We start from the raw sequence: 90,005 nt of genomic DNA on the forward strand, positions 1-90,005 counted from the left end.
GCGGCGGGCTGTCGCAGGAGCCGCAGGAACCGCAGCCACTGCCGCAACCGGGCGCCACCTTGAAGAAGGTCGACATCTTCGCCTCATCGAGGCCGCAGCGCACGAGGCCGCGCACGATGGCGCGGCGCACGCCCGCCGGCAGGTACTTGGTCGAAAAATGCAGCAGCGCGGCTGCGACGATCAGGGCGACGATGAGGGTTTGCCACATGCTTTTCTCCTAAGCGCCCAGCAACAGGGCGACGCGGTACGTGATGAACGAGGCGGCATACGCCAGGGCGAACATGTAGCCGGCCATCAGCAGCGGATAGCGCCAGCCGCCCGTCTCGCGTTTCACCACGGAGAGGGTCGACAGGCACTGCGGCGCAAATACATACCAGGCCAGCAGGGACAGCGCCGTGGCCATCGACCACGAATGGGCGATCAGCGGCTCCAGCGTGGTGGCAAGCGCGTCGCCCGTTTGCGACAGCGCATACACGGTGCCCAGGGCGCCGACGGCCACTTCGCGCGCCGCCATGCCCGGCACCAGCGCGATGCAGATCTGCCAGTTGAAGCCGATCGGCGCGAAGATCACTTCCAGGCCGCGGCCCAGGATGCCGGCCAGGCTGTAATAGATCGGCGGGTGGATCGCGTTGTCCGGCGGGCCGGGGAAGGTGCTGAGGAACCACAGGATGATCATCAGGCTCAGGATGATGGTGCCGACGCGCGTGAGGAAGATCTTCGCGCGCTCCCACAGGCTGACGGCCAGGTTGCGCAGGTGCGGCCAGTGGTAGGCCGGCAGTTCCAGCAGCAGCGGCTGGTTGCCGCGCACGCCCATGCTGCGCTTCATGACCCAGGCCACGGCCATGGCCGAGATGATGCCGGCAAAGTACAGGACGAACAGCACCAGGCCTTGCAGGCTCAAATAGCCCCACACCTGGCGTTCCGGAATGAAGGCGGCGATGATCAGCGCATACACGGGCAGGCGCGCCGAACACGTCATCAGCGGCGCGATCATGATGGTGACGAGGCGGTCGCGCGGATTCTGGATGGTGCGCGCCGCCATCACGCCGGGAATGGCGCAGGCAAAGCTCGACAGCAGCGGGATGAAGGCGCGGCCCGACAGGCCCACGCCGCCCATCAGGCGGTCCAGCAAAAAGGCCGCGCGCGGCAGGTAGCCGCAGTCTTCCAGGCTCAGAATGAAGAAGAACAGGATCAGGATCTGCGGCAGGAAAACCAGCACGCTGCCGACGCCGCCGATGATACCTTCCACCAGCAAGCTTTTCAGGTGGCCGTCAGGCATGTTCGCCGTCAGCAGGGCGCCCAGGTGGCCCACGCCATCGGTGATCATTTCCATCGGCGTGGCGGCCCAGGCAAACACGGCCTGGAAGATCAGGAACATCAGCACGGCCAGGATGATGGGACCGAAAACGGGGTGCAGCACCACGTCGTCGATCTTTTCCGTCAGGTTGCCGCTGTCGCGCGTGTCGTTGCTGACGGCGGCCAGGATGCGGCGCACTTCGCGCTGGGTTTCTTCGACGCTGACGGCATCGATGGCCGCCAGCGGTTTCGCTTCAACGACCGGCAGCGGCAGCATGGCGTCGATGGCGTCGAGCAGGGCTTTTTCGCCATCGTGCTGCACCGCGATGGTTTCCACCACGGGCATGCCCAGTTCGGCCGACAGCCTGGCCGTGTCGATCAGCATGCCGCGCTTGCGCGCCACGTCCGTCATGTTCAGCGCCAGCAGCATGGGCAGGCCCAGGCGCTTGACTTCCAGCACCAGGCGCAGATTCAGGCGCAAATTGGTGGCGTCGACGACGCAGATGATGGCGTCCGGGCGCGGGTCGCCCTTCCGCAAGCCGCCCACTACGTCGCGCGTGATCGCTTCATCGGGCGTGGTGGCCGACAGGCTGTAGGCGCCAGGCAGGTCAAGCACGCGCACGGGCTTGCCGGCGGGCGACGTGAAATGGCCTTCCTTGCGCTCGATGGTGACGCCGGCGTAGTTCGCCACTTTCTGGCGCGCGCCCGTCAAACGGTTGAACAGGGCGGTCTTGCCGCAGTTCGGATTGCCCAGCAGGGCAATTTGTGGCTGATGCGGCGGCTTGTGCACGCCCGCATCGACGATTGTTTCGACAGCACCCATGGTCATTCCGGTTGAAGCAGCGGTTGAATCGTAATCAGCGCCGCTTCGAAGCGGCGCAGCGCGAACGTGGCATTGCCCACCTTGATGGCCAGCGGATCGCCGCCGGGAATGCCGCGCTTGAGCATGCGGATGCGTTCGCCGGGAACGAATCCCAGCTCCATCAGGCGGCGGACGAGGTCGACGCCGTCCTCCGTCTGTCCTGCCGTGTGGGGCGTGATATGCAACACCGTGCCGCTCTGGCCAACTGCCAGCGCGTCGAGCGTCATCATGGGTGGAACTAGAGTCATGAGCAAATTCCGTTCAAATTAAGAACACCGGGGACAGACTGCTGCGCGTGGCGCATCGTGTTTGACGTGGGTGTTGTGAGGTAAAACGCAACTGTTGCGCATTACCGACAAGCGGCCTTTCAAACTGTCCGGACGGCGACCGTCCGAGACAATACCAGCATTATAAACATGAATGCGAATAGTTTTTATTTAGCCCGGAGAGCCGCCCCCATCAAGGGCTGCACCATCCGAAGAAATGGCATATCGATGCGCCGCGCCAGGCCGCCAACTGCCGCACACTTGATCAAAATCGCTTGCATTGTCCCGCACTTTGCGCGACAATGAAACGTAATGATAATGATTCTCATTAAAACACTAGCAACAATGCTTCCAAGCACTAGTGTCTGTTCATCCTCCAGCCAGAAGGTGTATCAATGATTGTATGTGTCTGCAACAACATATCTGATCGTGAAATCCGTCAAGCCGTCGATCTTGGCCTGTCCAGCATGGCCGAACTGCGCCGCGACCTGGGCGTGGCCACCTGCTGCGGCAAATGCCACACCTGCGCGCGGGAAGTGCTGAACGATCATCTGAACGCCACCGTGGCGCTGCAAGAAACCGTATTGATGCGAGCTGTACTGACAAACTAAGAAAGCGATGAATGCCATGACGATGATGCCCCCGCCCGTAACGGTGCAGGCCGTGCAGCAATTTGCCGACTTCGACAAGAAGCGCAACAAATTCGCGCCGCTGATGGCCATCGTCGTCCTGCATATCGCCGGCTTTTACGCCATCCAGAGCGGGCTCTTGAGCCGCGTCGTCACGGCGGCCATGCCGACCATCACGACCATCAGCATCATCGCCCCGCCGGCGCCACCGAAACCGCCGGCGCCGTCCGTACCGAAAACCGTGGAACTGAGCGCGCCCGTGCCGCGCGCCGTGATCCCGCCGCTGCCGCTGATCGCCGTGGCGCCAAGCGAACCGACGATCACGCCGCCGCAGCCGACGCGCGCCGAAGCGGCACCTGTCGCCACCGCCGCACCGACAGCGCCAGCGGCACCATCGCCGACGCCACCAGCACCTTCGACGCCGCGCACCGTCAGCAGCGTCGAATACATCAAGGCGCCGCAACTGATCTACCCGAATCTGTCGCGCCGTCTGGGCGAAAGCGGCACCGTCGTGCTGCGCATCCTGATCAATGAAAAAGGCTTGCCCGAGCAAATCCTGATCCAGAAATCGACCGGTTACAACAACCTCGACGAAGCGGGCCGCCAGGCCGCGCAGCGCGCGCTGTTCAAGCCGATGATCGAAAACGGCAAGCCCGTACCCGTCTACGTTTTAGTACCGCTGACCTTCCAACTGAGCTAGCCTTCCGGCGGCCCTTGGGCCGCTGCCAGCCCGCAAGCACCGCACCCTGTGCCCTGCTTGCTTTTTTGCGCCCGTTTTAGTCAAGCGATTTGCTTGTTTCAGTCTGCCAGCCTACATCCCCGGGCCAGGCAGACTTTTTTTTGCCTGCTATGGGGTCAGACCCTCAACACCGCCAACGCCCAGTTCAGCGCCAACGTCGCCGGGGGTCTGACCCCAGCCTTACATCTCCGCCCACATTCTGAGCAGATTGTGATAATGCCCCGTCAGTCCCACCGTCGCCGGTGAATCGCCATGCTCCGCGCGCACGCTCTGGATATTCTGATCGAGCTCGAACAGCATGCTGCGTTTCCAGTCCTCGCGCACCATGCTTTGCGTCCACAGGAAGGAGCAGATACGCTCGCCGCTGGTGACGGGCAGCACCTGATGCACGCTGCTCGACGGATACACGATCACGTCACCGGCCGGCAGTTTCACTTCATGCGTGCCATACGCATCGACCACCACCAGCTCGCCGCCTTCGTACTCATCCGGCTCGCTGAGGAACACGGTCGACGAGACGTCGGCGCGCATCGACTGCATGCCGTTTTTCGGCGTGCGGATGGCGCCATCGATATGCAAGCCATAGTGCTCGCCGCCCGCATAGCTGTTGAAGAAGGGCGGCAGGATACGCAGCGGCAGCACGGCCGCAAAGAACAGCGGATTGGCCATCAGCGCGCGGCTGACGATCTCGCCCAGTTCCAGCGCCAGCGGCGATCCTTCGGCCAGCTGGCGGTTGCGCTTGACTTGCGCGCCTTGCGCTCCGACGCTGGCGCGTCCGTCGACCCAGTCCGTCTGCGCCAGGCGCTGGCGGAAATGCGTCACCTGTTCCGGCGTCAGCACGCCGGGTATATGCAGCATCATCTTGCTATCCTTTTTTCGGTAAATATCGCTGCCCGATTATCGCATCGCCGGCGTCGGCCAAGAAGGCACAAAAGCAAGAACGGACGAACATTTCCCGCCTTTTCAGCGCGGCCATGCACGCGCGCCAGCGGCGGCAAAACAGTGCTGGAAACGCGAATGAGAATGGCCTTCATTTTCCTTAACAAATAAAAAACGGCGCAACTGGGCAATCCACTTGAGAATGGGTTTTATTCGCACGATATTTACGTTAAAAAGACGGAAAAATGCCGTTTAGCACCGAAAATCGTCGGCATTTTGCGCTATCATGCGGGCATAGCGAAACCGGCAACCTGCGCGCCACCAGGCAGCCAACGCCACCCGGCAGTGAACGCCAGCAGCCTGCGGTTTCATCATCGAACACGACACAGAACAAAGGAAATCCCATGAAGGGCGATAAAGAAGTCATCCGCATGCTCAACGCACAGCTCACCAACGAACTGTCGGCCATCAACCAGTACTTCCTGCATGCGCGCATGTACAAGCACTGGGGCCTGGAAAAGCTGGGCAAGAAGGAATACGAAGAATCGATCGGCGAAATGAAACACGCCGACAAGCTGATCGACCGCATCCTGATGCTCGACGGCCTGCCTAACCTGCAAGCGCTGCACAAGCTGCTGATCGGCGAGAACACGCCGGAAATGCTGGAATGCGATTTGAAGCTGGAACGCGCCGCGCACGCCACCGTCAAGGAAGGCATCGCCATCAGCGAAAAAGCGGGCGACTACGTATCACGCGACCTGTTCCTGATGATCCTGGAAGACACGGAAGAGCATATCGACTGGCTCGAAACGCAGATCGACCTGATCGCCAAGGTCGGCATCCAGAACTACCTGCAAAGCCAGATGGCGATTGAAGAATAATTGTTCTTCGAGGCAGATAAAAAAAACCGGCAGCGCCGGTTTTTTTTCGCCTGCCGTCAAGCCTTGCCGGTCTGCGGTGGGCGCAGCTTGACGAACAGTACGGCCACCGCCGCGCACAGCAACAGGGCACCGGCCAGCCGGATGACGTTTTCCGGATTGCCGCCCAGCCAGCTGCGGTAATACAGCGGCAAGGTGAAGATCTGGATGATCATCGGGATGACGATGAACATATTGAAAATGCCCATGTAGACACCCGTGCGCTCGGGCGGAATGCAGCCGGCCAGCATGATGTAGGGATTGCCCATGATGCTGGCCCAGGCCAGGCCCACGCCCAGCATCGGCAGCAACAGCAGCGCCGGGCTGTGGATCAGCGGGATGCCCAGCATGCCCACGCCGGCCGCGCACAGGCACAGGCTGTGCATGCGCTTGGGACCGAAGCGGCGCGTGAACGGCACCAGCGCGAAGGCGGCGACAAAGGCGACGAAATTGTAGAAGGCGCCCACCTGCCCGTTCAACAGGCCCGCGTCGCGAAAACCTTGCGACGCGGGGTCCGTCGTGTGAAACAGGGTGGCCGCCAGCGACAGCGCGATGTACTGCCAGTAGCAGAACATGGCGTACCACTGGAACAGGTTGACGAGGGCCAGCTGCTTCATCGTCGGCGGCATGTCGCGCAGGGCCGCGCCGATATCGGCCAGCGTGTGGCGCCAGCCCGGCGGACGGCTGCGGATGGCCGCCAGCTCGGCCGCCGTGAGCGGGTTTTCCGGCGTCGTCTTCAAGGTCCACAACACCGAGGCGAGCGAGAACACGGCGCCGATCATGAAGGCGGCGATGACGATGTGCGGGATATGGCTGCCATTGACGGCATCCTTGTTCATGCCCAGCATGACGAGCAACGACGGCGTCAGGTAAGCCAGTGTCTGTCCCAGTCCCGTAAACGCGCTTTGCGTGAGAAAACCCAGCGAGTGCTGCTTCTTGTCGAGCTTGTCGCTGACAAAGGCGCGGTAGGGCTCCATCGTCACATTGTTGGCCGCGTCGAGTATCCACAGCAGGCTGGCCGCCATCCACAGGGTGGGGCTGAACGGCATGGCCAGCAGGCCCAGGCTGCACAGGATGGCGCCGATCAGGAAGTACGGCGTGCGGCGGCCCCAGCGCGTCACCGTGCGGTCGCTCATGGCGCCGATCAATGGCTGCACGAGCAGCCCCGTCATGGGACCGGCCAGCCACAGGTAGGGCAGGCTCGCCTCGTCGGCGCCCAGGTATTTGTAGATGGGACTCATGCTGCTTTGCTGCAGCCCAAAGCTGAACTGGATGCCGAAAAAGCCGACATTCATGTTGACGATCTGCCAGAACGACAGGTGCGGACGGTGCGCGCTGGCGTCGCTCATGCTGCGTCCCTTTCCAACCACAGCATATGCCAGGGCTGCAAGCCCACCGTGCCGGACAGCACGCTGCCATCGAGGCTGTTGCGCCATTCGCCTGCGGGCAGAGTGAAACGCTGGCTGGCGCCGCTGAAGTTGCTCAGGTTGAGAAACGCGTCGCCGCGCAACAGCGCCAGCACGGCCGGCGTATCGGCGGGCAGCACGCTGCGTGGAGCGGCGGCGGCCAGGGCCGGCAAGCGCCGGCGCACGTCGACCAGCTGGCGCAACGCCAGATACAGCCGTCCGCTGGCGCTCACACCATCGTGGCGCCATGCCAGCAGGCTGTCGTCGAACGCGGGACGCTGCAGCCAGCGGCTGTCCATCGCCCGGTCGGCCCGCTGCGTGTAGCTGTGATCGTTGGTCATGCCCAGTTCATCGCCCATGTACAGCACGGGCAAGGCGCCAAAGCTCAAGGCCAGGCCATGCAGCAGCAGCAGGCGCCGCAACGCGTATTCCTGCTCCTGCACCGTGGCGGCGCTTTCCAGGCCGGCCAGCGAGGCGGCCATGCCGTTGCTGCCATGCGCCTTGTCCGCGCTGCTGCTCTGGAAGGCGGCGCCGCGCGCATAGCTGCCGGGCGCGCCGGCAAAGAACCGCGCGATGCGCGCCAGGCGCACCGGCCCGTTCGCGCCCGCTTCATTGAGCAGCACGTTCCAGCCGATGTCGTCGTGGCAGCGCACATAACTGAGCCAGCTGGCGGCTGGCGGCAGCGGCGGCGTGGCGGCGATCACCTGCTGCAGCAAATCCGTGCTTTCCTCGGCCAGCGCGCCCCAGCCGGCGGCCATCAAGCTGCTGTGATAGGCGATATGGCATTCGGGCGCCGCATCGCTGCCGAAATAGGCGGGCAGCTTGGGCGTGGGCACGATGGCTTCGGCCTTGAGCAGCACGCCCGGCGCGACGATGGCGGCGATCGCGCGCAACGCTTGCAGCAGGCTGTGGGCTTCGGGCTGGTTCATGCAATCGCTACCTTCGCGCTTCCACAGGAAGGCCGTCGAATCGAGGCGGAACACCTCGATACCCTTGTTGGCCAGGCCCAGCATGGCGCCAGCCATGGCCGCGAAGACGGCCGGATTGGCGTAGTTCAAATCCCACTGGTAGGGATAAAACGTGGTCCAGACCCAGCGCTCGAGTTCCGGCACGAAGGTGAAATTGCCGGGCGCCGCCTGCGGGAAAACCTGGCCCACGGTGCGCTCGTAGCGGTCCGGCTGCACGCGGTCGGAATAGGTGTGAAAAAAATCGCGCAGCAGCGGATCGCCCGCCTTGGCGCCCAGCGCCCACGCATGGTCATCGGCCACGTGGTTGAGGATCAGGTCCGAGCACAGGCTGATGCCGGCCGCGCGCAGCTGCGCCGTCAACACCAGCAAGTCGGCATTGCTGCCCAGCGCGGGATCGACTTCCTCGAAGCTGGCGACGGCAAAACCGCCATCGCTTTCGCCGGCGCGCGAGCGCAAGAACGGCAGCAGGTGCAGATACGTCACACCCAGTTCGCGCAGATGGGCAATGCGCGCCGCCACGCCCTGCAGGTTGCCGCCGAAGCGCTGCACATACGCGCTGTAACCGAGCATGGCCTGGCTGGCAAACCAGTCCGGCTGCGCTTCGCGCTGCGCATCCTGCCGCAGCAGCTCGGGGGCGCGCGCCGCGTACAGCCGCCCCACGCTTTCCATCAGGTCGCCCAGCCAGGACAGGAAGTCCGGCCGCTGGCCATACAGGCTGCCCAGGCGGTCGAGCAAGACCTCCTCCTGGCGCGCATAGCGGCGCGCCGCATCGTCGCGCAAGTGCGTGGGGAGCGGCGCCAGCAGGCGCGCCAGGGGGCTGCGTATCGACATCATGAATCCTATCCTTGCTTAAAATGCGTATTTCAGGCTGACCTTGACGGCGCGCCCCGTGATCGAGCGGGCCGCATGGCCATCGCCCTCGACTTCCGTATAGCCGATCTTGTCGAGCAGATTGTTCGCCGTCAGCGCTACCTGCAATTGCGGCGTGAGCTGGTAATTGACGAAGGCGTTGAGCACCTGGTAGGCGGGCAAGGTGATCGTGTGTGCATCGTCGCCCCACGACTTGCCCGTGCCGACCAGGCTGGCGCCCAGGGTAGCCGGTCCCCATTCATAGGTGGGCGCGATCTGATAGACGACACGCGCCTGGCGCCGCGGCGTATTGCCGATCAGCGCCACGTCGGCCGCCGCCGTGCCCGTGATCTCGGCATCGGTGAACGTCAGGCCGCCATTGATGCGGAAGTCGCCGGCGCTGTAGGCCGCTTCCAATTCCACACCTTTCGCTTCATAGCTGTTGGCCGTGCGCAGCTGGGTGGTCGCCTCGTAATTGCTTTCTTTCGTCTTGGCCTGAAACACGGTGACGAAGGTGCTCAGGGGTCCGCGCCGCCATTTCACGCCGCCTTCGAGCTGGCGCACGGTGTTGATCGCCACAGGCACGCTGCCATCGAGCGGTGTGCCGAACAGGATGCGGTCGGCATTGAAGGCCACGCCTTCGCTGACGCGGGCAAACACGGCCAGGTTCCCCTGCAGCTTGTAGTTCGCGCCCAGCGAGTACGAGGTGTGGCCCAGGGTGTAGTCGACCTGCTGCACCGTCGACGGCAGATAGACTTGCGCGCCGGTGGCCTGGTTGGCCGTGCCGCTCGCATGCTGGCGGTCGCGCCGCAGGCCGCCGTCGAGATTCAGCGCACCGCTCTCCCAGGCCAGGTTCAGATACGGCGACACCGTGCGGTATTCCATGTCAACGGCGCGCGAGCAGCAGGCGCCGAAGGCCGGGCCGATGTAGCCCGGCGTGCCGCTCGCCGTCTGCAGCAGCGCCGGCCGGTCGCCCGTGGCCTGCATCAGGTATTCATTGAAGTTCCAGGTCAGGCCCAGCTTTTGCTGCGACAAATACAGGCCGGCCGTGGTGGTCAGCTTGCCGCTGTCGAGCACAAAGGTCTTGGCCAGCTTGGTGTCGCTCAGGGTATTGCTGGCGTCGTCGATCGAGGTGTTGAACACCACGGCGGAAAACGCACGGCCCGTGTAGGGCTTGCCCTGGTTCGGGCCGCTGGCAAACACATAGCTGCCGTCGCTGCCATTATTCGACGGGAAGACGCCGATGAAGCGCCCCGAATTGTCGGCGTAGCGGAAGTTTTCGCTCACGCTCCAGCCCTGCCCCAGCTTGAACGACGCTTCCAGGCCCACGGTATCGCTCTTGACGTGCAAGCCGTCGTTGACGCGGGTGGCCACGCGCTGGTTATCCTTGTTCAGCACCATGTCGGGCACCCAGTACGGCGAATAGAAACTGGCCTTGCGCGGGTCGATGCCGGCGATTTCCCCGATACGGCCATTGCGCACGCTGACGGGCACGGGCAGGGCCGTGGGCGACTGGTCGTCGAGGTGCTTGAACGACAGGCGCACGAAGCCGCTGTCGAATTCATGCGTGACATTGCCGCGGATCTGCCCACCCTTTTCGCTGTTGACGCCACTGTGGCGGATGCCTTCGCCCGTGCGCCAGGAGCCGCCGATGAAGAAGCGCGTGCGTTCCGAAACCGGCGCGCCGTAATCAAAATCGACCCGCGTCTGGTCGTAGCCCAGGCCACGGCTGATGGCCACGCTGCCGCCCTTCTCCTTGCCATTTTTGCTGATGAAATTGATGATGCCGCCCGGTGAATTGGTGGCCAGGGTGGAAGCCGAACCGCCGCGCACCACTTCCAGGTGGTCGAGCGTGGAATCGATCTTGACGAAGCTGTCGGGCGTCGTGAAATTGAAGTCGCCGAACTGCAGCACGGGCAAGCCGTCTTCCTGGATCTGCACATAGCGCGCGCCGCCAGCGGAAATGGGCAGGCCGCGCACGGTGATGTTGGCATTGCCTTCGCCGCCCGAGGATTCGGCGCGCAAGCCCGGCACCGAGCGCAGGACTTCGGCCGCGCTGGTCGGTGCGTTGTGCAGGATGGTGTCGAGTTCCATGCTGCTGACGGAATTGCTCGATTTCATTTTGGACGTGCCGCCGGTGGTACCCGTGACGACGATGCGTTCCAGGTTCAGGCCATCGGCGGGAGCGGCGCTGGCGGTGTCGGCGGCCGATTGCGCGTGGGCGGCGCCCAGTTGCAGCATGGCCAGGGCGACGGCGGCGGCCATGCAGCCGCGTTGAGCAGTACGTGCGTTCATTTTGTCTCCAGTGTTGTATGCCGATACATCGAGGTATCCGCTTGTTATGGGTACTGGCCGCCGCATGCCGTGGCGCGCTGGCTGAGCCGGTACGTCATTATTGAACGAATAAGAATTTATTGCAATCGATTGCAATCGAGCACTGCAACATGAAAATGTTGTTGTTTTTAAGGGAATATTACGGGCAATATAGAGGGAAACAGGCTGGGATCGACGTGATGTCAGGCTTTTTCATGCTGCTGTGCAGCATGAAAATTCACGGATAAATTTGAAATGATTGCAATCGGTTGCAATACCTTGCCAATGCGTTTCAACGGCCCGAAGCGCGTACGATCAGCTCGGTTGGCAATTGCTGCGATGGCGCAGGCGCGCCGTCGACCAGCGCCAGCAGCGAAGCCACCAGCGCGCGTCCGGCGGCGCGGATCGGCTGGCGCACGGTGGTCAGCGGCGGATGGAAATACGCGGCCAGTTCGATATCGTCGTAACCGACCACGGCCACCTGTTCCGGCACGGCCACGCCGCGCGCGCGCAGGGCGTTGATGGCGCTCATGGCCAGCAAGTCGCTGCAGGCAAAGATGGCGTCGAACGGCAGCTGGCGGTCCAGCAGTTCCTGCACGTCCGTCGCGCCGCCCTGCGGCAGGAAGGAGCCGGCCACGTACAGCTGCGGGTCCGGCGCCAGTCCTTGCGCGGCCAGCGCCTGCACATAACCGGCGTGGCGCTGCGCCACTTCGGGCAGCTTGGCGTCGCCAAAGAAGGCGATGCGCCGGCGCCCCGCCGCCAGCAAGTGTTCCGTGGCCAGCCTGCCGCCGGCGACGTTATCGCCGCCCACGGTGCAATACAGTTGCTGCGGCAATTGCGCGCCCCACACGACGATGGGCACCTGGCGCGCGGCCAGCTGGTTCAGTTGTTCATGGTGGCGCCACTGGCCGATCAGGATGATGCCTATCACGCGGCCGCTGTCGAAGGACAGGGCGGCCGCATCGAGCGTTTCCGCATCCACGCGCGAAATGAGCATGTCGAAGCCCTGCTCCGTCAGCGCATCGGCCAGGCTGCCCAGCATGCTGAGAAAGAAAGGATCGGACAGGTGCTGGCGCGTGGCCGCGTCATACGGCACCACCACGCCCACCGTACGGTTCTGTTTCAGGCGCAGGTTTTGCGCGCCGATATTGATGGAATACTTGAGCGAACGGGCCAGTGCGATGACGCGCGCGCGCGTCTCTTCATTGACCAGCGAACTGCCGCTCAGCGCGCGCGACACGGTCGACGTGGACACGCCGGCCAGGCGCGCGATATCGGCCATCTGCAGGCGTTGCTGCGCCTTCGAATCGTTGCCGGTCATCGTGCGCTCACTGCGGCGCGGTGTCCTTGAACGATGGGCGCTCGGACAGTTTGTCGAACAGGCGCGCCAGCGCCGGGTGCTCCGCGCGCCAGTCGATTTCCGGGAAGCGGAAGCTGAGCCAGCCCAGAGCGCAGCCCACAGCCACGTCGGCCAGGGTGTAATTCTTGCCGGCGCAATAGGCGCTCTCGCCCAGGCGTGCTTCCAGCGCCGCCAGGCCCAGGGTGACTTTTTCCAGCTGGCGCGCGATCCAGGCCGCGCTTTGCTGCTCGGGCGGGCGCTGCGTGCGCTCCAGGCGCACCAGCACACCCGCGTCGAGGATGCCGTCGGCCAGCGCTTCCCAGTTCTTGATATCGGCCCGCTCGCGGCCATTGCCGCCGGCCGGCAGCAGTTTACAGACGGGCGTGAGGGTGTCGAGGTATTCGACGATGACTTTCGAATCGATCAGCGTGCTGCCATCCTCCATCACCAGGCAGGGCACCTTGCCCAGGGGATTGGCCTGGGCGATGCGGGTTTCCGGCACCCACACGTTTTCCAGCTCGAAGACATAGTCGAGCTTTTTTTCCGCCAGCACGATACGGGCTTTGCGGACATATGGGCTGGCGAGGGAACCGATCAGTTTCATAGGTACTTTAAGGTAAAGGAGCAGCTAGCAGTATAGCATCGGCGGCAGCGGTGTTTGGCAGCACGCGCCCGGCGGCCTCCAGTGTGTGGCAGGCACGCCGCATCGGGGCCGGATTCGGCCAACATGGCGGCCATCCACAGCCGACGGACGGCTGGCCAGCGGCCAGCGGTGGTAAAATCGCCCTTTACTGTGGCGCCGTCAGTGTTGCTGTATTGCAATAGCCCCGCCCTCCCCGCGCGCCACACGCCAACCGTTTCTTTAACTTGCGTCCGCTCTCATGACTTCTACTACTCCGTATTCCACGCTGTCGGCCCTGTCTCCGCTCGATGGCCGCTACGCCAGCAAGACCGATCTGCTGCGCCCGATCCTGTCCGAAGCCGGTTTCATGCACCACCGCGTGAAAGTGGAAATCTCCTGGCTGCAAGCGCTGTCGCAAGCCGGTTTCGCTGAAATCAAGCCGTTCTCGGCAGAAGCGAGCGCCCTGCTCGACAAGATGGCGGCCGATTTCTCGGAAGCCGACGCGGCCCGCATCAAGGCCATCGAAGCGGTGACCAACCATGACGTCAAGGCTGTTGAATACTGGCTGAAGGAACAAGTGGCGGACGTGCCGGAACTGGTGGCGGCGTCGGAATTCATCCATTTCGCCTGCACCTCGGAAGACATCAACAACACCTCGCACGGCATGATGCTCAAAGCCGCGCGCGATGGCGTGATGCTGCCGGCATTGAACGGCCTGGTGGCCAAGCTGACGCAGATCGCGCACGACAATGCCGACGTGCCGATGCTGTCGCGCACGCACGGCCAGACGGCCAGCCCGACCACCCTGGGCAAGGAATTTGCCAACGTCGTGGCCCGCTTGCAGCGCGCCGTGAAACGCATCGAGCAAGTGGAAATCCTCGGCAAGATGAATGGCGCCGTCGGCAACTACAACGCCCACCTGTCGGCCTACCCCGGCTTCGACTGGCCGGCATTCTCGCAGGCCGTCATCGAACAGCGCCTGGGCCTGGTCTTCAATCCGTACACCATCCAGATCGAGCCGCACGACTATATGGCCGAACTGTTCGACGCCTTCGCGCGCGCCAACACGATCCTGCTGGACCTGAACCGCGACATCTGGACGTATGTGTCGCTGGGCTATTTCAAGCAAAAGCTGAAAGCGGGCGAAATCGGTTCGTCGACCATGCCGCACAAGGTCAACCCGATCGACTTCGAAAACTCGGAAGGCAACCTGGGCCTGGCCAACGCCGTGCTGAAACACCTGTCGGAAAAACTGCCCGTCTCGCGCATGCAGCGCGACCTGACCGATTCGACCGTGCTGCGCAATATCGGCGTGGGCCTGGGCTACACGCTACTGGCGTATGACAGCTGCCTGCGCGGCCTGAACAAGCTGGAAGTGAACCACGCGCGCCTGGCGCAAGACCTGGACGCGACGTGGGAAGTGCTAGCCGAGCCCGTACAAACCGTGATGCGCCGCTATGGCATCGAAAACCCGTACGAGCAGCTGAAAGAGCTGACGCGCGGCAAGGGCATCTCGAAAGAAGCGCTGCAAACCTTCGTCAATGGCCTGGCCATTCCGCAGGATGCCAAGGACGTGCTGCTGACCATGACGCCGGGCAACTACATCGGCATCGCGGCGCAATTGGCCAAAGCCATCTAAGCAGTTTCCACATGGGGATCCTGCTATCCCACTCCCGCGGGGCGGCCAGCACACAAATGCTGCCCGCCCCGCGGTTTTTCCGGCAATCTTTCTTGTAGAATCTCCGGCACGCAGCGCAATTTGCTTTTCTTTGGTATATTAGGCCGAATTAGTCCTAATACGTACTACTTTCAAGAAAGCCATCGATGCAACGCTACACCACCACCGCCATCATCCTGCACTGGCTGACCGCCCTGCTGATCATCAGCGCCTTCGTCATGGGCCTGGTCATGGTCGATATTCCCGGCCTGACGCCCACCAAGCTCAAATATTTCTCCTGGCACAAATGGCTGGGCGTGACCGTGCTGGCCATCGCCGCCATCCGCCTGCTGTGGCGCAAGGCCAATGTGCCGCCGCCGCACCCGGCCAGCATGGTTGCCTGGCAAAAGAAGGCGGCCGACGCCATGCACGTGCTGCTGTATATCCTGATCTTCGCCGTGCCCGTCTCCGGCTACCTGTACACCTTGGCCGCCGGCGTGCCCGTGGTCTACCTGGGCCTGTTCCAGTTGCCGGTCATCATGGCGCCGAACCCGGAACTTAAGCCGCTTTTAAAAGAAATTCATTATGTTCTGAACATGACGATGGCCGCCGCCGTGGCCGCCCATGTGCTGGCCGCGCTGAAGCACCAGTTCATCGACCGCGATGGCGTGCTCAAGCGCATGCTGCCGTAGCACCGACTTCCCCTTGCTCACTGAAAAACTACAGGAAAAAAAAACAAGATGAAAACCACCCAACGCATCGTCCTCGCTTCCCTGCTGGGCCTGTCCGTGGCCGCCACCGCCGCCACCTTGCTGAAAGTCGATCCCGCCAAGACCAGCGTGTCGGCCGTGTTCAAGCAAATGAACGTGCCCGTGGAAGCGAAGTTCAAGAAATTCAATATCGCCATCGATTACAACCCGGCCGCGCCGGACGCCTCGAAGGCGTCGGTGGAAATCGAGACGGCCAGCATCGATATCGGCGACCCCGAGTACAACAAGGAAGTGGCCAAGAAAGAATGGTTCAACTCGGCCCAGTTCCCGAAAGCCACCTTTGTCTCGAGCAGCATCAAGGCGGCCGGCGCGGGCAAGCTGACGGTGACGGGCAAGCTGAGCATCAAAGGCAAGACCAGCGACGTGACCTTCCCCCTGGCGGTGAAAGCCGACGGCGGCAAATACGCGTTCGACGGCGCCCTGCCGATCAAGCGCCTGACCTACAACATCGGCGAAGGCGAGTGGAAAGACACGAGCATGGTCGCGGATGAAGTTACCATCAAATTCCACGTTGCCGCTCAATAACACCTGAGAAAACGTCCATGGCTGCGTTGTTCTTGCCTCGTCGTACATTCGTACTGCCTTCGGCAAGGCGCCTTGCCCTGAACGTTTTTCATGCGTTATGAAAAACAACCCCAAAACCTGTTCAACTATAGGATCTGCATGAAATTTTCGCACTTGATGATCGCCGTGCTGGCAGCCGCCGGCGCGGGTTCGGCCATGGCCGCTACCGACACCTACAACCTCGACCCGACGCATACCTTCCCCAGCTTTGAAGCCGATCACATGGGCATGTCCGTGTGGCGCGGCAAGTTCAACAAGACCAAGGGGACGGTCACCCTGGACCGCGCCGCCAAGACGGGTAGCCTGGACCTCGTCATCGATGCCGATTCGATCGACTTCGGCCTTGACGCCATGAATACGCACGCGAAAAAAGCGGACATGTTCAACGTCGAGAAATTCCCTGAAATCACCTACAAGAGCAAATCGCTCAAGTTCAACGGCGATCAGCTGGTGGAAGTCGATGGCGAACTGACCCTGCTGGGCGTGACCAAGCCCGTCAAGCTGAACGTGAGCAAGTTCAAGTGCATCATGCACCCGCGCTACAAGCGTGAAGTGTGCGGCGCCGACGCCACGGCGGAATTCAAGCGCAGCGACTTTGGCCTGAACTACGGCATGCCGGCGTTCTCGCCGGAGGTCAAGCTGGCCATCCAGGTAGAAGCGATCAAGGCCGATTAAACACGGCCTTGCCGCATGACAAGCCCGCCTCGCTGCCCGCAGCCAGGCGGGCTTTTGCATGCGCCATGCGAATCCGCTGGACTTTTCTATCGTGCGGCATCACTATCCATTGGCATGATGTTGTTCTGACATGGCACACCTACTTATCCATCGCGCGGAGGACTACATGAATTTCATTATCTGGATCGTTATTGGCGGCGTCATTGGCTGGCTGGCCAGCATGGTCATGAAAACCAATGCGCAACAGGGCATCTTCCTCAATATCATCGTCGGCATCGTCGGCGCCTTCCTGGGCGGCTGGCTGCTGGCCCCGCTGTTCGGCACGGGCACCATCAATAGCGACAATTTCAGCCTGGCTTCGTTGCTGGTCTCGTTCCTGGGCGCCGTGATCCTGCTGGGCATCGTGAATCTTTTGCGCCGCGGCAAAATACGCTAAGCAGTCAAAAAGAGCGCAGCAACACATGGCCGGGCCGCGCAAGCGCCCGGCCATTTTTCATTGCCGCCAGGACACGTATGTACAAATACCACAGCCGCCGCACGGAAAAATGCGCGCTGGCAGCCGGTTCCCGCCCCTGCGCCACTCAAAATAATGCCATTCCAGCAAGCACATACGTGCATGCTGCCCGGAAAATGTGATTGACTAGTGCGAGTTCGATACGGATACTCTATGTCGCCCGCTGCACAATCAGCGGGTACTCCGCTGATTCCGACTTCCCTACAATGTAAAAGAACAGAACTCGAATGAAAAAATCTCTCATCGCGCTCGCCATCCTGAGCAACTTCGCACACGCCGACGAAGGCATGTGGATGCCCCAACAGCTGCCACAAGTAGCCAAGGAACTGAAAGCGGCCGGACTGAAACTTGATCCGACCAACCTGACCAAACTGACCGAATTCCCGATGGGCGCCATCGTCAGCCTGGGCGGCTGCTCGGCATCGTTCGTCTCGCCGCAAGGCCTGGTTGCCACCAACCACCATTGCGTCTACAACAGCGTGGCGGTCAATTCGACCAAAGAGCGCGATTTGCTGGCCAACGGTTTCCTGGCCAAGACGTTCGCTGAAGAATTGCCAGCGTCCCCAGGCAGCCGCATCTTCGTCACCTCGGCCGTAACGAATGTCAGCGACAAGATCATCACCGCCGACGTGGCCAAGCTGCAAGGCAAGGCACGCATCGACGCGATCGAGAAAAACCAGAAGAAACTGGTCGCCGAATGCGAAAAAGAAGCGGGTTTCCGCTGCACCGTGTCCGCCTACTACGGCGGCCTCGAGTTCTACCTGATCAAGCAACTGGAAATCCGCGACGTGCGCCTCGTGCACGCGCCTCCAGCGGGCGTCGGTAAATTCGGCGGCGACACCGACAACTGGATGTGGCCACGCCACACGGGCGACTACGGTTTCTACCGCGCCTATGTCAGCAAGGACGGCAAAGCTGCCGACTTCAGCAAGGACAACGTGCCGTACCAGCCAAAACACGTGCTGAAACTGGCCAAGGATGGCTTGAAAGAAGGCGATTTCGTGATGGTCCTGGGCTACCCTGGCCGCACCAACCGTCACCGCCTGCCATCGGAAGTGGCGTACACGTTTGACTGGAACTACCCGGCCTTCGTGAAAGCGTCGGGCGAAACCCTGGCCATCATCGCGCGCGAAACCAAGGACAACAAGGATGTTGCCCTGAAATACGCGGGTCAAGTTGCCGGCGTAAACAATTACTACAAGAACCGCCAAGGCATGCTGGACTCGTACGCCGGCAGCGACTTCCTGGCGCGCAAGACGGCGGAACACGAAGCCCTGAAGACCTGGGTCAACGCCACGCCGGCACGCAAGGCCGAATTTGCCGGCGACATCGAGCAAGTGGAAAAGCTGATCGCCGAGCGCGATGCCGACACCAAGCGCGATTTCTTCCTCAGCTACGCACAACCACGCCTGCTGAACACGGCTCGCAGCCTGTACCGCCTGTCCAACGAAGGCACCAAGGCCGATACGGAACGCAAGTCCGGCTACCAGACGCGCGACTTGCCACGCCTGGAAGCGGGCATCACTTCGGTCGAGCGCACCTACGATGAAAAAGTCGACAAGGCGCTGGTACTGAACAGCCTGACCAAATACGCCGCGCAACCGGCGGCACAACGCCGCGCCAGCTTCGACGCCGCCATCGGCATCAAGGATGGCATGTCGCCAGCCGACCTGTCCGCCGCTCTGGACAAACTGTATGCCGGCAGCAAGCTGGCCGACAAGGCCGAGCGCGCAGCATGGCTGAAACGCACGCCAGCTGAATTTCAGGCCAGCAAGGACAGCTTCATCCAGGCCGCCGTCGCCATGTATCCGGATTCGCTGAAAAACGAAGCGGAAGATGAAGAACTGGCAGGCAAGATCCAGCAAGCGTACGCCAACTACATGAAAGCAAAAATCGCCTTCATGAAGAGCAAGGGCCAAGCCGTCTATCCTGACGCCAACAGCACCCTGCGCGTGACGTTCGGCAAAGTAGCCGGCCGCGACCATGGCGCCGACGGCACCACCTGGTCTGCCTTCACCACCGTCAATGGCGTCGCCGCCAAAGCCACGGGCCAGGGCGAGTTCAATGCTCCGGCAAACCAACTGGCCGCGATCAAAGCCAAGGACTTCGGTAAATTCGTCGATCCGAAGCTGAAAACCGTACCGGTCGACTACCTGGCGACCCTGGACATCACCGGCGGCAACTCCGGTTCCGCTGCCCTGAACGCCAAAGGCGAATTCATCGGCCTAGCCTTCGATGGCACCCTGGACTCGATCATTTCCGATTGGGACTACAACAAGGCCAACACCCGTTCGATCCAGGTTGACCTGCGCTACATGCTGTGGAACATGAAACACATCGACCACGCAGACAACCTGCTGAAAGAAATGGGCGCTGAATAACAAGAAGCAATAACCCGGCAACGGGCGCTTTAGCCTGAGCCACTCCTGCGGGAGTGGCTTTTTTTCGCCTAGCGTTTTACCTTGGTAAAGCGGTACGGCACGGCTTGTTCCTCGCCAAACACCTGCGCACGGCCATTTCCCAAGGGCAGCATCACCCGCCGGCCATCGTGCAGCAGCAAAGCCAGGTCGGCACCGGGAAAACGCGGCGCCAGCAGCGGATAGGCTTGCCGCGCGATGGGGGCGGCGGGTATCACGATGCGGTAGTCGCCATCGCCAAAGTCCAGCAGCAGCGCGGGAAGCTCATCGGGCCCCGGCAGCGCCGTGATGCGCAGGCGCGCGCTACCCTTGACGAGCTCGAAGGCTGACCACAGGGGCAAGGGGCGCTGCGTGGCCCCGGCCTGCAGCTGCGGCGCGTGGCCCGCCTGCGCCGACGCCAGTACGACGTCGGGCCGCTGCTCCGATACGGCCCCATCGACGGCCAGCAGCCAGCCTCGGTAGCGTATCAGCGCACCCTGCGCGGCGGCCGTGACGGAGCCGCCCTGCGCCACCGGTCCCTTGCCCGCTGGCAAGCGCAATGGCGCCGCCTGTGCCGCCAGGCAAGTCCACCACAGCAGCGCCGCCATCGCCGTCGCAGTCACCGTCTTCGCCATGCCGTCTCCCTCGCGCGTGAAACGTATTCATAACACAAGTGCGGCCCGCCCCCTCTGCCGCGCCTCAAGGCGCCAACGCCGGTGCTACAATTGGCCCCTAGCGGGCGTGCTTACCCAGCGTGCCTTCCCCCTCCCAGACTCAGACCGCTATGCCACCAGACTTGCGCACGACCTACGAACTCGGTAACCACAACCAGACCACGACCTGGCTGGAATGCATCACCTTCTATCAAGATCTCGCCGCACGCTATCCGCAAGTGCTGCATTTCGAACAGATCGGACTGTCCGACTCGGGCGTGCCCATCCATGCTGGCGTCGTCAGCGCGGACGGCGTGTTCGACCGTGAACAGATCAAGCGCGCGGGCCGCACCGTGTTCTTCAACAACAACGGCATCCACCCGGGCGAACCGGAAGGCATCGACGCCTGCATGGCCATCGTGCGCGACCTGTGCACGCAGCCGGAACGCCTGGCGGCGCTGGGCAGCACCGTGCTGCTGTTCATTCCGATCTACAACGTCGATGGCAGCCTGAACCGCGCCAACACGTCGCGCGTGAACCAGGATGGCCCGGAGCAATTCGGTTTCCGCGGCAATAGCCGCCACCTGGACTTGAACCGCGATTTCATCAAGTGCGACAGCCTGAACGCGCAAGTGTTCAACCGCCTGCTGGCCAGCTGGGACCCGGACGTGATGGTCGACACGCACACGTCGAACGGCGCCGACTACCCGTACACGATGACCCTGATCCACACGCAGACGGACAAGCTGGGCAATGGCCTCGGCCCCTTCCTGCAAGACACCATGCTGCCGCACATCTTTGCGCAGATGGAACAGGCCGGCTGGCCCACCTGCCCGTATGTGAACCCCGTCAAGGACAGCCCCGACCACGGCATCGCCGAGTTCCTCGAAGTACCGCGTTTCTCGACCGGCTTTGCGGCCTTGCACCACGTCATCGGTTTCATGCCGGAAACGCACATGTTGAAACCGTTTGCCGACCGCTACGCTTCCATGCGCGCCCTGCTCGACATCACGATGGCGTTCACGGTCAAACATGGCGAACAGATCAAGCAATTGCGCGCGCAAGCCAAGGCGGCGGGACGCACGCAAGCCGAGTGGCCCATCCACTGGACCATGAACGAAGAACAGCCGTCGACCTTCCCCTTCAAGGGCTATGCGGCGCAATACACGCCAAGTATCCTCGGCGACTACCAGCGCCTGTCGTACGACCGCTCGCAGCCGTGGGAACGCGATATCAAGTATTACAACCGCTTCGATGCGGACGTCACCGTGGCCGCGCCAAAAGCCTATGTCGTGCCGCAAGCGTGGCGCGAAGTCATCGAGCGCCTGCGCTGGAACGGCGTCGAAATGAGCCGCATCACCGCCGAACAGACGCTAACGGCGCGCTACTACCACATCACCAGCGTCGGTACGCGCGCCACTGCCTACGAAGGCCACATGTTCCACGACACGGTGGAACTGGAAGCGCGCACGGGCCAGTTCACCGTGCAAGCGGGCGATTATGTCGTGTCCTTGGAGCAGGACAACGCGCGCTACGCCGTGGAAACGCTGGAGCCGCAGGCGCACGACAGCTTCTTCCGCTGGGGCTTCTTCAACAGCGTGCTGGAGAAGAAAGAAGCGTTTTCCGACTACGTATTCGAGGACATGGCATCCGAATTGCTGCGCGACGAGCCGGCGCTGGCGGCAAAATTTTCCGAGTGGAAAGCGGCCAACCCGGCCTTGCTGAGCAATCAGGAAGCCGTGCTCGACTTCATTTTTGCACACTGCCAGCGCTTTGCCGAGCCGGAATGGCGGCGTTATCCTGTGATCGCCCTGATGTAACTCGGGGCTGTAGCGACTGCAACATCTTGGCGCCGCATCGGAGACCCCGGTGCGGCGCCTCTTTCTGTGCCCTGCCCACAAGGTAATCCCATGCACTACGCACTGAACCTGCGCACCTTTATTTACAGCCATTATTTTTACCTGGGCTTGCGCGTGGCCATCGGCCTGGTCGGCCTGGCCTTGCTGACCCAGGAAATCAGCGACAGCGCCACGGCCATGACCGTGTGCATCGGCGCCCTGTGCACGACCCTGATGGACATGCCCAGCCCGCTTCGCCACAAGTTCAACGAAATGCTCGCTTCCGTGCTGCTGTGCAGCGCCGTGACCTTATTGATCAGCCTGTGCGGGCCCGTGCAGTGGCTGTTGATGATGGTGCTCGTGCTCGTCAGTTTTCTCGCCAGCATGATGGTGGTGTACGGCAAGAAATCCATGCCCTTGCAACTGGCCGCCCTGTTCATCATGACCATGTCGATGGAGCATCAGATGACGTGGCAGCAATCGTTCCACCACGCGGGCCTGTTCATGCTGGGCGGCTTGATCTATCTGGCCTATGCCATGGCCATCGCCTGGGTCTTGCGCCACCGCATCAAGCAGCAAGTGCTGGCCGAAGCCCTGTTCGAACTGGCCGCCTACATCGACATCAAGGCCGATTTCTACGACACGCGTTTCAATCTGACGGAACAGTTCAACAAGCTGGTACGCCATCAAAGCATCCTGGCCGACCGCCAGCAGGCGTCGCGCGATTTGATTCTGCGCAGCCACAAGAACAGCAAGGATGCCATCGTCGTGCAGGTGCACGTCTGCATGCTCGATCTGTATGAACTGATACTCTCGACGCACACGGATTACGCGCTGCTGCGCCAGCACCTGGCCGACTCCGACGTGCTGAAATCCCTGCACGACCTGGCCTATAAAGCGGCGCGCGACATCGAATCCGTCGCTTACGCCGTCACGCGCAAGCGCGCTTCGTATGCGCAGATCAGCTATGACAAGGAATGGGCCGACATCGAAGCGGAAATTGCCCGCCTGCAGGCAAAGGGGGACAGTGCGCAGGAAGCGCTGGCGACCTTGCGCGCGCAGCGCAACAAGATCCGCGCCATTCTGAAAATGATCGCCGAGCTGCACCTGGCCAGCCAGAAAGTGTATGACAACGTGCCGTTCTGGAGCGGCGCGGACATGGCACCATTCCTGTCGCAGCAGAAATACGAGCTGAAGACCCTGCTGGCCAACCTGCGCCTGGACTCGCCCGTATTCCGCTTCGCCCTGCGCGTGTCGATGGCCATTTCCGTTGGCTTGCTGATCGGCCACTGGCTGCCGTATGCGGCGCACAGCTACTGGATCGTGCTCACCATCGTCATCATCCTGCGCCCCACGTTCAGCATGACGCGCCAGCGCCGCGCCGACCGCATCATCGGCACCATCATCGGCTGCGTGGTCACGGCCATCGTGATCCGTTTCGTACACAGCAATATCGTGCTGATGGCCATCCTGTTCCTCTCCATCGTGGCCACGCCCACCTTCATCTATTTGCGCTACCGCTACACGGCCATTGCCGTGAGCCTGATGATTTTGCTGCAAATGCATTTGGTAGCGCCCAGCAACCCGAACCTCGTCAGCGAGCGCCTGATCGACACCCTGATCGGCGCGGCAGTGGCCACCGTATTCAGCTTCGTGCTGGCCAACTGGGAATACCAGAGCCTGCCGCGCCTCGTACGCCAGGTACTGAACGTGAACCTCAGCTATATGCAGGCCAGCTTCGCGCTGCTGCAAGGGAAATGTTTCGATGACTTCGCCTACCGCATCGAGCGCAAGCGCTTGATGGACAGCCTGGCCGCGCTCAGCTCGGCGCTGGTGCGCATGCTCGACGAACCGGCCAGCAAGCAGCGGGCCGTGGAAGACATCAACCTGTTCATCGTGCAAAATTACTTGCTGGTCGCCCACGTGGCGGCGCTGCGCTCGATCCTGGGCCGCCATGCCAGCCAGCTGCCCGTCGCACCCGTCAACGCCCTGCTTGGCCACAGCCATACGCAAGTGTGCCTGACCCTGTCGCGCGCGCTCGATCAGCTCGACAACAAAGCCGCCATCAGCGCCCCGCTGGCGGCCCCTGCCGCACCGCCCGTGAGCGAAGTGGACTGGTCGGGCTGGCCGCTGGTCAAAAGACGCATCCGCCTGTTGCAGGCCGATGCCGACAAGATCGTGGTGCATAGCGCGGCGATCGTGCATATCGTGGCCCCAAGATAATTTTTTGGGAGCGCCCTGGCGCAAGTGGTGTCATCAGGAGGTCATCTGGCCTCTCTATGCTGCCATGGTTTTTCCACTTCCAGCCAAGGTCATCCATGCACGCATTTCCCCTGAGCCGGCGCCTGCCGCTGGCGCTGGCCATCAGCGCCGCCCTCGCCCTTGCCGCCTGCGGCGGTTCCGACCACCAGGAAGCAGCGCTCGTCATTCCCGCCGCGCCCGCCGACCAGGGTGCGCCCGACACGGCGCCGCCATCGGCCACGGCCATCCCCTTTGTCGACAATATCGCCAGCAATCAGCGCGGCGACGCGCGCTACGCCACAGCCGCCACGAATGCGGGCGTGCGCGTACTGGCCGGCATGCTCGACATCTGGAAACCATTGACGGAAATCGTCGATGCCGGCGTCTCGGCGCCGGCCGTGGACGGCTTCCCTGCGGTCGTGCCTTCCGCCTGGACGGGCGTGCCCAACGATGGCACGCCGGGCGGCACCATCGTCAATACCAGCGTGCACAATGCGAACATCGATTTCGTCGTCAAGGCCACGACCAGCCGCACGCCGGCGCAGGAACTGGCCGCCTACCTCGATGACCGCCGCGGCAAGGGCTACAGCATCACCGACGGCATGGGTCCGCTGACGGACGCCTGGCGCAGCGCGGCGCGCCAGACCACCAGCATCACAGACATTGCGCCGGATGCGACAAGCAAACTCTACAACGACAGCGGCAGCAACACGGGCGTGGCGGGCAGCGCCAATGCCGAGTTCGGCAATGTGGTGGGCCTCGTCAACGCCATGGGCAACAATGGCTCGACGGAACCGGCCAAGCGCTTCTACAAATATGCGCGCCCCTTCCGCTGGAGCAGCAACGTAGCCGTGATCCCGGCCCTGCTGCCGGCCAGGAGCGCCACGCCCGCCACCGATGGCGGCTTTACCAGCGGCCATTCGGCCGAAGCCGTGCGCGGTGCACTGGGCATGGCATATGCCTTGCCCGAGCGCTACCAGGAAATGGTGGCGCGGGGCCTGGAACTCGGTGAAAACCGCATCATCGCCGGCATGCATTCGCCGCTCGACGTGATCAGCGGCCGCGTGCAGGCGCAAGCCATCGTCGCCGCCAACCTGCTCGACCCGGCCACGGCCGCCACCAAGGCCGCCGCCGTAACGCAGGCGCACACGACCCTGATGGCGAAAACCGGCACCACGGCCGACACTTTCTACGACTACGCCCATTCGGACAGCAGCGCCAACGACCGCTTTTCGGACTACGCCAGCACCAAGGCCGCCTATATCCGCCGCCTGACCTTCGGTTTCGCGCAGATGGGCGCCGCCAATGCGCCGGCCGTCGTGCCGAAAGGCGCGGAAGTGCTGCTGGAAACGCGTTTGCCGTATCTGTCCGACGCGCAGCGCCGCGTGGTGCTGAAAACAACGGCCTTGCCATCGGGCTACCCGGTGATGGACGATGCTGAAGGCTGGGGCCGCTTGAACCTGTTTGCCGCCGCCGACGGCTATGCCGTCTTCATGGGCAATGTCGTCATCAGCATGGATGCGGCCAAGGGCGGCTTCTACGCCGTCGACCGCTGGCGCAACGACATCGGCGGCACGGGCAAGCTGAACAAGCAAGGCACGGGCACCCTGAAGCTGGGCGGCAACAATAGCTGGAGCGGCGGCACGCAGCTGGAAGGGGGCCGCCTGGAAGGCTTATCGGCCACGGCCTTCGGCAAGGGCGACGTGTATGTCAGCGGCGGCACCCTGGTCGGCAATGCACCGTCCGGCCTGGCGCTGGCCGGCAAGTACACGCAGCTGGCCACCGGCAATCTGGAATTGAAGCTGGGCAGCGGACAGCAAGGCCGCCTGAGCGTGGCGGGCCAGATGACGGTGGCGGGCGGCAGCCTGAAGGTGACGTTCCAGAACGGCTACAAGCCGGCCGCCGGCGACACCCTGACCGTGCTGCAGGCCGCCAGCCTGAAAGGCAAGTTCGACAGCATCACCGCCGATGGTTTCAAGGTGACGCCAACGTACACGGCAACGGGCTTGCAGCTGCGCCTGGATGTATAAGCGAGCTACTTGAGGTAGCGCTCAAACCAGCCGACGGTGCGCTTCTGCAAGTCGCGCTGGTGCTCGGGCTTGCGGAAGGAATGGCCTTCGCCGTCGTAGATGAACAGGCTGGACGGCACGCCCATGGCGCGCAAGCCATGCCAGAATTCCAGCGACTGGGCGGCCGGCGTTTCCACGTCGCGCTCGCCCACGTAGATCAGGGTTGGCGTCTTGGCCGCCTTGATCGATTCGATCGGCGAAGCCTTGCGGTAGACGGCCGGATCGTCATAGGCGGAGGCGCCAAAGAACGGGATCATCCACTGGTTGATGCCGTTCTGGCCGTAATAGCTGATCCAGTTCGACACGCCCGCGCCCGCCACGGCCGCCTTGAAGCGGTCGCTGTGCGTGACGCCCCACATGGTCATGAAGCCGCCATATGAATGGCCGATCAGGCCCAGGCGCTCGCCATCGACGGGCGCCACTTTTTGCACGGCGTCGATGCCGGCAAGAATGTCGCGCCAGTCGCCGCCGCCAAAGTCCGCCATGTTGGCACGCGTAAAAGCCTGGCCCTGGCCAAAGCTGCCGCGCGGATTGGGCAGGAAGACGAAATAGCCTTTTTGCGTCAATTCGTGGATCAGGGTGCCCGCGCCCACGTAACGGGGCGAAGCTGCCGCACCCGGGCCGCCATGCACGTTGACGACCATCGGGTAACGCTTGCCGGCGTCCGTCTTCAACGGCCCCAGCAGCCAGCCCTGCACCTTGTATTGCTCGTTGTTCCAGCCCACGTTTTGCACCGTCAGCTGCGGCGCAAAGCCGTCATTGTCGCGCGTGATCTTTTTCAGCTGGGCCACCGGCCCGGCCACCAGGTAGGAAGCGTGCGTAAAATCTTCCTGTGCGGCGGCCGCTTGCAAGCCATCGGCGCTGAACGACAGACGGCCATCGCTGCCGCTGCTGCTGATTTCTCCGAGCAGCACGGGCTGGGCCGGACCCGTTTGCGCATCGACGGGTACCAGCGCCAGCTGCGAATCGATCAGGGCCGTTGCCAGCAAACGGGCGCCGCGCCAGACGACGCCATTGAAGGTGCCGCGATAGTCTTGTGTGAGATTGCGCGGCGTGCCGCCAGCCAGCGGCACCGTATAGATATCGCCGCCGATGGAGCCGAAATCGCTCATCAGGCCGCCGATGAAGACCACCGTCTTGCCATCGGGCGAGACCGAAGGCAGGTTCAGCTGCATGGCCGGCGACGCGATCACGCGCAGGGCGCCCGTGGCCGCATCGATATGGCTGAGTTTGGCGACCCACCAGTTGCTGTCGCCATTGCCCTGCGCGCTGGTGGCGACAAAGCCGCGGCCATCGGGCGTCCAGCTGTATTCATACACATAGGTGTCGTTTGGCGACAGCAAGCGCAGCTCGCCGCCGCTGGCAGGCACGACGGCGATGCGCTGGGCGTCGTCTTCGCTGCCCACTTCACCCACCTGGCGCGCGCCCGCCTCCACGGCGCCGGCCAGCTTGCGCGCGCCGACCGTGGCCAGCAAGGCCAGTTGCTTGCCGTCCGGCGACCAGAGCGCCGTGCTGGCCACGCCCTTGATGCTGGTCAACGTTCGGACTGGCGTTTGCGACAGGGTGGCCAGGTACAGCTGCGCCGTGCCCGCCTTGGCGTCGTAGCCGATGAAGGCCAGCTGTTTGCCATCTGGCGACCAGCTGGGCTTGTCGTAGGAACACATGGCACACGGATCGAATTGCTGCACGATGGCGCCGTTGGCGGCGTCGCGCACGACGATGGCAGCGTGCGGGCGCTGCGCTTGCTCGCCGGCCTTGTTCGATTCGATGGCAGCGATGCGCTGGCCATTGGCCGACAGGGCCACAGCGCGGTAATCGCGCAATGCCGGCCCGGTTGCAGCGGCGGCCTGTACCGTGGTGCCCAGAAGGCTGCTTGCCAGCAAGCCGCAGGCGGCCAGATCAGTTATTTTCATCATGTAAATTCCGGTTAGAAATAAAAAAAACCGCCGGCAAGCGCGGCGGTTTTGGATGGAACAGACTGCATTAGCGGGCCTTCTTGCCCAGGTGCGAATGCCGCATGCTGTACAGGAAGTAAATGGCCACCGTCACCGTCATCCAGATACTAAACACGACAAACGTCGTATGCGGCAAATCGCGCATGATGTACAGGCAAGCGAGTACGCTCAGGCCGGGGATCACATACGGGCCGAACGGCACGCTGAAGCCTTCGATGCGGTTCGCGCCCTGCTTGTGGCGCAGCACGGGCACGGCGATCGACACCACCATGAAAGCCGTCAGGGTGCCGATGCTGACCATGTCCCACAGGTAAGTCGCATCGATGGAACCCGCCACCACGGCCACGACGAGGCAAACGATGATGGTATTGCTGACCGGCACCAGGGTGCGCGGGTGGATCTTCTGGAACGATTTCGGGATCAGGCCGTCGCGGCTGACGGCAAACAGGATGCGCGTCTGGCCATAGATCGTCACCAGGGTCACGCTGAAGACGGAAATGACGGCGCCGGCCGACAGCACCAGCGCGGGCCAGGTCTTGCCCGTCACGTTTTGCAGGATCACCGCCAGGCCCGCTTCCTGGCCTTCGAACAGCTTGGCCTGTTGCGCACCGAGGGCGGCCACGGCCACCAGCAAATAGAATACGGTGACGATCAGCAAGCCATACAGGATGCCGCGCGGCACATTGCGCTTGGGGTCTTTCACTTCGTCGCCCGCCGTCGCCACCGTATCGAGGCCGATGAAGGAGAAGAAGACGGTGCCGGCCGCGGCCGTCACGCCCGTCATGCCGGCAAAGCCCTTGCTATTGTCGGTATTGAAGAACGGCACGAAGTTGTCGGCGTTGAAACCGGAAAAGGCAATGGCAATGAAGAATACGAGGATGGACAGCTTGATGATGACCATGATGGCGTTCATCAGCGCCGATTCCTTGGCGCCGCGCAACAGCAGGAAACCGCACATGCAGATCAAAAAGATCGGCGGCAGGTTGATGTGGCCGGCATGAAACTCCATGCCATGCGGGCCGGAAACGATCATCGGCGTGCGCAGCATCTCGGGAATATGCCAGCCAAACGCATTTTCCAGGAAATTGTTCAGGTAGGACGACCAGCCGATGGCCACGGCACTGCCCGCCAACCCGTATTCGAGCAGCAGACAGGCGGCCATGATGAAGGCAAGAAACTCACCGACGGTGGCGTAGGCAAACGAATACGAGGAGCCGGAGGCGGGGATGCGGAACGACAGCTCCGCATAGCACAAGGCCGTCAGGCCGGCCGTGATGGCGGCGATCAGGAAAGACAGGACGACCGAAGGACCCGCCTTGGGCACGGCTTCGACCATGGTAAAGAAAATGCCCGTGCCGATGGTGGCGCCGACGCCAATCATGGTGAGGGAAAACAGGCCGATGGATCGGCTCAAGCCACTGCTGCTGAGGCCTTCACCATATTCGACCGTGGTATCGATCGGCTTGGTGCGGCAAATTTTCTGGACCAGGGTTTGGCTCACTAATATTCCTTTATGAGGCACACATATTCGTATGACGGGTAAAAACAAATAGCGCTCCGGCCCTACCTGGCAAAAAACCGGAAAGATCGCGTCCATTTTCAAAACTAAGCGATTATAGGGCTTTCACCGGCACAGCCAAACAGAACTTTGATGCATGGAAACAACGCCAGGCGTGCGCCGCGTAATGCGCATAGGCGCTAGCGGAGCCTGAGATTGCCGAGATGAAAGAAAAAGCGCGCCGCTGCAGGGCAGGGGCGCGCTTCTGGTTCAGCTCAGTTCAGCTGAATTACTTCTTGCCGTGCGGCGCATCGGCCGGCGACCAGCCTGCCTCGTAGCCTTGCGGCACGTCGTCGCGGCCCTCTTTCGGCGCCAGGCCCAGCACGTAGTACAGCACCGTCAGCAGGATCAGCCAGGCCGGTCCCACCATCAGGGCGATGCGCGTATCGGGGAAATACGCCATCAGGCCGATCACCAGCGCCAGGAAAGCGAGCGAAATCCAGGAGCCATACGGTGCGAACGGCATGCGGAAGGCCAGGTTCTTGATTCCCAGCGGCGTCAAGGTCTTGCGGAACTGGATCTGCGTGACGAGGATCACGCCCCAGGTCCAGACGGCGCCGAAGGTGGAAATCGAGGTGACCCAGATAAACACTTTTTCCGGCACCAGGTAGTTCAGCAGCACGCCCAGCAGCAGCGCGAAGACGGACACGAGGATGGCGCGGCGCGGTACGCCGCTGGCCGTCGTTTCCGCAAACGCTTTCGGCGCCTGGCCTTGCAGCGCCAGGTTGTACAGCATGCGGCCCGTGCTGAAGATACCGCCATTGCACGACGACAAGGCTGCCGTCAGCACGACGAAGTTGATGATGCCGGCGGCCGTCTTGATGCCCAGGCGTTCGAACGTCATGACGAAGGGGCTGCCGGTGGTGCCGATTTCATTCCATGGGTATATCGACAGGATGACGAACAAGGCGCCGACATAGAAAATCAAAATGCGCCAGAACACGGAATTGATGGCGTCGGGAATCGATTTCTTCGGGTTGGCCGCTTCGCCAGCCGTGAGGCCGATCATTTCCACGCCCAGGTAGGCAAACATCACCATCTGCAGCGACATCAGCACGCCCTGCGCGCCATTCGGGAAGAAGCCGCCATGCGTCCACAGGTTCGAGATACCGATGGCCACGCCATCGTTGCCCAGACCGAAGACGATCATGCCCGTGCCGCCGATGATCATCAGGATGATGGTGACGACCTTGATCAGGGCGAACCAGAACTCGAACTCGCCGTAGGCTTTCACGGCCAGCAGATTGATCGCGCCCATGGAACCCAAGGCCGCCAGGGCCCAGATCCAGCGCGGCGTGTCGGGGAACCAGATGCCCATGTAGATGGCGACGGCGGTAATTTCCGCCACGCAGGTGACCAGCCACAGGAACCAGTAGTTCCAGCCCGTCAGATAGCCTTGCAGGGGACCCAGATAATCCTGGGCATAGCGGCTGAAGGAGCCGGCCACGGGATTGTGCACGGCCATTTCGCCCAGTGCGCGCATGATCATGAAGATGACCGCGCCACCGATGATGTACGACAGCATGATGCCGGGACCGGCCATCTTGATGGCGTTGCCGGAACCCAAAAACAGGCCCACGCCAATCGCGGCGCCCAGCGCCATCAGGCGGATCTGCCGCTCGCCCAGGCCGCGGTGCAAGCCTTGTTCACTCGTTTTCATTACGTGTCTCCGTTTTTTTCTTGAATACACCGATCCCTCCACCCCAATGGCGGTTCCGCTCTTGCTGGAAAGGAGGAAAAGGCGCGCCGGCGGCAAGCGCCGGCATGCTCATGTGGTCAGGCTACTGCGTCAGGCCAGTTCAGCGATCAGCTCGATCTCGACGCAAGCGCCCAGCGGGATTTGCGCCACGCCGAAGGCGGAGCGCGCGTGCTTGCCGCTGTCGCCGAAGACTTCGACGAACAGTTCCGAGGCGCCATTGGTCACCAGGTGCTGTTCCGTGAATTCGGAGGTGGAATTGACCAGGCTCATGACCTTGACGATGCGCTTGACCTTGTTCAAGTCGCCGCCGCACGCGTCTTGCAGGGTGGCGATCAGTTCGATGGCGATGCCGCGCGCGGCGATCTTGCCTTCTTCCGTCGTGACATCCTTGCCCAGTTGACCAACCCAGACCTTGCCATCCTTCTTGGCCAGGTGGCCGGACAGGAAGACGGTATTGCCCGTGCGCGCATGCATCACGTAGGCGGCAGCTGGCGCGGCAACGACTGGCAGTTCAATGTTGAGGGCCTTGAGTTTTTCGTAAAACGACATGCTATTTCTCCAAGAAAACAATATAAGCGAAACCAGAATTCATGCACGGCAGGGCACGGAGGATGACGCCCTGGCAGCGCGGTAGTGACCGACAACAGTGCCAGATTAAACGTCATCATATTGGTGAACCAGCAGTTTTAGTTCACAAATAGGCCCGGTTATTCAGTGGATTATACCGACAATCAAACAAAATTCAGCATCAGTTCATGAAGCATGCTCTACAGGCATCGAGCGTGACTTTTTTCATTAAATTGTCACTTGTGCAATGTCAAGCCCTCGGGGTCAAGGTTTATCGCATCCAGAAATGCCTGGTCGTGCGAAACCACAAGTAACGCGCCCCGATATTGCAGCAGCATCTGCTCCAGCGCCTGCAGGCTGGCCAGGTCCAGATGATTGTCGGGTTCGTCTAACAGCAACAGTTGCGGCGGCGCCTGCGCATACAACTCGGCCGCCAGCGCCACCTTCATGCGCTCGCCACCGCTGAGTAAGTGGGTGGGCATGGTGGCGCGCGCGCCGGCAATGCCCAGCAGCGCCAGCCGCGTGCGCAAGTCCCCTTCCGCCATCGTGCTATTGCGTTCCTGCAAGCGCTGCACGGCGCTCCATTCGCCGTCTTGCAGTCCGGCATGCTGGTCCAGCCAGGCCACCCGCGCATGGCACAGCACCTCGCCGCTGGCGGGCGCCAGCTGTCCGGCGATCACGCGCAGCAGGGTCGACTTGCCGCTGCCATTATTGCCCGTCACGGCCAGGCGGCGCGGGCCGCTGATGACCAGGCTCACAGGCTGCGCCTGGCCATAGGGCAAGACCACGTCGCGCAGTTCCAGGATCAGCTTGCCGTTCGGCACGGCGCTGTCGGGCGCCAGCAACAGCCGTTCAGCCTCGGGCGCGCAGCGGGCGCTGGCGTCCATCACCCGTTGCTGGCGCGCCTGCTGCGCCTCTTGCGCGCGCAGGCGCAACTTGCCTTGGCTATCCTGGCTTTTCTCCTTGCGTGCGTCGAGCAGCAGCTTGCTTTGGTTGCCTTCGCGCCCCTCGCGCTCACCACGCACCACCCGTTTCTGCTGGCGTTCGGCTTGCTGCTGCGCGTCGCGCTGTTCGCGTCTGGCGTCCGCCTTTTCCGCCTGCAGGGCGGCAGCAAAACCGGCCTGTTCCAGCGCGCGCTGCTGTGCATACATCGCGTAATTGCCTCCATAGCTGCGCAAGCCCTGGCTAGACAGCTCGACGATTGCATCGACGTGCTCGAGCAAGCCGCGGTCATGGCTGACCAGCAGCAAGCCGCCCGGCCAGCGCGCCATCTGCGCCACCAGGCGAGCGCGCTGCTGTACGTCGAGATGGTTGCTCGGTTCATCGAGCACCAGCCAGTCCGCCTGCGACAGCCAGGCGCCCTGCAGAGCGATGCGCTGGCGCTCGCCGCCGCTCAGGCTGGCCGTTGGCGTAGCGGCATCGACATGGCGCAAATCGAGCGCATCGAGCGCCTGGCGCAAACGGGTGTGGGCATCCCAGCGCTCTCCCACGAGCGCATAGTCGGCTTCATCGACGCTGCCTTCGACGATGCGCGCCAGCGCGGCCAGCAAGTCGTCCATGCCGGCGAGCGCCGCCACGGTGGGATAGCGCTCAGGATCGAGCTCCTGCGCCACGTAATGCACGCGGCCGTCGCAGCGCACGGCGCCGGAAGACGGCTGCGCCTGGCCCGCCAGCAGGCGCGCCAGCACACTCTTGCCCACGCCGTTATCGCCGACGAGGCCGATACGTTGCGGGGCGAAGCTAAATTGCAAATCGAAAAACAGGGTGCGGCCATCGGGCAGCACAAAGGACAGACGGTCGAGTTGTAGTAATGCGGGCATGGATACTCCTTGAGCAAGGCTGGCGAACCCGCGCGGCGCTATGCGCTGTGGCGGGATGGGCGAGGCCGTGCACAGCACGGCAGTATCAATGGCGCATGTCGAAGCGTCCTGGAGAAATGGGAAAGAAGCGTCAGTGTAGCAGAGCCGTTCCCTTAGCGCTGCCCCAACGTCGTGTCGCCGAACAGGTTCTTGAATTCACGCGGCTGCGAACGCCAGTACTGCGGCGGCGCCTGCACTTGCGCACCCAGCTGGGCCGCCGCATGCCAGGGCCAGCGCGGGTCGAACAGGATGGCGCGCGCCAGCGCCACCATGTCGGACTGGCCGTTGACGATGATGTCCTCCGCCTGCTGCGCTTCCGTGATCAGGCCCACGCTGATGGTGGGCAAACCGCTGTCGCGCTTGATGCGTTCGGCAAACGCCACCTGATAGCCGGGTCCCACGGGAATTTGCTGCTGCGGCGAAATGCCCCCGCTGGAGACGTGGATGAAGTCGGCGCCCAGCTGCTTGAGTTCCTGCGCGAAACGCACGCTTTGCTCGATTTCCCAGCCGCCTGCGACCCAGTCGGTGGCGGAAATGCGCACGCCCACGGCCACCGAGTCAGGCACGGCGGCGCGCACGGCTTCAACAACTTCCAGCGGAAAACGCATGCGGTTTTCCAGGCTGCCGCCATACGCATCCGTACGCTGGTTGGACAGGGGAGACAAGAACTGGTGCAGCAGATAGCCGTGCGCCGCATGCAGTTCGATGCCTTCGATGCCGAGCGCATGCACGCGCTGGGCGGCCGCGACAAAGGCGCCCTTCACTTGCAGCAAGCCCATCTCGTCCAGGGCGATCGGCACGGTTTCGCCCGGTGCATGGGCGATGGCGGACGGCGCCACCGTTTGCCAGCCGCCCTCGGCCAGGTGCACGCAGGAACCACCCTGCCAGGGCGCGCGGCTCGACGCCTTGCGTCCCGCATGGCCCAGTTGCACCACCAAAGGAATCGGCGAGTGGCGGCGGATCGCCTGCACCACGTTGGCCAGCGCAGTCTGGTTCGCGTCCGACCACAGGCCCAGGTCTTCGGCCGAGATGCGTCCCTCGGGCGAGACGGCCGTCGCTTCCGTCATCAGCAAGCCCGCGCCGGACAGGGCAAGGTGGCCCAGGTGGATCATGTGCCAGTCGGTGGCGTTGCCATTGTCAGCCGAGTACTGGCACATGGGCGCGATGGCGATGCGGTTGGCCACCTGCAGCGGTCCCAGGGCATACGGCGTGAATAGCTGGCTCATGGCGGACTCCGGAAAAGGGGAAGCACCGATTCTACTGTGCTTTGGAAAGCGCGGCTTACACCTGCTTACGTTTGATACAGCGCAAGGGCTAGCCTTGGACAGGCGAGGCCGCTAATCTGGACACATCAATAACACCCGCAGTACCACCCCAGGAGAACACATGAACACGACGACTACCGCCAGCCGCATCCACCCTTTGATGGCCGGCGCCGCCATTTCCGTGACGGTCCTGTGCCTGGTCGGCGCGGCGTCCATCGCCGGCATCCTGCCCAATTCGCGGGCGAATGTGCCGGCCGTGCCGGCCGACGTGGCCGCCATGACGCCGGCCAGCGCCGCCGCCCTGGCTGCGCCCGCGGCTGCACCGGTGGCCGCGCCTGTCGTCGCGCAAGCCGCCCCGGCACCAGCCCCGGCGCCTGTCGTGCACAAGCGCGTCGTGCACCACACGCAAGTGGCGCAAGCGCGCCCTGCCTACAATGACAACAACGATGGCTACCGCGACACAGCCTACCGCGAACCCGTGCGCCAGCCGCAGCCAGTGCCTGCGCCGGCACCAGCACAACCGAACTACGTGGGCATCGGTACGGGCGCCGTCATCGGCGGCTTGATCGGCAATCAGGTCGGTGGCGGCCGCGGCAAGGCGCTGGCGACGGTGGCCGGCGTGATCGGCGGCGGCATGCTGGGCAATGCGGTGCAGAACCAGGTGGAACAACAGCCGCAACGCTAAGCAGTTTCAGTCGTATGGTCCCAGATAGTCGAGCTTGCCCACGGCCACGCCATTGTTTCTCAGGATGGCGTGGACCATGGAAACGTGGAAATAGAAGTTCGGCAAGGCAAAACTGAGCAGGTAATTATCGCCCGAGAATTTTGTCCCTTCGTCGGTCCAGTTCAGCACGACTTCCTTCTGCGCACTGCCCGCCATCTGGCCCGCATTCACGCTGTCGATGTAGGCGATGGTGCTGGCGATGCGTTCCTGCAGCTGCTCGAAGGACGCTTCATTATCCTCGAACTTCGGCGCCGGCACGCCGCTCAGGCGCTCGACCGACATCTTCGACGTATCGCTGGCGCGCTGCACCTGCGCCGTCAAATCCAGCATGTCGGGCGCCAGCTGCGCGCCCAGCAAAATCTCGGGCACGATGCCATCTTCCTCTACGTGGGCTTGCGCTTTTTCCAGCAGGGACGAGACGACCCGCAAGCCGCGGATGAAGACGGGAATGGTTGCCTGATACATGGACACGGACATGGCGGACTCCTGATAGTGAACGATGAGCCAGTGTACCCGAGGCGCTGTTTTCGGACAGCGCGCCCGTGTGCGTCAGCGCACCGAGCGGCCCAGTTGCTTTTACTTGTCCAGGTTGACCTTGCCGTCCGGTAAATGCGCTGGCTGTTCAACGGACTCCTGCGGCTGTATCGGCGCCGGCTTCTCCTTGCGCTTGCCAGTGAAAAATTTGACGATGGCCGCACCGCCGCCCACGACGGCCAGGAGCAGCACTTTCTTGAAAGCCAGCAGCAGCGCCAGCAATTTGCCAAACAGGCCCAGCTTGCTGGCTACGCCACCGGCCACCAGCGCCGCCAGGCCATACTCGGCCACCTTGTCCGTCTTGCTGTCGAAATCCGTGTAGCGGTTACCGTCGGTAAATTCCGTGAACGCCGTCACTTGCTGCATTTCCTGTTTGATCGTCGCGATCTGCTGCATGCTGGCGATCGCGTTCAGGTTCAGCACGCCTTCGCGGCCCAGCACGCGCACATTGTAGTTCAGCGAATGCTCGCCGCCATCGACCATCAAATCCTTGGCCCAGTACAGCTTGTGCGTATCCTTGGCATAGCTGGGTTTTTCCGCCCAGCCCATCAGATGGATGCCTGGGTAACCCTGCTTCTTGCGCTCCGCATTGTTTTCCAGCACGGATGCCTGCATATCCTTGAGCAATTCATCGTATTTGATGCTGTCCGCATCGTCATCCTTGATATGCCCTTCCTTTTCATACGTCACCACCACGCCCCAGCTATCACGCTCGAGCACGCTGGTCTTGGCGGGCACGATCATGCCCAGCGATTCCATGCCCGGTGGATTGCCCCAGGCCTCGACCAGCACGCGCTCGGCGTCCGCCGGCGACAAATAACGGAAGCTGGCGGGCAAATCCAGGGTGGCGATACCGCCTGGCAAGGTGATCTTGCCGCGCTGCAGGTGCAACTGGGCAAGGAATTGCTCGGCCGTCATTTCCGTTGCGGCAGCCTTCTCTTCGGCAGGGGCGGCAGCCGTCAGGCCGGTGAGGGTCAGGCACAGCAGGGCTGTCAGCAGGCGTTTCAACATGATCGGTCCAAAAAATTGCAAAGGGTAAATATTTTAAATCAACTGATTGCTTAATGGATAATTATTTCTGTGCGGAATTTTTTCCACAAAAAAAAAGCGCCAGGCGGGTTTCCCCGGCTGGCGCCTGCTGCTCTGTACATGGCTTGAAGATCAGGACACGCGCACCACCATCAGCCCGGCGCGCAAGCCCACGCGCACGTCCGGATTCGGAAACACCACCAGCTCTTCCGCGTGCCGCACCGTGTAGACATGGTCGCCATCGCTGGCGATCACGGCGTGCTGCGGCAAGGATGTGAAATTCTGCGTGCTGCGATCAAAAGCCATGCGGAATTCATCGCTGTGCTTGATGATTTCCTGCGCCACCTTGAACACGTGCGGTTGCGCCTTGACGGGCTGCGCAGGCAAGCCGCGCAGCAAGCCATCGAGCGCCCGCGACACGTCGTCGAACAGGGACAAATCGTTCTGCCCCAGGGTGCCCACGCGGCCCAGTTCCACCGTGCTGGCGGCCGCGCCGAAATGCTCGGCCGAATAGTAACTATACGTGCCGGCCGACTGCGGGTTCATGATGATGGCGCCGATGGCCGCCTGGCCCAGCCAATCGATCAGCTGTGCCTTGGCGTCGTCGGCCACCAGGTCCGGCACGATGGCAAACGTGGGGTACACGGACGGCCGGATGGCCGTGTGCAAATCCAGATGCCAGCGCACGGGTCCCGCCGCCTCAAAGAACGCTGTTGTCGCGGCGATCATTTCATCGGCACGCGCGCTTTCCGCCGCTTGCGCCAGGCTGCCCCGCACGGGGCGGAACATGCGATTGAGGTCGGCGTCGATGAAACGCTTGCCGGCTCGGATCGCATCGACATTGCCCACGCAAACGAGCAAATCGACGGCCAGCTTCGATGCATCGCGCGACAAGGCGTCGAGCAGATGCGCCAGCACTTCGATCGGTCCCGTCTCGTCGCCATGCACGCCCACCGAGACGGCCACGCTGGCGCGGCCGGCTCCCGGCTTGACGACTTGCAGCATGCCGGGCGCCGGCAAGGCCACCGTGAAACCGGCGTCCGAAAACAACCGGGCCACGCCGCTGAAATCGGCCTGCGCCAGCGCCTGCACTACCGGTGTTACTACCTGGGTTACTTTTTGCGTCATTACACCGCCGCTTCCGCTGCGGTTTTCGCCGTGATTTTATTCACGGCTTCCGACAAGGTCCACACGTCCAGCATGGCTTGCTCCAGTTCCGTCGCCGCCACATAGGCCGACAAGCCCAGCGCACCCGTCACGGCATCGACAGCCTGGCCGGCATTGCCTTGCTCGGCGCGCGCCAGCACCTGCGTCAGCAAACGCTGTTGCGTACGGCGCAGCGCTTGCTGTGCGTAGTTACGCAACTGCTCCTGCGACTTGCCTTGCGCGGCCAGCTTCAAGCCACGTTCCAAGGTGTCGATGCCCGCCTGGCTGCGCAGGGCCAGGCCCACTTGCAGGAAGGAAGCCAGGTCCATCGAGGCAGGACGCGGCACGGACAGGGCCGGGAACAGGAAGCCGGCGACGACTTCCAGCGCGTCGACCGCATCCCACGCCTGCACGAAGGCCGGCGTCAAGCCCGGCACCAGTGCCGCTTCCGACTTGATGCCGACGGCTTTGAGCAGCTCGCGCTTCGATTCCGCACCGAACAAACCGGTCAGTTCGGCCAGGCCGGCGCCGCGCAATTGCTCGGCCGGCACGGACAGCACGCCGGCGATCATCGTTTGCTGCAGCACGCGCGTTTGTGCATCGACCTTGATCGACACGTCGCGTGGAATCGTCAAGGCATCCGCATCGAGCGCGTCGAACACGGGCGCCAGGTTCAGCGCCACCCAGGCCTGGCCCCATGCCAGGATCACGGCCGACTCGTCCACGCCGTGTTCCGCCGCCAGGTTGCGGATCATCAGCGGGCCGCAGCGGTTGATCACTTCATTGGCCAGCACGGTCGCCAGGATGGCGTTGGCCAGCGGATGATCGAGCGCCGAACGGGTTTCCACCAGCAAGGACGGGAAGTAAGGCTTGAGCACCGGCTCGGCCCACGTTTCGCCCGTCAACGGCAAGGCGGACAGGATGCGCTTGAAGCGGTTCTTCACGTTGGCGATCACCACCGCCAGTTCCGGCGTCGTCAAGCCACGGTTGTCCAGCTTGCGGCGTGCCAGTTCGGCCACCGACGGCAGCTGCTCGAGATCGCGCGACAGGGCGCCCTCTTCTTCCAGGCTGGCGATCAGGGCGGCATAGCCATCCTGCACGGCGCTCTCGCTTTGCGCCTGCAGCTCGCGCACCAGCAAATGCGTCTGTTGCGTGTTGTCGCGCAAGACCAGGCGCTCGACGTCGTCCGTCATCGCATACAGCTCGCGGTTGCGTTCTTCTTCCGTCAGCTTGCCCGCGTTCACTTCCACGTCCAGCCAGATTTTCACGTTCACTTCATGGTCCGAGCAATCCACGCCGGCCGAATTGTCGATCGCATCGGTGAAGATGCGGCCGCCGGCCAGCGCGAACTCGATACGGCCCGCCTGCGTCGCACCGAGGTTGCCGCCTTCGGCCACGACTTTCACGCGCAGCTCATTGCCGCTGACGCGGATGTGGTCATTCGCGCGGTCTTTCACTTGCGCGTGGCTCTCCGTCGACGCCTTGATGTAGGTGCCGATGCCGCCGTTGTAGAACAGGTCCACGGGCGACTTCAGGATGCGGTGCATCAGTTCTTCCGGCGGCAGCGAGGTCTCGGCGATATCGAGCGCGGCGCGGATCTGCGGCGACAGTTCGATCGTGCGGGCGGTGCGCGGATACACGCCGCCGCCTGCCGAGATCAAGTCCTTGTTGTAGTCGTCCCACGAGGAGCGCGGCAAGGCGAACAGGCGCGCACGTTCCTCGAACGAGACGGCGACGTCCGGTGTCGGGTCGAGGAAGATGTGGCGGTGGTCGAACGCGGCCACCAGTTTCAGCTGGCGCGACAGCAATACGCCGTTGCCGAACACGTCGCCCGACATGTCGCCCACGCCGACCATGGTGATCGGGGTGGTGTTCAGGTCGTGATCCATTTCATAGAAGTGGCGCTTCACGGCTTCGAACGCGCCCTTGGCGGTGATGCCCAGTTTCTTGTGGTCGTAGCCGTTCGAGCCGCCCGAGGCGAACGCGTCGCCGAGCCAGAAACCGCGCTGCACGGCGATGCCGTTGGCGATATCCGAGAACGTGGCCGTGCCCTTGTCGGCGGCCACCACGAGGTATGGATCGGCTTCATCGAAGCACACGGTGTCGACTGGCGGAACGATATTGCCCAGCGAACGGTTGTCCGTCACTTCCAGCAGGCTGGAAATGAACAGGCGGTAGACGGCTTCGCCTTCGGCCGCGATGGTTTCGCGCACGGCGTCTTTCGGCATCATCTTGCAGACAAAACCACCCTTCGCGCCGGCCGGCACGATGACGGCGTTCTTGACCATCTGCGCTTTCACCAGACCCAGCACTTCCGTGCGGTAATCTTCCATGCGGTCGGACCAGCGCAAGCCGCCGCGGGCGACCGGGCCGCCGCGCAGGTGCACGCCTTCGAAGCGGCGCGAGAAGACGAAAATCTCGCGGTAAGGACGCGGTTCCGGCACCAGCGCCAGGCTGCTGGTGTCGAACTTGAAGATGATCTTGTCGCCTTGTTGATTGTTCTGGAAGTAGCTGGTGCGCAGGGTGGCGGCCATCAGGTCGGCCAGCGCGCCGAGGATTTCCTCGGTATCGGCATGGTTCACGGATGGCAGGCCGGCCTTGATGGCGGCGATGCTTTCCAGGGCCGCCGCATGCTGCGCGTCCGGCAGCGAAGGATCGAAGCGCTGCAGGAACGCTTCCACCAGGGCTTTGACCTGGGCCGGCTGCTTGCGCAGGCTTTCGGCGATGTAGCGCACCGAGAAACGGCTGCCCGTCTGGCGCCAGTAGCTGGTATAGGCGCGCACCAGCTGCACTTCGCGCGTCGACAAGCCGCCTTCGATGACGAGGCCATTCAAACGGCCATCTTCGGCCGTGTCGTTGAACAGGGCGGCAAACAATTCCTGCGCCACGGCGACGACGGATGGCTGCGCCAGTTTCGCCGCGCTGGCGGCATCGACCGTCAGGCTGGTGACGAAATAGCGCGTGCCGTCGGCCAGCGAAACGGAATACGCCTGTTCGCGGTCGATGGCCACGCCCGCGTTGTGCAAGGCCGGCAGGATGGTCGACAGCGGCGGCACCTTGTTGGCCGAGTACAAACGGATCGTGGTGACGGCGCCCGTCTCGATGCGCACGGCCACGTGCGATGGATCCGTATTGCGCAGGATGGTGTCGAGGTCGCGGAAGGCCACGGCCGGCGCGGTGGCGGCCACGTAATCGAGCGGTAACGTGGCGCACAGTTTGCGCAGGCTGGTGCGCAGGGCCACGTCGGGCACGGCGTCGGCCACGGCGGCAAAACCGTTATGCCAGCCGTCGAGCACGCTCAACAGCGGCTGCTCGATATCCGTTTCCAAGTCCAGCGGGTAGCGCGCGGCATGGGCGATCAGGTAGACGCGCGCCAGGGGACCGTCGGCCACCAGGGTTTGCATGCTCACATGCGTGGCGCCGGAACTGGCTTGCAGGGCTTTTGCCAGGCTCGATGCGACGCTGGCGCTGTAGCGCTCGCGTGGCAGGTATACCAGCACGTTCAGGTGGCGCGCATATACGTCGCGGCGCGCGAAGACCTTGGTGCGCGGCTGCTTGTACAGAGAAACGACGGAACCGCACACTTGCGCCAGCCAGTCGAGATCCGCTTCCAGCGCTTCCGTGCGCGGCAAGGACTCAAGGATTTCGCGGAATTTCTCGGCACGGAAGCCTTGCTGGCGCACGCCGGCCAGGCTCAAAACCTTGGCTACGCGGCCGCGCGCAAACGGCAGCGCCGCCAGCGGGGTGGAATTGCCGGCACGGGTAAACAGGCCGACGAAGCAATGCTCGCCCAGGATCGCGCCTTGCGCATCCATGTCGCGCACGCCGATGAAGTCCAACTGCTGGTCGCGGTGCAAAGTGCCTGCCACGTCGGCCTTGACGATGGACAGCGCCGAGTCGCGCTTGGCCAGGGTGTCGAAGTCGCCCGGGATATTCGCCAGGCAGGTGCCGTAGACGGGGTGCGCCGTATCCTGCAGCACGCCGACACGGCTAGGAATGTCGCGTTCCAGTTCGCGCACGCCCGGCTTGACGCGGTAATAGGCATAGCCGAACACTTCAAAGCCGCCGCTGCGGGCCCATTCCAGGAAGGCGGCCACTTCCGCGCCTTCTTCGCCATGCTGCGATGCAGCCGTGGCGACGGCGGCCAGGCGCTCGCTCATGGCGGCGGCATCGCGGCGCACGACGGCGGCGTCGCGCGCGACCGTCTCCAGGGCGGCGACCAGCGCGGCCAGGGCTTCCGGCGCCAGCTCTTCGTCGAGCAGCACCAGCACATACGATTCGAGCGGGTCGCCCGGCTGGCGCACCGCTTCGACGCTGCCGTCGGCGGCGCGGCGCACGGGCAGCACGGTGTTCATCACGCCACGCACGGCCAGGTGCTGGCGGCGCATGGCCATGACGATGGAGTCGACCAGGTAAGGCATGTCTTCGTTCAGGATCAGCAAGGCGCTCGCCATGCCGCCACGTCCATCCGCATAACGCAGGGTGGCGATCTGGCAGCCGTTGCCGGTGCGCTTGGCCGCTTGCGTGAAGCCCTCGACCAGCACGGGCGCCAGGCTGTCGGGCGCGATATCGGCCAGGTCTTCGGCGTCGAGCGAGTCGAGCCATGCCTGCACCAGCTGCACGACAGGCGCTGCCGCCTTGCCTGCATTGCCAGCCGCGTTAATCAACTCCAGCGTTTGTGTACGCAAATCTTGTGGCGTGTGATTCATCTTGCATCTCCATTACGGTAATGTGAATGTCCAACGCTGTCGTTCGGGCTTGTGGCTGGGCGGCAGCGGTGTCAAGAGACGGGGGTCGCCCGTCCAATTCTGTCTGTGCTACGGATAGTTGTCTCGGATGTTCTGTGTGTTTTTCTATCGCCTACAAGTCGTACAATCCAGGTAAGTTGAGGATGATCGTCAATTCTTCAAGCGCCGCATGCACTTCCAGCGCCAGCTGCGGGTCGGCCAGGTCGCCCGGCTCCAGATGGTCGCGGTAGTGTTTTTCCACCCACTGCACCAGCCGATGGTACAGCGTTTCCGTCATGATCACGCCCTGGTGCATGGCGCGTGCCTCGGTCTCCGTCAGGGCCACGCGCAAACGCAGGCAGGCGGGCCCGCCGCCATTGCGCATGCTCTGGCGCAGGTCGAAATGTATCAGTTCGTCGATCGGTCCACCGCTGGCCACCAGGCCTTCCAGGTAGCGCGACACGGCGCGGTTTTCCTGGCATTCCTGCGGTATCACCAGCGCCATCTTGCCGCCCTCTTTCGTCAGCAGCTGGCTGTTGAACAAATAGCTGGTCACCGCATCCTGGATCGGCACCTGGCCCGTGTCCACGCGCAGCGCATCCAGTTGCGCGCCCGTGCCGGCGACGGCGCGGCGCAGCTGCGACAGGCTTGCCTCTTCATCGGCAAACGCCTGCTCGTGATAGAACAGCACATTGCCGTTGCCGACGGCGATGACGTCGTTATGGAACACGCCCTGGTCGATCACGTCCGGGTTCTGCTGCACGTACACGGTGCGCTTCGCGTCCAGGCCATGCAGTCGCGCCACGGCTTGCGACGCTTCCAGGGTCTGGCGCGCCGGATAGCGCTTCGGCGATGGCGCGGACGGATCGAACTCCACGCGACCATACACGAACAATTCCACCGATGGCGCGCCGTGGCTGGCGCCCAGGCGCGTGTGATTGGCCGCACCCTCGTCGCCAAAGGCCGGTGTCGACGGCAGCGCATCGTGCACGGCGAAGTGCCTGTCGTCGCTGAAAATGGCGCGCAGGCTGCGCGCCGACTGCGCGTGCTCGAAGGCGCGGTGCAGCTTGTTATTCAGGTTGGCGGCCGTGAAATGCACGCGGCCATCGTGCGTATCGGCCGACGGGCTGACCGTGGCGGCGTTCGCCGTCCACATGGGCGAGGCGGAATAGGCGCAGGCCAGGATGACGGGCGACTCCTTGTAGGCGCGCGCCAGCACCTCTGCGTCCGTGCCCGTGAAACCGATGGAGCGCAGCAGGCGGAAATTCGGCCGGTCCTGCGGCGGCAGCAAGGCTTGCGCAAAGCCGCGCGCGGCCAGGGCACGCATCTTGGCCAGGCCCTGCAAGGCGGCCTGCTTCGGATTCGAAGCGCTTTTCACATTGCTGAACGAGGCCACGTTGCCGAACGAGAGTCCCGCATAGTTATGCGATGGCCCGACCAGGCCGTCAAAATTGTATTCGCGCGTGCTGTGCATGGGAGGCATGTCCTTAAAATTTAAAAATTCAGGCCGGGCGACAGCTTGGCCGGCATTTCCAGCGCGCCGTTCTCGATCGAAGCGACCGGGTAGGCGCAGTAATCGGCCGCGTAATAGGCGCTCGGACGGTGGTTGCCCGACTTGCCGATGCCGCCAAACGGCGCCGTGCTGGCCGCGCCCGTGGTCGGACGGTTCCAGTTGACGATGCCGGCGCGCGCGCGCGTCTGGAACGTTTGCCACAAGGCCGGATCGTCGGACAGCAGCGCCGCAGCCAGGCCGAATTCCGTGGCATTGGCCACCTTCAGGGCCGCATTGAAATCGGCCACGCGGATCACTTGCAGCAGTGGGCCGAACCACTCTTCGTCGGGAATGCCGGCAGCACTAGTCACGTCGACGATGCCGGCCGTCACAAAGCCCGCCTCGGGATTCAACTGGCGCATCTGCAGCAAGGTGGTGCCGCCCTTGGCGACCATGTCCGCCTGCGCCTGCACCAGGCGTTTTGCCACGGCACTCGATACCACTGGGCCCATGAACGGCTGCGGCTGGGCGTCGGATGCGCCGATACCCAGTTTCGCGGCCACTTCCACCAGGCGCGCGATGAAGGCGGCACCGGCGGCGTTATCCTGCACCACCAGGCGGCGTGCGCAGGTGCAGCGCTGGCCGGCCGAGACAAAGGCGGAGAAGATCGCGTGGTGCACGGCCGCGTCGACATCCTTCACGTCCCACACGACGAGGGCGTTGTTGCCGCCCATTTCCAGCGCCAGCATCTTGCCCGGCTGGCCGCCGAACTGGCGGTGCAGGCTGATACCCGTCTGGCACGAACCCGTAAACAGCACGCCGTCGAGATGTGGATTGGCGCCCAGCGCCACGCCCGTGTCGCGCCCGCCGTTGACGAGGTTGACGACGCCATTCGGCAAGCCTGCCTGCTGCCACAGCTGCACGGTTTTGATGGCCGTGCGCGGCGCATATTCGCTGGGCTTGAAGACGATGGTGTTACCGGCGATCAGGGCCGGCACGATGTGGCCGTTCGGCAGGTGGCCGGGGAAATTGTACGGACCGAAGACGCCGAACACGCCATGCGGACGGTGGCGCAGCACGGCGTCGCCATCGGCGATCTTGCTTTGCGTGATGCCCGTGCGCGCGTTGTACGACTGTACCGAGATATCGATCTTGTTGGCCATGGTGGCCACTTCCGTGCGCGACTCCCACAGCGGCTTGCCCACTTCTTCCGAGATCAGCAGCGCCAGCGCTTCCGCATGTTCCTTCAGCAGTTCGCGAAAGCGCACGCAGATGGCGATGCGCTCTTCGACGGGCGTGTCGGCCCACGCTTCGAAAGCGGCGCGCGCGGCCTGGCACGCCTGTTCGACTTCGTTCTCCGTCGCTTCCAGGCTAGCCCAGGTCTGCTTGCCGTTCGACGGATCGATGGTGGCCAGTTCACGGCCCGTGCCTGGCAGCCAGGCGCCGTTGATGAAGTTCGATGCTGCGGTAGATGGATTCAATACGTTAGACATGGGGATGCTTCCTCGGGTTGAGTGACAAGGTGCGCACGGTATCGCCGTGATGGCAGCGCAGCAGATGCAGTTCATCGTCGTCGAGCGCGATCTTGCCGCTGTGCGGATTGGCGCTGGTGACGATCATGCGGAAATCTTTCAGGTCGGTGTTCGACACCAGGTAAGGCTCGGCCTGGGCGGCATCGCCGCACACTTCCGGTGCAGGCACTGGCACAGTCGCGGCGTCGAGCACGGCCGGCATGCTGTCGCGCATGGCGCGCAGTTCGGAGACGCGCGCCTGCAGCACGGGACCGGCGTCGAAAATGTCGACATAGCCTTCGAAGTGCAAGCCTTCCTGTTCCAGCAGGCGGCGCGCGGGCGCCGTGCTCAGATGCACCTTGCCGATGACTTCCTGCGCTTCGTCGGGCAGGTAGGCCACGTACATGGGCTGGCGCGGCATCAGTTCGGCGATGAACGATTTTTTACCGAGGCTCGTCAAGTCGTCGACATGGTGGAAATCCATCTTGAAGAAATGGCGGCCCAGGCCTTCATAGAACGGCGAGCTGCCGTCCGGCGCCTGGTAGCCGCGCATTTCCGCGATCAGCTTTTCCGTGAACAGCTGCGGGAACTGGGCGATGAACAGGAAACGGCTTTTCGACAGCAGCTTGCCGTTGTTGCCGCTGCGGTAATCGGGGTGCAGAAACAGCGAGCACAGTTCCGTGCTGCCCGTCAGGTCGTTCGACAGGTACAGGGTTTCCATGCGCGTAAACACGTCGAGCTCGCGGCTGGAATGGACCAGAGTGCCGATGCGGTAGTTATAGAACGGTTCGTCCAGACCCACGGCGCCCTTGATGGCGCACACGCCGGCCAGGCGGCCCGTATCGGTATCCTCCATGACGAACATGTAATCGCGCTTTTCTGGCGGAATGGTTTCGGCGAACGAGGCGCAGGCGATGGCCAGGCGGTCGCCCAGCATTTTCATGTCCGGCTTGAGGGTGGTCATGCCGGTGCCGACCTGGCTGGCCAGGCCATACAGGGCATCGAGGTCATTGGCGTTGATGGCGCGTACTACTAGCATAAAATTGACTCCCTTAGATACGCACGCAAATGACGCTGTCGCCTTCGGCCACGGCCAGCGCCTCGAGCAGGTCTGCCGGCAAGCCGACGCTGTCCTGCGCTTCGAGCGCATCGCAGGCGAAGGTCACGGCGCGGAAATTGCGCTCGGCGCCGGAAGCGACGGCATAATTGACTTTCAGGCCCGTGCGGCTGGGCGTGACGCCGGCGACGACGCGGCGCGTGAGCGAGCCCGTAAACGAGCGCAGCGCATGCTTGTGCGCCTGCAGGATCGGGCCGCCATCGAAGATGTCGATGTAATCGTCGGCTTCAAAGCCTTCTTCCGTCAGCAGATTGAACGCCAGTTCGCCGCTCGGGTGGATCTGGCCCATGGCCGCCTGCGCGTCGCCGGGCAGCAGCGGCACGTACACGGGGTAATGCGGCATCAGTTCGACGATCAGGGTGCGGTTGCGCGCCCCGCCGATGACTTTTTCGGCATCGAGGAAATCCATCTGGAAGAACTTTCGGCCCAGCGCATCCCAGAATGGCGACTGGCCGTTGGCGTCCGTGATGCCGGCCAGCGGCACGAAGAAGCGGTCGCCGAAACGGTGCGGCGCCAGCACGGCGAACAGCAGCCGCGCGCGCGACAGCAGGGCCGCTTCCAGGCCCGCCTGCTCCATGTTGCGCACGTAGAAGCCGGACAGCTGCGAGTACGCCGTCAGCTCCGAGCACAGGGTCAGCGCATGCACGCTGTGGCTGATGTTCAGGTCGCGCGAGACTTGCTGGATGACGTCGTTGCGGAAGGAAAAATAGGTGCCGTTCGAGCCGGCCGAGGCGAAGATGGCGGCCGTACCAAAGATGCTCTTGTCGAGCAGGGATTCAAGCACGAAGAGATACGACTCTTCGCTGGGGATGTCGACATGGGCGGCAAACGAGGCGATGGAGCGCTCGACGGAGGCGGCGATTTTTTCGCGCGTCTTCGGCAGGGTATGGACACCCGGCATGGTGACTGCGGCCAGCGCTTCGAGGGCTGCAATATCCGCAATTTCTACCGGACGGACAACATACATGGGTACTCCTTCAATGCTGACGATGCTGGGGTAGAACCAAGCCGGCCCGCAGCAAAGCGGCGGGCCGGTGATCAAACAGGGAGCGGGGCTAGCTTCAGGCTTTCAGCATGCCGTCGATGGCGGCGCGCAGCAGACGGCCCGCTTCGGCGATCTGCTCGTCCGAGACGATCAGGGCCGGCGCCAGGCGCACCACGTCCATGCCGGCGATCAGCACCATCAAGCCTTGCGCTTCGGCCGCTTTCTGGATGTCTTTCGCGCGGCCTTTGTAGGCATCGGTGACGACCAGGCCCAGCAGCAAACCGCTGCCGCGCACGATGGAGAACACTTGCGGGTAATCGGTGATCAAGCCTTGCAGCATGGCGATGGTGTTGACGCTCGCTTCTTTCACGCGCGCCAGGAATGCCGGCGTGTTGATCGTGTCCAGCACGGTCAGGGCCACGGTGGCGGCCAGCGGGTTGCCGCCGTAGGTGGTGCCGTGGGTGCCGACGGCCAGGGTCTGCGCCAGTTCATTCGTGGTCAGCATGGCGCCGATCGGGTAGCCGTTGCCCAGGGCCTTGGCGGCCGTCAGGATGTCCGGCGTGACGCCGTAGCCCATGTAGGCGAACAAGGCGCCAGTGCGGCCCATGCCGCTCTGGACTTCGTCGAAAATCAGCAGGGCGCCCGTCTTGTCGCACAGGGCGCGCAACTCCTTGAGGAATTCCGGATTGCCCGGCACCACGCCGCCTTCGCCTTGTACCGGCTCGACGATCACTGCGCACACGTCATCGCCGATGGCGGCGCGCGCCGCTTCGATGTCGTTGTAGGCGATGTGGTCGATCGATGGCGGCAACGGCTCGAAGCCTTCCGTGTACTTGGCCTGACCGCCGACGGAGACCGTAAACAGGGTGCGGCCGTGGAAGGAGCTGAAGCACGAGATGATGCGCGACTTGTGCGCGCCGAATTTGGTGTGCGCGTACTTGCGCGCCAGCTTCAGGGCCGCTTCGTTGGCTTCCGCGCCCGAGTTGCAGAAGAAGGCGCGGTCGGCGAAGGTCGCTTCCGTCAACGCCAGCGCCAGGCGCAGGACAGGCTCGTTGGTGTAGCCGTTGCCCAAATGCCACAAATTATTGATTTGCTTGGTCAGCACGTCGACCAGCGCAGGATGGCAGTGACCGAGGCTGTTGACGGCGATGCCGGAGGTGAAATCGAGGTAATGCTTGCCTGACTGGTCCCACAGATCCAGTCCGGAACCGCGCACGGGCACCATGGCTGCAGGGGCGTAGGTAGGAACGAGGACCTGGTCAAAGGTTTCCCGGGTGACTGGACGAGCCGTTACGGTCGAATCAAGCTTGGCATTCATAGCATTTCCCCATCAATATGTTAGGTACTCCGCAGCTACGACAGCTACGTGTGTACTGCATTATAAAAAGCGGGATGCTAAAACTCTTTTGAATCTGCGACAAGGATTTTCACAATTCATCACAGCCGGGCTTGCTTTAATCACGCAGGCGGCATCAGCTTTCTTTGGCGTTCTTCGCGCGGGGTATTGCCAAACAGGGTGCCAAACGCCGTGGAAAAGTGCGAGCCCGAGGAAAAGCCGCACATCAGGCCTACTTGCACAATGGAATAATGTGTATCGAGTAACAGTTGCCGTGAGCGCCGCAGGCGCAGCTCCAGGTAGTAGCGCGATGGCAAGCTGCCCAGGTATTGCTTGAACAGCCGCTCGAGCTGGCGCCGCGACAGGCCCACCAGGCTGGCGATGTCGTCGGTCGACAGCGGTTCCTCGATATTGGCTTCCATCAAGGTCACCGCCTCGGAAAGCTTGGGCTGCAGTACGCCGAAACGCGCCTGCAGGGCCACCCTCTGGCGCTCTTCCTTGCCGCGCACCTTGTCCACGCACAGCGCTTCCTTGACGAGCGCCTGCACGTCGGCGCCAAAGATGGTTTCGATCAGGGTCAGCGAAAAATCGATGCTGGCCGCGCCGCCGCAGCAGGTGATGTGCGGGCCGTCGATGTCGAACAAATGCGGCGTCAGGATGGCCCGTTCGGCCTTCGCTTCCGCATCGGCGTACAAGGCCCACGGCAAGGCGATGCGCACGCCATCCATGACACCCGCGCCGGCCAGCCACAGCACGGCCGCGCCCACGCCGCCCCAGAACGGCGCCGAACGGCAGCGCTCGATCACGGCCCGGCACAGCTCGGCGCGCAGCGGCGCCTCCGTCTCGTCGGCCACCAGCAGCGCGATATGCCAGTTGCCGCCCTGCGCGGCCACCTGTTCCGGCGTGCGCACGTCCAGTTGCAAGGCACCGGGTCCCAGCGCCCGCGCGCACAGGCGCAGCGGCTGCACCAGGCCGGCCCAGGTGATCGACTCGGCATCGCCGGCATGGACCAGCAGCAAACGCAGCGGTTTGTCGAGGCCGATACGGGAAAGATTAGCGAAGGACATCGGCGAGGCGGACCAAGGGCAAGGGCTGAGTTGCCCACATGATACCGGACTTCCGCCCCGTCGCGCCCCTCATGCAAGGGCGCATCCCGGCGCGGCGGAAAAAAGCGGAGCGGAAGGATATAATCACCCCCATGGGTGAACGATATTTAAAAAGTATCCGGCTGCTGGCCGAATGCATGCAAGGCTTCGAGCGGTTTTCTGGCGACTTCGTGCGCCAGTACGGCTTGACGCATGCGCAATTCGACATCATTGCCACGCTCGGCAACACCCGCGGCATGTCCTACAAGGAACTGGGCCAGAAAACCCTGATTACCAAGGGTACTTTGACGGGCGTGGTGGACCGGCTGGAACAGAAGGGGCTGGTGATACGCGAACGTTGTCCACGCGACAAGCGTTCCTATTACGTGCGCCTGAGCTGCGAGGGCGAACAGGTGTTCCATGACGTGTTCCCCAAGCTGACAACGCAGGGCCAGCGCCTGTTCGACGGCTATACCGAAGACGATTTCATACGTCTGGAAAGCACCCTGGCGGGACTGAAACAGGCCATCGCCAACGGCTGACCATACACCAGACACCGACATTCAAACAAGACAAAGGAACCAAGTTGAAAACCTCACTGCTCGAAGGCAAAAAGCCTGCTCATTTCGATAAACACATCATCGGCAACCTGCTGCTCAACGCCAGCACGCCGGAACTGGTGCGTCAGGAAAAACTGATCATCGGCGTGCGCAACGAAGACGGCGAAATCTATCGCCTGATCGGCGCCACCAAGCACAACAGCTTCATGAACGCCGTCGAGGAACTGTTCGACCTGGGCTTGACGGATGAGCTGGAAGACAGCGATGAACTCGTTGAAGGCTGCGACGCGATATTTAGCGAAGCAGACTGATAACGCTCGTATGATCCCAAAAGGGCATGCCGCTGATCAAGTGGCATGCCTTTTTCCGTTTACAGGGCTTTGCTTGCCTTTTGCTAAGCTGTTTGCGAAAAGATCATGCTTAAAAAGTTCCGCACGGAAATATTGCGAGTATAATTTTTTCAATGAACAGACTCGACGCCTTTAAAAGCATCGCCGCACAAGCCGCTCGTGGCGAGCTGACCTTTCCTGCCAATGTGGACGCTTCGCTCAAGCTGCAAGAGGCGCTGGCCGATCCCGACTGCCATATCGAGGCCGCCGCCAAACTGGTGCAGGCTGACCCGCTGCTGGCCGCGCGCACGGTGGCCATCGCCAATTCCGTGGCGTTCAACCGTTCCGGCAATGAAATCACCAGCGTGCGCAACGCCGTGCAGCGGCTAGGCGTGCGTACCCTGCAGTCGGTGGTGGCATCGCTGATCGTGCGCCAGCTGGGCAGCACCATTACCGATCCCGTGCTGCAAGCGAAGGCCAACCAGCTGTGGGAGCATACGGCGCACGTGGCGGCCCTGTCGCAGGTATTGGCCCGCCGCGTCACCAAAGTGGACCCCGATACGGCCCTGTTTGCCGGCATCATGCATGAAGTGGGCGGCTTTTATCTGCTGTCGCGCGCGGCCGAATTCCCCGGCATCCTCGACGGCGAACCGGAAGACTGGGTCGAACATGGCGAACAGGCCATCGGCCACGGCGTCCTGGCCAAACTGAAGGTACCGGAAGCGGTCAGGGGCGCCATCGATGCGCTGTGGGAAGGCTTGCGCGCCATCCCGCCCGAATCGCTGGGCGACACCCTGCTGCTGGCAAATGACCTGGCGCCCGTCTCGTCACCGCTCAATGAAAGCCCGGCCGCCATCGCCGTGCGGGCCGCCCGCGCCGCGCGCAGCATCGATTGCCTGATCGGCGACGATGCGACCTTGTCGAGCATCATGGAAGAATCGGATGATGAAGTGCAATCGCTGCTGAAGGTACTCGTGCACTAGGCTGCCTGCCGCACCGGATGCGAGCACTCACTATCAGTGCCAGGCTTCCATAGCGGCAAACAAAAAAAACCCGCTCGAAAGCGGGTAAAGTCCAAAGCTAGGGATGTCCTGAAAGAGACAGCCCTATCTTATGCGCTGTGCCGCGCCAGCTCCGTGCGCTGGCTCACTTAGCGCACACATTATCCCGGCAACAGTTCCACGTCCGTTTCCTGCCAGGCGCGCAGCTGGCGCACGCGGGCAAACCACGCCTGGATGTGCTGGTACTGCGCCAGCGGCAAGCGCACGGCCTCGCTGTACATCAGCGGCGCGGCGACGGCGAACTCGGCCAGGGTCAAGGCATCGCCGCAGAGCCACTCACGCTGCGCCAGATGCGCATCCAGCACCACGGCACAGGCATGCAGTTCGTGCTCGCCGCGCGCCTCTTCCAGCGGGTCCGCGGGACCATTGCCCGTCATGCCTTTCCAGGCGCGTTCCCAGGCCAGCACGCTGATGGCGGGCGCAAAGTGCTGCGCGGCCCAGAACAGCCAGCGGTTGACGTCGGCGCGCGCTTGCGGCGCCTGCGGGTAAATCGTCTGGCCCGGCACCTGCTCGGCCAGGTATTGCATGATGGCGCACGATTCCCACAGCAGGAAATCGCCATCGGCCAGCACGGGCACTTTGCCGTTCGGGTTCAGTTCGGCCAGGCGGCGGCGGTCGTCCGCATTCATCAGGTCGACTTCGGCCAGCTCCAGAGGCAGGCCGAGGTGGATCGCCGTCATCAGGGCACGGCGGGCATTCGAAGACATGGGGTGGTGGTACAGGCGCATGATGGATAGCTCCGGTGAGTGAGGAAGCCACCATCGTAGTCGCCGTCACTGACAGTTTTTGTCAGGAGCGCATCTGAGGATTCCGGGTCGCTAGCTTTCCGGATCAATCTCGTGCGCTTTGCGCCAGGCATCGAGCAGTACATGGCGCCGCGTGGGATAGCGCTCCGCATGCTGCAGCACGTCGGCGATGCGGTCGATGCGGAAATGCCGGTAATCGCCGCGCAACTCGCACCAGGCGGCCAGCAGGCGCTTGCCTTCGAAAAAAGCCAGGGCGAAAGGCCACACCGTGCGCGAAGTGGCGCTGCCATGCTCATCCTGATAGGCGAGCGTGAGCTTCTGTTCATAGCGGATCGCCTCGCGCACGGGCTGCACGTAACGATCGGCCGGCTGCGTGCCATCGGCGGGACGCCCCAGCGGCACCCACAAGCTGGTCTCGGCCATGCTGTCGCGCAGGTCGCGCGGCGAAGCGGCCGCGATCTTGGCCAGGGCATTGCTGGCCGCCTGCGCCAAGCCCGCATCGCCCTGCCGGCGTACCCAGCGCGCGCCCAGCACCAGCGCTTCCAGTTCATCGGGACCAAACATCAGCGGCGGCAGGAATGCGCCGCGGCGCAGCACATAGCCGATGCCGGCCTCGCCCTGCAGGGGCGCGCCCAGTTCGGCCAGGGTCTGGATATCGCGGTAAATCGTGCGTTCGGAAACACCGAGCTGCTGCGCCAGCTGGGCCGCCGTGACGGGCACGCGCCTGGCGCGCATGGCGTCCATCAGCAGGAATAAACGGCCGCTGCGGCTCATGGGCAGGCCTGCAAGGCCTGGTCGCCCATGACGAGGGCCGACAGGGCCGGCACATACAGATAGCCGTCGGGCAGCATGCGCGCCGCGCGCATCCCCTCCTCCACGCCAGCGATGCCGTAGCAGCGCTGCAGGCGGGCGGCAGCCGGCCACCAGTAGACGGCAGCCTCCTGGTCGGGAAAGCGCTGGCGCACGCTATCGGCCTGCGCCGCCACTTGCCGGAAGTCGCGGTAAAAGGCGGGGGCGATGCCCAGCTCCGCGGCAAACGCCGCTTCCTGCGCCGCCGTCTCTGCCAACCGGGCCGCCAGCGCCACCGTTTCACCGTTCAGATCCTCGGCCGCCACACCCGCTTCAACCAGGATGCGCCGCATCTGCGCCCGGTCGACCTGCGCGCGCAGGAACGCCGATTCCTGCAGTGCCAGCACGGCGCCGTCGGGTATGCTTTTGTGCCGCGCGGCCGGGAACACATACAGGGCGCAGCTGCCGGCGCACAGCGTGTCGATGGCGAGACGCCATTGCTGCTGGCGCAGATAGCGGCCCAGCTGCATCGCCGCCTGCGGATCGCCTGCATCGCTATTGACGCGCAACAGCGTGGTGCCCGGCGTAGCCAGCAGCCGCAGCTTGTCCACGTCGCCCTCGGCAATCGGGCCGCGCATGGCGATGCTGCCGGCATCGGCACGGCTGAAATCGGCGGCGCCCGCGCATGCCGTCACGCCTGCCATCATGCCCATCAATAAAATACGCTTCATCATCATCCGTTACAAAAAAAAACGACCACCGCAAACGGTGATCGTTTTTCCATTCGACCTGCAAAAAACCTGCGCTTACACCACGGCGCCGTCGGTTTCGTCTTTTTCCTTGACAGGCTTGATCAAGTCTTCACGCTTGACGCCCAGCCACATGGCGATCGAGGCCGCGACGAACACGGACGAGTAAATACCGAAGCAGATACCGATGGTCAGCGCCAGTGCGAAGTGGTGCAGGGTCTGGCCGCCGAAGATCAGCATCGACAGCACCATCATCTGGGTCGAGCCGTGGGTGATGATGGTACGCGAAATGGTGCTGGTAATCGCGCTGTCGATCACTTCATGCACGGTCGCCTTGCGCTGCTTGCGGAAGTTTTCGCGGATACGGTCAAAGATCACCACCGATTCGTTGACGGAATAGCCGAGCACCGCCAGGATCGCCGCCAGCACCGTCAGCGAGAATTCCCATTCGAAGAAAGCGAAGAAGCCCAGGATGATCACCACGTCATGCAAGTTGGCGATAATGGCCGAGACAGCGTATTTCCATTCGAAGCGGATGGCCAGGTAGATCATCACGCCGATAATCACCACCACCAGCGCGTTCAAGCCATTCTGCGCCAGTTCCTCACCCACTTGCGGGCCGACGAATTCAACTTTCTGCAGGACGACCGCTTCGCTGCCGGCAGCATCCATACACGCGCTCTTGAGCACATGCTCGCCCTTGTCGGTGACGGTGTCGATGGCCTTGGTCGAGCCTTGCTCGGCCTTGCACAAGGCTTCAAACACGCGCTGCGAGGTGTTGGCGGCGCTGACGCCATTTTCCACCGGCAGGCGTATCATCACGTCGCGCGCCGTATCGAAGCTGGTCACGCCCGGCTCTTCATAGCCCATGGCGATCAGGGTGCCGCGTATGCCTTCCAGATTGGCCGCCTTCGGGTATTTCACCTCCATCAGGGTGCCGCCCTTGAATTCGACGGACAGGTGCAAGCCCTTGTGCACCAGGAAGAAGACGGCGGCAAGGAAGGTCACGGCCGAAATCACGTTGAAAATCAACGCATGGCGCATGAAGGGAATATCTTTTTTGATCCGGAAAAATTCCATGAAATCCTCTGAGTTCTATTCTGTGCGTCCGGCGGCTATGCCACCGGACGCGATCGCTGTTGACGCTATTGGGTGAGTCGGGGCCGTCGCTTATTTGCTGGTGCCCGGCACCCACACCGTGCCGATCGACAAGGTCGTCAGCTTTTTCTTGCGGCCATACCAGAGGTTGACCACGCCGCGCGACACGAACACGGAGGAGAACATCGAGGTCAGAATACCCAGGCAATGCACAACAGCGAAGCCGCGCACAGGACCGCTGCCGAAGGCCAGCAGCGCCAGGCCGACGATCAGGGTGGTCACGTTCGAGTCGAGAATCGTGGCCCAGGCGCGGTCGAAGCCGGCGGCGATCGCCGCTTGCGGCGTATTGCCGGCGCGCAGCTCTTCACGGATACGTTCATTGATCAGCACGTTCGCGTCAATCGCCATACCCAGCGCCAGCGCGATAGCGGCGATACCTGGCAAGGTCAACGTCACCTGGATCATCGACAGCAAGCCGACCAGCAACAGCAGGTTGGTGGCCAGGGCCAGCACGCTGAAGGCGCCGAACAGCATGTAGTAGGCGATCATGAAGACGGCGATGGCGATGAATCCGTACAGGGTCGAGTGGAAGCCCTTGGCGATGTTTTCCGCGCCCAGCTGCGGTCCGATCGTGCGTTCTTCGATGACGGTCATCGGTGCGGACAGGGCGCCCGAGCGCAGCAGCAGCGCCAGTTCATTCGCGTTTTCCGCGCCGCCCATGCCGGTGATCTGGAAGCGCGAACCGAGTTCCTGCTGGATGGTGGCAACCGACAGCACTTCCGGCTTGCCCTTTTCAAACAGTACGATGGCCATGCGCTTGCCCACGCGTTCGCGCGTCGCTTCGCGCATCTTGCGGCCGCCGTCGCCGTTCAGGTCGATCGATACGGCCGCTTGCTGGTTCTGGTCGAAGCTGGCCGTGGCGCTGGAGATATAGTCGCCCGTCAGGATCACGTCTTTCGCCAGCACGACAGGTACGCCCTTGCCGACGGTGAACAGTTCCGAGTTGAACGGGATGGCGCTCGACAGTTCGGTGCCAGGCACGATGCTTTCATCGACCAGGCGCACTTCCAGGGTCGCCGTGCGGCCGATAATGGCTTTCGCGCGGGCCACGTCCTGCACGCCAGGCAATTGCACCACGATGCGGTCAGGGCCTTGCTGCTGGATCAGCGGCTCGGCCACGCCCAGCTCGTTGACGCGCTTGGACAGGGTGGAGATATTCTGTTTCACGCCTTCATCGATGGTGGCTTTCAGGGCCGCCGGCTTCAGGGTGATGTTCAGTTTCAAATCGCTGCCTTCGCCCGCATCGGCGAACGCCAGTTCCGTCATCTGGTCGGACAGGACATTTTTTGCCTTCACGCGCGTTTCCGCGTCGCGGAAGTTGATTTGCACGCTGTCGCCCACACGCTCGATGCCGGCGTGGCGGATATTCTTGTCGCGCAACACGCTACGCGCGGCGGACTGGACGCCCTGGACTTTCTTGTTCAGTACGGCTTTCGCATCGACCTGCATCAGGAAGTGCACGCCACCGCGCAAGTCCAGGCCCAGGAACATGGGCAAGGCATGCAATTTTTGCATCCACAATGGGGTATTGGCTTGCAGATTGACCGTCACGATGTAAGCGGGATCGCTGGCATCGGTGTTCAGGTCTTTTTCCAGCACCAGTTTCGCCTTGAACTGGGTATCGGGATCGGCGAAACGCACGCGCACGGAGGCGAGGTTGCCGGCGCCATCCATGGTGACACCTTCCGACTTGACGTTCTCTTTCGTCAATATTTGCTCGACTTGCGTCATCAGCTCGCCCGTCACTTTGACGGTCGACTTGCCGCTGGTTACTTGCAGCGCCGGTGACTCACCGAAATAGTTGGGCGCCGTATAGAGTGCGCCCAGCAATAAGGCGACGACGATGATGATGTATTTCCAGGCAGGATAGCGATTCATATTGATTCAGCGTTCAGTGTTGAGCGTCGGAGGCGTCGCGAGGGGCGGCGGGTAGCCGCCCCTTTCAATCATTGCTTTGGCAATGACAGCGAGGAATTACAGCGCCTTCAGGGTGCCTTTAGGCAGCAAGGTGGTGATGGAGCTCTTTTGCACCGTGATTTCGGTGCCGGTCGCCACTTCGATGGTGACGTAAGCGTCCACTACCTTGACAACACGGCCCAGCATGCCGCCGGCGGTAACGACTTCGTCACCCTTGGCCAGCGCGTCCATCATCGCCCGTTGTTCTTTGGCGCGTTTTTGCTGTGGGCGGATCATCAGGAAATACATGACCACGAACATCAATACCAGCGGCAGGAAGCTGGTCAGATTGCCGCCGAGGCCCAGGGCGTCGGTTGGGGCTTGCGCATAAGCGTTGGAAATGAAAAACACGGTGACTCCAGTTCTAATCAGTTTGAAAAAATAGCGCTGTATTCTAGCATTGGCAATCCGCCAAGCCTCCAATTGCAGGCATGGCAGCTTCAAATGGGGCTAAAAAGGCATTATGCAATGCTTTATCGCCCCAGTCCAAGCACCAATACACAAAACTTCCGGCCATGCTGCGGCCAGGGCGCCAGATAAGGTTTTCTTAAGTTCCGCGTGCGCGTTCCGCGTGGAATTGCAGGGTAAACGCGTGAAAACGGTCTTCATCGAGCGCTTCGCGCATCTGGCGCATCAGGTCCAGGTAGTAATGCAGGTTGTGGATGGTATTCAAACGCGCACCGAGGATTTCCTTGGAGCGGTGCAAATGGTGCAGGTAGGCGCGCGAGAAATTGCGGCAGGCGTAGCAGCTGCAGGTCTCGTCCAGCGGCGCCTGGTCTTCCTTGTACTTGGCGTTCTTGATCTTGATGTCGCCAAAACGGGTGAACAGCCAGCCATTGCGGGCGTTACGTGTCGGCATGACGCAGTCGAACATGTCGATACCGTTCGACACACCCGCCACCAGGTCTTCCGGCGTGCCCACGCCCATCAGGTAATGGGGCTTGTTGGCCGGCAGGCGCGGGCCCACGTGGGCCAGCATGCGCATCATGTCTTCCTTCGGCTCGCCGACGGACAGGCCGCCGATGGCGATGCCGGGGAAATCGATCTCTTCCAGCTTCGCCAAGGACTCGTCGCGCAGCATTTCGAACATGCCGCCTTGCACGATGCCGAACAGCGCATTCGGGTTTTCACCGCGGTGGAACTCGTCCTTCGAGCGCTGCGCCCAGCGCAAGGACATGCGCATGGACTTGGCCGCTTCCTCGATGGTGGCCGGACGGCCCTGGATTTCGTACGGCGTACATTCGTCGAACTGCATGACGATGTCGGAATTCAAGACGCGCTGCACCTGCATCGACACTTCCGGCGACAGGAACAATTTATCGCCGTTGATGGGCGAATTGAAATGCACGCCCTCTTCCGTGATCTTGCGCATGGCGCCCAGCGAAAACACCTGGAAACCGCCCGAGTCCGTCAAGATCGGCTTGTTCCAGCCCATGAAACCATGCAAGCCGCCGAATTTTTCCATGACGGTGTTGCCAGGACGCAGCCACAGGTGAAACGTGTTGCCCAGAATGATCTGCGCGTCGATCTCGTTGAGTTCCAGCGGCGACATGGCTTTCACGGAGCCGTAAGTGCCCACTGGCATGAAGATCGGCGTCTGCACGACGCCATGGTTGAGTTTCAAGGTGCCGCGGCGTGCCTTGGTCAGGCCGCTCGTGTCGGTCTTGAGTAATGTAAATTCCAGCATGTCAGTCTTTCACGGGAGTATCAAGGTTCAGCGCAGCGCGCGATTGCGTGGTGAGCAGCATCGCGTCGCCATAGCTGAAGAAACGGTAATTCTGCGCAATCGCATGCGCGTAGGCGCTGCGGATCGGCGCATAGCCGGCAAAGGCCGACACCAGCATCAGCAGGGTCGACTTCGGCAAATGGAAGTTGGTGATCAAACGCGTCACCGTCTTGAACGCATAGCCGGGCGTGATGAACAGGGCAGTATCGGCGCTGCCCGCCACCAGCTGGCCGCTTTGCGAGGCAGACTCCAGCGCGCGCAGGCTGGTCGTACCGACGGCCACCACGTCGCGCGCGGCCAGCTGCGCGGCGCGCACGGCGTCGACGGTTTCCTGCGGCATGGTGTACCACTCGGTATGCATCTTGTGTTCGGCCAGCACCTCGGTGCGCACGGGCTGGAAGGTGCCGGCACCCACGTGCAGGGTCACATAGGCGAAGTTGACGCCCTTGGCCTTCAATTGATCGAGCAGGGCCTGGTCGAAATGCAGGCCGGCCGTCGGTGCGGCGACAGCGCCGGGCACCTTGTTGAACACGGTCTGGTAGCGCGTCTCGTCGAATGCATCCGCATCGTGCTCGATGTACGGCGGCAGCGGCAGCCGGCCATGCGCCTCGATCAGCTCGAACACGTCGGCCTCGAAGTGCAGGGTAAAGAACTCGCCGGCGCGCTGGCCGACCGTCACATCAAAGGCGTCGGCCAGGCGGATGCGGCAACCGGGCGGCGGCGACTTCGACGCGCGCACCTGGGCCAGCACGGTGCGGTCATCGAGCACGCGCTCGACCAGCGCCTCGATCTTGCCGCCGCTTTCCTTGACGCCAAAGAAGCGCGCCTTGAGTACGCGCGTATCGTTCATCACCAGCAGGTCGCCCGCCTGCAACAGCCCGACGATGTCGGCGAACTGGCGGTCGACCAGAGCGTCGCCGTCCAGATGCAACAGGCGCGAGGCGCTGCGCTCGGCCAATGGAGTTTGCGCAATGTTTTCTTGCGGCAAATTAAAATCGAAATCGGAAAGCGAATACATGCGTTTTGCTTCAAAAGTACGTCAAAAATGATTAGGAGTGCGCAATGGAACATCTGGCACTATACTGTGCGCCTATACAGGCATTACAATAATCCGCCGCAACAATTTACGACTGCGGTACGCACAGGGTGTGCCGGACAACCCTCTATTTTACGCTAGCGGCACCAAAACCTTGCATATGTCCGATCCAAAGCCCGATCTTCCTCCCACGGCCAAGCCGGCCACCAAGCCGAAAGCCGTCAAAAAAGTGGTCAGCACGGAAAGCCGGCTGGCCAAACTGGGCTTGCGCACGGACATGGACCTGGTGCTGCACCTGCCGATGCGCTACGAGGACGAAACCAAGGTCTACACGATACGCGACGCCTGCCTGCGCGGCGGCGAGTCGTGGCAGGTCGAGGGCATCGTCACCAAATGCGAAGTCAATTTCAAGCCGCGCAAGCAGCTGCTGGTGACGATCGCCGACGAAACGGGCAATTTGCTGCTGCGCTTCATGAATTTCTACGGCAGCCAGGTCAAGCAGCTGGCCGAAGGCACGCGGGTACGCGCGCGCGCCGAGCTCAAACACGGCTTTTTCGGCGCCGAGATGGTGCACCCGACATATAAAGTGGTCAACGAGGGAGCGCCCCTGCCCACCGCACTCACGCCCGTGTATCCGTCCGGCGAAGGCCTGTCGCAGCACGTGCTGCGGCGCGAGATCGCCGACGCCATGCGCCGCATCGACTGGCAGGACACCTTGCCCGACCAGCTGCTGCGTGAAATGCAGCTGTCGCCGTTCCGCGCCGCCGTGCACCTGCTGCACTATCCGCCGCAGGACATCGATGAAAGCGCGCTGATGGACCGCTCGCACCCGGCCTGGGTGCGCATGAAGTTCGATGAACTGCTGGCGCAGCAGCTGTCGCTGAAACGCGCCCAGCGCGCGCGCCGCTCGAAAGGCGCCGCATCGCTACCCATCGTCGGCACCCTGTCGAACGCCTTCGGCGCAGCCCTGCCCTTCAAGCTGACGGGCGCACAGGCGCGCGTACTTGAGGAAATCCGCGCCGACCTGCGCCAGCCGTATCCGATGCAGCGCCTGTTGCAGGGCGACGTCGGCAGCGGCAAGACGGTGGTGGCGGCATTGTCCGCCACGCAGGCGATCGACAGCGGTTACCAGGCCGCGCTGATGGCGCCCACGGAGATCCTGGCGGAGCAGCACTTCCGCAAGATCGCCGCCTGGATGGAGCCGCTGGGCGTGAAGGTGGCGTGGCTGACGGGCAGCCTGAAGAAAAAGGAAAAGACGGCCGCGCTGGCCCTGATCGAATCGGGCGAAGCGCAGCTGGTGATCGGCACGCACGCGCTGATCCAGGATAACGTGCTGTTTGCCAAACTGGGCTTGGTGATCGTCGACGAGCAGCACCGCTTCGGCGTGGGCCAGCGCCTGACCCTGCGCAACAAGGGCGACAGCGCGGCCGTTCCGCACCAGCTGATGATGTCGGCCACGCCCATTCCGCGCACCCTGGCCATGACGTATTACGCCGACCTGGAAGTGTCGGTGATCGACGAGCTGCCGCCAGGGCGCAGCCCCATCGTCACGCGCGCCATCGACCAGAACCGGCGCGACGAAGTCATCGCCCGCGTGTATGCGGCCGCATTGGAAGGCCGGCAAGTGTACTGGGTCTGCCCGCTGATCGAGGAATCGGAAGCGCTGCAGCTGCAGACGGCCACCGACACCTACATGATGCTGGCCGAAGCCCTGCCCGCGCTGCAGGTGGGCCTCGTGCACGGCCGCTTGAAACCGGCCGAAAAGCAGGAAGTGATGGACGCCTTCATCGCCGGGCATATCCATGTGCTGGTGGCCACCACCGTCATCGAGGTGGGCGTCGACGTGCCGAACGCCTCGCTGATGGTGATCGAACACGCCGAGCGTTTTGGCTTGTCGCAGCTGCACCAGCTGCGCGGGCGCGTGGGCCGCGGTTCGGCAGCCAGCGTCTGCCTGCTACTGTACCAGGGCCCCCTGGGCGGCGTGGCGCGCCAGCGCTTGATGACCATGCGCGAGACGACGGACGGCTTTGAAATCGCCCGCCGCGACCTGGAAATCCGTGGCCCCGGGGAGTTTCTTGGCGCGCGCCAGTCCGGCCAGGCCATGCTGCGCTTCGCCGACCTGGAAACGGATCAGTGGCTGGTAGATCAAGCCCGCGACGTGGCGCACGATTTGCTGCACGCCACCACGGCCGCCGCTGCAGCCACCGTGGAAGCGCACCTGGCGCGCTGGCTGGGTGGGAAAGAGGAATTTTTAAAAGTATAGGTCTTACATTGCATGCTTTGGGCCGTTTTCGGATTACGCGCTTTGCGCTAATCCGACCTACTCACGACGCAAACGGTAGGTCGGATTAGCGTAGCGTAATCCGACAACATTGTTAGCGCTGCTCACTCCCGCCCAACACCCGCCACATCCACACCATCGCCGCCCCAATCCGCGGCACACCATCCCTGCTTTACATACCGGTGAAAACTGGAATACGGCCAATCGATGACTTTGCTCACAAGGCCATGCTTGACGGGGTTGTAATGGATGTAATCGATATGATTGGCGAGGTCGCGTTCGTCGCGTAGTACATGCTCCCAGAAGCGGTGCTGCCAAATATCCTTAATTCCTGCATGTTTGCTGAACCACGTCCTGATCAAGCGCCAGCGCGTCATGAAATCGGTATCGTCTTCAGGCAGGGTCCAGATGCAGTGCAGGTGATCGGGCAGGATGACGATAGCGTCGATAGCGAATGGCCGTTGATGCCGCACGGCGCGGAAAGAATCACGCAGCAAATCCACGGCATTGGCAGCAGAAAAAACGGGCCGGCGATGGGCAGTCACCACCGTGAAGAAAAAGCTGCCACCTGGCTGGAATGCGCGTCGGTATCGCATGATTTTGCATAGTTTCCGAGGATTGTCGGATTACGGCCTTCGGCCTAATCCGACCTACGCGATATACGCGGCGGCAGGTCGGGTAGGTCGGATTAGCGTAGCGTAATCCGACTTCACGCAAACCACATTGCGCCCACGCAGCCTACATGCACATCCAGAAGCGGTTCGCCAGGTCGAGCATGAAGTCGGGCCGCAGATAGGCAAGGAAGACAATGGCCAGCAGCGCGGCGCCAGCCAGGCGCCACAGCCATGTGCGCCAGCTGGCCATTACGCGGCCACCGCCACGCGCTTGACGGCGCGCTCGTCGATGGGCAGGTTGATCAGCGCGGCCAGCAAGCCCAGGCCGATGGTGATCATCCACACGATGTGGTAACTGCCCTGGTGCTCGTACAGATAGCCGCCCAGCCAGGCGCCGAGAAAACTGCCCACCTGGTGCGAGAAGAACACCATCCCGGCCAGCATCGACAGATGCTTCACGCCGAAGATGCCGGCGATGATGCCGTTCGTCAGCGGCACGGTCGACAGCCACAACACGCCCATGCCGGCGGCGAACAGATACACGGACCACGCCGACAATGGCGCCAGCAGGAACGCGGTGATGACCACGGCGCGCGTTACGTAGATGGCCGACAGCAGGTAGCGCTTGGCGATCTTGCCGCCGAGTTTGCCCGCATAGTAGGAGCCGACGATGTTGAACAGGCCGATCAGGGCCAGCGCCGTGACGGCGACGTTCGGGTTCATCAGGCCCTGGTCCTTCAGGTAGGCCGGCAAGTGTACGCCGATGAAGACCAGCTGGAAACCGCAGACAAAATAACCGGCCAACAGCAGCCAGAACGAGCGGCTGGCGATCGCTTCGCTGAAGGCGGCGCCCACGCTTTGCTGCGGGCCGCTGGCGTGCGAGACGGGCGGCTCGCGCAGGTAGAAGGCCATCGGGATCATCGCCAGCAGCACCAGCGCGGCCAGCACATAAAAGGCGTTTTGCCAGCCCACGGCGGAAATCAGCTGCTGCTCCACGGGCATCATGAGGAACTGGCCGAACGAGCCGGCCGCCGACGAGATGCCGAAGGCCCACGAACGCTGCTCGGGCGGCGCGCTGCGGCCGATGATGCCGCTGATGGCGCCAAAAGCGGTGCAGGCCAGCGCCAGGCCGATGAAGATGCCGGAACCGACGATGAACAGGGTGGGCTGCGTCACGAGCGCCATCCACACGAGGCCCGCCATGTAGCTGATGGCACCGACGATGACGACGCGCATGGTGCCGAAACGGTCGGCCGCCATGCCGGCGAACGGGCCGAAGACGCCCCACATCAGGTTTTGCATGGCCAGCGCCAGCGAATACGTTTCGCGCGTCCAGCCATTGGCTTGCGAGATCGGCTGCATCCAGAAGCCCAGGCCGTGGCGCACGCCCATCGCCAGGGTCAGGACGACGCCGCTGGCGATGAGGACAGTTTTCAGGCTGGGACGGGATGAGTGCAATGTCATGGGATTCCTGTTCACGCCTGGTCGGCTTGGTAGACGAGGCCGATCTGGCCGCGCATGGTGTCGAGATTGCGCATCAGCGCCACGCTGTCGGCGTGCGGCATGAGGGGGCTTTCCAGCAGGCCGGCGCGGATACAGCGCATCGCCTCGATGGCCTCGTGCGCGTAGCCATTGCCAAGGTGGGGGGCGGCGACGACGCGGCGTTCGCCGTCCATCATTTCGACAATCAGGTGATCGGGCTTGTAAAAACGGTTGGGCAGGCGGATGCGCCCCAGGCTGCCGGAAATGGTCATTTCCGTCGGCGTCTGCGCGCGCAGGCTGGAGGCGCACGACGAGGTGCCGCCGCCCGCGTGCAGCAGCGAGAACACGACCTGCTCATCGACGCCGGTGGCGCCCATCTCGGCCAGCGCCTGCACCTGCGATACGGGGCCGAGGAAGAAGGCCGCCATCGACAGCGGATAGATGCCCACGTCGAGCAGCGCGCCGCCACCGAGTTCCGGGTTGAACATGCGGTGCTCGGGCGGGAAGTTGGCGACAAAGCCGATATCGGCCTGCACCTGCCGCAGCACGCCGATTTCGCCGCTGGCGATGATGCGTTTGGCTTCCTGCACGGCGGGCAGGAAACGGCTCCACATGGCCTCCATCAAAAACAGTTTTTTCTCGCGCGCCATATCGACCACGGCCTGCGCTTCGCGCGCATTCATGGTGAACGGTTTTTCGCAGACGACGTGCTTGCCGGCGGCCAGGCACAGCAAGGCGTTTTCCGCATGCAAGGTGTGCGGCGTGGCGATGTAGATCACGTCCACGCCAGAATCGTCAGCCAACGCCTGATAGGAGCCATGGCAACGTTCGATGCCGAATTCGGCGCCGAAGGCCTGCGCACCGGCGCTGCTGCGCGAGGCGACCGCCACCAGTTGCGCACCGGGCGCATCACGCAAGCCATTGGCCATTGCGCGGGCGATCTTGCCGGTGCCGAGGATGCCCCAGCGGACGGTATTTTCCATGCTATTGATCTCTTTCTGCGCCAGCCACCTTGCGCTTCGGGCGGAACACCGCCGCGTCATTATAAAAATCGTCGTCCTGGCATTCGCACCAGCCGGGCAAGCCAAGCACGGGCAGCGGCGTGAAGTCCGCCGTGGTCAGGCCTTGCTGCGCCAGGTCTTGCGCCACCCGCTCGTCGAGCCAGGCGCGGCGTGCCGCATCGTCGAGCGCAAAGTAGGCGTCGCCGGCAAAGATCACGCGCGTATGCGCCGTGATGGCCTTGCGCGGCACCACCAGTTTTTCCATCAGCGCGTGGCCGAACAGCCAGACATCGGCGTCGCCGCCTGCGCCAAATTTCTCGCGCTGCGCAATGAACGCGCTGCGCCAGTCGTGCCCGCGCAAGGCCGCGCCCAGCGCGCGCCCCGCGTCGCTGTCGCGCAGCACCAGCAAGGCGGAATTTTCGTCAAAAATCGTCGCGCCATCGCGCGCGGGACCACGCGATTTGCCCACGCCGGACAGGGCGATCTGCGCGGCCTGCAGCGCATTCAATTGGCGCTTGATGCGGGGGAAGGTCAGCCACACGAGCGCGTTGAAAAAATCGTGCAGATTGTCGCGCGTGGGCACGCCGCCCGTCGCGCCGATAAACTCCTCGTAGGCCACGCCTTCAGGCAGGTCCGCTTGCGGCACGAAGGCCAGCGGCAGGCCCGATGGATTGCGCAAATCCAGCGCCCGCGCCCGTCCATTGAGCGCGGCAATCACCGTGTCGCGCTGCAGGTCCAGCTGCCGTCGCGCCGGCAGCACCGTGGCAAACCAAGGGCGGGTCCAGTCTATCGATGGCAGCATGAACGCTTAGACCATTTTCCAGTTGATCTGCTCGCCCGCGTTGAGCGGAATGACATGGCTGTCGCCCAGCGGCAGCGAAGCCGGCAAGGTCCAGCTTTCGCGTTTCAGGGTGATGGTGTCCGTATTGCGCGGCACGCCGTAGAAAGCCGGGCCGTGGAAGCTGGCGAACGCTTCGAGTTTATCGAGCGCGCCGGCACGTTCGAACGCTTCCGCATACATTTCCATCGCGTGCAGGGCCGTATAGCAACCGGCGCAGCCGCAAGCCATTTCCTTGGCGCCTTGCGCATGCGGCGCCGAATCCGTGCCGAGGAAGAAACGCTCGTCGCCGCTGGCGGCCGCCGTCATCAGTGCCAGACGGTGCTCTTCGCGCTTCAGGATAGGCAGGCAGTAGTAATGGGGACGGATGCCGCCCTTGAAAATCTCGTTGCGGTTGTACAGCAGATGATGCGCCGTGATGGTGGCGGCGATCGGGCCTTCCGCTTCGGCCACGTACTGCGCCGCATCCTTGGTGGTGATGTGCTCGAACACGACGGACAGGGCCGGGAAGGCGCTGCGCAGCGGGCGCATCACGCGCTCGATGAAGACGGCTTCGCGGTCGAAAATGTCGATTTCCGGGTCCGTCACTTCGCCGTGCACGAGGAAGGGCATGCCCACTTCCTGCATCACTTCGAGCACCTTGTAGCAATTCTTCAAATCCGTCACGCCCAGGTCGGAATTCGTCGTGGCGCCGGCCGGATACAGTTTCACGGCTTGCACGATGCCGCTGTCCTGCGCGCGGCGGATTTCATCGGGCGAGGTGTTGTTCGTCAGGTACAGCACCATCAGCGGATCGAAGTTCACGCCTTGCGGCACGGCGGCCAGGATGCGCTCGCGGTAGGCACTGGCATCGGCAGTGGTGGTGACGGGCGGTTTCAGGTTCGGCATGACGATGGCGCGGCCGAACTGGCGCGCGCTGTGCGGCAGCACGCTGGCCATGACGGCGCCGTCGCGCAGGTGCAAATGCCAGTCATCCGGACGGGTGATGGTGATGGAGGCTGGGGTGTGATCGAGTGTGGACATGGCGGCTGCTCTCAGGCGGTCATTGCGAATAGCGCCATTTTACCAGCCGCGGGGCGGCCTCGCAGGCTGCGGCGGCTACTGCCCGATGCTTGCCGGACGATCAAACGGTCGGTTCGCACCGGCCGTTTTCAATCTCAGGAACGCACAAGCATCAGGACTTGCCCGGTGCCGTCTCCTGCTTCGCCACCCAGGCGCGCAGTTCCGCCAGCATCCGGTCCAGCGCGGCGCGGTCGTAGACGTGGCCACGGCTGACCACCAGGCGGATCTGGCGCGTGGCGCCGATATCCTGCAGCGGGTTCGCGTCGAGCACCAGCAGGTCGGCCGCCTTGCCGGCCGCCACGCTGCCGTAGCGGTCCAGCTTGCCCAGGAAGCGGGGACCGTTGATGACGGCCGACTGCAAGGCTTGCTGCGGCGTCAGGCCGTACTGCACGTACAGGCCGATTTCATCGTGCAGGGCCTGGCCCGGATAGTCGAAGGAATTCAAGAAGCCCGCATCGGTGCCGGCGATGATGCTCACGCCCTGCTGCTGCAAAAGGGGCAGCAGCAGGGCCGATTGCTCGAACTGCGCGTGGCGCTGGACGATCGCTTCCGGGCCATCCTTGGCGGCGCGCTGCACGCGCCAGTCGTAGGTGGCGCGCAAGCCCTTGCCGATGTATTGCAGGGCCGTGTCGTGGGTGTGGTCTTCGCGGTCCAGGTACGCCGTCACGCGCGAACCCCACAGGGTCGGCACGATGGCCGTGCCGCGCGCGGCCAGATAGCTGAAAGCCTTGCGCGCCGTCGGCTCGTCGTAGCTTTGCACGCTGGCCTGCATGGCTTCCTTGCCCGTCATCGCGCCGGCCGCCACCTTGGCCGTCAGCTCCTGCTCGCGCGGCGTGGTGGCGCGCAGCAAATACGATTGATGCTCGATCGTGCCCAGGCCCGCATCGGCCATCTGCTCCAATGTGAGCTGCACGGGGATATGGCCCGACGTGCGCATGCCCCGTTCGCGCGCCTGGCGCAACGCTTCCAGGTACAGCTCCGGCTTCAGGGTGTTTTCCGTGATCTTCACGAAGTCGACTTGCTGCGCCTGTAGGCCGTCGAGCGCGCGCGTGACTTCCTGCGGCGTACCCACTTCGATGGTGCCCTTCCACAGCGGCTTGATACCTTCGAGTTTGGCGCCGGACGTAAAAATCGTCGGGCCCTCCAGCTGGCCCGCGTTGATCTGCTGGCGCCATGCCAGCACCGTGTCGGGCAAGTCGCCCGAGCAGTCGCGCACCGTGGTGATGCCGTGCGCCAGGTACAAAGGCAGCAGCTGCTTGTTCTCGTCGATCAGCTCCGGGCCGCCGCCGAAATGCACGTGCGTATCCCACAGGCCCGACATCAGATATTTGCCGGGCAGGCGAATCGTCCGCTTCGGCGCGTAGCTGCGCAGCTGCGCGTCATCGACGACGGCAACGATGCTGTCGCCCTGGAGCAGCACGGTCTTGCCCTTGACCGCCTTGCCTGCGGCCACGTCGATCACGGTGGCGCCGCGCAGGGCGATGTCAACGGCGATCTTGTCGGCCGCATGGGCATGGGCGAGCAGGCCCAGCGCCAGCATGGCGCCGGCTAGTTGTTTCATGTCAGGCATTCGTACTCAACTTCAACGTGATGAAAAATTAATGGATGATCTTGGCGAGGAAATCGCGTGCGCGGTCCGAGCGCGTCGTATTGAAGAAGTCATCCTTGCTGCAATCTTCGATGATTTTTCCCTGGTCCATGAAGACGATGCGGTTGGCCACGCGCTTGGCAAAGCCCATTTCGTGCGTGACGACCATCATCGTCATGCCTTCCTGCGCCAGGCCCACCATCACGTCAAGCACCTCGTTGATCATCTCCGGATCGAGCGCCGATGTCGGTTCGTCGAACAGCATGGCGATCGGGTCCATCGACAGCGCGCGGGCGATCGCCACGCGCTGCTGCTGGCCGCCCGACAGCTGGCCGGGGAATTTGTCCTGCTGCGACAGCAGGCCCACGCGGTCCAGGTATTTCAAGCCCTTGGCATTGGCTTCGTCGGCGCTGCGGCCCAGCACCTTGATCTGGCCGATGGTGAGGTTTTCGCGGATCGACAGATGCGGGAACAGCTCGAAATTCTGGAACACCATGCCGATGCGCGCGCGCAGTTTCGACAGATTCGTCTTCGGGTGGTTGACGCTGATGCCGTCGACGATGATCTGCCCCTGCTGGATCGGTTCGAGGCCGTTGACGGTCTTGATCAGGGTCGACTTGCCGGAGCCCGACGGGCCGCAAATGACCATCACGTCACCCTTGGCGACGTTGGTGGTGCAATCGGTCAGTACCTGGAACTGGCCATACCATTTGCTGACGTTATTGAGTTCAATCATCTTGTTCTTTCTTTTACGGTTAGCGAATGATGGCGACGCGTTTCTGCAGGCGTTTTACCAGGAACGACAAGGCATAGCACAGCACGAAATACACGACGGCGACAAACACGTACATCTCCACCAGGCGGCCGTCGCGCTGGGCGATTTTTGATGCGGCGCCGACGAAATCGGGGATCGACAGCACGTACACGAGCGACACGTCCTGGAACAGCACGATGGTCTGCGTCAGCAGCACGGGAATCATGTTGCGGAACGCCTGCGGCAGCACGATGAAGGCCATGGTCTGCGAGTAGTTCATGCCCAGTGCCTGGCCGGCCCATACCTGGCCGCGCGGGATCGACTGTATGCCGCTGCGCATGATCTCGCAATAGTAGGCCGCCTCGAACATGATGAAGGTGATCAGCGCGGAAGAAAACGCGCCCACTTTCACGGGCTCGTTGGCGCCGATGATCCAGGCCGCGATATACGGCACCAGGAAGTAGAACCAGAAGATCACCAGCACCAGCGGAATCGAGCGTATCAGATTGACGTAGCTCGATGCCACGCCCGAGATGAGGCGGCTGCCGGACAAACGCATCAGCGCCAGCAGGGTACCGAGCACGATGCCGCCGACCATGGACAGCGCCGTCAGTTTCAGTGTGAAGACCATGCCGGTCTGGAACAGGTAGACCCACGAGCGGGAGATGACATCGAAGTCGAAATTGCCTAACATATCAATGTCCTCCCGTCTTGGCGCCAGCGACGATGAAGCCCGGGATGGCGACCTTTTTCTCGATCAGGTGCATCAGCACCACCACCAGCAGGTTGACGACGACGTAGATGATGGTGGCGGCCGAAAACGCTTCGAACACCTGGAAGGAAAACTCCTGGATGGCGCGCGCGCTGGCTGTCAGCTCGATCAGGCCGATGGTCAGAGCCACGGAACTGTTCTTGATGATGTTCAAAAATTCGCTGGTCAGCGGCGGCATGATGACGCGCGCAGCCATCGGCAGCAAAATGAAGCGGTAGGTTTGCGGCAGGGTCAGGCCCAGCGCCGTGCCGGCCAGTTTCTGCCCGCGCGGCAGCGCCTCGATGCCCGTCGTCACCTGCACGGCCACGCGCGAGGAAGTAAAGAACCCCAGGCACAGCACGGCCGTGACGAACGGCGCATTTGGCAGCGATTTGACCCAGGCGCCGAGGTCCGGCGGCAGCAGTTCCGGCATGACGAAATACCAGAGGAACATCTGCACCAGCAGCGGCACGTTGCGGAACAGTTCGACGTAGGCATTGGCCACGCCCACCAGCCATTTGTTCGGCAAGGTGCGGATGGTGCCGATCACCAGGCCCAATATCAGCGCCATGATCCACGCCGCACCGGCCGTGGCCAGGGTCCAGGTCAGGCCGGACCACAGGGTGTCCATATACGTGCCCACGCCATCGGGAGAAATCTCCCAGAAAATGCGCCAATTCCAGTTGTAATTCATGATCATCCTTCGCATGCAGCCCGAGGACAGCGGCCAGCCGGCCACCCGTCCCGCAAATAAATCGGGAGGCTTGCGCCTCCCGGTTTGTTACGCAATCTTTACTTTTTCCGCTTGTCCGACGTCTTCTGCGCTTCCGGTACGGCCGCATACGCGGCAGGGTCGCCGGAGTCGGTCGGATTGGCAAACACGGCCTTCAATTGCGGCGGCATGGGGAATTTCAGATTGATGTTTTTCGGCGGGATCGGCGAGGTAAACCATTTCGCGTAAATGCGGTTGATGTCGTCGCTCTTGTACAGGCGGATCAGCGCATCGTCGACCACTTTCTTGAAGGCCGGGTCGCCCTTGCGCAGCATGATGCCGTACGGCTCGACCGACAGCGCTTCCTTGGTGATTTCGTAGTCGTTCGGGTTTTTCGAGTTGGCCACTTGCGACGCCAGCAAAATGTCGTCGTTGGCTTCAGCCACCGCGCGGCCCGTTTCCAGCATCAGGAACGACTCGGGATGATCCTTGCCGACGGCGATATTCATGCCCAGGTTCTTTTCCTTGTTCAGGATCGTCATCTGCTTGATGGTCGACGTGCCAGCGGTAGCGACCAGGGTCTTGCCGCGCAAGTCTTCCAGGGTCTTGATGTTCGAGGATTTTTTCGCCAGCACGCGGTTGCCGATAACGAACATGGTCGGGGCGAACGCCACTTGCTGCTGGCGCTCCAGGTTGTTCGTCGTCGAGCCGCATTCGAGGTCGATGGTGCCGTTGGCCATCAGCGGGATACGGTTGGCCGACGTGACGGGACTCATCACCACTTTCAGTTCGCTCAGACCCAGGTGCTTTTGCAGGGCCGTGACGACTTTCATGCACAGGTCGATCGAATAACCCTGGTATTGCTGCTTGTCGTCGAGATAGGAGAAGGGCACGGAGCCGTCGCGCACACCGAGAGTGACGGAACCGGCTTTCTTGATCTTGGCCAAGGTGCCGGTCAATTCCTGAGCCTGGACTGGCGACATGCTGCTGATGACACCGACGCTGAGCAGCGTGGCGATGATTTTGGTCAATTTCATAAATTCTCCTGGGCGGACAAACCGGATGGACTCCGAACGAAACAACTGTGGTGCAGACGCCACCATTGGAATTAATTTTATTTCATTTTCAGCACCCGACCAGCCATTTTCTGCGATTGCCCGCAAATAGGCGCTATACGCGCGCTGGAATCAGCGCGGCTGTAGCATTTTTCCTACTGATTTCACATTCCCGATTTATTTTGCCGGCGCCAGACCCGCCAACTCATCCTCTTGCGCCTCATCGTCCATGTTCGCCTGCTGGCGTTGCCACATCTGCGCATACAGGCCGTCGAGCGCCAGCAATTGCGGATGCGTGCCCCGCTCGACGATGCGGCCGTGGTCGAGTACGAGGATTTGCTGGGCGTCGGCCACCGTCGACAAACGGTGCGCAATGACCAGGGTGGTGCGGTTCTTGGCGATGTCCTTCAGCTGCGACTGGATCGCCTGTTCGGCCTTGGAGTCGAGCGCTGAAGTGGCTTCGTCGAAGATCAATATCGCCGGGTCTTTCAGCAAGGTGCGGGCAATGGCCACGCGCTGCTTTTCCCCGCCCGACAATTTCAAGCCCCGCTCGCCCACCATGGAGTTGTAGCCATCTGGCAAGCTTTCAATAAAATCATGGATCGATGCCGCTTTCGCCGCCGCCACGATGGCCTCCTTGCTGGCGCCCGGCTTGCCGTAGGCGATGTTGTATTCGATGGTGTCGTTGAACAAGACCGTATCCTGCGGCACGATGCCGATGGCCGCGCGCAGGGAATCCTGTGTGATGTTGCGCAAATCCTGGCCATCGATGGTGATGCCGCCGCCATCGACTTCATAGAAGCGGAACAGCAAGCGCGACAGGGTCGACTTGCCCGAGCCGCTGTGGCCCACCACGGCTGTCGTCGTGCCGGCGGGGATCTGGAAATCCACGTCGAACAGGATTTGCCGCTTGGCTTCATAGCTGAAATCCACGTGGGCAAAGCGCACGGCCGCGCCCCGCGTGACGAGCGGCTGCGCTTCCGGCGTGTCGGCGATTTCGCGGTTTTCGTTCAGCAAGGAAAACAGGCGTTCCATGTCGGCCAGGCTTTGCTTGATTTCGCGGTAAATCACACCCAGGAAATTGAGGGGGATATACAGCTGGATCATGAAGGCGTTCACCAGCACCAGGTCGCCCAGGGTCATCGTGCCGGCGATCACGCCCACCGTGGCGCGCCACAGGATCAGGGTGACGGCCGTGGCGATGATCAGGGACTGGCCCGTGTTCAGCAGGGACAAGGAAGTCTGCGATTTCACGGCCGCCGATTCATAGCGCTGCAAGCCTTCGTCGTAGCGCTTCGCTTCGTAATCCTCGTTGCCGAAATATTTGACGGTTTCATAGTTGATCAGCGAATCGATGGCCTTGGTATTGGCCTTCGAATCGAGGTCGTTCATGGTGCGGCGGAAATGCGTGCGCCAGTTCGTCACCAGCACGGTAAATGCGATGTAGGACACGAGCGCCACCGCCGTGATGACGGTGAACCAGATGTCGTAATGCAAGACCAGATAGCCGAGCACGAGGGTGATTTCCACCAGGGTCGGCAGGATGTTGAACAGGGTGTAGGAAATGAGCGAGCCGACGCTGCGCGTGCCCCGTTCGATGTCGCGCGTCATGCCGCCCGTCTGGCGGTTCAAATGAAAGCGCAAGGACAGCGCATGCAGGTGGCGGAACACTTGCAGCGCGATGGTGCGCACGGCCCGCTGCGTGACCCGGGCGAACAGGAATTCGCGCAGTTCCGTAAACAAGGTGGTCGACAGGCGCAGCAAGCCGTAGGCCACCAGCAAGCCGACGGGCAGCACCAGCAGCGCTTGCGGATGGGCCGCCGTGATCGTCATGGCGTCGACGAGTTTTTTCAGGATCAGGGGCACGCCCACGTTGGCCAGCTTGGCGCCCACCAGGCATAGCAGCGCCAGCAGCACCCGCCATTTGTAGACCCAGAGATATGGCAGCAAGGTCTTGATGGTGGCGAAATCGCTGTGGCTGGCGGAAGCGGGCGAGCGGGGCGGAGGGGAAGTCTGGGAACGGCGCATGGCGAAGGTCGGCTTTTTATGGTTCAATCGGGGCAATTGTAGCCTTTCATGAGAATAAAAGATGAGCACCTCCCCAGACCGTCCCGACAACTGCCTCGCCTCCGGCCTGCCCGCCGGAAAAATGCCGGAATTGCGCATGATGCCCGCGCCGTCCGACGCCAATGTATACGGCGACGTCTTCGGCGGCTGGATCATGGCGCAGGTCGATATCGCCGGTTCCCTGCCGGCCACCCGGCGCGCCAACGGTCGCGTCGCCACCATCGCCGTCAATTCCTTCGTCTTCAAAAACCCCGTCTTCGTCGGCGATCTGCTCTCCTTCTACGCCGACATCGTCAAGGTCGGCAATACTTCGATCACCGTCAATGTCGAGGTGTATGCCGAGCGCAACCGCCTGCAGGCATGCATCGTGAAAGTCACGGAAGCAACCCTGATCTACGTGGCGACGGACTCCGACCGCAAGCCGCGCAAGGTGCCGCCGATCGAGACCTTGCTGTCATCTTGATTGTTGCAATCATTCCACACCATGGATAGCCAGCGCCGCATCTTCCTGCAAAGCGCTGCGCGCATCACGGCACTGGCCGCGGCCGGCAGCGTGCTGTCCGGTTCCAGCGCGAGCGCCGCCACGCGCATGAATGGCGCCGGCTATCCGTTTGCGCTCGGTGTCGCTTCCGGCTCACCCTTGCCGGACGCCGTCGTGCTGTGGACGCGCATCTGCCACGACCCGCTGCACGCAGCCGCCACGCCCGCCATCGCCCTGAACGTGCGCTGGGAAGTGGCCGAAGACGAAGCGTTTCGCCGCATCGCCGCCAAGGGGCAAGCCACGGCCATGCCCGCCCTCGCGCACAGCGTACACGTCGACGCGGGCGGTCTCGCGCCCGGACGCTGGTACTGGTACCGTTTCATGCTGGGCGACGCCGTCAGTCCCGTGGGCCGCACGCGCACGGCGCCCGAGTCCGGCGTCATGCCTTCCTCGCTGAAACTGGCCGTTGCCTCGTGCCAGCACTGGGAATTCGGCGCCTATGCGGCGCACCGGCACATCGCGGCAGCCGCGCCCGACCTGGTGGCCTTTCTCGGCGACTACATTTATGAATGGGGACCGTACCAGCTGCAGCATCCGGGCCGGGCCGTGCGCACGCATGAAAGCTTTACGCTGGACGACTACCGCGCCCGCTACGCGCAATACAAGAGCGACCGCGACTTGCAGGGCGCGCACCTGGCCGCGCCGTGGATCGTCACCTGGGACGACCATGAAGTGGCCAACGATTACGGCAATGACCGCGACGAGTTGCTCACGCCCACCTTTTTGCAGCGCCGCGCGGCCGCCTACCAGGCGTTTTATGAACACATGCCGCTGCGCCTGCTGCCGCTGGGCCGGCGGGGCTTTGTCGACATGCGCATCTACCAGCGCTACGACTGGGGCCGCCTGGCGCGCTTCCACATGCTGGACGACCGGCAATACCGTGCCTATCACGCGTGCGCCAGGCCGGGCCGCGGCGGCTCCAATTCCGTCACCACGCGCAATTGCCCCGACCTGCTGAAACCGCAACGCACGATGCTGGGCGAAGAACAGCAGCGCTGGCTGCAAACGGGCCTCGATGATTCTCCCGCGCGCTGGAATATTCTGGCCCAGCAAACCCTGATGGCGCAATCGAGCCAGGTGCCGATTTTGCGGCCCGGCGACGAACGCGTCTGGACCGATGGATGGGATGGCTATCCGATGGCGCGCCAGCACCTGCTAGACGCCTTGCAAAGCAGCAAGGCCAGCAACCCGCTGGTGCTGTCGGGCGACGTGCACACTTTTTATGCCACCGAACTGAGCCGTAACGCCATGCGGCCCAGCGGCAAGAACAATCCGGTGCTGGCCACCGAGTTTTGCGGCACCTCCATCACGTCCAGCTCGCGTCCACAGGCGCGCACGGAACAGTACGTAGCGATGAACCCGCACATCCGCTACGGGCGCAGCGACAAGCGCGGCTATATGTTGATGGAAATCACGCCGGATAAAACCACGACCTTGTTCCAGGGCCTGGAGAACGTGCGCGACAGCGCATCAAGCATCGCGACACTGGCCCGCTTTACCGTCCAGAACGGCAAGGCGGGCGTGCAACGCAGCTAGCAACTACTTTTCAAGCCCTCGCGATAGCGCCGGCTGACGGGCACCTCGCCGCCCGTGGTCAGCACGGCGCGCGCATCGCCCGATTCCAGTGGTGCGATTGCCTGCACGAAATCGAGGTTGACGATATAGCTGCGGTGCACGCGCGCGAACCGTTTACCGTCCAGGCGGCGCTCGATGGCGGCCATGGTCGAGCGCAGCGGGTAATCGTGGCCACGCACGTGCAAATTCACATAATTGCCCCAGGCCTGTATCCATTCAATGTCGCCGGCGGGCAGCAAAAAATCCTTGCCCAGCTTGCGTACGAGGAACCGCTCCGGCTGCTGCACGGGTTCCACGGCCGGCCCTTCGTCGGGTTCACCGAGCAGTGTCGCCTCGCCTTGCCAGCGCATCAGCAGCAACTGGTAAAAACCTACGGTCAGCAAGACGAGGAAGTAAGCACGCACATCTTTCAGGTATTCATACGGCAACTCGCGCCACCAGGCGCCAAAATCATAGTGGCTGCCGGCGCTCAAGTAAGCCAGCTTGCGCAAGGCCACCATGGCCGCCACATGCACGAGGCTGTAGACAACTGAGGCAGCCAGGTGCCAGCGCAGGTTCTGACGTTGGAACACCAGGTGCAGGGGCCGGTACTGTCCCGCCAGCACGACCACAGGCACCAGCGCCAGCAGCACGAGATTGCTGCTCCATTCCCACACGGCCACTTCCCAGAACGGCGTATTGACCCCGGTGCGCCGCAGGTCCAGCCACACGAGCCAGCTGTTGACGCTGGCTTGCAACAGGGTCAGCACGATCCAGAATCCCGGCTCGGCCATGCGGCGCCAGCGTTGATAACGTTGCAACAAGTCAGTGGACGCGATGTGCATGGGCTCGGACGATAAATTGTTTACATGATTGTAAGGTCCCACACCCGTCCCAGGCGATCCATTCGTCCCAACCAGCCGTCCGCTGGTCCCATTTTGCTGGCTCGCAGCCCCGCCGCTGCCTATGCTGGGGCCTCCTTCATCACTCGCCCACGATCATGACCATGGACTCCCGCCGCCACGATATCGACGCCTTGCGCTTTCTCGTCTTCAGCCTGCTGATTGGCTATCACACCGCCCTGCTGTACATGGATGGATGGAACTTTCACATGCACAGCAGCTACGCCACCGATGCCTTGAACATGCCGCTGGTCTTCCTCAACCGCTGGCGCATGGAAATCGTCTTCCTCATCTCCGGCGTCTCGTGCGCCATGATGACGCAAGCCTCGCGCGGCACCTTCCTGTGGCGCAGGATCAAGCGCCTGCTGCTGCCGCTGCTGTTCGGCATCGCCGTCGTCATCCCCATCCAGCCATATTGCGAAGGTGTCAGCAAGGGCCTGGTCGAACCTGGTTATGGACAATTCCTGCTCCATTACTTTGGCGGCTACGCCTGGCCGGCAGGCGCCTTCGATGGCTGGCAATATGGCTTTACCTGGAACCACCTGTGGTATCTCGTGTATTTGCTGCTGTACATCGTCGTGCTGGTGGCACTGCAACCGCTGCTTGAGCGGATGAAACCGTACTTCCAGCGTCTGCGCGGCTGGCGTTTGCTCGTCTTGCCGGCCCTGCCCGCACTGGCCGCGACAGTCTTCCTCAAAATGCGCTATCCGGAAACCCATGCGGTAGTGCACGACTGGTATGCACACGCCATGTATTTCACGATGTTCGTGTATGGCTGGTGGCTGGGCAATGACATGGGATTGTGGGCGGAACTGGCGCGCCTGCGCTGGCATACGCTGTGGCTGGGCCTGGGCGCGTTTACCGTGTACATGGCGTTCGACCAGATTTATTCGGAGAACCTGCTGACCTGGGCCTCGTTCGGCTCCTGGCCCATGCGCAACCTGTATATGTGGCTGGCCATCTGCGCCATCCTGGGCTGGTCGCATACGCTATTGAACCGCCCTTTTGCCTGGCTGCCATGGGCGCGCCAGGCCGTCTTTCCCTGGTACATATTGCACCAGAGCGCGATTATCGTGCTGGCCTACTGGCTCGTGCCCCTGAAGCTGGGCCCCGTGGTGGAACCGCTACTGATACTGGCCGGCACGGTGGCAATCTGCTGGCTGGGGACGTCGCTGCTGATCAGCAAGGTGAACTGGCTGCGCCTCTGCTTCGGCTTGCCCGCCCGGCCAGCACGGAAGCTGGCGGCGGACACAAGCCTGGCGGCGAACTAGGCAACCTTCTTTTCGTCGCGCAATTGACGGCGCAAGATCTTGCCGACATTGGTCTTCGGCAATTCATCGCGGAACTCGATGTATTTCGGTTTCTTGTAGGCCGTCAATTCATGCTTGCAATGCTCGCGGATCTGTTCCACCGTCAGGTTCGGATCCTTACGCACGACAAACACTTTCACGGCTTCACCCGCGTTGGCGTCCGGCACCCCGATGCAGGCACATTCGAGCACACCAGGGCAGGAAGCGACCACGTCTTCCACCTCGTTCGGATACACATTGAAGCCGGACACAATGATCATGTCTTTCTTGCGGTCCACGATCTTCACGTAGCCGCGTTCATCCATGACGCCCACGTCGCCCGTCTTGAAAAAGCCGTCTGCCGTCATCGACTTGGCTGTCTCATCCGGGCGCTGCCAATATCCCGCCATCACTTGGGGGCCGCGCACGGCGATCTCGCCCGGCTCGCCCAGCGGCAATTCCACGCCATCGTCGTTCAAGATTGCCACTTCCGTCGAAGGGAAAGGCAAGCCGATGGTGCCCGTAAATTCCGTGATGTCGACGCGGTTGCCCGTCACCACGGGCGACGTTTCCGACATGCCATAGCCTTCGATCAGCGGACAGCCCGTCAGCTTCAACCAGCGTTCGGCCACGTTGCGCTGCAAGGCCATGCCGCCGCCATTGCACACTTTGTAGCTGGAGAAATCGAGCTTGGCGAAGTCCGCATTGTTCAGCAGCGCGTTGTACAAGGTGTTGACGGCCGGGAAGACTACGATCTTGTGCTTGGACAATTCCTTGACGAAACCGGGGATGTCGCGCGGGTTCGGGATCAGCACGTTCAAGCCGCCCACGCGCATGCCCATCAGCGCGCTGACCGTCAGCGAATAGATGTGATACAGGGGCAAAGCGCACATGAATCCCATCGAAGTGGCGCGCATTTCCTTGGTCATCACGGGCGAAATCCACGCCTCGTTTTGCAGCACGTTGGCGATCACATTACGGTGCAACAACATCGCGCCTTTCGACACGCCCGTCGTGCCGCCCGTGTATTGCAGGAAGACGATATCGTCATGCCCCTGCTGCACCGGCGTCAGGCTCAAGCGTGCGCCTTCGGCCAGCATCTTGTTGAAACTGATGGCGCCCGGCAAGGAAAACGCGGGTACCATTTTCTTGATCTTGCGCACGACGAAGTTGACGATGGTGCCTTTCAGTCCACCGAGCATGTCGCCCATGGTGGCGACGATCACGTGCTTGACCTGCGTGTGTGGCAACACTTGCTCGACCGTGGTGGCGAAGTTTTCCAGCACGATGATCGCTTCGCTACCCGAATCGATCAGCTGGTGCTGCAATTCACGAGGCGTGTACAGCGGGTTGACGTTGACCACCGTGTAGCCGGCGCGCAAAATCGCCGCCATGGCCACCGGATACTGGAGCACGTTGGGCAGCATGATCGCCACGCGCGCACCCGTCTTCAGGCCCTTGCTTTGCAGCCAGGCGCCCATCTGCAGCGACAGCTTGTCGAGCTCGCGGTAGGTGAGAAATTTATCCATGCACACGAACGCGTTGCGGTCCGCATATTTCTGGAACGACTCTTCCAGCAAATGCGTGACGGACCGGTATTGCGTGCAATCAATCTCTGCGGGAACGGTGTCCGGGTACGACTTCAACCAAATCTTGTCCATCTATGCCTCATCTTTATCTGTAGAAAGGGTGTGCAGCCTGATGCGCACACCCTGCACTGTTTATGCTGCTGTCTTCGTTTCGTCACGCAGGGCGCGACGCAAAATCTTGCCGACGTTGGTCTTCGGCAGTTCATCGCGGAACTCGATGTATTTCGGCCGCTTGTAGCCTGTGAATTGTTCCTTGCAATACGCGGCCAGCACTGCCTGGGTCAGGTTCGGATCCTTGCGCACGACAAACACTTTCACGGCTTCGCCAGAGTGTTCGTCCGGCACGCCCACGCAGGCGCACTCGAGCACGCCCGGATGGGCCGCGATGACGGCCTCGACTTCGTTCGGATACACATTGAAGCCGGAGACGAGGATCATGTCTTTCTTGCGGTCGACGATCTTCACATAGCCGCGCTCGTCCATGATGCCCACGTCGCCCGACTTGAAGTAGCCATCAGGCGTCATGACCTTGGCCGTTTCATCGGGACGGTTCCAGTAGCCGCTCATCACTTGCGGGCCACGGATGGCGATTTCGCCCGTCTGGCCCAGCGGCACTTCCTTGCCGTCATCGTCGAGGATGGCGATCTCGGTCGATGGCACGGGCAAGCCGATGGTGCCGGAAAACACCGTGGTATCGGCCCGATTGCAGGTGGCGACGGGCGACGTTTCCGACAGGCCATAACCCTCGATGATGGACACGCCCGTCACTTGCAGCCACTTGTCATTGACGGCTTGCTGCACCGCCATGCCGCCGCCATTGGCGATCTTCAAGCCCGAGAAATCGAGCTTGGCGAAATCGGGGTGGTTCACCAGCGCGTTATACAGGGTATTGACCGCTGGCAGCAGATTGAATTTGTACTTGCCCAGCTCCTTGATCAGGCCAGGGATATCGCGCGGATTCGGGATCAGGATATTCAGGGCGCCCACGCGCGTGCCCCACATCGCGCACGCCGTCAGGGCAAAGATATGGTACAACGGCAAGGCGCAAACGACGATCATCTGTTCCTTGCTGTTCTGGTCGAGCGCCGCGCCTGACCACGCTTCGCTCTGCAGCACATTGGCGATCACATTGCGGTGGCTCAAGGTCGCGCCTTTCGACACGCCCGTCGTGCCGCCCGTGTATTGCAGGAAGGCAGCGTCATTGATGCTCAGCTCGACAGGCGTGAGTTTCATGCGGCTGCCCAGCGCCAGCGCCTGCTTGAAACGCATGGCGTTCGGCAAGGAATACGCGGGCACCATCTTCTTGACGTTGCGCACGACAAAATTGACGATCGCACCCTTCAAGCCGCCCAGCATTTCGCCCATGCTGGCAACGATGATGTGCTTGACGGCCGTCTTGGCCAGTACTTGCTCCAAGGTATGGGCAAAGTTTTCCAGCACGATGATCGCTTCGCTGCCCGAATCGTTGAGCTGATGCTCGAGTTCGCGCGGCGTATAAAGAGGATTGACGTTGACCACCGTGTAGCCGGCGCGCAAGACGGCGGCGATCGCCACCGGATACTGGAGCACGTTCGGCATCATCAGGGCCACCCGGGCGCCCTTCTTCAGGCCACGGCTTTGCAGCCAGGCACCGAGCTGGCGCGAATAGGTATCGAGTTCGGCATAGGTGAGAAATTTGTCCATGCAGACATAGGCATTGCGGTCCGCATATTTTTGAAACGCTTCTTCCAGCAGGTGCACCAGCGAACGATATTGATCAGGATCGATGTCGGCGGGGACGCCGGGAGGATACGACTTCAGCCAAATTTTTTCCATCCTGTGCCTCTTGTCTCGAATAATCGTGGGGGAGCCGGCGCACCCTGCCGGCGCGGATCATTGCTGCGGATTCTATTGTCCTGCAGTCAGTTTGAGCATTCTGACGAGCAATTGCTCTATGCTACTAATGCGATGCTATCGGGCGCCGCGCTTCCATGCAAGCGCTTTCAACAGTATTCGAGCGGCAACTCTAAGGGTATTTTATGCTGCAATGCAGCATGATAAATACACTGTTGCAGGATCGTCTGGCTCGGCGTACGGGACAATCTTTACGGGTCAGGGGCTGGACAATTGTTCCAGCGCACGCCTGCGCTCAGGCTTGTTCATCTGGGCCATTGTGTGCACTGCAGCATAAAAAGCACGAAAGTTCTTTTTTTCTTCCAGCAATTTTCTGAAGGCCGGCAAAAATTCATTGTAGGTAGACACGGAAGCCAGGTGTGCATTGCTCAATGGCTGCTCGAACCAGCGGTCGTAACCGGCAAAGCCACCCCAGTTTTGCTTGAGTACCTGATATGCATCTTGCAATGCCGCAAACACCTGCGCCTTGCGCGCGCGCTTCTCCGCATCGCTGGCGCCGCTCGCATACACGGCTTCCAGTTCGCCCCGGTATGTCAACAGCAGGGCCAAAAAATCCTGGCGCCGCGCCGCATACTGGTCGTACGCGGCGCGCATCGCGTCATTACCCTCGCGCGCCAGCCAGCGCCGCACGCCTGCCTCTTCCACGGCACTGGCAAACGACTCGTTGAAGGCCGAATCGCCGGGCACGTACACCACCTGGTGCGCCAGTTCATGGAAGATCAGGCGCGCCAGTTCCGCATCGTTGTAATTGATAAAGGTCGACAGCAAGGGATCGTCGAACCAGCCCAGCGTGGAATACGCGGGCACGCCGCCCACCTGCACGTCGTAATGCTGGGCCCGCAGTTCGGCGGCATACGCGAGCGCCTCGTCCTTGCTGTAATAACCGCGGTAATTGACGCAGCCGGCGATGGGAAAACACCATTGCAGCGGCTGCAGCGACAGTTCCGGCGTGGCCACCACGTTCCACAGCACGAAGGGGCGCCGCAGGGAGGCGTAGTTCTTGTAGCTGCCATTGTCCGGCAAATCCAGCTCGCTGACGGCAAAGCGGCGAATCTGCTGCGCCTTGGCCAGGCGCACTTTCAGGCGCGGCTCGGTGGCAGGGTCATCGAGCCAGTCACCGATCGGGCGCGAGCCGGACCACAGCGCATATTGCCCCTGCGCCGCCTGCGTGTAGTAGCGCAGCTGCGTGCAGCCGCCCAGCGGCAGGCACAGCATGCCGACAAGCAAGCGGGCCGGCCAGCGCGCCATGGTCAGCCAGCCTTTTCCACTTCGACCAGCGTATCGTAGAAGGTCGGCGCGCGGCCCATGTCCGTCAGGCGCTGGCTCGTCACTTCATTGGCGTTCTTGCCGTCGCTGGCCAGTTTCTTCCACCATACGGACAAGCCCACCACCAGGCCGCGTCTGGCCTTGTCCGTCACCCTGGCCTTGGCCACGAAGCTGCCGCGGTCGTTGAAGATGCGTACCATGTCGCCAGCCGCAATGCCGCGCGCGGCGCAATCGTCGGGATGGATGTCAAGGTGCGGCTCGCCTTCGGCCGCGCGCAGGCTTTTCACGTTCACAAAGGTGGAGTTGAGGAAGTTGCGTGCCGGCGGGGAAATCATGGCCAGCGGATAACGGGCCGCCAGCGCGGGATTGCTGGCCAGCGATTCGTGCGGCGCGATATACGTCGGCAGGGGATCGAGTCCCGCCTGCGCCATGGCGCTCGAATACAACTCGCATTTGCCCGATGGCGTGGGGAAACCACCGTGGGCAAATGGCGCCTCGGCCATGGCCAGCTTTTGCCAGCCCGTGCGTTTCAGCGATTCCCAGTCGAAATGCACGGCGCGCGCATCGGTCGTGTCGAATGCCTTGGCTGCCAGCGCATCGTCGCTTTCCTGGAAGCACGGGTCATCAAAGCCCATGTGCTGCGCCAGCAAACGGAAGATTTCCGTATTCGCCTTCGCTTCGCCCAGCGGCGCCACGGCCGCGTTGTTCGCCATCATGTACAGGTGGCCGTAGGTGGAATGCGCATCGACGTGCTCCAGCTGCGTGGTAGCCGGCAACACGATGTCGGCGTAATCGACGGTATCGGTCTGGAAATGCTCGAGCACGACCGTAAACAAATCCTCGCGGGCGAAACCCTGCGCCACTTTCGAGGAATCGGGCGCCACCGCCAGCGGGTTCGAGTTGTAGACGATCACGGCTTCGACTTGCGGGCCGAACTCGGCGGAACTTTCTTTCAATAAATCGTCGCCGATGGTGCTCATGTTGATCGTGCGTGGCGTGCCTTTCAATAAATCCGGGCGCTGCAAAGCCTTGCGGTTGACGGGGAAGGAACCCGAGCTCGACAACTGCATGCCGCCGGCAGGATGGCGCCAGGCGCCCGTCAGCGCGGGCAGGCAGGCGATATTGCGCACGGCCATGCCGCCGCCATGCACGCGCTGCACGCCGTAGTTGGCGCGGATGGCGGCGCCCTCGCCAGAGCGGCATGCCTGGCCGTACAGGCGCGCCAGTTCCACCACTTCCGTGGCCGTGATGCCGCACACCTCGGCCACGCGCTCGGGCGGCCATTCCAGGGCCCGCTGTTTCAGTTCCGCATAGCCGATGGTGTACTGCGCGATATAGTCGTGATCGACCAGGTCTTCCGTGATCAGCACATGCATCAAGCCCAGCGCCAGGGCCGCATCGGTACCCGGCAGCAAGGCGATATGCTGGTGGCATTTTTCGGCCGTCAGCGAGCGGTAGGGATCGATGGCGATCAGGGTCGCGCCATTGCGCTTGGCCTCTTGGGCGCGCATCCAGAAGTGCAGGTTCGAGGCGATCGGGTTGCCGCCCCAGATGATGATCAATTTCGCGTTCTGGAACTGCTCCATATCGGTGCCGATGCTGGCGCCCACCGTGTAGCGGTAGCCCGTGGCACCGGCCGAGGCGCAGATGGTGCGGTCCAGCAGGGAAGCGCCGAGCTGGTTGAAGAAGCGCGAGGACATCGATTCACCCTGCACCAGGCCCATGGTGCCGCAGTAGCTGTAAGGCAAGATCGCCTGCGGATCGCGCGCGGCGATCGGTTTCAAGCGGGCGGCGATGGTCTGCAGCGCTTCTTCCCAGCTGATGCGTTCGAACTTGCCTTCGCCCTTCTTGCCCACGCGGCGCAGCGGATGCAGCAGCCGGTCCGCATGGTAGGTGCGCTCCGTGAAGCGCGACACCTTTGTGCACAGCACGCCAGCCGTGGTCGGATGGTCGGGATCGCCCTTGACGGCCGTGGCCACCCCATCGGTCACGGTGACCAGCAAGGCGCAGGTATCGGGGCAATCGAGCGGGCAGGCGGCGCGCACTTGGGTGGTGGTCATGGGGCAATCCAAAAACGTTGGGGGAAGGCGATACTGTAAACCATTCCGCGCGCTTGCTGTTGGCGCCGTGGCAAGCACGTCCGTGCGCTGGATTTACCCGGCAAACAAGGGCTACAATGCACTATTAGCCGCGCCTGTTTTCGATCAAGCAAGCGCGGTCCGGCGCGCCATACATTGCTGCGTGCCAGCATCCACAGGAGAGTCCCATGAAACTAGTTGATCCGATCTTGGCGTTTCAATCCGAGCTGCAAGGTATCCGACGCGACCTGCACGCGCATCCCGAGCTGTGCTACGAAGAACAGCGCACCTCGGACGTGGTCGCCGCCAAGCTGACGGAATGGGGCATCCCCGTGGTACGCGGCCTGGGCCGCACCGGCGTGGTCGGCATCATCAAAAATGGCACGTCGACACGCGCCATCGGCCTGCGCGCCGACATGGATGCCTTGCCGATGCAGGAAATGAATACCTTCGAGCATGCTTCACGCCACCCGGGCAAGATGCACGCCTGCGGCCACGATGGCCATACAGCCATGCTGCTGGGCGCCGCCCATTACCTGGCGCAGCACCGGAACTTTGATGGCACGGTCTACCTGGTTTTCCAGCCAGCGGAAGAAGGCGGCGCCGGCGCGCGCGAAATGATCGAAGACGGCTTGTTTACCCGCTTTCCCATGGATGCCATCTACGGCATGCACAACTGGCCAGGCGCCGAAACGGGCACCCTGAGCGTGGTGGAAGGGCCCATGATGGCGTCCAGCAATGAATTCCACGTCACCGTCAAAGGCAAGGGCGCCCATGCGGCCCAGCCCCACAAGGGCATCGACCCCGTCATGGTGGCCGTGCAAATCGCGCAAAGCTGGCAAACCGTCATCACGCGCAACAAGAGTCCGCTCGACACGGCCGTGCTGTCGATCACGCAAATCCATGCGGGAAGCGCCACCAATGTGATTCCCGATGACGCCAGCCTGGTCGGTACCGTGCGCACTTTCACCAAGCCCGTGCTGGACTTGATCGAAGAGCGCATGCGCGAGATCGCCGTGCACACGGCCGCCGCCTTTGGCGCGGAAGTCGATTTCCACTTCAAGCGCAACTATCCGCCGCTGGTCAACCATGCGAAAGAAACGGCGTTTGCCGTCGAAGTGATGAAAAGCGTGGTGGGCGCCGACAAGGTCAACGCGAATGTCGAACCGACCATGGGCGCGGAAGATTTTTCTTTCTTCCTGCAGGAAAAAGCCGGCTGCTACATCTTCATCGGCAATGGCGACGGCGAGCACCGCGATGGCGGCCACGGCCTGGGCCCGTGCGTCTTGCACAATGGCAGCTACGACTTTAACGACAATCTGCTGCCGATCGGCGCCAGTTTCTGGGTCAAGCTGGCCGAAGCGAGCCTGCCCATCGCTTGAATCAGCTCAGTTGATCCGGACCGGTGCCCAGGCGCTGGCCCGGATTCAACGCTTCCAGGGCCAGCAAGGCGGCCGCGTGATCGGCCGTCGGGTGGGTGCCGGCGAGGGCTTCATAGCGCTGCGTCACCAGTTGCGTCACCGGCAAAGTCACGTGCGCTGCTTCGGCCGCCGCAAGGATGTTGTGCATATCCTTGATCTGGCTTTTCACCTGGCCGCCAGCAACAAAATTGCGTTCCAACATGCGCTGGCCATGCACCTCCAGAATCTTGCTCGAGGCAAAACCACCGCGGATAGCCGCCCGTACGGCGCTCGCATCGGCGCCCGCCGCTTGGGCCAGCAACAGCGCTTCAGCCACGATATTCAAGGTGGCGCCGACGATCAGCTGATTGCACAGCTTGGCCACCTGTCCACTGCCGGCCGGCCCCACCAGGGTCGGGCGTCCCATGGCTGACAGAATCGTTTCAACCTTCGTGTAATCGCTGGCGCTGGCGCCGGCCATGATGGCCAGGGTACCTGCCTGCGCCCCACCGACGCCACCGGACACGGGCGCATCGATGAAGCCATGCCCCGCAGCGTGCAAAATGGCATGAAATTGCTGGGCTTCCGATTGCTTGGTGGAACTCATGTCGATCCAGAGCGCACCAGTGGACAAGGCCGGCAACGCCTCTTGCAGCACCTGCGCCACGATAGGGCCAGCTTCCAGCATCGAGATGACGACGTCCGCCCCGTTGACGGCCTCAGCCACTGAAACGGCCGGCTGCGCCCCTGCCGCACGCAGGACTTGGGCCTTGCTGTGCGTGCGATTCCAAATTGTGACAGAATATCCAGCGCGCAGCAGGCACCGGACCATCGGCCCTCCCATTAGGCCAATACCGAGAAATGCGATTTTTGTAGACAATGTCAATTCAACCTCTGAGATCAAACAGGTGGCGGGAGTAGTGTGCAAAACTAGGTGCCTGCGCTAACAAGACAAGCCTGACGGCCAATTTTACGATGAAAGTCTCTATGTCCTTCAAGAAGAATCTCCTCAAATCCATCGCCGCTGTTGCCGCGCTGATGGCGGCTAACGCCGGCTTTGCCGCCGACGACAAACTGATCGACTCCGTCTACGGCGAATATGCCAAGGGCGTGAAGGTACAAATGGTACGCGCCGGCGTGACCTCGAACTGGGATAAAGCCTGGTTTGTATCGAATGGCACGCAGCTGAGCGGTTACTGGGATGCCAGCATCGGCGGCTGGGATGCCAAGAGCTATCAGAATGTCTCAGGCCAGCATCAAAAGCTGTGGGACCTGGGTTTTACTCCCGTGTTCCGCTTTGAAAATACGAACAAGCTGGGTTTTTATGCGGAAGCCGGCATCGGCGTGCACATGCTGTCGAAACTGTACAACAACGACGATGACCGCCTGTCGACCCACTTCCAGTTCGGCGACCATATCGGCGTCGGCTATGTCTTCAATAACAAGTGGGAAGTCGCTGCGAAGATCCAGCATTTCTCGAACGGCGGCTACAAGAAACCAAATAGCGGCGTCAATTACATGAACGTCAAAGTCGCTTATCACTTTTAATGAAGGTGATAAATGACAAAGGCAGCGCGTAGCGCTGCCTTTTTTTCGTTTGTCACTTGGCTGCCGACTTGTCGGATTACGCTACGCTAATCCGACCTACCCGCCATCCAATAAACGTAGGTCGGCTTAGCGCTGCGCGCGTAAGCCGACAAACACCCGCGGCGCCCAACAAAACCACCAGACGTAAAAAAACCCCAACCGGATCACCGGAAGGGGTTTTTTCGAATAACAAGCCTGACGATAACCTACTTTCACACTGGTTGCAGCACTATCATCGGCGCAAAGTTGTTTCACGGTCCTGTTCGGGATGGGAAGGGGTGGGACCAACTTGCTATGGTCATCAGGCATAACTTGTACTGGCATTTGTCCTCGATGGAGCGACAAAGCCTGAATCTGGAAGAAGCAAAGATTGGGGTAATGACTGGTAGTATCAACACACACGCAACGTTGTACCGTCTTATCCTCTGTACCTGCTAAGGTTATAGGGACAAGCCGTACGGGCAATTAGTACTGGTTAGCTTAATGCATTACTGCACTTCCACACCCAGCCTATCAACGTCCTGGTCTCGAACGACCCTT

General features: G+C 62.5%; 74 protein-coding genes and 2 rRNA genes (1 of these 76 running past the window's edge). 22 read left to right on the top strand and 54 right to left on the bottom strand.

What is annotated here, in order from left to right; genetic code table 11:
• The 3 genes in view from KO538_RS09390 to KO538_RS09400 are tightly spaced (at most 9 nt apart) and all read right to left on the bottom strand, a layout consistent with a single transcriptional unit that may run on beyond the window.
• On the bottom strand, positions 1-208 hold the 5' portion of the coding sequence (locus tag KO538_RS09390; RefSeq protein WP_070302856.1) for a hypothetical protein. It extends 68 nt beyond the left edge of the window; only the first 208 of its 276 coding nucleotides appear in the window; the start codon lies at positions 206-208; its stop codon lies off the left edge, out of view.
• Positions 209-217: 9 nt separating this feature from the next.
• On the bottom strand, positions 218-2,119 hold the full coding sequence (locus KO538_RS09395) for a ferrous iron transporter B (protein ID WP_219328104.1): 1,902 nt from the start codon (positions 2,117-2,119) through the stop codon (positions 218-220).
• A gap of 2 nt (positions 2,120-2,121) precedes the next feature.
• Positions 2,122-2,406, bottom strand: a complete 285-nt coding sequence (locus KO538_RS09400; RefSeq protein WP_034745614.1) for a FeoA family protein — start codon at positions 2,404-2,406, stop codon at positions 2,122-2,124.
• A 413-nt stretch (positions 2,407-2,819) separates the two neighbouring features.
• Here KO538_RS09400 and KO538_RS09405 point away from each other — a divergent pair, with 413 nt between their 5' ends.
• Complete coding sequence (locus KO538_RS09405; RefSeq protein WP_034745611.1) at positions 2,820-3,035, top strand: bacterioferritin-associated ferredoxin; 216 nt, start codon at positions 2,820-2,822, stop codon at positions 3,033-3,035.
• A gap of 16 nt (positions 3,036-3,051) precedes the next feature.
• Positions 3,052-3,753, top strand: a complete 702-nt coding sequence (locus KO538_RS09410) for an energy transducer TonB (protein WP_051990857.1) — start codon at positions 3,052-3,054, stop codon at positions 3,751-3,753.
• Between the two features lie 219 nt (positions 3,754-3,972).
• Here the strand turns inward: KO538_RS09410 and KO538_RS09415 are convergent, their stop codons facing one another.
• Positions 3,973-4,653: a Fe2+-dependent dioxygenase gene (locus KO538_RS09415; RefSeq protein ID WP_070281800.1), complete on the bottom strand. Its 681-nt coding sequence runs from the start codon at positions 4,651-4,653 to the stop codon at positions 3,973-3,975.
• Between the two features lie 422 nt (positions 4,654-5,075).
• On the opposite strand from KO538_RS09415, the gene bfr reads away from it, so the two are divergent.
• On the top strand, positions 5,076-5,552 hold the full coding sequence (gene bfr, locus KO538_RS09420; protein WP_034745609.1) for a bacterioferritin: 477 nt from the start codon (positions 5,076-5,078) through the stop codon (positions 5,550-5,552).
• Between the two features lie 56 nt (positions 5,553-5,608).
• Here the strand turns inward: bfr and KO538_RS09425 are convergent, their stop codons facing one another.
• The 5 genes from KO538_RS09425 to KO538_RS09445 all read right to left on the bottom strand — a co-directional run bounded on the left by KO538_RS09425 (position 5,609) and on the right by KO538_RS09445 (position 13,067).
• Positions 5,609-6,937: an MFS transporter gene (locus KO538_RS09425; RefSeq protein ID WP_219328105.1), complete on the bottom strand. Its 1,329-nt coding sequence runs from the start codon at positions 6,935-6,937 to the stop codon at positions 5,609-5,611.
• The gene (locus tag KO538_RS09430) at positions 6,934-8,796 is read right to left on the bottom strand and encodes an alpha-amylase family glycosyl hydrolase (RefSeq protein WP_257620241.1); all 1,863 of its coding nucleotides are present in this window, start codon (positions 8,794-8,796) and stop codon (positions 6,934-6,936) included. The genes KO538_RS09425 and KO538_RS09430 overlap by 4 nt, the downstream gene beginning before the upstream one ends.
• A gap of 15 nt (positions 8,797-8,811) precedes the next feature.
• Positions 8,812-11,106 (bottom strand): TonB-dependent siderophore receptor, encoded by a 2,295-nt coding sequence (locus tag KO538_RS09435; protein WP_219328106.1) that lies wholly within the window; start codon positions 11,104-11,106, stop codon positions 8,812-8,814.
• Positions 11,107-11,416: 310 nt separating this feature from the next.
• Positions 11,417-12,445, bottom strand: a complete 1,029-nt coding sequence (locus tag KO538_RS09440; RefSeq protein WP_070302852.1) for a LacI family DNA-binding transcriptional regulator — start codon at positions 12,443-12,445, stop codon at positions 11,417-11,419.
• Positions 12,446-12,452: 7 nt separating this feature from the next.
• Positions 12,453-13,067 (bottom strand): glutathione S-transferase N-terminal domain-containing protein, encoded by a 615-nt coding sequence (locus tag KO538_RS09445; protein ID WP_034745597.1) that lies wholly within the window; start codon positions 13,065-13,067, stop codon positions 12,453-12,455.
• 277 nt (positions 13,068-13,344) lie between these two features.
• On the opposite strand from KO538_RS09445, the gene purB reads away from it, so the two are divergent.
• The 6 genes from purB (at position 13,345) to KO538_RS09475 (ending at position 19,646) form a co-directional block, all read left to right on the top strand.
• Complete coding sequence (purB, locus tag KO538_RS09450; protein ID WP_034745594.1) at positions 13,345-14,724, top strand: adenylosuccinate lyase; 1,380 nt, start codon at positions 13,345-13,347, stop codon at positions 14,722-14,724.
• 185 nt (positions 14,725-14,909) lie between these two features.
• On the top strand, positions 14,910-15,434 hold the full coding sequence (locus tag KO538_RS09455) for a cytochrome b (protein ID WP_046684510.1): 525 nt from the start codon (positions 14,910-14,912) through the stop codon (positions 15,432-15,434).
• Between the two features lie 48 nt (positions 15,435-15,482).
• Entirely contained in the window at positions 15,483-16,037 is a 555-nt protein-coding gene (locus KO538_RS09460; protein ID WP_034745589.1) for a YceI family protein, read from the top strand.
• A gap of 138 nt (positions 16,038-16,175) precedes the next feature.
• Positions 16,176-16,751: a YceI family protein gene (locus KO538_RS09465; RefSeq protein WP_034747598.1), complete on the top strand. Its 576-nt coding sequence runs from the start codon at positions 16,176-16,178 to the stop codon at positions 16,749-16,751.
• A gap of 166 nt (positions 16,752-16,917) precedes the next feature.
• Entirely contained in the window at positions 16,918-17,187 is a 270-nt protein-coding gene (locus KO538_RS09470) for a GlsB/YeaQ/YmgE family stress response membrane protein (RefSeq protein WP_034745587.1), read from the top strand.
• Positions 17,188-17,492: 305 nt separating this feature from the next.
• Positions 17,493-19,646 (top strand): S46 family peptidase, encoded by a 2,154-nt coding sequence (locus KO538_RS09475; RefSeq protein WP_034745584.1) that lies wholly within the window; start codon positions 17,493-17,495, stop codon positions 19,644-19,646.
• Positions 19,647-19,714: 68 nt separating this feature from the next.
• Here the strand turns inward: KO538_RS09475 and KO538_RS09480 are convergent, their stop codons facing one another.
• Complete coding sequence (locus KO538_RS09480; RefSeq protein ID WP_219328107.1) at positions 19,715-20,296, bottom strand: hypothetical protein; 582 nt, start codon at positions 20,294-20,296, stop codon at positions 19,715-19,717.
• 149 nt (positions 20,297-20,445) lie between these two features.
• Between KO538_RS09480 and KO538_RS09485 the strand changes: the two genes are divergently transcribed.
• The 3 genes from KO538_RS09485 (at position 20,446) to KO538_RS09495 (ending at position 26,423) form a co-directional block, all read left to right on the top strand.
• The gene (locus KO538_RS09485; RefSeq protein ID WP_219328108.1) at positions 20,446-22,134 is read left to right on the top strand and encodes a M14 family zinc carboxypeptidase; all 1,689 of its coding nucleotides are present in this window, start codon (positions 20,446-20,448) and stop codon (positions 22,132-22,134) included.
• A gap of 90 nt (positions 22,135-22,224) precedes the next feature.
• Positions 22,225-24,375: an FUSC family membrane protein gene (locus tag KO538_RS09490; protein ID WP_219328109.1), complete on the top strand. Its 2,151-nt coding sequence runs from the start codon at positions 22,225-22,227 to the stop codon at positions 24,373-24,375.
• 95 nt (positions 24,376-24,470) lie between these two features.
• Complete coding sequence (locus tag KO538_RS09495; protein ID WP_219328110.1) at positions 24,471-26,423, top strand: phosphatase PAP2 family protein; 1,953 nt, start codon at positions 24,471-24,473, stop codon at positions 26,421-26,423.
• Positions 26,424-26,428: 5 nt separating this feature from the next.
• Here KO538_RS09495 and KO538_RS09500 read toward each other — a convergent pair whose 3' ends face one another.
• The 6 genes from KO538_RS09500 to KO538_RS09525 all read right to left on the bottom strand — a co-directional run bounded on the left by KO538_RS09500 (position 26,429) and on the right by KO538_RS09525 (position 35,326).
• Positions 26,429-28,378, bottom strand: a complete 1,950-nt coding sequence (locus KO538_RS09500) for a S9 family peptidase (RefSeq protein WP_257620242.1) — start codon at positions 28,376-28,378, stop codon at positions 26,429-26,431.
• Positions 28,379-28,445: 67 nt separating this feature from the next.
• Positions 28,446-29,918, bottom strand: a complete 1,473-nt coding sequence (locus KO538_RS09505) for an amino acid permease (protein ID WP_034745575.1) — start codon at positions 29,916-29,918, stop codon at positions 28,446-28,448.
• 286 nt (positions 29,919-30,204) lie between these two features.
• The gene (locus tag KO538_RS09510; RefSeq protein ID WP_219328111.1) at positions 30,205-31,635 is read right to left on the bottom strand and encodes an amino acid permease; all 1,431 of its coding nucleotides are present in this window, start codon (positions 31,633-31,635) and stop codon (positions 30,205-30,207) included.
• 129 nt (positions 31,636-31,764) lie between these two features.
• Positions 31,765-32,223, bottom strand: coding sequence for a RidA family protein (locus KO538_RS09515; RefSeq protein ID WP_034745569.1), 459 nt, complete (start codon positions 32,221-32,223; stop codon positions 31,765-31,767).
• Between the two features lie 254 nt (positions 32,224-32,477).
• A complete protein-coding gene (locus KO538_RS09520; RefSeq protein WP_219328112.1) occupies positions 32,478-34,061 on the bottom strand; it encodes an ABC-F family ATP-binding cassette domain-containing protein in 1,584 nt (527 codons plus the stop codon).
• A gap of 152 nt (positions 34,062-34,213) precedes the next feature.
• Complete coding sequence (locus KO538_RS09525; RefSeq protein ID WP_219328113.1) at positions 34,214-35,326, bottom strand: NADH:flavin oxidoreductase/NADH oxidase; 1,113 nt, start codon at positions 35,324-35,326, stop codon at positions 34,214-34,216.
• Between the two features lie 160 nt (positions 35,327-35,486).
• Here KO538_RS09525 and KO538_RS09530 point away from each other — a divergent pair, with 160 nt between their 5' ends.
• The gene (locus tag KO538_RS09530; protein WP_219328114.1) at positions 35,487-36,050 is read left to right on the top strand and encodes a glycine zipper 2TM domain-containing protein; all 564 of its coding nucleotides are present in this window, start codon (positions 35,487-35,489) and stop codon (positions 36,048-36,050) included.
• Positions 36,051-36,056: 6 nt separating this feature from the next.
• On the opposite strand, the gene KO538_RS09535 is transcribed toward KO538_RS09530, so the two are convergent.
• The 10 genes from KO538_RS09535 to KO538_RS09580 all read right to left on the bottom strand — a co-directional run bounded on the left by KO538_RS09535 (position 36,057) and on the right by KO538_RS09580 (position 51,033).
• Positions 36,057-36,566: a DUF1993 family protein gene (locus KO538_RS09535; RefSeq protein WP_219328115.1), complete on the bottom strand. Its 510-nt coding sequence runs from the start codon at positions 36,564-36,566 to the stop codon at positions 36,057-36,059.
• Between the two features lie 99 nt (positions 36,567-36,665).
• Positions 36,666-37,634 (bottom strand): DUF2167 domain-containing protein, encoded by a 969-nt coding sequence (locus tag KO538_RS09540; protein WP_257620243.1) that lies wholly within the window; start codon positions 37,632-37,634, stop codon positions 36,666-36,668.
• A gap of 150 nt (positions 37,635-37,784) precedes the next feature.
• On the bottom strand, positions 37,785-38,780 hold the full coding sequence (locus tag KO538_RS09545) for a succinylglutamate desuccinylase (RefSeq protein ID WP_219328116.1): 996 nt from the start codon (positions 38,778-38,780) through the stop codon (positions 37,785-37,787).
• On the bottom strand, positions 38,780-43,507 hold the full coding sequence (locus tag KO538_RS09550; protein ID WP_219328117.1) for an NAD-glutamate dehydrogenase domain-containing protein: 4,728 nt from the start codon (positions 43,505-43,507) through the stop codon (positions 38,780-38,782). The genes KO538_RS09545 and KO538_RS09550 overlap by 1 nt, the downstream gene beginning before the upstream one ends.
• A 151-nt stretch (positions 43,508-43,658) precedes the next feature.
• Positions 43,659-44,999 (bottom strand): N-succinylarginine dihydrolase, encoded by a 1,341-nt coding sequence (gene astB, locus KO538_RS09555; protein ID WP_128141654.1) that lies wholly within the window; start codon positions 44,997-44,999, stop codon positions 43,659-43,661.
• A gap of 20 nt (positions 45,000-45,019) precedes the next feature.
• Complete coding sequence (gene astD / locus KO538_RS09560; protein ID WP_072457319.1) at positions 45,020-46,510, bottom strand: succinylglutamate-semialdehyde dehydrogenase; 1,491 nt, start codon at positions 46,508-46,510, stop codon at positions 45,020-45,022.
• Entirely contained in the window at positions 46,503-47,567 is a 1,065-nt protein-coding gene (gene astA, locus KO538_RS09565) for an arginine N-succinyltransferase (protein ID WP_072457321.1), read from the bottom strand. The genes astD and astA overlap by 8 nt, the downstream gene beginning before the upstream one ends.
• A 13-nt stretch (positions 47,568-47,580) precedes the next feature.
• The gene (locus KO538_RS09570) at positions 47,581-48,612 is read right to left on the bottom strand and encodes an arginine N-succinyltransferase (RefSeq protein ID WP_072457323.1); all 1,032 of its coding nucleotides are present in this window, start codon (positions 48,610-48,612) and stop codon (positions 47,581-47,583) included.
• Positions 48,613-48,706: 94 nt separating this feature from the next.
• Positions 48,707-49,948, bottom strand: coding sequence for an acetylornithine/succinylornithine family transaminase (gene astC / locus KO538_RS09575; protein WP_034745535.1), 1,242 nt, complete (start codon positions 49,946-49,948; stop codon positions 48,707-48,709).
• Positions 49,949-50,088: 140 nt separating this feature from the next.
• Entirely contained in the window at positions 50,089-51,033 is a 945-nt protein-coding gene (locus KO538_RS09580; RefSeq protein WP_072457325.1) for a GlxA family transcriptional regulator, read from the bottom strand.
• A 131-nt stretch (positions 51,034-51,164) separates the two neighbouring features.
• Between KO538_RS09580 and KO538_RS09585 the strand changes: the two genes are divergently transcribed.
• The 3 genes from KO538_RS09585 to KO538_RS09595 all read left to right on the top strand — a co-directional run bounded on the left by KO538_RS09585 (position 51,165) and on the right by KO538_RS09595 (position 52,923).
• A complete protein-coding gene (locus KO538_RS09585; RefSeq protein ID WP_034745529.1) occupies positions 51,165-51,593 on the top strand; it encodes a MarR family winged helix-turn-helix transcriptional regulator in 429 nt (142 codons plus the stop codon).
• Positions 51,594-51,637: 44 nt separating this feature from the next.
• The gene (locus tag KO538_RS09590; RefSeq protein ID WP_034745526.1) at positions 51,638-51,922 is read left to right on the top strand and encodes a hypothetical protein; all 285 of its coding nucleotides are present in this window, start codon (positions 51,638-51,640) and stop codon (positions 51,920-51,922) included.
• Between the two features lie 152 nt (positions 51,923-52,074).
• Entirely contained in the window at positions 52,075-52,923 is an 849-nt protein-coding gene (locus KO538_RS09595) for an HDOD domain-containing protein (RefSeq protein ID WP_034745523.1), read from the top strand.
• Between the two features lie 179 nt (positions 52,924-53,102).
• Here the strand turns inward: KO538_RS09595 and KO538_RS09600 are convergent, their stop codons facing one another.
• The 8 genes from KO538_RS09600 to queA all read right to left on the bottom strand — a co-directional run bounded on the left by KO538_RS09600 (position 53,103) and on the right by queA (position 61,143).
• The gene (locus KO538_RS09600; protein ID WP_072457327.1) at positions 53,103-53,729 is read right to left on the bottom strand and encodes a glutathione S-transferase family protein; all 627 of its coding nucleotides are present in this window, start codon (positions 53,727-53,729) and stop codon (positions 53,103-53,105) included.
• A 90-nt stretch (positions 53,730-53,819) separates the two neighbouring features.
• Positions 53,820-54,521 carry a YafY family protein gene (locus tag KO538_RS09605; RefSeq protein WP_219328118.1) on the bottom strand — a complete coding sequence of 234 codons (702 nt, stop codon included), beginning with the start codon at positions 54,519-54,521 and terminating at the stop codon, positions 53,820-53,822.
• The gene (locus tag KO538_RS09610) at positions 54,518-55,267 is read right to left on the bottom strand and encodes a hypothetical protein (RefSeq protein WP_219328119.1); all 750 of its coding nucleotides are present in this window, start codon (positions 55,265-55,267) and stop codon (positions 54,518-54,520) included. Before KO538_RS09610 ends, KO538_RS09605 begins: the two co-directional genes overlap by 4 nt.
• 75 nt (positions 55,268-55,342) lie before the next feature.
• Positions 55,343-56,365, bottom strand: coding sequence for a protein translocase subunit SecF (gene secF / locus KO538_RS09615; RefSeq protein ID WP_034745511.1), 1,023 nt, complete (start codon positions 56,363-56,365; stop codon positions 55,343-55,345).
• A 90-nt stretch (positions 56,366-56,455) separates the two neighbouring features.
• The gene (gene secD, locus KO538_RS09620) at positions 56,456-58,321 is read right to left on the bottom strand and encodes a protein translocase subunit SecD (RefSeq protein ID WP_034745508.1); all 1,866 of its coding nucleotides are present in this window, start codon (positions 58,319-58,321) and stop codon (positions 56,456-56,458) included.
• A gap of 96 nt (positions 58,322-58,417) precedes the next feature.
• Positions 58,418-58,750 carry a preprotein translocase subunit YajC gene (gene yajC, locus KO538_RS09625; RefSeq protein ID WP_034745505.1) on the bottom strand — a complete coding sequence of 111 codons (333 nt, stop codon included), beginning with the start codon at positions 58,748-58,750 and terminating at the stop codon, positions 58,418-58,420.
• 196 nt (positions 58,751-58,946) lie between these two features.
• The gene (gene tgt / locus KO538_RS09630; RefSeq protein WP_034745502.1) at positions 58,947-60,086 is read right to left on the bottom strand and encodes a tRNA guanosine(34) transglycosylase Tgt; all 1,140 of its coding nucleotides are present in this window, start codon (positions 60,084-60,086) and stop codon (positions 58,947-58,949) included.
• Between the two features lies 1 nt (position 60,087).
• Positions 60,088-61,143, bottom strand: coding sequence for a tRNA preQ1(34) S-adenosylmethionine ribosyltransferase-isomerase QueA (gene queA, locus KO538_RS09635; protein ID WP_219328120.1), 1,056 nt, complete (start codon positions 61,141-61,143; stop codon positions 60,088-60,090).
• A gap of 178 nt (positions 61,144-61,321) precedes the next feature.
• Here queA and recG point away from each other — a divergent pair, with 178 nt between their 5' ends.
• Complete coding sequence (gene recG, locus KO538_RS09640) at positions 61,322-63,424, top strand: ATP-dependent DNA helicase RecG (protein WP_219328121.1); 2,103 nt, start codon at positions 61,322-61,324, stop codon at positions 63,422-63,424.
• A gap of 122 nt (positions 63,425-63,546) precedes the next feature.
• Here the strand turns inward: recG and KO538_RS09645 are convergent, their stop codons facing one another.
• From KO538_RS09645 to KO538_RS09695, 12 genes are all read right to left on the bottom strand, one after another.
• The gene (locus KO538_RS09645) at positions 63,547-64,038 is read right to left on the bottom strand and encodes a transposase (protein WP_257620245.1); all 492 of its coding nucleotides are present in this window, start codon (positions 64,036-64,038) and stop codon (positions 63,547-63,549) included.
• A gap of 142 nt (positions 64,039-64,180) precedes the next feature.
• Positions 64,181-64,306, bottom strand: a complete 126-nt coding sequence (locus KO538_RS29350) for a hypothetical protein (RefSeq protein ID WP_257620246.1) — start codon at positions 64,304-64,306, stop codon at positions 64,181-64,183.
• On the bottom strand, positions 64,306-65,520 hold the full coding sequence (locus tag KO538_RS09650; RefSeq protein ID WP_080698372.1) for an MFS transporter: 1,215 nt from the start codon (positions 65,518-65,520) through the stop codon (positions 64,306-64,308). The genes KO538_RS29350 and KO538_RS09650 overlap by 1 nt, the downstream gene beginning before the upstream one ends.
• 11 nt (positions 65,521-65,531) lie before the next feature.
• A complete protein-coding gene (locus tag KO538_RS09655; protein ID WP_219328122.1) occupies positions 65,532-66,521 on the bottom strand; it encodes a Gfo/Idh/MocA family protein in 990 nt (329 codons plus the stop codon).
• Between the two features lies 1 nt (position 66,522).
• Complete coding sequence (locus KO538_RS09660) at positions 66,523-67,341, bottom strand: DUF3025 domain-containing protein (protein ID WP_034745487.1); 819 nt, start codon at positions 67,339-67,341, stop codon at positions 66,523-66,525.
• A 6-nt stretch (positions 67,342-67,347) separates the two neighbouring features.
• Positions 67,348-68,400: a dihydroorotase gene (gene pyrC / locus KO538_RS09665; protein WP_034745484.1), complete on the bottom strand. Its 1,053-nt coding sequence runs from the start codon at positions 68,398-68,400 to the stop codon at positions 67,348-67,350.
• Between the two features lie 151 nt (positions 68,401-68,551).
• Positions 68,552-70,000 (bottom strand): amidohydrolase family protein, encoded by a 1,449-nt coding sequence (locus tag KO538_RS09670; RefSeq protein ID WP_257620248.1) that lies wholly within the window; start codon positions 69,998-70,000, stop codon positions 68,552-68,554.
• Positions 70,001-70,037: 37 nt separating this feature from the next.
• Positions 70,038-70,763, bottom strand: coding sequence for an amino acid ABC transporter ATP-binding protein (locus KO538_RS09675; RefSeq protein WP_034745477.1), 726 nt, complete (start codon positions 70,761-70,763; stop codon positions 70,038-70,040).
• A gap of 19 nt (positions 70,764-70,782) precedes the next feature.
• Positions 70,783-71,475, bottom strand: coding sequence for an amino acid ABC transporter permease (locus KO538_RS09680; RefSeq protein WP_034745474.1), 693 nt, complete (start codon positions 71,473-71,475; stop codon positions 70,783-70,785).
• A 1-nt stretch (position 71,476) separates the two neighbouring features.
• Positions 71,477-72,226: an amino acid ABC transporter permease gene (locus KO538_RS09685; RefSeq protein ID WP_070303009.1), complete on the bottom strand. Its 750-nt coding sequence runs from the start codon at positions 72,224-72,226 to the stop codon at positions 71,477-71,479.
• 98 nt (positions 72,227-72,324) lie between these two features.
• Complete coding sequence (locus KO538_RS09690; RefSeq protein ID WP_034745472.1) at positions 72,325-73,281, bottom strand: amino acid ABC transporter substrate-binding protein; 957 nt, start codon at positions 73,279-73,281, stop codon at positions 72,325-72,327.
• 195 nt (positions 73,282-73,476) lie between these two features.
• On the bottom strand, positions 73,477-75,327 hold the full coding sequence (locus KO538_RS09695) for an ABC transporter ATP-binding protein/permease (RefSeq protein WP_034747574.1): 1,851 nt from the start codon (positions 75,325-75,327) through the stop codon (positions 73,477-73,479).
• Between the two features lie 136 nt (positions 75,328-75,463).
• On the opposite strand from KO538_RS09695, the gene KO538_RS09700 reads away from it, so the two are divergent.
• Both KO538_RS09700 and KO538_RS09705 read left to right on the top strand, forming a co-directional pair.
• Positions 75,464-75,829 (top strand): acyl-CoA thioesterase, encoded by a 366-nt coding sequence (locus KO538_RS09700; protein ID WP_223278886.1) that lies wholly within the window; start codon positions 75,464-75,466, stop codon positions 75,827-75,829.
• 21 nt (positions 75,830-75,850) lie between these two features.
• Positions 75,851-77,443 carry an alkaline phosphatase gene (locus tag KO538_RS09705; protein WP_219328124.1) on the top strand — a complete coding sequence of 531 codons (1,593 nt, stop codon included), beginning with the start codon at positions 75,851-75,853 and terminating at the stop codon, positions 77,441-77,443.
• Here the strand turns inward: KO538_RS09705 and KO538_RS09710 are convergent.
• On the bottom strand, positions 77,440-78,306 hold the full coding sequence (locus KO538_RS09710) for a LytTR family DNA-binding domain-containing protein (RefSeq protein WP_219328125.1): 867 nt from the start codon (positions 78,304-78,306) through the stop codon (positions 77,440-77,442). The genes KO538_RS09705 and KO538_RS09710 overlap by 4 nt on opposite strands.
• 155 nt (positions 78,307-78,461) lie before the next feature.
• Here KO538_RS09710 and KO538_RS09715 point away from each other — a divergent pair, with 155 nt between their 5' ends.
• Positions 78,462-79,634: an acyltransferase family protein gene (locus tag KO538_RS09715; protein ID WP_219328126.1), complete on the top strand. Its 1,173-nt coding sequence runs from the start codon at positions 78,462-78,464 to the stop codon at positions 79,632-79,634.
• On the opposite strand, the gene KO538_RS09720 is transcribed toward KO538_RS09715, so the two are convergent.
• The 4 genes from KO538_RS09720 to KO538_RS09735 form a co-directional block, all read right to left on the bottom strand.
• Entirely contained in the window at positions 79,631-81,313 is a 1,683-nt protein-coding gene (locus KO538_RS09720; RefSeq protein WP_219328127.1) for a long-chain-fatty-acid--CoA ligase, read from the bottom strand. The genes KO538_RS09715 and KO538_RS09720 overlap by 4 nt on opposite strands.
• Positions 81,314-81,373: 60 nt before the next feature.
• On the bottom strand, positions 81,374-83,056 hold the full coding sequence (locus KO538_RS09725) for a long-chain fatty acid--CoA ligase (RefSeq protein WP_070302822.1): 1,683 nt from the start codon (positions 83,054-83,056) through the stop codon (positions 81,374-81,376).
• A 276-nt stretch (positions 83,057-83,332) separates the two neighbouring features.
• Entirely contained in the window at positions 83,333-84,382 is a 1,050-nt protein-coding gene (locus KO538_RS09730) for an aminopeptidase (protein ID WP_219328128.1), read from the bottom strand.
• A 2-nt stretch (positions 84,383-84,384) separates the two neighbouring features.
• Positions 84,385-86,460, bottom strand: coding sequence for a molybdopterin-dependent oxidoreductase (locus tag KO538_RS09735; RefSeq protein WP_219328129.1), 2,076 nt, complete (start codon positions 86,458-86,460; stop codon positions 84,385-84,387).
• Positions 86,461-86,666: 206 nt separating this feature from the next.
• Here KO538_RS09735 and KO538_RS09740 point away from each other — a divergent pair, with 206 nt between their 5' ends.
• On the top strand, positions 86,667-87,860 hold the full coding sequence (locus KO538_RS09740) for a M20 aminoacylase family protein (RefSeq protein ID WP_219328130.1): 1,194 nt from the start codon (positions 86,667-86,669) through the stop codon (positions 87,858-87,860).
• Position 87,861: 1 nt separating this feature from the next.
• Here the strand turns inward: KO538_RS09740 and KO538_RS09745 are convergent, their stop codons facing one another.
• Positions 87,862-88,758 (bottom strand): NAD(P)-dependent oxidoreductase, encoded by an 897-nt coding sequence (locus KO538_RS09745; protein ID WP_257620251.1) that lies wholly within the window; start codon positions 88,756-88,758, stop codon positions 87,862-87,864.
• Positions 88,759-88,865: 107 nt separating this feature from the next.
• On the opposite strand from KO538_RS09745, the gene KO538_RS09750 reads away from it, so the two are divergent.
• Positions 88,866-89,426 carry an acyloxyacyl hydrolase gene (locus tag KO538_RS09750; RefSeq protein ID WP_034745449.1) on the top strand — a complete coding sequence of 187 codons (561 nt, stop codon included), beginning with the start codon at positions 88,866-88,868 and terminating at the stop codon, positions 89,424-89,426.
• 232 nt (positions 89,427-89,658) lie between these two features.
• Here the strand turns inward: KO538_RS09750 and rrf are convergent.
• Both rrf and KO538_RS09760 read right to left on the bottom strand, forming a co-directional pair.
• A 5S ribosomal RNA gene (gene rrf, locus KO538_RS09755) occupies positions 89,659-89,771 on the bottom strand.
• Between the two features lie 138 nt (positions 89,772-89,909).
• Positions 89,910-90,005: ribosomal RNA gene (locus KO538_RS09760) — 23S ribosomal RNA — on the bottom strand; the annotation flags it as partial.

The organism is Janthinobacterium sp. NKUCC08_JDC, from assembly GCF_019345575.1.
GTDB lineage: Bacteria > Pseudomonadota > Gammaproteobacteria > Burkholderiales > Burkholderiaceae_D > Janthinobacterium > Janthinobacterium aestuarii.

Coding starts and splice junctions, on each gene's coding strand:
- KO538_RS09395 (WP_219328104.1), bottom strand. CDS start 2,119: ATGGGTGCTGTCGAAACAATCGTCGATGCGGGCGTGCACAAGCCGCCG.
- KO538_RS09400 (WP_034745614.1), bottom strand. CDS start 2,406: ATGACTCTAGTTCCACCCATGATGACGCTCGACGCGCTGGCAGTTGGC.
- KO538_RS09405 (WP_034745611.1), top strand. CDS start 2,820: ATGATTGTATGTGTCTGCAACAACATATCTGATCGTGAAATCCGTCAA.
- KO538_RS09410 (WP_051990857.1), top strand. CDS start 3,052: ATGACGATGATGCCCCCGCCCGTAACGGTGCAGGCCGTGCAGCAATTT.
- KO538_RS09415 (WP_070281800.1), bottom strand. CDS start 4,653: ATGATGCTGCATATACCCGGCGTGCTGACGCCGGAACAGGTGACGCAT.
- bfr (WP_034745609.1), top strand. CDS start 5,076: ATGAAGGGCGATAAAGAAGTCATCCGCATGCTCAACGCACAGCTCACC.
- KO538_RS09425 (WP_219328105.1), bottom strand. CDS start 6,937: ATGAGCGACGCCAGCGCGCACCGTCCGCACCTGTCGTTCTGGCAGATC.
- KO538_RS09430 (WP_257620241.1), bottom strand. CDS start 8,796: ATGATGTCGATACGCAGCCCCCTGGCGCGCCTGCTGGCGCCGCTCCCC.
- KO538_RS09435 (WP_219328106.1), bottom strand. CDS start 11,106: ATGAACGCACGTACTGCTCAACGCGGCTGCATGGCCGCCGCCGTCGCC.
- KO538_RS09440 (WP_070302852.1), bottom strand. CDS start 12,445: ATGACCGGCAACGATTCGAAGGCGCAGCAACGCCTGCAGATGGCCGAT.
- KO538_RS09445 (WP_034745597.1), bottom strand. CDS start 13,067: ATGAAACTGATCGGTTCCCTCGCCAGCCCATATGTCCGCAAAGCCCGT.
- purB (WP_034745594.1), top strand. CDS start 13,345: ATGACTTCTACTACTCCGTATTCCACGCTGTCGGCCCTGTCTCCGCTC.
- KO538_RS09455 (WP_046684510.1), top strand. CDS start 14,910: ATGCAACGCTACACCACCACCGCCATCATCCTGCACTGGCTGACCGCC.
- KO538_RS09460 (WP_034745589.1), top strand. CDS start 15,483: ATGAAAACCACCCAACGCATCGTCCTCGCTTCCCTGCTGGGCCTGTCC.
- KO538_RS09465 (WP_034747598.1), top strand. CDS start 16,176: ATGAAATTTTCGCACTTGATGATCGCCGTGCTGGCAGCCGCCGGCGCG.
- KO538_RS09470 (WP_034745587.1), top strand. CDS start 16,918: ATGAATTTCATTATCTGGATCGTTATTGGCGGCGTCATTGGCTGGCTG.
- KO538_RS09475 (WP_034745584.1), top strand. CDS start 17,493: ATGAAAAAATCTCTCATCGCGCTCGCCATCCTGAGCAACTTCGCACAC.
- KO538_RS09480 (WP_219328107.1), bottom strand. CDS start 20,296: ATGGCGAAGACGGTGACTGCGACGGCGATGGCGGCGCTGCTGTGGTGG.
- KO538_RS09485 (WP_219328108.1), top strand. CDS start 20,446: ATGCCACCAGACTTGCGCACGACCTACGAACTCGGTAACCACAACCAG.
- KO538_RS09490 (WP_219328109.1), top strand. CDS start 22,225: ATGCACTACGCACTGAACCTGCGCACCTTTATTTACAGCCATTATTTT.
- KO538_RS09495 (WP_219328110.1), top strand. CDS start 24,471: ATGCACGCATTTCCCCTGAGCCGGCGCCTGCCGCTGGCGCTGGCCATC.
- KO538_RS09500 (WP_257620242.1), bottom strand. CDS start 28,378: ATGATGAAAATAACTGATCTGGCCGCCTGCGGCTTGCTGGCAAGCAGC.
- KO538_RS09510 (WP_219328111.1), bottom strand. CDS start 31,635: ATGAAAACGAGTGAACAAGGCTTGCACCGCGGCCTGGGCGAGCGGCAG.
- KO538_RS09515 (WP_034745569.1), bottom strand. CDS start 32,223: ATGTCGTTTTACGAAAAACTCAAGGCCCTCAACATTGAACTGCCAGTC.
- KO538_RS09520 (WP_219328112.1), bottom strand. CDS start 34,061: ATGCCCGCATTACTACAACTCGACCGTCTGTCCTTTGTGCTGCCCGAT.
- KO538_RS09525 (WP_219328113.1), bottom strand. CDS start 35,326: ATGAGCCAGCTATTCACGCCGTATGCCCTGGGACCGCTGCAGGTGGCC.
- KO538_RS09530 (WP_219328114.1), top strand. CDS start 35,487: ATGAACACGACGACTACCGCCAGCCGCATCCACCCTTTGATGGCCGGC.
- KO538_RS09535 (WP_219328115.1), bottom strand. CDS start 36,566: ATGTCCGTGTCCATGTATCAGGCAACCATTCCCGTCTTCATCCGCGGC.
- KO538_RS09540 (WP_257620243.1), bottom strand. CDS start 37,634: ATGTTGAAACGCCTGCTGACAGCCCTGCTGTGCCTGACCCTCACCGGC.
- KO538_RS09545 (WP_219328116.1), bottom strand. CDS start 38,780: ATGACGCAAAAAGTAACCCAGGTAGTAACACCGGTAGTGCAGGCGCTG.
- KO538_RS09550 (WP_219328117.1), bottom strand. CDS start 43,507: ATGAATCACACGCCACAAGATTTGCGTACACAAACGCTGGAGTTGATT.
- astB (WP_128141654.1), bottom strand. CDS start 44,999: ATGCACAGCACGCGCGAATACAATTTTGACGGCCTGGTCGGGCCATCG.
- astD (WP_072457319.1), bottom strand. CDS start 46,510: ATGTCTAACGTATTGAATCCATCTACCGCAGCATCGAACTTCATCAAC.
- astA (WP_072457321.1), bottom strand. CDS start 47,567: ATGCTAGTAGTACGCGCCATCAACGCCAATGACCTCGATGCCCTGTAT.
- KO538_RS09570 (WP_072457323.1), bottom strand. CDS start 48,612: ATGTATGTTGTCCGTCCGGTAGAAATTGCGGATATTGCAGCCCTCGAA.
- astC (WP_034745535.1), bottom strand. CDS start 49,948: ATGAATGCCAAGCTTGATTCGACCGTAACGGCTCGTCCAGTCACCCGG.
- KO538_RS09580 (WP_072457325.1), bottom strand. CDS start 51,033: ATGTCCTTCGCTAATCTTTCCCGTATCGGCCTCGACAAACCGCTGCGT.
- KO538_RS09585 (WP_034745529.1), top strand. CDS start 51,165: ATGGGTGAACGATATTTAAAAAGTATCCGGCTGCTGGCCGAATGCATG.
- KO538_RS09595 (WP_034745523.1), top strand. CDS start 52,075: ATGAACAGACTCGACGCCTTTAAAAGCATCGCCGCACAAGCCGCTCGT.
- KO538_RS09600 (WP_072457327.1), bottom strand. CDS start 53,729: ATGCGCCTGTACCACCACCCCATGTCTTCGAATGCCCGCCGTGCCCTG.
- KO538_RS09605 (WP_219328118.1), bottom strand. CDS start 54,521: ATGAGCCGCAGCGGCCGTTTATTCCTGCTGATGGACGCCATGCGCGCC.
- KO538_RS09610 (WP_219328119.1), bottom strand. CDS start 55,267: ATGAAGCGTATTTTATTGATGGGCATGATGGCAGGCGTGACGGCATGC.
- secF (WP_034745511.1), bottom strand. CDS start 56,365: ATGGAATTTTTCCGGATCAAAAAAGATATTCCCTTCATGCGCCATGCG.
- secD (WP_034745508.1), bottom strand. CDS start 58,321: ATGAATCGCTATCCTGCCTGGAAATACATCATCATCGTCGTCGCCTTA.
- tgt (WP_034745502.1), bottom strand. CDS start 60,086: ATGCTGGAATTTACATTACTCAAGACCGACACGAGCGGCCTGACCAAG.
- queA (WP_219328120.1), bottom strand. CDS start 61,143: ATGTATTCGCTTTCCGATTTCGATTTTAATTTGCCGCAAGAAAACATT.
- recG (WP_219328121.1), top strand. CDS start 61,322: ATGTCCGATCCAAAGCCCGATCTTCCTCCCACGGCCAAGCCGGCCACC.
- KO538_RS09645 (WP_257620245.1), bottom strand. CDS start 64,038: ATGCGATACCGACGCGCATTCCAGCCAGGTGGCAGCTTTTTCTTCACG.
- KO538_RS29350 (WP_257620246.1), bottom strand. CDS start 64,306: ATGGCCAGCTGGCGCACATGGCTGTGGCGCCTGGCTGGCGCCGCGCTG.
- KO538_RS09650 (WP_080698372.1), bottom strand. CDS start 65,520: ATGACATTGCACTCATCCCGTCCCAGCCTGAAAACTGTCCTCATCGCC.
- KO538_RS09655 (WP_219328122.1), bottom strand. CDS start 66,521: ATGGAAAATACCGTCCGCTGGGGCATCCTCGGCACCGGCAAGATCGCC.
- KO538_RS09660 (WP_034745487.1), bottom strand. CDS start 67,341: ATGCTGCCATCGATAGACTGGACCCGCCCTTGGTTTGCCACGGTGCTG.
- pyrC (WP_034745484.1), bottom strand. CDS start 68,400: ATGTCCACACTCGATCACACCCCAGCCTCCATCACCATCACCCGTCCG.
- KO538_RS09670 (WP_257620248.1), bottom strand. CDS start 70,000: ATGAAACAACTAGCCGGCGCCATGCTGGCGCTGGGCCTGCTCGCCCAT.
- KO538_RS09675 (WP_034745477.1), bottom strand. CDS start 70,763: ATGATTGAACTCAATAACGTCAGCAAATGGTATGGCCAGTTCCAGGTA.
- KO538_RS09680 (WP_034745474.1), bottom strand. CDS start 71,475: ATGTTAGGCAATTTCGACTTCGATGTCATCTCCCGCTCGTGGGTCTAC.
- KO538_RS09685 (WP_070303009.1), bottom strand. CDS start 72,226: ATGAATTACAACTGGAATTGGCGCATTTTCTGGGAGATTTCTCCCGAT.
- KO538_RS09690 (WP_034745472.1), bottom strand. CDS start 73,281: ATGAAATTGACCAAAATCATCGCCACGCTGCTCAGCGTCGGTGTCATC.
- KO538_RS09695 (WP_034747574.1), bottom strand. CDS start 75,327: ATGCGCCGTTCCCAGACTTCCCCTCCGCCCCGCTCGCCCGCTTCCGCC.
- KO538_RS09700 (WP_223278886.1), top strand. CDS start 75,464: ATGATGCCCGCGCCGTCCGACGCCAATGTATACGGCGACGTCTTCGGC.
- KO538_RS09705 (WP_219328124.1), top strand. CDS start 75,851: ATGGATAGCCAGCGCCGCATCTTCCTGCAAAGCGCTGCGCGCATCACG.
- KO538_RS09710 (WP_219328125.1), bottom strand. CDS start 78,306: ATGCACATCGCGTCCACTGACTTGTTGCAACGTTATCAACGCTGGCGC.
- KO538_RS09715 (WP_219328126.1), top strand. CDS start 78,462: ATGACCATGGACTCCCGCCGCCACGATATCGACGCCTTGCGCTTTCTC.
- KO538_RS09720 (WP_219328127.1), bottom strand. CDS start 81,313: ATGGACAAGATTTGGTTGAAGTCGTACCCGGACACCGTTCCCGCAGAG.
- KO538_RS09725 (WP_070302822.1), bottom strand. CDS start 83,056: ATGGAAAAAATTTGGCTGAAGTCGTATCCTCCCGGCGTCCCCGCCGAC.
- KO538_RS09730 (WP_219328128.1), bottom strand. CDS start 84,382: ATGGCGCGCTGGCCGGCCCGCTTGCTTGTCGGCATGCTGTGCCTGCCG.
- KO538_RS09735 (WP_219328129.1), bottom strand. CDS start 86,460: ATGACCACCACCCAAGTGCGCGCCGCCTGCCCGCTCGATTGCCCCGAT.
- KO538_RS09740 (WP_219328130.1), top strand. CDS start 86,667: ATGAAACTAGTTGATCCGATCTTGGCGTTTCAATCCGAGCTGCAAGGT.
- KO538_RS09750 (WP_034745449.1), top strand. CDS start 88,866: ATGTCCTTCAAGAAGAATCTCCTCAAATCCATCGCCGCTGTTGCCGCG.